Below are 111,683 nucleotides of genomic sequence, written 5' to 3' on the forward strand. Positions count from 1 at the left end.
CAAGTACTACCTACGGGAAGGGCTGCTGCCGGCCGGGGAGTTGACGAGCCCCAACCAGGCCTCGTACGACGAGACGCACGAGCGGCGCCTTCGCCTGATCCGAGCGCTTCTGGATGTCGGCGGACTGTCGATCGCCGGGATCCGTGAGGTGCTCGCGGCGATCGAGGACCGGGAACGGCCCGTGCACAAGATGCTGGGCGCGGCGGCCGACCGTGTCGTGCCGCGCTACACGGAGGAGCCGGGCGAAGGCGTCGTCCTGGCCCGGAAGGCCGTCGCCGACCTGATCGGCCGGCGCGGCTGGAGCACGTCCCCGGAGAGCCCGGCGGCGGAGGCGCTCGCCGTCGCCCTCGCTGCGCTGACGGAGGTCGGCCACGGAGGCTTCGCCCAGGTGCTCGACGCGTACGCGGAGGCGGCGGAGCAGGTGGCCCGCGCGGACCTCGAGTACGTCGCGGGCAACGTGGAGCGGGAGGAGCTCGTGGAGAGCGTCGTGGTGGGGACGGTGCTGGGGGACGCGATGTTCGCGGCGCTGCGGAGGCTGGCGCACGTGGACGTGTCGGGAAAGGTCTTCGGCACGGGTGGGTGACCGCGCACCGTGAAGGTGCCGGGCGCTTCGGCGCCTGGCACCTCGCCCCGACGTGCCGGGCGCTTCGGCGCCTGGCACCTCGCCCCGACGGCGCCGGCGAGGCGGCCGTCCGCCCGGCCGCCTCGCGGTCAGTTCTCCTGCTCGCGTTCCACCTGGTCGTTCCATTCGCGCTTGATCGCGCGCCAGGCCTCGTCCGTCTTGCCCAGGCGCCAGTATCCCGAGATGGACAGGCGCTCACGCGCGACCTGGCGGTCCAGGCGCAGATGGCGGCGGAGCTCCTTCACGAAGCCCGCCTCGCCGTGGACGAAGGCATGGACGTCGCCCGGCGGGAACTCCAGCGCACGGACCGCCTCCAGCAGGGCCTCGCCCGCCGGGCGGTCATCCCGGTGCAGCCAGGTCACCTCGACGCCGTCCGCCGTGGCGAACTTCTGCTCCTCCGACGCGTCCGCGACCTCGAGGAACGCGCGGACCGTAGAGCCCTCGGGCAGCCGCTCCAGAGCCACCGCGATCGCCGGCAGCGCACTCTCGTCGCCAACCAGAAGATGCCAGTCCGCCTCGGTGTCCGGCGCGTAGCCGCCGCCCGGGCCCAGGAAGCGGATCGTCTCGCCCGCGACGGCCCGCGCGGCCCACGGTCCGGCCAGGCCCTCGTCGCCGTGGACCACGAAGTCGACGGTCAGCTCCCGGTGGACGGGGTCCCAGCTCCGTACCGTGTACGTCCGGGTGGTGGGCCACTGCTCCCGCGGGAACTCCGCGCGGATCCGCTCCATGTCGAACGGCTCGGGGTAACTCACGCCCTCCGCCGGGAAGAGCAGCTTCACGTAGTGGTCGGTGTACTCGCCCACGGAGAAGGCCTCCAGGCCCTCTCCGCCCAGTACGACCCGCACCATGTGCGGAGTGATCCGCTCCGTGCGCACCACCCGCGCCTCGTGGGCCTGCGGTGCCTTGCGCGCGGGCTGCTCTGCCACGACGGTCTCCCTGACTCGGCGAACTTAGGTATACCTAAGCTAGCATCCCGGGTCGTCGTCGGCCCACCGCGGCTAGCGCGCCAGTACGGGAAGCAGCCGCGAGACCGCCCCGCCGAGGCCCCACCGCGTCACCAGCTCCGCCACCGCCTCGGGGTCGCGCGGCGACGGCGGGAGGACCGGGTCGAACTCCGGCAGCGGAACGTCCCCGGCCACCCGGACCACCGTCGGGGCCACGTCCAGATAGGCCGCCGCCTCCACGATCCCGCGCCGCTTGGCCGGGGTCAGCTTCGACGTACGGTCCAGGGCCGCCGTGCGCACGCCCGCCAGATCGCCGTACTCCGTGATCAGCTGTGCGGCCGTCTTCTCGCCGATGCCCTTCACCCCGGGCAGCCCGTCGCTCGCGTCGCCGCGCAGCGCCGCGAAGTCGGCGTACTGGTCCGCCCGCACGCCGTACTTCGTACGGATCATCTCGCCGTCGACCAGATCGCAGTCGCCGACGCCCTTGCGCGGGTACAGCACGCGCACGCCCCGCTCGTCGTCCACCAGCTGGAACAGGTCCCGGTCGCCCGTGACGATGTCCACCGGCCCCTTCGCCTGCCCGGCGAGCGTCCCGATGACGTCGTCCGCCTCGTACCCCGCGACCCCGACGCGGGCGATGCCGAGGGCGTCGAGGACGGCCTCGATCACCGGCACCTGCGGGGCCAGGGTGTCCGGGACCTCCTCCTCGTCCGGCCCGGTCTCCGTCACCACGGCGACCCGGTGCGCCTTGTACGAGGGGATCAGGTCCACCCGCCACTGCGGGCGCCAGTCGGCGTCCATGCAGGCGACCAGGTCGTCGGGGTGGTGGTCCTGGACGAGCCGCGTGATGAAGTCGAGGAGGCCGCGCACGGCGTTGACGGGCGTGCCGTCCGGAGCCCGGACCGAGTCCGGCACACCGAAGTACGCGCGGAAGTACAGAGAGGCGGTGTCGAGGAGCATCAGGCGTCGGGTCACACCCCGATCATGCCGCACCCCACCGACAGCCGTGCCGCACCTCTCCGACAGCCATGCCGCCACCCCGCCGACAGCGGCCCACGCTGCAAGCGGCCTCCCCAGGACCCGCCCCCAGTGACCCCCGTCACCTTTGCGTTTGCGGTGTGAGGCCCCGGGCAGGCGCGGGCCCGGAGCGGACCCGGTCCGGCGGTTCGCATGCGCATCGCCGGACGTCACGGGAGTCGCGGGCCGATACCGCCCCGCTCCACGGCCCGGCTGCGGGGGCAGTGGGTCCCCGAGGACGACGTCCGAGGGGACGGGCCGTTTTCGTTTCGATGCGTGAGGTGTATGTGTCCAGGCTCCAGGCCGATCACCTGTACAAGGTGTTCGGCAGACGACCCGACGAAGCCGTGAGGAAGCTCGCGAACGGCGCGGACCGCGACGAGCTCCGCGCCGACGGCACGACCGCGGCGGTGATCGACGCGTCCTTCACCGTCGACCCCGGTCAGATCTTCGTGGTGATGGGTCTGTCCGGATCCGGCAAGTCCACCCTCCTGCGCATGCTCAACGGCCTGCTGGAGCCCACCGCGGGCCGCGTGCTGTTCGACGGCAAGGACCTCACCGCGCTCAGCCCCCGCGATCTGCGCACCGTGCGGTCCACGAAGATCAGCATGGTCTTCCAGCACTTCGCCCTCTTCCCGCACCGCAGCGTCCTCGAGAACGCCGCCTACGGCCTGGAGGTCCAGGGCGTCCCGCGCGCCGAGCGCGAGACGCGGGCCGCCGAGGCCCTGGAGCTGTGCGGACTCGCCGGCTGGGAGAAGTCCTGGCCCGACGAGCTGTCCGGCGGCATGCAGCAGCGCGTGGGCCTCGCCCGCGCGCTCGCCACCGACGCCGACCTGCTCCTCATGGACGAGTCGTTCAGCGCCCTCGACCCGCTGATCCGCCGCGACATGCAGGACCAGCTCCTCGAACTGCAGAAGCGGCTGAAGAAGACCATCGTCTTCATCACCCACGACCTCAACGAGGCCATGCGCCTCGGCGACCGCATCGCGGTGATGCGCGACGGCCGGATCGTCCAGCTCGGCAGCGCCGAGGACATCCTGATCCGTCCCGCCAACGACTACGTCGCCTCCTTCATCCAGGACGTCGACCGCTCGCGTGTCCTCACGGCCGCCGCCGTGATGACCGAGCCCGAGCACCCGCGGCCCGACGGCTGCGACTGCGAGACCGTCGGCCCCGACACCCCCGTCGCCGAGCTGTGCGCCGTCAGCGCCCGCGTCCCGCACGCGGTGGCCGTCGAGGACGCCGACGGCACCGTCCTCGGTGTCGTACCGCAGTCCCGTCTGATCGGCTTCATCGGGGACGAGCAGCGCCCGCCCGTTGCCTGCACCACCGGCGAGAAGGAGGTGGCCACCCATGCCTAGGCTCCCTCTCGGCCAGTGGGTCGACAGCTCCGTCGACTGGCTCCAGGTCCAGCTCTCCTGGCTCTTCGACGCCATCACCACCGTCGTCACCGGTCTCTACGACGGAATCGACGCGGTCCTCTCCGCGCCCGAGCCCCTGCTCTTCGCCGGCATGCTCGCCGTCGTCGCCTGGTGGCTGCGCGGGCTCACCGCCGGTGCGCTCGCCTTCGCGGGCTTCGCGCTCGTCGACTCCGTCGAGCTGTGGGACGACGCCATGTCGACCCTCTCGCTGGTGCTCGTCGCCACCCTCGTGACCCTCGTGATCGCCGTACCGCTCGGCATCTGGGCGGCCCGCTCCAAGACCGTCAGCGCCGTCCTGCGCCCGGTCCTGGACTTCATGCAGACCATGCCCGCCATGGTCTACCTGATCCCCGGCATCATCTTCTTCGGCGTCGGCGTGGTCCCCGGCATCATCGCCACGATCGTCTTCGCCCTGCCGCCCGGCGTCCGGATGACCGAACTCGGCATCCGCCAGGTCGACGGCGAACTCGTCGAGGCGGCCGAGGCATTCGGCACGACCCCGCGCAACACGCTGCTGCGCGTGCAGCTGCCGCTCGCCCTGCCCACGATCATGGCCGGTATCAACCAGGTCATCATGCTCGGCCTGTCCATGGTCGTCATCGCCGGCATGGTCGGCGGCGGCGGGCTCGGCGGCGCGGTCTACCGCGCCATCGGCAACGTCGACATCGGCCTCGGCTTCGAGGCCGGCATCTCCATCGTCATCCTCGCCATGTATCTCGACCGGATGACCGGCGCGCTGGGCCGCCAGGTCTCGCCGCTCGGCCGCCGGGCGCTCGCCAAGGCGCGGGCCGTGAGCGCCGCGCGCGCCGGCGCGAAGCTCTGGGGCCACCGCCCGCAGCCCGTCACCGCGCTCGTGGGCGTGGTCGTCCTCGCGCTCGTCGCGGGCGGCATGGGCTTCCTCGGCGGCGGCACGGCGTCGACCACGGCCGGCGGCAAGGACATCGGCCACGGCAAGAAGATCACCATGGGCTACATCCCGTGGGACGAGGGCATCGCCTCCACCTTCCTCTGGAAGGAACTGCTCGAACGGCGCGGCTACGAGGTCGACGCCAAGCAGCTGGAGGCCGGCGCGCTGTACACCGGCATGGCGGGCGGTCAGATCGACTTCGAGACCGACTCCTGGCTCCCGGTCACGCACGCCCAGTACTGGGAGAAGTACCAGAACAAGCTGGAGGACCTCGGCTCCTGGTACGGCCCGACCTCGCTGGAGCTGTCCGTGCCGTCGTACATGAAGGGCATCGACTCGCTCGACGACCTCAAGGGCAAGAGCGGCCAGTTCAAGGGCCGGATCGTCGGCATCGAGCCGAGCGCCGGAATGATGGGCATCCTCAAGGACAAGGTCCTCGACGCCTACGGCCTCAAGGGCGAGTACAAGGTCGTCGACGGTTCCACGCCCGGCATGCTCGCCGAGCTGAAGCGCGCGTACGACAAGAAGGAACCGGTCGTCGTGACGCTCTGGTCGCCGCACTGGGCCTACTCGTCGTACGACCTGAAGAAGCTCAAGGACCCCCAGGGGACCTGGGGCAAGGGCGACGGCGTCCACACCCTCGCCCGTAAGGGTTTCACCGCCGACAACCCCGAGGTCGGTGCCTGGCTGAAGAACTTCAAGATGACCGAGAAGCAGCTCACGGATCTCGAAGCCGCCATCCAGGAGACCGGCAAGGGCAAGGAGCAGGAGGCCGTCCGCGGCTGGCTGGACAAGAACCCCGGCCTCGCCGAGAAGCTGGCTCCGCAGTAGGGCCGGAGGGGCCGTAGCGGGAATTCCGGCTCCCGAACGCACAGGGGTGGTCGCCGAACGTGTTCGGCGGCCACCCCTTTTCGCCACGACGCGAAACCCCGTGCCAAAGCTGCGTAAGGTTCAGTTAACCGACCAGTACGCGGCACCGAGGCACGGGAGGGAGCGGACGTGGACGAGAAGGACTCACCACGCGTGGGCGCGGCCGTCAAGAGGCGCCGCAGGGCCCTCCAGCTGACGCTGGCCGTCGTGGCCAAGCGCAGCGGACTGTCCGTGCCCTTCCTCAGCCAGATCGAGAACGAGCGGGCCCGCCCCAGCGACCGCTCCCTCTCCCTCGTCGCCGGCGCCCTGGAGACCACGGCCGCCGACCTCCTCGCCGCCGCCGAGGCGGCCCGCACCGTCGACGTCGTCCGGGCCGACGAGCACCCCCACGCCATGCCCTCCGGCGTACGGTCCCTGGTCCGCGGCCGGCACCAGCTGCACGCGCTGGAGTTCACCGGCGAGCGGGACGCGGGCCGTGAATTCCAGCACCGCAACGACGAGTTGCTGTTCGTCGCCGACGGCTCCGCCGAGGTCGAGGCCGAAGGCCGGGCGTACCGGCTCGAGCGCGGCGACACGCTCTACCTCTCCGGAGGCGTACGGCACCGCTGGCGCGCCACCGAGCCCGGCACCCGCCTCGTCGTCGTCGCCGTCGCCGAGCACATCGAGGCCGAGGACACATGAGCCCGGCGGCCCGTGTCGTCTCCCTCGTCCCCTCGCTGACCGAAGCCGTCGCCGTCACCGCGCCCGGCCTGCTCGTCGGCGCCACCGACTGGTGCAGCCACCCGCCCGACCTCGACGTCGTACGGATCGGTGGCACCAAGAACCCCGACGTCACGGCCGTCGCCGCACTCCGCCCCGACCTGGTCATCGCCAACGAGGAGGAGAACCGGGCCCCCGACCTGGCCGCGCTGCGCGGCGCCGGGATCGAGGTCCTGGTCACCGAGGTCCGCACGCTGGACCAGGCGTTCGCCGAGCTGGACCGCGTGCTGCGGGCCTGCGGCGTCCCCGGCCGGCCGCGCTGGCTGGACGAGGCGGAGGAGGCGTGGGCGGCCGTCGAGGTGTCCGGCCCGCCGCTGACAGCCGTCGTGCCGATCTGGCGCCGGCCCTGGATGGTCCTCGGCCGGGACACCTTCGCCGGCGACCTGCTCGCTCGTCTCGGCGTACGGCAGGTGTACGCGGCCCACCCCGAGCGCTACCCGCGCGTCCCGCTCGACGAGCTCCGGTCGGCGGGCGCCGAGCTGGTGGTCCTGCCGGACGAGCCGTACCGCTTCACGCGCGACGACGGCCCCGAGGCGTTCCCCGAGGCCGCCGCGGCACTCGTCAGCGGACGCCATCTCACCTGGTACGGGCCGTCACTGGCCGAGGCGCCCCGGGTCCTCGCCCGGGAGCTGCGAGCAGCGCACCGCTGAACAGCCCGCGCAGGGTGTGGAATCCGGCCACCAGCCAGGCCGCGACGAGGAAGACGTACAGCGCGATCGCGAGCCAGCCGTAGACGGCGAGGCCCGTGTGCCGGGCGAGCCCCTCCGCGCCCGTCACGCAGGTGCCGACCGGGAAGGTGAAGGCCCACCAGGTCATCGCGAACCCCATGCCCCGACGGCGGGCCCGCAGCACCAGCGCTCCGGCCAGCGCCAGCCACAGCAGGGCGAAGCCCATGACGGGGACGCCGTAGAGGACGGCGAAGGCGGCGAAGCCGTGCGCGTACGGAGCGGGCAGCACACCCGGCGCGACGTCGGCGAACTTGTTCGCGGCGGTGGTCGACTGGCCCAGCGGTCCGAGGACCAGGAAGAGCGTCGGGGTGAGTGCGAGCGGCAGAGGGCCGCCGGTCACCAGGCGGCCGAAGACCAGCGGCAGCATGACGAGCGTCGCGAGCAGGCTGATGCCGAACATGGCGTAGCAGGCGATCAGGAACGTCTGCTGGGGCTGCCCGGCGGGCAGGTGCGGCAGGAGCAGCGGGCCGACCGCCGCGGAGACCATGGGCGCGACGACGGGCAGCAGCCACACGGGGGAGGCGCCCTCGACCCTGTGATGCACCACCATCAGATACGGGATCGCCACGGCGGCGGCCAGGCCGACCGCCGTGCCGGCGGTGTACAGGAGCGTGTCGAGGGCGACGGCCGCGGGGAGGCCGATCCAGTCCCGGCCGACGATCGGCCCACCGGCGCCGACCGCGAGCAGCGCCATCGCCAGACAGCCGTAGAACGGGGCCACGGCCGGGTCCATCAGCTGCTCCCTGGCCCGGTCGCGGTGGTGGATCCAGTGCGCGGCACGGGCGGTGAGCAGGGTGAGGAGCATCGCGGCGGAGAGGACCCAGACGGCCGTGCAGGCGGTCCGCAGACCGGGGACGTGCACGGGAAGCGTCGCTCCCGCGTTGGCGACGATGGCGGTGCCCATCACCGAGGCGTACCAGTGGGGACCGAGGTGACGGACCGCGGCCGCCCGTACGCCGGGGGTGGTGGCGAGGGGGGCCGGAAGCGAAGGTGCGAGTGTTGCCATGGCCCCAGATTCGCGCGGCCGCGCGGGCCCGACCAGGGATCTTGGTGCTATGACGTCATAAGCTGCCTTTATGAGCAGTGAGACGAGCCGGCCCGCACCCCTGGCCCACCGGGTCCCCGACCTCGGTGCGCTCGAACTGCTCCTGGCCGTCGCCCGCCACGGCAGTCTGGGGCGGGCCGCCCGCGAGGTGGGCATCACCCAGCCCGCGGCGAGCAGCCGGATCCGTTCGATGGAACGGCAGCTCGGGGTCGCCCTGGTGGACCGTTCGCCGCGCGGCTCACGGCTGACGGACGCGGGGGCGCTGGTCACGGACTGGGCGCGGCGGATCGTCGAGGCGGCGGAGGCCTTCGACGCGGGGGCGCAGGCGCTTCGGGGGCGGCGGGACTCGCGGCTGCGGGTGGCCGCGTCGATGACGATCGCCGAGTACCTGCTGCCCGGCTGGCTGATCGCGCTGCGCGGGGACCGGCCGGACACGGCGGTGTCACTGATGGCGGGGAACTCGGCGGCGGTCGCGGAGCGGCTGCTCGCGGACGAGGCGGACCTGGGGTTCGTGGAGGGGCTCGCCGTGCCCGAGGGCCTGGACGGGGCGGTCGTCGCCCGCGACCGGCTCGTCGTGGTCGCCGCGCCGTCCCACGTGTGGGCCCGCCGCCGCAGGCCGCTCGACCCGGGGGAGCTGGCCGCGACCCCGCTGATCCTGCGCGAACGGGGGTCGGGGACCCGCCAGGTGCTCGACTCCGCGCTCTCCGCGCACGGCGGCCTCGCGCAGCCGCTGCTCGAACTCGCCTCCACCACGGCGGTGAAGGCGGCGGCGGTCAGTGGGGCCGGACCGGCGGTGCTGAGCGAACTCGCGATCGCGGAGGAGCTGGCTTCCCGCCGCCTGGTCGAGGTCCCGGTGGAGGGCGTCCTGCTCCGCCGCGACCTCCGCGCGGTCTGGCCCACGGGTCACCGCCCCACGGGCCCGGCCCGCGACCTCCTGTCCCTGACGAGGGCGACGCCGACGCCGACGGGGTGAGGGCGAGGGCCCGGGGGCCTCAGCCCGCCGCCGCGATCAGGCCCCGCATGACGCGGAGGTCGTCGCCCATCTCCGGGTGCCACTGGACGCCCAGGGCCCAGGTCGGGGCCGGGAGTTCGATCGCCTCGACCGTGCCGTCCTCCGCGTACGCCGAGGGGGAAAGGCCGTCGCCGAGGCGGTCCACCGCCTGGTGGTGGTAGGTCGGCACCGAGGTCGTCTCCGGGACCAGGGAGGCGTACCGCGTCAGCGGGACCGGCTTCACCGTGTGGCGGCCGATCACACCGACCCCCTCCGTATGGCCGTCCAGGTGCTGGACGAGCGTGCCGCCGAGCGCCACGTTCAGCAGCTGCATGCCCCGGCAGATGCCCAGCACCGGCGTGCCGGCGGCGAGCGCCGCCTCGATCAGGGCCAGCTCCCACGCGTCCCTGGCCCGGGCCGGAGGGCCGGTACGGGGGTCGGGCTCGGCCCCGTACCGTACCGGCTCGACATCCGCCCCGCCCGCGACCACCAGACCGTCGATCCGCGCCACCACCGACGCGGCGGCGGACGGGTCGTCCGGCGGGAGCATCGTCGCGAGGCCGCCGCTCGCCTGCACCAGACGCGGGTAGCGCGCCGGCAGCAGCGCCGCGGGCATCTCCCACACGCCCCAACGGGCCTGGTCCAGATAGGTCGTCACGCCGATGAGCGGCTTGGACACGGATTCTCCTCCTGAGGGAACGACGGTGGTCAGTCGCGTTCGAGCTCGGCCTCGGCCGCCGCGAGCGCCGCGAACTCCTCCTCCGGCGCCTTGGCCACCAGGTGCTTCCGACTGTAGAACGCGAAGTAGGCGAGGGCGATCGCGTACACCCCGAGCGCCATGAACGCGGCGTCCTTGTCGACGAGGAACGTCGCCACCAGCGCCGACAGGGCCAGGACGAACGCCACGGACGAGGTCACGACGCCGCCGGGGGTCCGGTACGGCCGCGGCAGATGCGGCTCGCGGCGCCGCAGCACGATGTGCGAGAGCGCCATCAGCGCGTACGAGATGGTCGCGCCGAACACCGCGATGTTCAGCATCCGCGCGCCGTTCCCCGTCCCCGCCGCCAGCGCGAAGCCGATGGCGCCGGGGATGAGCAGCCCCAGGTAGGGCGACTTGCGGCGGCTGGTCAGCGAGAGGAAACGCGGGAGGTAGCCCGCCCGGGAGAGTGCGAAGAGCTGGCGCGAGCCCGCGTAGATCAGCGAGAAGAACGAGGCGACGAGTCCGGCGAGGCCCGCGTAGTTCACGAACCGGCTGAGCGCCGTCGGGTCCCCGTCGCCCTGCAACGCCACGACCAGCGGGTTCCCCGCCTCCTGGATGGCGGCCGAGCCCCGCGCCCCGGTCGAGGCGACGAACGTCATCACGGCGAGCACCACCAGGATGCCCATCGAGATCGCCAGCGCCCTGGGCATGGAGCGGACCGGGTCCTTGGCCTCCTCGGCGGCGAGCGGCACGCCCTCGACGCCGAGGAAGAACCACATGCCGAAGGGGAACGCGGCCCAGATCCCGAGGAGGCCGTACGGCAGCCAGGAGCTGGAACCGAGGGCCCCGGTGTCGGCCGGGATGTCGTTCAGTCCGTCGACGTGGAAGTCGCTGAGCGCGCCCAGCGCGAAGACGACCAGGGCCGCGACGGCGATCGCCGTCACGATCAGGCTGAAGCGGAGCGCCTCGCCCACGCCCCAGAGGTGGATGCCGATGAAGATCACGAAGCAGGCGAGGTAGACCGGCCAGCCGGACTCCAGGCCGAAGAGGCCGAGCGATTCGACGTAGTCGCCGATGAAGATGGAGATCGCGGCGGGGGCGAGGATGTACTCGATGAGGATCGCGGTGCCGGTGAGGAAGCCGCCCCAGGTGCCGAGCGCCCGGCGCGCGAAGCCGTAACCGCCGCCCGCGGTGGGCAGGATGGCGGAGAGCTCGGCGAGCGCGAAGACGAGACAGGCGTACATCGCGCCCATCAGGACGGTCGCGATCGCCAGTCCGCCGAAGCCGCCCTTGGAGAGACCGATGTTCCAGCCGGAGAAGTCGCCGGAGACGACGTAGGCGACGCCGAGGCCCGTGAGCAGCAGCCAGCCGGCGCTGCCGCGGCGCAGCGCCCGGCGTTCGAGGTAGTCGTCCGGTGCTGTCTTGTTCCCGGTGGTGTCTTCGAGCGTCATGGCAGCGTCAGCTCCCGCGTCGGGCCCAATGGATTGGTGCCATACCTTTGCGCCGCCCCCGGCTGGAACGCAACCCCCGTGCGTTACTTTCGGGTTACGCGGGCTCCTCCTCTCCGGGCTCGGCTCGCCGGGCCGGCGTGCGTGCCCTCACGTCAGGAAGCCGCGCAGCAGCGCCGCAGTGCCCCCGCAGTGTTCGCGCATCACCTCGCGGGCCCCGTCCGCGTCGCCGTCCAGGACCGCCTCCACCAGGGCCGTGTGCTGGTGCTGGGAGTGCTCCAGGTTCCGTACGAGCAGCGGGATGCAGTCCAGGAGGTCGTTCACCGTCGCCCGCACGGCGGCGTACTGCGCCGTGAGCGTCGGGGAGCCGGAGAGCTCGGCCAGCGTGAGGTGGAGCAGCGTGTCCTGGCGCCGGTAGTCGTCCAGCGTGGCGTCGTGCGTGGCCGCGAGCGCCGCACGGAGCCGGTCCGCGCCCTCGTCGTCCAGGCCGTGCGCCGCGCACAGCCCCGCCGCGCCGACCTCCAGGACCTCCCGGAACCGCAGGGTGTCCTCCACGTCGACGGAGGCGATCCGGCGCCGCAGCTCGTCCTCGTCGGCCGTCTGCGGCCGGTGCAGCACGAACGTCCCGCCGTACCGCCCGCGCCGGCTCTCCACGAGCCCCTGCTCCTGGAGGACCTTCAGCACCTCGCGCAGGGTGACGCGGCTGATCCCCATGCGGTCGGCCAGCTCCCGCTCGGCGGGCAGCCGGCCGCCGCCGGGGACGAGGCCGAGCCGTACCACCTGGAGGATCTGCTCCAGCGCCTCCTCGAAGCCGTTGCCCGCCCGGACCGGCCGCAGCACGGGCGTGAGGCGGTCAACCTGCGGGGCGGGCGATTCACTCGTACTGGACACGTTCCCGTTTCCCCTTCCCAAGCAATGGTCTTCGGCAATACCTTATGGCTTCCGGCTGACCCAAGGAGGAGTACATCCCGTGGCAGACCGCAAAGCCCCGCTCTCCGTCGAGGAGCTGCGCTCCCTCGTCGCCAGCGGTGAGATCGACACGGTCGTCCTCGCCTTCCCCGACATGCAGGGACGGCTCCAGGGCAAGCGGTTCGCCGCACCGTTCTTCCTCGACGACGTCCTCGAACACGGCACCGAGGGCTGCAACTATCTTCTGGCCGTCGACGCCGACATGAACACGGTCGACGGTTACGCGATGTCCTCCTGGGACCGCGGCTACGGCGACTTCGCCATGCGCCCCGACCTCTCCACCCTGCGGCGCGTGCCGTGGAACGAGGGTACGGCCATGCTCGTCGCCGACCTCGCCTGGAACGACGGGTCGCCCGTCGTCGCCGCACCCCGCCAGATCCTCCGCCGCCAGCTGGAACGGCTCGCCGAACACGGCTACACCGCCCACGTCGGCACGGAGCTCGAGTTCATCGTCTTCAAGGACACCTACGAGCAGGCGTGGGACGCGAACTACCGCGGCCTGACCCCGGTCAACCAGTACAACGTCGACTACTCGGTGCTCGGCACCGGCCGTGTCGAGCCCCTCCTGCGGCGGATCCGCAACGAGATGGCCGGTGCGGGCCTGACCGTCGAGTCCGCCAAGGGCGAGTGCAACCCGGGCCAGCACGAGATCGCCTTCAAGTACGACGAGGCGCTCGTCACCTGCGACCAGCACGCCGTCTACAAGACGGGCGCCAAGGAGATCGCCGCCCAGGAGGGCGTCTCGCTCACCTTCATGGCGAAGTACAACGAGCGCGAGGGCAACTCCTGCCACATCCACCTCTCCCTCCAGGACGCCGACGGGCACAACGTCATGGCCGGCGACGGCCCTGCCGGCATGTCGGAGATCATGCGCCACTTCCTGGCCGGCCAGCTCGCCGCCCTGCGTGACTTCTCCCTTCTCTACGCCCCCAACATCAACTCCTACAAGCGCTTCCAGCCCGGCTCCTTCGCCCCCACCGCCGTCGCCTGGGGCGTCGACAACCGCACCTGTTCCCTGCGCGTCGTCGGCCACGGCCGCTCGATGCGCTTCGAGAACCGCCTCCCCGGCGGGGACGTCAACCCCCACCTCGCCGTCGCGGGCCTGGTCGCCGCCGGCCTCTACGGCATCGAGCAGGGGCTCGAACTGCCCGCAGCCTGCGACGGGAACGCGTACACCGCCGACCACGCCCACGTCCCCACCACCCTGCGCGAGGCCGCCGAGCTCTGGGAGACCAGCCCCATCGCCAAGGCCGCCTTCGGCGACGAGGTCGTCGCGCACTACCGCAACATGGCCCGCGTCGAACTGGACGCGTACGACGCCGCGGTGACCGACTGGGAGCTGCGCCGCTCCTTCGAACGCATGTGAGGAACGAGTTGCCGCACGAACTTTCAGTCCTGAACCCGGCGACCGAGGAGGTCGTCGCCACCGTCCCCGCCGCCACACCCGAGGACGTCGACGCCGCCGTCGTACGGGCGACGGCGGCTCAGCGCGGCTGGGCCGCCGCCGCCCCCGCCGACCGCGCCCGGCTGCTGCGCCGGTTCGCCGCCGTCGTCGACACCCACACCGAGGAACTGGCCCTCCTCGAAGTCCGTCAGGCCGGCCACACCCTCGGCAACGCCCGCTGGGAGGCGGGCAACGTCTGCGACCTGCTCGACTACGCGGCAGGCGGAGTGGAGCGGCTGAGCGGCCGGCAGATCCCCGTCGCCGGCGGACTCGACGTCACGATCCTCGAACCCCTCGGCGTCGTCGGCGTGATCGCGCCCTGGAACTTCCCCATGCCGATCGCCGCCTGGGCCACCGCCCCGGCCCTCGCCGCCGGCAACGCGGTGATCCTCAAGCCCGCCGAGACCACCCCGCTCACCGCGCTCCGGCTCGCCGAACTCGCCCTGGAGGCCGGGCTCCCCGAGGGCCTCTTCCAGGTCCTCCCCGGCGAGGGAGCCGTCGCCGGCAACGCGCTCGTCGAACACCCCGGCATCGCGAAGATCGTCTTCACCGGCTCGACACGGGTCGGCAGGAGCATCATGGCGAAGTGCGCCGACCAGGTGAAGCGGGTGACGCTCGAACTCGGCGGCAAGAGCCCCAACATCGTCTTCGCCGACGCGGACATCGAGGCCGCCGCCGCGGCCGCTCCCATGTCCTTCCTCGACAACAGCGGCCAGGACTGCTGCGCCCGTACCCGCATCCTCGTCCAGCGCGGCGTGTACGACCGCTTCCTGGAGCTCCTCACCCCCGCCGTCGAGGAGATCGTCGTCGGCGACCCGGCCGACGAGAGGACCCAGATGGGCCCGCTGATCTCCAGGGCCCAGCTGGAGCGCGTACGGGCGTACGTCCCCGACACCCTCCCCGGCATCCGCGGCAAGGCGCCCGAGGGCCCCGGCTTCTGGTTCCCGCCGACCGTCCTCACCGACGTCGCCGAGGACGCCCCCTGCGCCGTCGAGGAGGTCTTCGGACCGGTCGCCGTCGTCCTGCCCTTCGAGGACGAGGCGGACGCCGTACGGCTCGCCAACGCCACCGACTACGGCCTCTCCGGCTCGATCTGGACCCGTGACGTCGGCCGCGCCCTGCGCGTCTCGCGCGCCGTCCGGGCCGGCAACCTCTCCGTCAACTCCCACTCCAGCGTCCGCTACTGGACCCCCTTCGGCGGCTACGGGCAGTCCGGCCTCGGCCGGGAGCTCGGCCCCGACGCACTGACCGCCTTCACCGAAACCAAGAACGTCTTCATCAGCACGGAGGGCCCCGCACTGTGAGCAACGAGAGCAACGACATCATCTGCCGCCGCCTCGTCGGCCGCACCGCCGTCATCACCGGCGCAGGCAGCGGCATCGGCCTGGCCACCGCCCGCCGTCTCGCGTCCGAGGGCGCCGACGTCGTCTGCGGCGACATCGACGAGACCGCCGGAAAGGCCGCGGCGGAGGAGGTCGGCGGCATCTTCGTGCGGGTCGACGTCACCGACCCCGAGGAGGTCGAGGCGCTCTTCAGGACCGCGTTCGACACCTACGGCTCCGTCGACATCGCCTTCAACAACGCGGGTATCTCGCCCCCCGACGACGACTCCATCCTCACCACCGGTCTCGAAGCCTGGAAGCGCGTCCAGGACGTCAACCTCACCTCCGTGTACCTGTGCTGCAAGGCCGCCCTGCCCTACATGCAGCGACAGGGCCGCGGCTCCATCATCAACACCGCGTCGTTCGTCGCCGTCATGGGCGCGGCCACCAGCCAGATCTCGTACACCGCCTCCAAGGGCGGGGTGCTCGCCATGTCCCGCGAACTGGGCGTGCAGTTCGCCCGCGAGGGCATCCGGGTCAACGCGCTCTGCCCGGGACCGGTCAACACCCCTCTCCTGCAGGAGCTGTTCGCCAAGGACCCGGAGCGCGCAGCGCGCCGTCTGGTGCACATTCCCGTGGGCCGGTTCGCCGAGGCGGAGGAGATCGCCGCCGCCGTGGCCTTTCTCGCGAGCGACGACTCCTCCTTCATCAACGCCACCGACTTCCTCGTCGACGGGGGCATCTCGGGCGCGTACGTGACCCCGCTGTAGGGCCGGTCCAGCGGGCCCTAGGCTTGCGGGATGAGCATGACGACGCCTCCCGGCTGGTATCCGGACCCGGCCGTGCCCACCGTCGAACGATGGTGGGACGGCACCAACTGGACGGCACACACCCGGCAGGCCCCTGCCGTGTCCACGGTCGTCTCGCCGGCGCCGCCCGTGCACGGGGGCGGGCGGAGCCGGGCCGCCGTCCTCGGCGCGATCGCGGTGACCGTGGTCGCGGCCGTCGTCGCGGGCGTGGTCGTGTTCGGCGGCGACGACCCGGAGGACCCGCCCACGGCGGGCCCGACGGCGGCCACGAGCACGCCCACCGCGACGTCCTACTCCACCACCGGAGGCGAGCCCGCCGAGGAGGAGGACGAGAACCCCACCCAGGTCGTGGACCAGCTCAACGGCATCACGCTCCCGGTCCTCAAGGGCTGGGAGAAGCCGGAGTACCACTCCGGCCCGGCGCCGACGATCACGACCGTCGGCACCTACGCGTGCCACGGGGCCGGCACCAAGCAGTGCCGCCACGGCACCGTCTCCTCGCACACGGTCTCGGGCACCGACGCCTCGACCCCCGAGGCGATCGCCAAGGAGGACATCGAACTGGCGGCCGAGGAGACCTACGAGGAGGACGTCCTCGGCAGCCTGCCCTACGGGAGGATGGTGTCCCACAAGGTCGTCGCCGCCCGGCCCGCCGCCGTCGCCGGCCGCACGGGCTACCTGGTCCGCTGGCAGGTCACGACCGACAAGGGCCCCGGCGGCTACGTCCAGTCGCTCGCCTTCGCCTCCCCGGCGGGCAGCGAGTCCCCGGTCGTGGTGCGCTTCGTCTTCGACGCGGGCACGGACGGACCGTCGCTCGCCCTCATGGACGAGATCACGCGCGGCATCCGCCCCATCGGCAGCGACACCAACGGGGGAGTGGGCAGCTCGATCACCCCGGGGACGTGACCGGGGGCGGCCCCGATCTCCAGGAGGGGGCGCCGTGCGGCCGTACGGGACGGCACCGGGCGCCCGCTGTGGTACGGGACGTCGCCGGGCGCCCGCTGTCGTACGGGACGTCGCCGGGCGCCGTCCAGGCCTACAGGAACGTGCGGCCCTCGCCCCGGTACGTCGGTACCGTCGCCGTGATCCGGTCGCCCTCGATCAGCTGCAGGCTGTCGAACCGCTCGCACAGCTCCCCGGCCTTCGCGTGCCGGAACCACACCTTGTCCCCGACGAGGAGGTCGTCGGCCGCCGAACCGAGCAGCGGCGTCTGCACCTCGCCCGGGCCTTCCTGCGGGTCGTAGCGCAGCCCTTCCGGCAGGTACGGGACGGGCAGCCGGTCCACGCCCGCCGCGCCGGACGCGGGGTAGCCGCCGCCGAGCACGGTCACCACGCCGACGCCGGGGCGGCGCACGACGGGCTGGGCGAAGAGGGCGGCCGGACGGCCGGTGAAGGACGTGTAGTTGTCGAAGAGGCGCGGCACGTAGAGCCCGGAACCGGCGGCGATCTCGGTCACCGCCTCCTCGGCCGCCGTGTGCTGCACACTGCCCGTCCCGCCGCCGTTGACGAACTCCAGGTCCGGCGCCACCGCCCGGACCGCGCGCACCACGGCCGCGCGCCGGGACTCCAGCTCCCTGCGGGCGGCCGACTGCATCAGCCGGATCGCCCGGGACCGCAGCGGCCGTCCGGCGACCGCGTCCCCGACCCCGGCGACATGCCCTTCGTACGCCATGATCCCGACCAGCCGGAAACCGGGCCTGCGGGCGATCGAGCGGGCCAGCTCGGCGAGCTGCGCGGGCTCGCGCAGCGGCGAGCGGAGCGCTCCTATCCGCACCCGGCCGCCCAGCAGCCGGAGCGAGGTGTCCAGCTCCAGGCAGACCCTGATCTCCTCGCCGCCGCCCGCGCGTGCCGCGTCGATCAGGTCCAGCTGCGCCGTGTCGTCGACCATCACCGTCACGGCGCCGGCGAGCTTCGGATCGTTCGCCAGCTCGCCGAACGAGGTCCGGTCGGCGGACGGGTAGGCGAGCAGCACGTCCTCGAACCCGGCGCGCGCCAGCCACAGCGACTCGTCGAGCGTGAACGACATGATCCCCGCGAAGCCCGCGCGCGCCAGGACCCGCTCGAGCAGCGCCCGGCACCGAACGGACTTGCTCGCCACCCGGATCGGCTTGCCGCCGGCCCGGCGTACGAGATCGTCGGCGTTGGCGTCGAAGGCCTCCAGGTCGACGATGGCGACGGGCGCGTCGAGGTGGGCGGTGGCCCGGTCGTACCGGGCCCGGTCGGCGGCGCGGGGAGTCATGGCCCGAGCTTGCCAGACGGGTTTACGGGTGGGTAGCCCCTGAGTTCCCGCGCGGAGGGGAACAGCCCGTAGAGTGGCGGGCATTGCGAGGCAGGCACCACGACGGAACGACCAGGGGGCGGGGATGAGCACCGACGCGCACCGGCCCGCCGCCCGCATCGGCGAGGCCCTGTTCCCGCCCCCGAAGCCGGCGCCCGACACCGCGCCGCCGGGGGTCCCTGGCCCCGCCTCGCCGGACCGCGCCCCGGCGGCCGCCGCACCGGCCTCCACCACGGTCCCCGGCCCGCCCGCAGTCCCCCCGCGCCCGACGGAACCCCCTGCCACGAGGCCCCCCGCGCCGGAACCCCCCACGCGTCCCGAGGCCGGCGGAACCACCGGCTCCACCCGGCCCGTGCCGCCCGCGCGTCCTGCCTCCGCGCCCGTGCGCCCTGCGGCACCGTCAGCCCGCACCACTGCGGAAGTCCCCGCGCCGTCCGCAGCCGGTGGAACCACCGGCTCCACCCGGCCCGTGCCGTCCGCGCGTCCTGCCTCCGCGCCCGTGCGTCCCGCAGCACCGCCCGCGCGCCCCGCGCCGTCCGCGGCCGGTGGAACCACCGGCTCCGCCCGGCCCGTGCCGTCCGTGCGCCCCGCCTCCGCGCCCGTGCGTCCCGCAGCACCGCCCGCGCGCCCCGCGCCGTCCGCGGCCGGTGGAACCACCGGCTCCGCCCGCCGCGAGCCGCCCGCGGCCCCCGCGCCCGCGCGCCCCGCGACACCCGCCTCCGTTCCCGCCCGGCCCCCGGCCCCCGCCCGGCCCCCGGCCCCCGCTCGCTCTGCCGACGTACCCGCCGTCGAGACGACCGCGCGGCTGCGGCCGATCCGGGAGACGGGGAGCCGGTCGATACCGCCGCGCCCGGTGAGCCCGCCCCCCGCGCGGCCCGCCGCCGCGCCCGCAGCGCGGATGCCGGCGCAGACGTACGGAACGTACGGCGCCTACCGGCCCTACACCGCGCCGCCCGAGACCGTCGTCGAGACCACCACCCGCCTCCGGCCCGTCCGTGAGCGCCGCGTCGGCCGGGCCGTCGCGGCCGGGGCCTGCCTCGTCCTCGGGGTCGGCCTCGTCGGCGGCGCCGTCGCCGGAGCCGTCCTCGCCGCCACCGACGCCGGTGCCGCCGAGGAGCCCGAGGGTTACGCCGAGGCCAGGACCCTGTGGCACAGCGTCCCCGTCGACACGCTCTTCCCCCGCACCCTCTCGGGCCCCAAGGAGGGCCCCGGCGCCGCCGACCGCACCTGGACGCGGGTCGTCGTCGCGCCCGACGCCCCCTGCACCTCGGCCGCCCTGCCCAGGAGCGTGCTCACCACCCTGCAACCCGTCGGCTGCGAACGCGTCCTGCGCGCCACGTACACCGACGCCACCGCCTCCAGCGTCATCACCGTCGGTCTGGTCTTCACCCGGGCCGACCCCACCGCCACCCGCTCCCTCGCCACCGAGTCCGCCGCCCGCCTCGGCGCCGACGTGCCCCCGGCACTCTCCGCCCCCGGCACCGTGGCCGCACGCTTCGGCGCCCCGCAGCGCGCCGGCTGGTGGACCCGGGCGCTCACCGACCTCCCGGTCGTCGTCACCGCCGTCTCCGGCTTCGCCGACGGGCGTCCCGTCGCCTCCCCCCAGCCCGCCGACCGCGCCATGGCCGACGGACAGACCAGCCCCGTCGCCCAGTCCGGCCTCGGCCACGAGGCCAAGGGCGTCGCCGACCGGATCGAGAGCACCCTGCGCGCCACGCTCCCCACCGCGGCGAAGGACGACGACCGGTGACCCGACCCCGTGCCCTGGCGGCCCTGCTCGCGGCCGCCTTCGCGGTGCTCCCCGCCACCACCACCCCGGCGTACGCCGACACCATCCGCGCCCGCCAGTGGGGCCTCGAAGCCCTGCACACGAGCAAGGCCTGGCGCACCACCAAGGGGGAGGGCATCACCGTCGCCGTCCTCGACACCGGGGTCGACGCGGACCATCCCGACCTCGTCGGCTCCGTCCTCAAGGGCAAGGACCTCGTCGGCTTCGGCGCCGTGCGCGGCGACCGGGCGTGGGCCCGGCACGGCACCGCCATGGCCGGCATCATCGCCGGGCACGGCCACGGCCCGGGCCGTCAGGACGGCGTCCTCGGCATCGCACCGAAGGTCGAGATCCTGCCCGTCCGGGTCATCCTCGAAGGCACGGACAAGGCCCGCGACAAGGCCCGCAAGACCCGCGGCACCGCCCTCGCCGAAGGCATCCGCTGGGCCACCGACAACGGCGCCGACGTCATCAACCTCTCCCTCGGCGACGACTCCAAGTCCGCCCACCCCGACGCGGGGGAGGACGCCGCCGTCCAGTACGCCCTCGCCAAGGGCGTCTCCGTCGTCGCCTCGGCCGGCAACGGCGGCGAGAAGGGCGACCACATCTCGTACCCCGCGGCCTACCCCGGCGTCGTCGCCGTGGCCGCCGTCGACCGGTACGGCACGCACGCCTCGTTCTCCACCAGCCGCTGGTACTCCACCGTCAGCGCCCCCGGCGTCGACATCGTCATCGCCGACCCGGACCGCCGCTACTACGAGGGCTGGGGCACCAGCGCGGCCGCCGCGTTCGTCTCCGGCGCCGTCGCGCTCGTCCGGTCCGCACACCCCGACCTGACGCCCGCCCAGATCAAGCGGCTCCTCATCGACACCGCCCGCAACCGGCCCAAGGACGGCCGCAGCGACGACAAGGGGTACGGCACCGTCGACCCGGCCGCCGCCATCGAGGCCGGCGCCCGGCTCAAGGGCGCCGACCCCAAGAACGCCTCCGCCGGCTACCGCGGCCGCTACTTCGGCGCCGGACCGCAGGCCGCCCCCGACGAGGACAGGCCGGTCGGCCTGCTCGCCCCCGCCGCCGGCGGTGTCGGGGCGCTCCTGCTCGCCGCCGCGGTCGTCCTGTGGCGCGGCAGCCGCGCTACAGGACCGCGCCCACCGCGCTGACCGCGGCCCGCGCCGCCCTCTCCACGCACAGCACGCCCGCGTCCTTCGCGGCATGACCGTCGGAGACCACCGCCACGAGACAGACCCGTCCGCAGGCCGTCACCCGCCCCACGCTGTTGACGACCCAGAGGCCGGTGGCATCACGGGGGAGCCACCCGTTCTTCACCGCCCCGTCGGTGCCGGCCGCCGGGACACCCCAGGCCTGGTCGGCGGCCACGCTCTCCATCAGCGCGGTGATGTACGTACGGGAGTCCTCGGCCAGCGGCGAGTCCGTGCCGAACACCGCGCGGAGGAGCACCAACCGGTCCGCGGCCGTCGTCTGCGTCAGCCCCCACGCCCTCGCTCCGGTCGTCCGTGCCAGCCCGAACCGCGCGTTGGCGTCGTCCAGGCCCTCCGCGCCGCCGATCGCCCGCCACAGCGTGGTCGCCGACGCGTTGTCGCTCCGCCGGATCATCGCGGCGGCGGCCGTGCGCTCCGCCGAGGTCGGCTCCCGCCCCTCGTCCTGTGCGCGGAGCAGCAGGGCCGCGAGGATGTCGAGCTTGACGACACTCGCGGTGTCGTACGTCCGGCCCTCGCCGCCGTACGAGGCAGAGCGCCCGGTCTCCAGGTCGAGCACCGCGACCGAGAGGGACGCACCGCTCCCGGCGAGCACGGGAGCGACGGCCTCGGCGAGCGCGGTGTCGAGATCCGTTTCCACGGTCACGGCGGTCGTCTCCTCGTGGGTCGGTCGCGCGGCGGGACGGGGCAAGTCTGGGGCGCGGGACGGGCGCGGCGCCAGGTGCGGCGCCGGGAGCGGCCCCGGGGTGCGCCGGGCACCCGCGGGGAAAGCGGCCCGCCGAGGGCGGTTAGGCTCGGTGCGTGGCGCTCAAGAACATCCCTGACCCCGGTTTCTCCGACGACGACGGAACCGCCGATCCGCGGCTCACCGAGGCCCTCGCGGCCTGGGCGGCGGACAGAACCGCGCACGGGCCGGTCCTGGAGGCGCTGAAGGACGCGCGGCTGCTGGTTCCCGTGGTCGCCGTCCTCGGCGAGGTGGAGGAGGACCCGGAGACGGGCCTGCGCCGCGAGAAGACCAGCGACATGGCCGTGCCCACGCTCACCGCCGGCGACCGGCGGGCGCTGCCGGCCTTCACCTCGATCGCCTCGCTCGCGCTCTGGGACCCGGAGGCCCGGCCGGTGGCCGTCCCCCTGCACCAGGCACTCCAGGCCGCGGCGCACGAGAAGGCGGACACCGTCGTCCTCGACCTCGCGGGCCCGGTCCCGTACCAGCTGACCGGTCCGGCGCTGCTCGCCCTCGCCGAGGGCCGCACCAGTGCGGACCCGCTGGAGGACCCGGCGGTACGGGAGGCGGTACGGAACGCGGTCGCCGCCGAGCCCGCGGTCCTGCGCGCCCACCTCGGCCCCGGCAGCGCCGACGGCACCCTGGCCCTCGTGCTGTCCGAGGACGCGGCCCCCGCGGAGGCCGCCCAGCGCGTGGCCCGTGGCCTGGCCGCCGACGAAACACTGAGGGCCCGCCTGGTGCGCGGCCTCGACCTGGCACTCCTGCCGGCCTCGGCCACGCCCCCGGGCGAGCCCTTCTACGTACGGTCGTCCGGCGCGTCCTAGCCGTACACCGGCCCGGTGTACTTCTCGCCCGGGCCCTGGCCCGGCTCGTCCGGGATGACGGAGGCCTCGCGGAAGGCCAGCTGCAGGGACTTCAGGCCGTCCCGCAGCGGCGCCGCGTGGAAGGAGCTGATCTCCGTCGCACCGGCGTCGAGGAGGCCGGCCAGCGCGTGGACCAGCTTGCGCGCCTCGTCGAGGTCCTTGTGCTGCTCGCCGTCCTCGGTGAGCCCGAGCTTCACCGCGGCGGCGCTCATCAGGTTCACCGCGACGGTCACGATGACCTCGACGGCCGGGACCTCCGCGATGTCACGGGTCATGTCGTCGAAGTCGGGGGACTCGGTGTGGGGCGTCTCGCTCATGCCCACACGATATGCCGGGCGGGCCGTCCCTCCTTCCCGCGGTCCTCGGTTAGCGAACCGGGACGGTCGGTGCTAACCTTGTGTAACGACCGGCCGGACACCTATGTGCCCGGCCCACAAGTGGAGGCTCCGATCTCCCACCTGGCCGCCCTCGCGGGCGGCGGGTCACCGGTCAGGTGGCGCCCATCGTTCCGTACGGACGATGGAGCCGCCCGATGTGCGCCCCGCGGTTCACCGCGGCGGTGCTCCGGTATTTTCGTGGAGCCCCGCCTGTGTCCCGTCCGGGGCATTTTTCATATCCCGGCGCGGTTGGTCTCAACAGATATAGACATACGCGTCCGTCCGCCAGGCGGTCGCGTGGTGCTACCGAGGAGGATCCATCAGCGCCGAGCCCCGCATCAACGACCGGATTCGCGTTCCCGAGGTGCGACTTGTCGGTCCCAGCGGCGAGCAGGTCGGGATTGTTCCGCTTGCCAAGGCCCTGGAGCTCGCACAGGAGTACGACCTCGACCTGGTCGAGGTCGCGGCGAACGCCCGTCCGCCCGTGTGCAAGCTCATGGACTACGGGAAGTTCAAGTACGAGTCGGCCATGAAGGCCCGTGAGGCGCGCAAGAACCAGGCGCACACGGTCATCAAGGAGATGAAGCTCCGGCCGAAGATCGACCCGCACGACTACGACACCAAGAAGGGTCACGTCGTCCGGTTCCTCAAGCAGGGCGACAAGGTCAAGATCACGATCATGTTCCGTGGTCGTGAGCAGTCCCGCCCCGAGCTTGGTTTCCGGCTGCTGCAGCGGCTGGCGTCGGACGTCGAGGAGCTTGGCTTCATCGAGTCCAACCCGAAGCAGGACGGCCGGAACATGATCATGGTTCTCGGCCCGCACAAGAAGAAGACCGAGGCCATGGCCGAGGCGCGTGAGGCCCAGGCCGCGCGCAAGGCGGAGCGTCAGGGCGGTTCGTCCGACGAGACCGCCGAGGCTCCGGCCGCGGAGGCTTCGGCCGAGGCTCCCGCCGAGGCCGAGAACCCCGAGGCGTGACCCTGGGGGCTGCCACCCAGGCAGCCCCGGGCCTCGCCCGGAACCACCACACGAGAACTGACGCTCCTGGATGTCCGGTGCCCGCACCGGAGGAGCGCCACTGACGAGGAGATAACGGCGCGATGCCGAAGAACAAGACGCACTCCGGTGCCAAGAAGCGCTTCAAGATCACCGGCTCCGGCAAGGTGCTGCGCGAGCGCGCCGGCAAGCGCCACCTGCTCGAGCACAAGTCGTCCAAGCTGACGCGTCGCCTCACCGGCAACGCCGAGATGGCCCCGGGCGACGCGGCCAAGATCAAGAAGATGCTGGGCATCTGAGCTTGATCTCCCGCCCTCGGCGACGAGGGCATCCGGCCAAGACCGGGACCCATCCGTTTTCCGGGTCGTGTGAGTACCACCGCGACCCCGCTACAAGGAGTTAAGAAGTGGCACGCGTCAAGCGGGCAGTCAACGCCCACAAGAAGCGCCGGGCGATCCTCGAGCAGGCCAGCGGCTACCGCGGTCAGCGTTCGCGCCTGTACCGCAAGGCCAAGGAGCAGGTCACCCACTCCCTGGTCTACAACTACAACGACCGCAAGAAGCGCAAGGGCGACTTCCGTCAGCTGTGGATCCAGCGCATCAACGCCGCTGCCCGCCAGAACGGCATGACGTACAACCGCCTCATCCAGGGTCTGAAGGCCGCCAACATCGAGGTGGACCGCAAGATCCTCGCCGAGCTGGCCGTCAACGACATCAACGCGTTCGCCGCGCTGGTCGAGGTCGCGCAGAAGGCCCTCCCGGCCGACGTCAACGCGCCGAAGGCCGCTGCCTGATCCTCAGGTCGCCGATCTTCCGCACCGGACCCGCAGGCCTTCGGGCCTGCGGGTCCGGTCGTGTTCGGAGCACGCCAGGGGGTGTCCGCCGGACACTCCCAGCCCCCGTCACCCGCCCGGACCCCCGAAAAGAGCCACCGACCCCATGGGTACCCCCGAGCTGATCTCCCCGCGTTCGCCCCGTGTCGTCGCCGCGAGGCGGCTCGCCAAGCGCAACTTCCGGGGCAAGGACCGTCTCTTCATCGCCGAGGGCCCGCAGGCCGTCCGCGAGGCCGTCGAGCACCGCAGCGGCTCCGGCGAGCCCACCCTCGTCGAGCTCTTCACCACCGTCGAGGCCGCCGAGCGGTACGCCGGGATCGTCGAGGCCGCCCGCGCGGCCGGGGCCCGGGTCCACTTCGCCCCCGACACCGTCCTCGCCGAGGTCTCCCAGACCGTCACCCCGCAGGGCCTCGTCGGGGTCTGCCGCTTCCTCGACTCGCCGTTCGAGGAGGTCCTCGCGGCCAGGCCCAAGCTCGTCGCCGTCCTCGCCCACGTACGCGACCCCGGGAACGCCGGCACCGTGCTGCGCTGCGCCGACGCGGCGGGCGCCGACGCCGTCGTCCTCACCGACGCCTCCGTCGACCTGTACAACCCCAAGTCCGTGCGCGCCTCCGTCGGCTCCCTCTTCCACCTCCCGGTCGTCGTCGGCGTCCCGGTCGAGCAGGCGGTCGCCGGTCTGAAGAGCGCGGGCGTACGGATCCTCGCCGCCGACGGCGCCGGGAGGAACGACCTCGACGACGAACTGGACGCCGGCACCATGGGCGGGCCCACCGCCTGGGTCTTCGGCAACGAGGCCTGGGGGCTCCCCGAGGAGACCCGTGCCCTCGCCGACGCGGTCGTCCGCGTCCCGATCCACGGCAAGGCCGAGAGCCTCAACCTCGCGACGGCCGCCGCCGTGTGCCTCTACGCCTCGGCGCGGGCCCAGCGCCCCCGAACCTCCCGCTGAGGGGCTCCAAAGCGTCACCCGCACCTAGTAGGGTGGCCAACTCGGGGGCCCACTGCGCTACACGGAGGGGTGGGGAACGGGGATGACGGTCGGAACGGACAGTCCCGCACAGGCACGGAGCACCGCGCCCGATGCCCCGGAGGGCCCGGACGGGTCCTCCCGAACCGCGCCGGACGTCCCCGGCGTCGACCCCGACGAGCTGCCCGACGGCCTCGTCGTCGCCGACGCCACCGGACGCGTCGTCTGCTTCAACGCCGCCGCCGCCCGCATCACCTCCGTACCCCCGGAACAGGCCCTCGGCCTCCCGCTCGAACAGGCGCTGCCCCTGGAGGACCTCAAGGGGCGCCGCTGGTGGACCCTCACCGACCCGTACGGCGGGCTCGCCACCCGGCGCGGCCAGCCGGAGCGCAATCTGCTCCTGCCCGGGGGCCGCGAGGTCCTCGTCTCCGCGCGGTACGTCCGCGAGCACCCCACCGGGCCCGTCCGCCGCGTCGTCGTCTCGCTGCGCGGCACCGAGGCCCGGCGCCGTACCGAACGCAGCCACGCCGAGCTCATCGCCACCGTCGCCCACGAACTGCGCTCCCCGCTGACCTCCGTCAAGGGCTTCACGGCGACCCTCCTCGCCAAGTGGGAGCGGTTCACCGACGACCAGAAGCGGCTCATGCTGGAGACCGTCGACGCCGACGCCAACCGCATCACCCGGCTGATCGCCGAGCTCCTCGACATCTCCCGGATCGACTCCGGCCGCCTGGAGGTGCGCCGCCAGCCCGTCGACATCGCCGCCGCCGTCAACCGGCACATCCAGGCCCACACCACCGGCGGACAGTCCCCGGACCGCTTCTTCGTCCGCGTCCGGCCCCAGCTGCCCGATCTCTGGGCCGACCCCGACAAGGTCGACCAGGTCCTCGGCAACCTGCTGGAAAATGCGGTGCGCCACGGCGAGGGAACCGTCACCATCGAGGTGGCACCCACCTGCGACACCCCCGACGGAGAGAAGGGAACGGCGGTCACCGTGAGCGACGAAGGCCCCGGCATCCCCGAGGAGTCGATGGGACGTGTCTTCACCCGTTTCTGGCGGGGGAGCAAGCGCGGTGGCACCGGACTCGGGCTGTACATCGTCAAGGGCATCGTCGAGGCCCACGGCGGCACGATCACCGTCGGCCGCGGCCCCCGGGGCGGCGCCGAGTTCCGATTTATCCTGCCCGTCGGCGCCCCGGCCTATCTCGCCTGACGAGATCACGAGCCGCCCGGGCCGCCCACGGGCTCATTCGCGTCCCCGCGCCCCGTTAGACTCGACCTTTGGCACGTTTGCGCCCTTGACGTCGAGCGGGGCCGCGCCCAAGCCAGCCAAACGGAAGCACGGGAAGAGATGTCCGCACCCAATAAGTCGTACGACCCGGTTGAGGTCGAGGCCTTGAAACCGGAAGAGATCGAGCGCATGCGGGACGAGGCGCTCGCCGCCTTCGCCGCCGCGGGTGACCTCGACGCGCTCGCGCACGCGAAGGTCGCGCACACGGGTGGCACGTCGCCGCTCGCGCTGGCCAACCGCGAGATCGGCGCGCTGCCGCCGCAGGCCAAGGCCGCGGCCGGCAAGCTCGTGGGCCAGGCCCGCGGCGCGGTCTCCAAGGCCCTCGCCGCCCGCCAGACCGAGCTCGAGGCCGAGCGTGACGCCCGCGTCCTGGTCGAGGAGGCGGTGGACGTCACCCTGCCGTACGACCGGGTCCCGGCCGGCGCCCGCCACCCGCTGACCACGCTCATGGAGCGGGTCGCCGACGTCTTCGTGTCCATGGGGTACGAGGTCGCCGAGGGTCCCGAGGTCGAGGCGGAGTGGTTCAACTTCGACGCCCTCAACTTCGTGCCGGACCACCCGGCGCGCCAGATGCAGGACACCTTCTTCGTCCAGGGCCCGGAGGGGACGACCGGCGACGAGTCCGGTGTCGTGCTGCGGACGCACACCTCCCCGGTGCAGGCCCGCACGCTCATCGACCGGGAGCCCCCGGTCTACGTCGTCTGCCCCGGCCGCGTCTACCGCACCGACGAGCTCGACGCCACGCACACCCCGGTCTTCCACCAGATCGAGCTGCTCGCCGTCGACGAGGGCCTGACCATGGCGGACCTCAAGGGCACCCTGGACCACATGGTCCAGGCGCTCTTCGGGCCCGACATGAAGACCCGGCTCCGCCCGAACTTCTTCCCGTTCACGGAGCCGTCCGCCGAGATGGACATGCTCTGCTACGTCTGCCGCGGCGAGTCCGTCGGCAACCCGGACCGCCCCTGCCGCACCTGCGGCAGCGAGGGCTGGATCGAGCTGGGCGGCTGCGGCATGGTCAACCCCAAGGTGCTCGTCGCCTGCGGTGTCGACCCGGAGAAGTACAGCGGATTCGCCTTCGGGTTCGGCATCGAGCGGATGCTGATGTTCCGCCACAACGTCGAAGACATGCGAGACATGGTCGAGGGTGACGTCCGGTTCACCCGGCCGTTCGGGATGGAGATCTGATGCGGGTCCCGCTTTCTTGGCTGCGGGAGTACGTCGACCTGCCGGCGACGGAGACCGGACGTGACGTCCAGGCCAAGCTCATTCCGGCAGGACTCGAGGTCGAGACCGTCGAGCAGCTCGGCTCCGGCCTGACCGGTCCGCTGGTCGTCGGCAAGGTCCTCACCATCGAGGAGCTGACGGAGTTCAAGAAGCCCATCCGCTTCTGCACCGTCGACGTCGGCCAGGCCAACGGCACCGGCGAGCCCCAGGAGATCATCTGCGGCGCCCGGAACTTCGCCGAGGGCGACAAGGTCGTCGTGGCGCTGCCCGGCGCCGTGCTCCCCGGTGACTTCCGGATCGCCGAGCGCAAGACGTACGGCCGGGTCTCCCGCGGCATGATCTGCTCCGGCGACGAGCTGGGCATGGGCGACGACGGTTCGCACGGCATCATCGTGCTGCCGCCGGAGCTCGAGATCGGCATCGACGCGACCAAGCTCCTGGAGCTGTACGACGAGGTCCTCGACATCGCCGTCACGCCCGACCGCGGCTACTGCCTGTCGATGCGCGGCATCGCCCGTGAGACCGCCACCGCGTACGGCCTGCCGCTGCGCGACCCGGCGCTCCTCGACGTGCCCGCGCCGAACTCGTACGGCTACCCGATCCAGGTCGCCGACCCGGTCGGCTGCGACCGCTTCACCGCCCGTACGGTCGTCGGGGTCACCCCCGAGGCGCGTACCCCGATCTGGATGCAGCGCAGGCTCCAGAAGGCCGGCATGCGGACCGTCTCGCTCGCCGTCGACATCACCAACTACGTGATGCTGGAGCTCGGTCAGCCGCTGCACGCCTACGACCGCACCCGCCTCGACGGTCCCATCGGCGTCCGCCGTGCCGCCGCCGGAGAGACGATCACGACGCTCGACGGAGTGAAGCGGGTCCTCGACTCCGGGGACCTGCTGATCACCGACAACAGCGGCCCCATCGGCCTGGCCGGTGTGATGGGCGGAGCCCACACGGAGATCGCCGACCCGGTGACCGACCCCGAGACGGGCGTCGTCACGGGGACCACCGAGATCGTCATCGAGGCCGCGCACTTCGACGCGATCTCGATCGCCCGCACGGCCCGCCGTCACAAGCTGGCCTCCGAGGCGTCCAGGCGCTTCGAGCGCGGGGTCGACCCGCAGGCCGCGGCCGCCGCCGCGCAGCGCTGCGTCGATCTGCTCGTGCTGCTCGCGGGCGGCACGGCCGAGGCCGGCGTCACCGAGATCGTCGCCCCGTCCGCGCCCCGCACGGTCACCATGCCGGCGAACCACCCGGACAAGGTCGCGGGCGTCGACTACGGCCGCGAGACCGTCGTCCGCCGCCTCCAGGAGATCGGCTGCGACGTCTACGGCCAGGACGAGCTCGTCGTCACCGTCCCGTCGTGGCGCCCCGACCTCTACGTGCCGAACGACCTGGCCGAAGAGGTCATCCGCCTGGAGGGCTACGAGAACCTGCCCTCCACGCTGCCTAAGCCGCCCGCCGGGCGTGGCCTCACCGAGCGCCAGCGCACCCACCGCCGGGTCGGCCGCGCGCTGGCCGGCGCCGGGTACGTCGAGGCGCTGAACTACCCGTTCATCGGCGCTCAGGTCTTCGACCAGCTCGGCCTGGACGCCGACGACGCCCGCCGCCGGGTCGTCACGCTCGTCAACCCGCTCTCCGACGAGGAGCCCGCGCTCCGTACGACGCTGCTGCCGGGCCTGCTCGGCGCGCTGCGCCGCAACGACGGGCGAGGCAGCCACGACCTTGCGCTCTTCGAGACCGGTCTGGTCTTCCGGCCGGGTGAGCAGCCGGGCGTCGCCGTGCGGCTTCCCGTCGACCGCCGTCCCACCGACGAGGAGATCGCCACGGTCAACGCCGCGCTGCCCGCGCAGCCGCGCCGCGTCGCCGTCGTCCTCGCCGGCGCGCGCGAGCAGGCCGGCTGGTGGGGCAAGGGCCGTCCGGCCGACTGGGCCGACGCGATCCAGGCGGCGCGCACCGTGGCCGCCGAGGCCGGTGTCGAGCTGATCGTCAGCGCCGACCGGCACGCCCCGTGGCACCCCGGCCGCTGCGCCGCGTTCCACGTGGTGGTGGACGGCGAGAAGGTCCTCGTCGGCCACGGCGGCGAGCTGCACCCGCGCGTCGTGAAGGCGCTCGGCCTGCCTGACCGCACCTGCGCGATGGAGCTGGACCTGGACCTGGTGGAGAAGGCGAACGAGGGACCGCTGAAGGCCCCGAGCATCTCCTCCTTCCCGGTCGCCACGCAGGACGTCGCCCTGGTCGTCGACACGGCCGTCCCGACCGCCGCGGTCGAGGCCGCGCTGCGCGACGGCGCCGGCGAACTCCTGGAGGCCATCCGGCTGTTCGACGTGTACACGGGCGACCAGCTGGGCGAGGGCAAGAAGTCCCTGGCGTACGCGCTGAAGTTCCGCGCCACGGACCGCACCCTGACGGTCGACGAGGCCAGCGCCGCGCGTGACGCGGCCGTCGCCCTCGCGTCCGACCGCACGGGCGCCGTACTGCGCGGCGCCTGAGCACAGCTCCCCGGAGAGGGCCGGCCCGGTGACCACCGGACCGGCCCCCTCCGTCGTTTCCCGGTACCGCCCCTGGTGCCCTCCGCCGCATGCCCCGACGACGCTCGGCCTGACAGGCCCCGTGATCGCGAGGTGCAATGGGGGGAGGAGGCGCCATGGACGTCGCTGCGGAAGTCGAACGGGGACGCGAGGCCTTCGGTGGCCGGGCGTGGCGGGAGGCTTACACCCGGTTGTCGGATGCCGACCGGGAGGATCCGCTCGGGCCCGACGATCTCGTGCGGCTGGCCACCGCCGCCTTCCTGGTCGGACACGACGCCGAGAGCGGCGCGGCGACGGAGCGGGCGCATCACGCGTATCTGCGGCTGGGGCTGCCCGCGCGCGCGGTGCGGTGCGCCTTCTGGCTGGCGATCCCGCTCATCCTGAGGGGCGAGACGGCCCGCGGGGGCGGTTGGCTCGCCCGGGCGCAGCGACTGATCGACGACGGGCGGCTCGACTGTGTGGAGCAGGGGTACGTGCTGTTCCCCTCCGGGGTGCGGCTGGTCTACGAGGGTGATGTCGACGCCGCGTACGCCCTGTTCACCAGGGTCGTCGAGATCGGCGAGCGGTTCGCGGACCCGGAGCTGGTGGCCCTCGCGCGGCACGGGCAGGGCCGAGCGCTGATCGCCGGGGGAGAGACGGCCGCGGGTGCGACGCTGCTCGACGAGAGCATGGTCGCGGTCACGTCCGGCGAGCTGTCGCCGCTCGTGACCGGGCTCGTCTACTGCAGCGTCATCGAGGCCTGCCACGACATGTTCGACCTGCGTCGCGCGCAGGAGTGGACGGTGGCGCTGTCCGACTGGTGTGCCTCGCAGCCGGATCTCGTCCCGTACCGCGGCCAGTGCCTGGTCCACCGCTCCCAGGTGCTCCAGACCCGCGGCGCGTGGCCCGACGCGCTGGACGAGGCACGGCGCGCGTGCGAGCGGCTCGCGGAGCCGCCGGAACAGCCGGCGCTCGGCATGGCCCTGTACCAGCAGGCCGAACTGCACCGGGTGCGCGGTGCGTTCGCCGAGGCCGAGGAGGACTACGCGCGGGCCGCCCGGGTCGGACACCCACCCCAGCCGGGCCTCGCCCAGCTCTGGCTCGCCGAGGGCCGTACCGACGCCGCCGTCGCGGCGATCCGGGCCGCGGCGGACGAGACGCCGGACCCGCTCGGCCGGGCCAAGGTCCTGTCCGCCTTCGTGGAGATCATGCTGGCCGGCGACGAGGTGCCCCTGGCCAGGGGCGCGGTGGAAGAGCTGTCGCGGATCGCCGCCGACATCGGAGCGCCGCTGCTGTCCGCCGTCGCGGCCCATGCCCGCGGGGCCGTACTCCTGGCCGAGGACGACGCGCCCGCCGCGCTGGAGGCGCTGCTCGACGCGAGCCGGATCTGGGGCGAGCTCGACGCCCCGTTCGAGAGGGCCCGTTCCCGCGTCCTGGTCGGCCGGGCACGGCAGCGTACCGGCGACGTCGAAACGGCCCGGCTGGAGTTCGACGCGGCGCGTCAGGCGTTCCGGCGGCTCGGCGCGGCTCACGACCTGGCCCGCCTCGACGCGCTCACCCGCGACCGGCCCCACGGCGCCGCAGGGCTCAGCCCCCGCGAGGTCGAGGTCCTGCGCCTCGTCGCCACCGGCCGGACCAACCACGCGATCGCCGCCGAACTGGTCCTCAGCGAGAAGACGGTGGCCCGGCACCTGAGCAACATCTTCGGCAAGCTCGGGCTCTCCTCCCGCTCGGCGGCCACGGCGTACGCGTACGAGCACGACCTGGCCGGAGGGCCGGCGCAGTGGGCAGAATGACCCATCTCCCGCGGGCGGCACGGTTGGGGCGTTCTCCCGAAGCCGGCGCGCGAACCCGCTCCTAGTGTCGATCACAAGGAACGGACGAGGAGGCCCGCCATGAAGCTCACGGACAGCGCGGAACACATCGAGACGGTCGTCATCGGCGCCGGTCAGGCGGGCCTCGCGACCGGGTACCACCTCTCGCGGCGCGGCCTGCCGTTCGTCGTCCTGGACGGCAACGACCGGGTCGGCGACAACTGGCGGTGTCACTGGGACTCGCTCCGCCTCTTCAGCCCGGCCCGCGTCGCCTCCCTTCCCGGGATGCGCTTCCCCGCGCCGCCGATGTCGTTCCCCACCAAGGACGAGATGGCCGACTTCCTGGAGACGTACGCCGCGACCTTCGCGCTCCCCGTACGGGGTGGCCGGCGCGTACGGCGCCTGTCCCGCGAGGAGGGGAGGTACGTGGTGGCGACGGACACGTCGGCCTATGTGTGCGACAACGTCGTCGTCGCCTCCGGGACGTTCGGCCGGACCCCGTACGTCCCCGCCTTCGCCGACGCGCTCGACCCGCGCATCACGCAGCTGCACTCCAGCGCCTACAAGAACCCGGCGCAGCTGCGGCCCGGCGGGGTCCTGGTGGTCGGAGCCTCGCACTCCGGCGGGGACATCGCGCACGAGGTGGGGTCCGCGGGTCATCCCACCGTGCTGAGCGGCCCGATCCACGGTGAGATCCCGTTCGACATCGAGGGCAGGCCGGCACATGTCGTCTTCCCGGTCCTCTGGTTCCTGGCACAGCACCTGCTGACGCTCCGGACGCCGATCGGCCGCAGGATGCGTCCCGAGGTCCGGGCCCACGGCGGACCTCTGATCAGGGTCAAGCGCGCCGACCTCTCCCGCGCGGGCGTCGAGATGGTGCCGGAACGGACGACGGGCGTGCGGGACGGCCTTCCCGTCCTCGACGGGGGCCGTGTGCTCGACGTCGCCAACGTCGTCTGGTGCACGGGATTCCGGCAGGACTTCTCCTGGATCGACCTCCCCGTCACGGGCGAGGACGGCTGGCCGCTGGAGGAGCGCGGTGTGGTGCCCTCGTCGCCGGGTCTGTACTTCGTGGGGCTGTCGTTCCAGTACGCCTTCGCGTCGATGCTGGTCGGAGGCGCCGGCCGGGACGCCGAGCACGTCGTGCGGCACCTCGCGGGGGCCGGGCGGGTGGCCGGGCCGGCCAGGGCGAAGGCCCTCGCCTAGCACCGACGGACCGCAGGGGACACGTCGTGGACACGCGGACGTCCCGGACGCGGGTGCGCGAGCACCTGGCAAGGGCGCGCCGGCACCGGGCCGGCGGCCGCTACGCGGAGGCCGAGGGCGCGCTGCGCGAGGCCCTTCGGCTGGCGCGGCGCGCGTCCGGTCCCGCCTCGGCCGAGACGGCCGAGGCGGCGTCGGCCCTGGGCATCCTGCTCGAAGGGCTGGGCCGGCCCACCGAGGCGGAGCAGCCCCTGCGCCTGGCGGTCCGCCTCTACGAGCGCGCCTACGGCCCCGACGACATCCGTCTCGCTCCGCCGCTGAACGCCCTGGGGGCCGTCCTCCACCTGCACGGCGAGCTGACCGAGGCGGAGCGGCTCTCCCGCAGGGTGGTCGACATCCTGCTGTCCGCCGAGCCCCGACGCCTCCGAGGGAGGTGACCCCGCGGGGTGTGGCACGCGCATCAGTGCGGGGTTCCCGTGCCCGTGCGGGTGGCGCACGGGTGGCGCACCACGGCGCGCCGGGGGTTCTCACTCCTTCGGGTGAGATGTCCGGGCCGTGTTCCCCCAGGCCCGGTGCGGTCGGGAGAATCGACGCGGCCACAGGGGCGGGCCTGTGCGCCGCAGGGCCTTCGGGCGCGGCAGGGCCTCAGGAAGGGCCGTGCATGATCCGTACCAGGACGTTGCTCTCCTACGACTCCCGGCTGCGCCGGCTGGGACCACTCGCCCTTCCCACCCTCTGGGGTGCCGTGGCCGTGACGTGGAAACTCGGCTGTCCTCTGGCGCGACAGCCGGGTCTTCCCATGCGCATCGCCACCAGCGTGCTCTTCTTCACCGTCGGCACGGGCCTCGTCCTCGGCATCCGCCGCGGGCTCTCGCGCGAGCTGGAGCGGATGAGGGCCATCGCGGACGCCACCCAGCGCGTGCTGCTGCGCCCGCCCCCGCCCCGGCTCGACGGCCTCTCCGCCGCCGCCGGGCAGCTCTCCGCCTCCCGGGGCGCGTCCGTCGGCGGGGATCTGTACGAGGCGGTGGCCACGCCGTACGGCGTGCGGCTCGTCATCGGCGACGTCCGGGGGCACGGCCTCGCGGCCCTCGGTGCGGTGGTCGCCGTGCTCGGCAGCTTCCGCGAGGCCGCCCACGACGAGCCCGAACTCGGCGGTGTGCTGCGCCGGCTCGACCGTGCGCTCGCCCGCCATCTGCGGGAGCGCGCCAGAGACGAGCACCCGGCGGTCTGCGCCGGTCGGGAGCCCCAGCACCCCGCGGCCGAGGAGTTCGTCACCGTGCTGCTCCTGGAGATCCGCCCGGACGGGGAGGTGTACGCCCTCAACTGCGGGCACCCCGGCCCGTACCGGATCTCCCACCGGGTGGAGCCCGTCCTCGTCGGCGACCCGCTACCGCCGCTCGGTGCCTTCCCGCTGCCGGCCGACCTGACCGCGCACCCCTGCACCCGGCTCATGACGGGCGAGGCGCTGTTCCTGCACACCGACGGCGCGGAGGACGCCCGCGACCCGGCGGGGCGCTTCTTCGCTCTCGAACGGGCCCTGGCCGAGGCCGCCCGTGACGCGCCCGTCTCCCCGGCCGCGCTGGTCCACCGTGTGCACGGCGCCCTGTTGCGGCACACCCGCGGCCGGCTCGCCGACGACGTGGCCCTGCTGGTCGTCCGCAACGACCGGGTGCGGGTTCCGGCGCAGCCCGCCGAACCCGGGCTGCGCCGTACCCGACCTGCACCCTCCCCTCACTGTTGAGCGACGGGACATGAGGCCGGCGCCGCCCGTTCCGCCGCGGAGTGTCGGGCAGGTCGGCGGGCGGACGGCGCGGGGCGGGCCGCCGCACTGTACGAGGGGGGAGCCCGGCGGCCCGGGTCGCCTTGCGGCGAGGCGCCTAGTCAACCGGCAGCGGGGCGGTGGCGGCAGAGCGCTCGGAGCGGAAGAACGGGCACTTCATTCACACCCCGTGCGAAACCGCCCTCCACTACGGTGGTCGGGCGCGGACCGAGTCACATCGGAGGGGCCCATGATGCCCAACACCCTGCTCGACGCCCTGCTGGACGAGGCGGGGATCTCGCGGGCCGGCCTCGCCGCCCACGTGAACCGCGCCGGCCGCGGCCGGGGCCTCGCGCTGCGATACGAACACACCGCCGTGGCACGGTGGTTGAAGGGCCAGCGGCCGCGTGGCCAGGTGCCCGATCTGATCTGCGAGGTGCTCGGGGCGCGGCTGCGCCGGGCGGTCACCCTCGACGACATCGGGCTCGGCGTCGGCGGCGCCGACACCGCCTCGTCCGCCTCCCCGCTCTCCGGCTTCGTCGAGCGGGCCACCGCCCTGTGGCGCTCCGACGAGCAGCAGCGTCCGCACATACTCGGCGCGCAGGCCGTCACCGGCACGCCCGCCGTGATGCCGGTCTGGGAGTGGGAGAACCCGCCGGAGGACGCCGACGTCTCCCGCGACGGGCGGACCCGGGTCTCGATGGCCGACATCACCATGCTGGGTGCCGCGCGGGCGCACTACGAGCAGATGTACCGCAAGGCGGGCGGTGTGGCGACGCGGGTGCGGATCGTCGGCTTCCTCAACGCCGAGACCGCGCCGCTGCTGCGTGGCTCGTACAGCGACAGCCTCGGCCGGCAGCTGCACCGCGCCACGGGCGGTCTGGTGGCGGTGGCCGGCATCTGCGCGTACGACTCCGACGCGCTCGGTCTCGCGCAGCGCTACTTCCACCAGGCGCTGCGCCTTGCGAAGGCGAGCGGGGACCGTGGCCTGGGCGCCTATGTGGTCGCCCTCCTCGTCAACCAGTCGCTGTTCATGGGGGAGTACCGGCAGGGGGTGGCCTTCGCCGAGGCGGCGCTGCGGTCGGCCGGGCGGGAGATCACCCCGGCGCTCGCGGCCGATCTCTCCGCGATGCAGGCCAAGGCGTACGCCCACCTCGGCGACGGGTCCTCGGCGCTGGCCTGCATCCGGCGCGCGGAGGCCGAGGCGGAGCGGATCCGGCCGGGCCACGAGCCGGCCGAGACCGGTTACGTCCAGCCGGGGCTGGTCAACGTGCAGGTCGCCGAGGCGCTGCTCAGTCTGGGTGACCTCCCCGCGGCCAGGGAGCACGCGCGGGAGGCCGTGGCGACTCCGGCGCACGACCGGGGCCGGGTGCACCGGCTCGCCATGCTCTGCCAGATCGAGCTGCGGCAGGGCGAGGCCGACGCGGCGGCGCGGACGGCGGTGGAGATGACCGAGCGGGCGCGCGGGATGGAGTCGCGGCGGCTGCGCGACCGGCTGAGGCTGGTGCGGGAGTACCTGCTGGCGACCGACTGTGCGGACGCGAGGCAGGCGGCCGAACTCATCGACGGGGCGCTACGCGTTCCCCTGTGAGCCCCGGACTGCTGCCATATTGCCACCGAACAATCGGAAGGTGGCAGAAACGTGCAGTGGACGAAACTGAGCGAACAACCTGTCTATGAGAACCGCTGGTTCCGGGTGAACCTCGCGGACGTCGAACTCCCGGACGGCCGTCACCTCGACCACTATCTGATCCGGCTCCGCCCGGTCGCCGTCGCGACCGCCGTCAACGAGGCCAACGAGGTCCTCATGCTCTGGCGGCACCGCTTCATCACCGACAGCTGGGGCTGGGAGCTGGCCGCCGGCGTCGTCGAGGACGGCGAGGACCTCGCGGCCGCCGCCGCCCGCGAGATGGAGGAGGAGACGGGGTGGCGCCCCGGACCCCTGCGCCATCTCCTCACCGTCGAGCCCTCCAACGGCCTCACCGACGCCAGGCACCACCTCTACTGGACCGAGGAAGCCACGTACACCGGCCCGCCCGAGGACGACTTCGAGTCCTCACGGCGTGAGTGGATACCGCTCAAGCTGATCCCGGACATGATCGCCCGGGGTGAGATCCCGGCCGCCAACATGGCCGCCGGGCTGCTCCTGCTCCACCATCTGCGACTCGGCTGACCGGCCGGCGCGCACCCACGGGGCGGGGAACGCCGAACGGCCCGTACCTGTGCGGGTGTACGGGCCGAACGGTGACGGTGGGGCTCAGGAGTACGGGTAGAAGCCCGACCCCGTCTTGCGGCCGAGCCGGCCCGCGTCCACCATCCGCTGGAGCAGCGGGGGAGCGGCGTACAGCGGCTCCTTGTACTCGGTGTACATGGAGTCGGCGATCGAGGCGATCGTGTCCAGGCCGATCAGGTCGGCGAGCTTCAGCGGGCCCATCGGGTGGGCGCAGCCGAACTCCATGCCGTTGTCGATGTCCTCGCGGCTCGCGATGCCCGACTCGAACATCCGGATCGCGGAGAGCAGGTACGGGACCAGCAGGGCGTTCACGACGAAGCCGGACCGGTCCTGCGCGCGGATCGCATGCTTGCCGAGGAACTTCTCGGCGAAGAGCTGGGCACGGCTGATGGTGCCCTCGGAGGTGGTGAGGGCCGGGATCAGCTCCACCAGCTTCTGCACCGGCGCCGGGTTGAAGAAGTGGATGCCGATGACCTGGTCCGGACGGGAGGTCGCCACGGCCAGCTTCACCAGCGGGATGGAGGAGGTGTTCGAGGCCAGGATGGCGTCGGGCCGGGTCACCACCTGGTCGAGCACCTGGAAGATCTCGGTCTTGATCTGCTCGTTCTCCACCACGGCCTCGATGACGAGGTCGCGGTCGGCGAACTCGCCCAGGTCGGTGGTGAAGCTGAGGCGCGCCAGCGTCGCGTCGCGCTCCTCCTCGCTGATCTTGCCGCGCTCGGCAGCCTTCGCGAGCGAGTTGTAGAGCCGCGTACGGCCGATCTCCAGCGCCTCGCCGGTGGTCTCGGCGACCTTCACCTCGAGACCGCTGCGGGCACACACCTCCGCGATGCCCGCGCCCATCTGGCCGCAGCCCACCACTCCGACGCGCTCAATGTCGGCCATGGAGTCCGTCACCTCGTGCCTTTCGCTCATCACTGGCAGCGGGCCCCGTGTGATTCCGGTGCGTCCGCCTCGACCCCACGACGTTACCGCTCATTAACCGATGATCGATCGCCCGGGTCGGGCATGCTCTGCCAGGGGGTGTGACGTATCCGACATGAGAGGACAGGCGGATGGGACGTATCGGGAGAAGAGGGTTCGTGGCGGGTGCGGCACTGGCGGTGCTCGGTGTGACCGGTTCCCACGGCGCGGAAGCGGACTCCGGCACCACCGGCGCGATCTCGGGTACCGCCGGAGCGGTACGGAAGAAGCGAAGGGCGGCGGGCGAGTTCCGGGGCATGTGGCTGGCGACGGTCTTCAACGTCGACTGGCCCTCCAGTCCGGGCCTCACGCCCGGGAGGCAGCGGGCCGAACTCCTCGCCCATCTGGACATGGCCGTCGAGCGCAGGCTGAACGCGGTGATCCTCCAGGTGCGGCCGAGCGCCGACGCCCTGTGGCCCTCGCCGCACGAGCCGTGGGCGGAGTGCCTCACCGGCGTGCAGGGCCGCGATCCCGGCTGGGACCCGCTGGGGACGGCCGTCGAGGAGGCCCACAGGCGGGGGCTCGAACTGCACGCCTGGTTCAACCCGTACCGTGTGGCGAACCACACGGATCCCACCCGCCTGACCTCCACCCACCCGGCCCGCCGCAACCCGGGGTGGACGGTCCCGTACGGCGGCAGGCTCTACTACAACCCCGGACTGCCCGAGGTCCGCCGCTTCGTCCAGGACGCGATGCTCGACGCCGTCCGGCGCTACGACATCGACGCGGTGCACTGGGACGACTACTTCTACCCGTACCCGGTCGAGGGCCAGGTGTTCGACGACGACGACGCGTACGCGCGGTACGGCGGGGACTTCCCGAACCGGGCGTCCTGGCGGCGGAACAACGTCGACCTGCTGGTCTCCGAGATGTCCGCCCGGATCAAGGAGGTCGGCGGAGCGCCGCCCTTCGGGATCAGCCCCTTCGGGATCTGGCGCAACAGCGCCACCGACCCCGAGGGCTCGGACACCCCTGACGGTCTGCAGGCCTACGACGATCTCTTCGCCGACACCAGGAAATGGATCAGGGAGGGCTGGATCGACTACGTGGTGCCGCAGCTCTACTGGCACATCGGCTTCGCCGAGGCGGACTACGCCACGCTCGTGCCGTGGTGGGAGGCGGCGGTACGGAACACCGGCGTCCGCCTGTACATCGGCGAGGCCCTCTTCAAGTGCGGCGACCCCGACCAGCCGGACGCCTGGCAGGACCCGGACGAACTGTCCCGGCATCTGACGCTGGCCGGCCGGTACCCGGGGGTGGCCGGGCACTGCTTCTTCTCGGCGACACAGGTGACGGCGGACCCGATCGGGGCGATGGCCGCCGTCGTCGCCGACCACTACCCGACCACGGCCCTCCCGGCTCGCTAGCCGGCCCGCGTCACATCTTCTCGTGGTGGCGGACGACGGTGTCGGGGCCCGGAGCCATCAGGGCCTCGTGGCCGTCGTCGTCGAACTTGACCCGGTACGGGGGGTTGCCGTTCTCGCCCAGTACCTGAAGAACCTCGGCCGTACGGTCGTGCTGACCGACGGTCCGGCCGTGCACCAGCAGTTTGTCGCCCACGCTCGCTTGCATCGGGGTGACCTCCTCGCGGCCGCGCTCGTCCTGCTTGGGAGCCTATGTCCGCCATTGTGACCCGCATCACCCCTGGGCGCGCGCCCAGTCCGGGACTTCGCCGCGCGCGCCCGGTCAGCTCTTCGCGCGCTGGGTCGCGGCGATGCAGACCAGGACCGCGACGGCCGCGAGCGGCGCGGCGAGGGGCAGCGACTCGCCGAGCAGCGAGACCGACCAGACCAGGGTGAGGAGCGGCTGGGCGAGCTGGAGCTGGCTCGCCTTGGGGATGCCGATCGCCGCCATGCCCCCGTACCAGACGTACATGCCGAAGAAGGTGGAGCCGGCCGCGACCCAGACCAGCCCGATGATGCCGTGAGCGCCCAGGTGGACGGGCTCCAGGGCGAGCGCGACGGCCGATCCGACGACCATCAGCGGCAGGCAGAGGATCAGCGCCCAGCCGATGACCTGCCAGCCCGGCATGAGCCGGGCCAGCCTGCCGCCCTCGGTGTAACCGGCGGCGCAGACCAGGAGCGCGCCGAAGAGGTACAGATCGCCCGTGGAGAGGGCGCCGCCGCTCTGCTGGACGGTGAAGGCGATGACGACCGCCGCACCGGTGAGCGCCGCGCACCAGAACGTACGGGACGGGCGCCGGCCGGTGCGGACCGCGGCGAAGGCCGCCGTGGTGAGCGGCAGCAGGCCCACGACCACGGCGGCGTGCGAGGTGGTGGAGGTCTGCAGGGCGAGGGTTGTCAGCAGCGGGAAGCCCACGACCACGCCGCCGGCGACGACGGCGAGCCCCGCCCAGTGGCTCCGCCCGGGAAGCGGGACCCTCATCGCGAGCAGGAAGGCGCCGGCGACGAGCGCGGCGAGCGTCGAGCGCAGGGCGACGAGCGACCACGGCCCGAAGCTCTCCAGGCCCCAGGCGGTGGAGGGGAACGTGAGCGAGAACGAAAGCACGCCGAGGCCGGCGAGGAGCGTGCCGCGGGCCCGTGGCGAGACTGTCCCGGTGCCGCCGACCGCTATCGTGGTGAGGGGAGTAGCGCTATCCTGTGCTGTCATGCACGAGCGTAGCAGTGTCGGTGAGCTGGCCAACTCCTTGAGAGCGGAACTGAACCGCTACTCCCCTGGAGGGAAGCTGCCGTCGAGCCGCGCCCTCGTCGAGCGGTACCGGGTCTCCCCGGTGACGGTGACCCGGGCGCTTGCCCAGCTCGCCGCCGAGGGACTCGTCGTCACCCGGCCGGGAGCCGGGGCGTACCGCGCCGAGCCGCGTGGCCGGACGCCCGTGGCGGGCGACACCTCCTGGCAGGAGGTCACGCTGAGCGCCGACACGGCGACCGAGCTGGTGCCGCGCAGCGTCGACGCCTCCGGCGTCCTGGTGACGCTCGCGGCGCCGCCGCCGGGCGTCGTCGAGTTCAACGGCGGCTATCTGCACCCCTCGCTCCAGCCCGAACGCGCCATGGCCGCCGCCCTGGCCCGCGCGGGGCGCCGCCCCGGCGCCTGGGGCAGGCCGCCCACCGACGGCCTCCCCGAACTGCGCGAGTGGTTCGCCCGTGAGATCGGCGGCACGGTCACCGCCGCCGACGTCCTCGTCACAGCCGGCGGGCAGCCCGCGATCACGACCGCCCTGCGGGCCCTCGCCCCGCCCGGCACCCCCGTCCTCGTCGAGTCGCCCACCTACCCGGGCATGCTCGCCGTCGCCCGCGCGGCCGGCCTGCGTCCCGTACCCGTGCCCGTCGACGCCGACGGGGTGCGTCCCGAACTGCTCGAAGCAGCCTTCCGGGCCACCGGCGCACGCGTCTTCGTCTGCCAGCCGCTCTTCCAGAACCCCACCGGCGCCGTGCTCGGCGCCGAACGGCGGCGCGAGGTGGTCCGGATCGCGCGGGCCGCCGGAGCCTTCGTCGTCGAGGACGACTTCGCCCGCCGCCTCGTCCACGAGGACGCCGGGCCGCTCCCCGCGCCGATGGCCGCCGACGACCCGGACGGCGTCGTCGTCCACGTCTGCTCCCTGACCAAGCCGACCTCGCCCAGCCTGCGCGTGGGTGCGCTGGCCGCCCGAGGTCCCGTACTGGAACGGCTGCGCGCCATCCACGTCGTCGACAGCTTCTTCGTCCCGCGCCCCCTGCAGGAGACCGCGCTGGAGCTCGTCGGCTCGCCCGCCTGGAGCCGTCATCTGCGCGCCGTGTCCCAGGAGCTGAAGAGCCGCCGTGACGCCATGACCGGTGCGCTCGCCGTCCACCTCCCCGAGCTGGCCCTGCCCCACATCCCGTCCGGCGGCTACCAGCTCTGGCTCCGGCTCCCCGACGGCCTTCCGGAGGCCGCGCTCCTCACGGGCGCCCTGCGGGCCGGCGTCGCCGTCGCCCCCGGCCGCCCCTACTTCAGCGCCGAACCGCCCGCCGGGCACATCCGCCTCAGCTTCGCCGGCGTGGCCGGCCCGACGGAGATCGCCGAGGGGGTGCGGCGGCTGCGGTCGGCCGTCGACGGCCTGACGGCCTGACCGGCGCCGGCGCCGAGGTCGCGCCCGTGCCGTCGGCGGGCCGCCGACGGCGCCCCGTGCCGCGCCCTTCCCGCCACCGAGGACGCGTGTGGTGTGTACGGGATCGTCGCATTCGCGCCCGTGAGGAACCCGGACAAGTAGGCGGCTCTCGGCCCGTACCGGCGCCCACGCCCCTCCACGACCTCGGCCGGAGCCGGTGCATATGCCCTCTTGACCTGCCAGGCATCCGGCCTCACGATCGCGCCCATGGGACTACGGGTGACGCTCGTCGCAGCGGCGCGCAGCTCCTCGCTGCTCGCCGAGCGCTTCGACGACGACCGGCCGCTCGACGAGGCCGGCTGGTACGAGGTGCAGCTCGCCGCGCACTCTCTGGTCCCGCTCGGCGCGGCCGAGCTGCGCTACTGCTCCCCGACGCCCCGCAGCCGGGCCACCGGCACCGCGCTCGGCTACGCGCCGCTCGCCCAGCCCGCCCTGCGCGACTGCGACATGGGCCGCTGGCGCGGACTGACCCTCGCCGAGGTCGCGGCCCTCGAACCCGCCGCCGTGGACGCCTGGCTCTCCGACCCGCGCATCGCCCCCCACGGCGGCGAGACGCTCCTGGCCTTCATCTCGCGCATAGGGGGCTGGCTCGACACCCGCCCCGCCGACGACGGCACCATCGTCGCGGTCGCCGAACCCGCCGTCGTCCGCGCCGCCCTGGTGTACGCGCTGAAGGCCCCGCCCTCCACGTTCTGGAACGTGGACGTCCGCCCGCTCTCCACCGTCACCCTCACGGGCCGCCCCGGCCTCTGGCACCTCCACCTCCAGGCGGCGGTCGGCTGAACCCGGGGCCGCCCAGGAGCGCTCCCGGCGCATGCCGGAGCCCTCCTCGCCCCTGCCGCCGGATCCGGGGGAGGGGCCGCGACCGGCTAGCCTGAGAGCACGATGAACCGTTTGACCACGTCATGGGGCGAGTTCCCGCTCACCCGATTCCCCGAGGACCCGCGCGACCCGCTCCGAGCCTGGGACGCGTCCGACGAGTACCTGCTGCGCCACCTCGCCGAGACGGACACCGACCTGTCCGGCACGGTCGCCGTCGTCGGCGACCGCTGGGGCGCCCTCGCGACGGCCCTGGCCGCCCGCCGCCCGGGCACGCTCGCGCAGATCTCCGACTCCTACCTCGGCCGCCGGGCGACCGTGGAGAACCTGGCCCGCTCCGGGGCCGCCCCGGACGCCGTGCGGCTCCTCACCACCCAGGACGCGCCGCCCGAGCGGATCGACGTGCTGCTCGTCCGCGTCCCCAAGAGCCTCGCGCTCCTGGAGGACCAGCTGCACCGGCTCGCGCCCGCCCTGCACGAGGGCACCGTGGTCGTCGGGACCGGCATGGTCAAGGAGATCCACACCTCCACGCTCCAGCTCTTCGAGACGATCCTCGGCCCCACCCGCACCTCGCTCGCGGCGAAGAAGGCCCGGCTGATCCTCTGCGCCCCGGACCCCGCGCGCGACCGGGCGGCCAACCCCTGGCCGTACCGGTACGAACTCCCCGCCGACGCCGGGATCGTCGCCGGGCGGACCGTGGTCAACCAGGCCGGGATCTTCTGCGCCGACCGCCTCGACATCGGCACCCGCTTCTTCCTGAAGCACCTGCCCACGGGCCTCGGCCGCGCCCGTGTGGTCGACCTGGGCTGCGGCAACGGCGTCGTCGGTCTCTCCGTCGCGCTCGCCGAGCCCGAGGCCGAACTGGTCTTCGCCGACGAGTCGTACCCGGCCGTCGCCTCCGCCGAGGAGAACTTCCGTCGCCACGCCGCCCCCGGCCGCACCGCCGAGTTCGTCGTCGGGGACGGGACGGCCGAGCTGGCGGCGGAGTCGGTGGACCTCGTCCTGAACAACCCGCCCTTCCACAGTCACCAGGCCACCACCGACCGCACCGCCCGCCGGATGTTCACCGACGCGCGGCGCGTCCTGCGGCCGGGCGGCGAACTGTGGGTCGTGGGCAACCGCCACCTCGGCTACCACGTGACGCTGCGCCGGATCTTCGGCTCCTGCGAACTGGTCGCGAGCGACCCGAAGTTCGTGGTCCTGAGGGCCGTCAGGCGGTCGGGCGGCGCGGCCCGGCGGCCCGCCCGGGCAGCGGCAGCCGGCGCACCGGCACCCGACGCATGACGCGCACGGGGTGACGCCGGGTGGGCGTCACCCCGCGCGGTGCGCGACCCCCGCGATCGCCGCGCGCTGCGGATCGAGATGGAAGACCCGGTTGACCGTCCCGGACCGCAGCGCGACATCCTGGCTGATGAGGACGAGTCCTCCCAGGTGCGCGGCCAGGAGGTCGCGCAGCCGGCCGACCGAGTCGGCGTCGAGGTGGTTCGTGGGCTCGTCGAGCAGCAGGGTGCCGGTGCCGCCGTGCCCGGCGAACAGGATCCTGGCGAGCTCCACCCGGCGCTTCTGGCCGCCGGAGAGCGTGCCGACGGCCCGCCCCATGACCTCGGTGGCCAGTCCGATCCCGGCGGCGACCCGGGCGGCCTCGGCCTCGGCGGCGTACCCGCCGCGGGCCTCGAACCCGGCCTCGGCACGGGCGTACGCGGCCATGCGCCGCTCGTCGGGCGTCTCGCCGAGCGCGAGGGAGGCCGCATGCAGTGCGCGCGCCGCCCGGTCGAGCCCTCGGGCGGAGAGGGTGCGGTCGATGACCGGCATTCCGGGATCGGCGGCGCGGGAGTCCTGGGCGAGATGCCCGACGCCGCCGGTACGGGTGACGGTCCCGGCGGCGGGCGGGCGCAGCCCGGCCAGGGTGTCGAGCAGGGTCGTCTTGCCGGCGCCGTTGCGGCCGACGAGGCCGATCCGGTCGCCGGGGGCGATGTGGAAGGAGAGGCCGGCCAGCAGAAGCCGGGCGCCGACGCGCACGTCGGCACCACGAACGGTGATCAGGAGGTAACGCTCCGAAGAAGCAGAAGGCCACACGGGTGGTGTGGAAGTGGGTCCTGAGCTAGGAGATTCGGGGCGTTGACATGGGGCCGAGGCTGACGCGGCCAGGTCCCGGACGCATCGGATCAACCGTCGGAGCGACCGTTGCCGCCCTCGGAACCCGCACCTCGCACACGCCGCCGGGCGACGCGGACGAGCCGTGCCGCCTCCGATGTCGTACGGCCCGTGAGGCGGGCGACGTCGGTCAGGGGCAGGGCGAACAGATCGTGCAGCACGAGGGCCAGGCGCTCGTCCGGGGCGAGGGACTCCAGGACCACGAACAACGCGAGCGCCACCCCGTCCGCGAACTCCACCCGCTCGTCCGCGTCCCGCCCGCCCGCGTCCCGCATGTCGGCGTCCCGCCCGTCCGCGTCCCGCCCCCGCGCGTCCCGCCCGCACCCGTCCAGCCGGCGACCGTCCCGCCCGCACCCCTCCCGCCGTGCCCGCAGCCGCTCCACGCACACCCGCGCGACGACCGTCGTCAGCCAGCCGTCGATCTCCCCGAGCCCGGCCGACCTGGCCCTGCCCAGGGCCTCCGCCGCCTCGCGCCGCGAGCCCAGCATTCGCAGGGCGACGCCCCGCAGCCGCTCCTCGTGGATGTCGAACCGCCGGGCCAGAAACGCGTGGCCGTCGTCCATGGGCGCATCACTCCTCCTCGTACGTGTACGAGGAGATGACGCGTCAGCCGCGGGCGTTGTGACCGGCCTGGAGCGGGCTGCGCGGGTGCGGAACGGCGGGGGCGGAGCGGGACGGCCGGCCGAGCCGTACGGGCACGCCGGGCGAGTACAGCACGCTGACCGGGGCCTCGCGGGGCGCCGGGAGGCCGGCCGAGGTGAGCAGGCTCTCGTCGCAGGCGAGCAGCTCCGCGCGGTACAGCGGCCAGCGCGGATGGTCGTTGGCCAGATACGCCGCCCCGCCGAAGAACGCGTTGTGCATGCCCCACCGGGCGGTGAGGAAGTGCTCCAGCTCGGTGGGCTCCTCGATCCGCTCGCCCCTGGCCACGGTGAGACGGCTGTGCGCCCCGCGCGGGCCGGGCCAGCGGCGGGAGCTGGCGTAGTCGACCGTGTCGCCGTCGGTGCGGACGCTCATCCGGGACCAGAGGTACGGCAGCCGGAAGCCGACCCGGCCCATCACGACGGGGATCAGCCGGGACGCGTCCATGGACCGGAACACGACACCGCGCCGCCCCTGGGCGTCGACCGAGTACAGGCGCACGTTGGTCTCGGGGAAGGAGCCGAGGTACGGCACTCCCGGCAGCCGGAGCCAGCCGACCCGGTGCATCCGGAAGGCGACGAGCCCGACGTAGGTGACGCCCTCGTGCGTGTCGGGCACGGTGCCGCTCGGCAGGAGCGGCGCCACCACCGCGGGGTCGACGGCCCAGTGCACGAAGGAGAGGTCGAGCCACTCCTGGGTGAGCAGCGGGGCGCGCACGGGGGCGGGGGTGTCGGGTGTGATGGTGTGGGGCGGGATGGAGGACGGCGGGCGCACCATGCAAGCATCGCAGACCAGCCGGATGTGTCGGGCCCGTCTGCCATGCTGGACGACGTGACGCTCGACGACCTGAAGCGCCTCCGCCGCGCCCGCGACACCATGGACCGTGACTACGCGCAGCCGCTGGACGTCCAGGCGCTGGCCGACGTCGCCCTGATGTCCGCCGGCCACTTCTCCCGCAGCTTCCGCGCGGCCTTCGGGGAGACGCCGTACAGCTACCTGATGACGCGCCGGGTCGAGCGGGCGAAGGCGCTGCTGCGGCGTGGGGACCTGAGCGTGACGGAGGTCTGCTTCGAGGTCGGCTGCACGTCCCTCGGCTCGTTCAGCTCACGCTTCACCGAACTGGTCGGGGAGAGCCCCAGCGCCTACCGCGCACGTTCCCACGAGGCCGCCGCCGCGGTCCCCGCCTGCGTGGCGAAGATCCACACGCGCCCGGTCAGGAACGGGCCCGCCGGGGCCATGGACGCCCGGTAGGCGCCACGGACGGCCGGTGGAGGCGCACGGCGGAAAAACGAAAGGCAAGGAGGTCTCGCACTCCTTGCCACTCTCAACATATAGCGCACAGGGGGCCTTGCGGCAAGGCCCCTGTCGTGGCGCAGAATGACCGGCCTGAGCCAGGGACCTGCGCAGATGAGGCGTTTGCGCGGACTCCGCGGGTGTGCGGAGCAGCGGCCGGCCAGAGACGTGAACGGGCGAGTGGGGCGGTTTTTCGAATGATGGACGTGATCATCGCCGGCGGTGGGCCGACGGGCTTGATGCTCGCCGCCGAGCTGCGGCTGCACGGGGTGCGGGTGGCCGTGCTGGAGAAGGAGACGGAGCCCACCGTGCAGTCCCGTGCACAGGGGCTGCACGTGCGCAGCATCGAGGTGATGGAGCAGCGCGGTCTGCTGGAGCGGTTCCTCCCGCTCGGCCAGCAGATCACGGCCGGGGGTTTCTTCGCCGGTCTCAGCGACAGCTGGCCGGAGCGGCTGGACACGGCGCACTCGTACGTCCTCGGCATCCCGCAGCAGATCACCGAGCGCCTGCTGGCCGAGCGCGCCACCGAACTCGGCGCCGAGATCCGGCGCGGCTGCGAACTGGTCGGGCTGAGCCAGGACGAGGACGGCGTGACCGTCGAACTGGCCGGCGGCGACCGGCTCCGCTCGCGCTACCTCGTGGGCTGTGACGGTGGCCGCAGCACGGTGCGCAAGCTGCTCGGCGTGGACTTCCCCGGCGAACCCTCGACGGTCGAGACGCTGCTGGGCGAGATGGAGCTGACCGCGTCGCCCGAGGAGCTGGCGGCCGTGATGGCCGAAGTCCGCAAGACCCACCTGAGGTTCGGCGCCATGCGACAGGCGGACGGGACGTACCGCGTCATCGTGCCCGCCGAGGGGGTGGCCGAGGACCGTACGACCGCGCCGACGCTGGAGGAGTTCAGGCAGCAGCTCCGGGCTTACGGCGGCACCGACTTCGGGGCGCACTCCCCGCGCTGGCTCTCCCGCTTCGGCAACGCCACCCGGCTCGCCGAGCGTTACCGGAGCGGCCGTGTGCTGCTGGCGGGCGACGCGGCCCACATCCACCCGCCCACGGGCGGCCAAGGGCTCAACCTCGGCATCCAGGACGCGTTCAACCTCGGCTGGAAGCTGGCCGCCGAGGTCGTCGGCTGGGCGCCGGAGGGTCTCCTCGACAGTTACCACACGGAGCGTCACCCGGTGGCCTCCGAGGTGCTGGACAACACGCGCGCGCAGATGGAGCTGATGTCCACCGAGCCGGGGGCCCAGGCGGTGCGCCGGCTGATGGCGGAGCTGACGCGCATCGACGAGGTGAACCGGTACCTGATCGAGAAGATCACCGGCATCGGGATCCGCTACGACTTCGGCGAGGGCCACGAACTGCTCGGCCGGCGGCTGCGGGACGTGCGGCTGAAGGGCGGCCGGCTCTACGAGCTGACGCGCGACGGCCGCGGCCTGCTCCTCGACCAGACCGGACGCCTCTCGGTGGACGGCTGGGCGGACCGGGTCGATCACGTCGTCGACGTCAGCGAGGAACTGGACGCTCCCGCGGTACTGCTGCGCCCGGACGGGCACGTGGCCTGGGTGGGCGAGGACCAGCAGGACCTCGTGCGCCACCTGCCCACGTGGTTCGGCGCCGCGGCCGGCTGACCCGGTCCACCGCTGCCCCGGTCCACGACGCGGTCCGGTCCAGGTCCGCAGGGGAGACCTACCCGTCGGAACCGGCGGCGTGGGGCTTGGGGCCGGGCTCGCGCAGGCGTACGGCGAGCGCGGCGATGTCGTCGTCGAGGCGTCCTCTGCTGTGCCGGAGGAGGTCGCGGTGGAGCGCCGTGAGCAGCTCGCCCGGCGGTGTCGGCGGCTGCCGGCGCATCCAGGCCGCCAGCGGGAAGAACTCCCCGTCGCGGGCACGGGTCTCGGCGACCCCGTCGGTGTAGAGGAGCAGCAGGTCGCCGGGGGTGAAGTCGAAGGTGTCGACGCTGTAGTGATCCCCGATCAGCTCGGCGAGACTGAGCAGGGGCGAGGGGGCGGCGGACTCGAGAGCGCGGAGTCGCGCGCGGTTCAGCAGCAGGGGCGGCGGGTGCCCGCAGTTGAGGATGTCGATACGGCTCCCCTCGTGCGGGACCTGCACGAGCAGGGCGGTGGCGAAGCGCTCCATCGACCCGTCGGGGGGAAAGGCGGCGTTGTAGCGGCTGCTGCTGGCGTCCAGCCTGCGCGCGATGTCGACCATGTCGGGTTCGCCGTACGCCGCCTCCCGGAAGGCGTTGACGATCGCCGCTGCCGCCCCGACGGCCGGCAGTCCCTTGCCCCGTACGTCGCCGATGAGCATCCTGACCCCGAACGGGGTGTCGACCACCTCGTAGAAGTCCCCGCCGATGCGGGCCTCCGCCGCCGCCGCCAGGTACAGCGACTCGATCTCGACGTTCGCGAAGCGCCGCGGCATGGGGCTCAGCACCACCTGCTGCGCCGCGTCGGCGACCAGCCGCACCTGGAAGAGGGTGCGCTCGCGCTGGAGCCGGACGTGGCTCCCGTACGCGGCGGCCACGGTGACCCCGACGATCCCGGCGCACGTCCACCACGTGCCGAGGTCGGGGAAGACGAGGCTGAGGCCGATCATCAGCAGGAGGCAGACCGTCCCGAGCAGCACGGTGGGGAGGACCGGCCACATGGACGCGGCGAGGGCCGGCGCCGCGGGCAGGAGGCGGCTGAAGGCCATCTCCGGCGGAGTGGCGTAGGCCAGGCTGGCGATCACCACGGTCAGAATGACCGGCGACAGCCGCACAAACCACCCCCGGCCGGAGCGCCGAGGGAGCCGCAGCCGTCCAGACTCGATCACGCTTCTCAGACTATCCGCGCAATGAGGGCGAAGCGCTCTGGCGGGACGGCGACCAGCTTTGCATAAAACTGCGGAGCTGCGTATAGTCATGCCATCGATGGAGGAGGTTCCGATGACGGTACGAGCAGCAGTGGCAGGCGCGAGCGGGTATGCGGGTGGTGAGCTTCTGCGTCTGCTCCTCGCCCACCCGCACGTCGAGATCGGGGCCCTGACGGGGCACTCCAACGCCGGTCAGCGGCTCGGCGCGCTCCAGCCGCATCTGGTGCCGCTCGCCGACCGGGTCCTCGCGCCGACCACCCCCGAGGCGCTCGCCGGACACGACGTCGTCTTCCTCGCGCTTCCGCACGGGCAGTCCGCCGCCGTCGCCGAGCAGCTCGGTCCGGACGTCCTCGTCGTCGACATGGGCGCCGACTTCCGGCTCGCGGACTCCGCCGACTGGGAGACCTTCTACGGCTCCCCGCACGCCGGCACCTGGCCCTACGGCCTCCCGGAACTGCCGGGTGCCCGCGCCGCCCTGGAGGGGTCCAAGCGCATCGCGGTTCCCGGCTGCTACCCCACCGCCGTCTCGCTCGCGCTCCTCCCCGCGTACGGGAGCGGCCTCGCCGAGCCCGAGGCGGTGATCGTCGCCGCCACCGGCACCTCCGGCGCGGGCAAGGCCCTCAAGCCGCACCTGCTCGGCAGCGAGGTCATGGGTTCGATGTCCCCGTACGGCGTCGGCGGCGGCCACCGGCACACCCCCGAGATGATCCAGAACCTCAGCGCCGTGGCCGGCGAACGGGTGGAGGTCTCCTTCACGCCGACCCTCGCCCCCATGTCCCGCGGCATCCTCGCCACCTGCTCCGCCAAGGCGAAGCCGGGCGTCACCGCCGAGACCGTGCGCGCCGCGTACGAGAAGGCCTACGCGGACGAGCCCTTCGTCCATCTGCTCCCCGAGGGGCAGTGGCCCGCCACGGCGTCCGTATACGGTTCCAACGCCGTTCAGGTCCAGGTCGCCCACGACCCGGCGACCCACCGGATCATCGCGATCAGCGCCATCGACAACCTGGCCAAGGGCACCGCGGGCGGCGCGGTGCAGAGCATGAACATCGCCCTCGGGCTCCCTGAGGACACCGGACTTTCCACGATTGGAGTCGCTCCATGAGCGTCACCGCAGCGAAGGGATTCACGGCAGCGGGCATCGCCGCCGGAATCAAGGAGAACGGCAACCCGGACCTGGCCCTCGTGGTCAACGACGGGCCCCGCCGCGCCGCCGCGGGCGTCTTCACCTCCAACCGCGTCAAGGCCGCGCCCGTCCTGTGGTCGCAGCAGGTCCTGACCGGCGGCGAGCTGGCGGCCGTCGTCCTCAACTCCGGTGGCGCCAACGCCTGTACGGGCCCCCAGGGCTTCCAGGACACCCACGCGACGGCCGAGAAGGTCGCCGAGGTCCTCGGCGCGCGGGGCCGGGAGATCGGCGCCGGCGAGGTCGCCGTCGCCTCGACCGGCCTCATCGGTCTGCTGCTCCCCATGGACAAGGTCCTGGCAGGCGTGGAGAAGGCCGCGGGTGAGCTCTCCGAGTACGGCGGCGAGAAGGCCGCCATCGCCATCAAGACCACCGACACCGTCCACAAGACCTCCGTCGTCACCAAGGACGGCTGGACGGTCGGCGGCATGGCCAAGGGCGCGGGCATGCTCGCTCCCGGCCTCGCCACCATGCTCGTCGTCCTCACGACCGACGCCGACGTCGAGAGCAAGGACCTCGACGCCGCGCTGCGCCGGTCCACCAAGGTCACCTTCGACCGGGTCGACTCCGACGGCTGCATGTCCACCAACGACACCGTCCTCCTGCTCGCCTCCGGCGCCTCGGGCGTCACGCCCGCCCAGGACGAGTTCGCCGAGGCCGTGACGGCCGTCTGCGACGACCTGGCCCGCCAGCTCATCGGCGACGCCGAGGGCGCGAGCAAGGACATCCGTATCGAGGTGGTCAACGCCGCGACCGAGGACGACGCCGTCGAGGTGGGCCGCTCCATCGCCCGCAACAACCTCCTCAAGTGCGCCATCCACGGCGAGGACCCCAACTGGGGCCGGGTGCTCTCCGCCATCGGCACGACCGCCGCCGCCTTCGACCCGGACCGGCTGAACGTCGCCATCAACGGCGTCTGGGTCTGCAGGAACGGCTCGGTGGGCGAGGACCGCGACCTCGTCGACATGCGCTTCCGGGAGGTCACCATCACCGCCGACCTCGCCGCCGGCTCCGAGACCGCCGTCATCTGGGCCAACGACCTCACCGCGGACTACGTCCACGAGAACAGCGCCTACTCGTCATGACCGGAACCCGTAAGCACACCGCGCTCCCCAAGGCCGAGATCCTCATCGAGGCCCTGCCCTGGCTGACCCGCCACCACGGCAAGACGGTCGTCATCAAGTTCGGCGGCAACGCCATGATCGACGACGAGCTCAAGGCGGCCTTCGCCCAGGACGTCGTCTTCCTGCGCCACGCCGGCCTCAAGCCGGTCGTCGTGCACGGCGGCGGCCCGCAGATCAGCGCCGCGCTCGACCGGCACGGCATCGTGAGCGAGTTCAAGGCCGGCCTGCGCGTCACCACCGAGGACGCCATGGACGTCGTACGGATGGTCCTGGCGGGCCAGGTCCAGCGCGAGCTCGTCGGGCTGCTCAACCAGCACGGACCCTTCGCCGTCGGCATGACCGGCGAGGACGCGCACACCATCAGCGCCACCCGGCACCAGCCGCTGATCGAGGGCGAGCAGATCGACATCGGCCGGGTCGGCGAGATCACCGCCATCGACACCGGCGCCATCGAGGCGCTCCTGGAGGACGGCCGCATCCCGGTCATCTCCTCCATCGCCCGCTCCGAGGACGACGGACATGTCTACAACGTCAATGCTGATACGGCGGCTGCGGCTCTCGCTGCGGCGCTGGGCGCCGAGACCCTGATGGTCCTGACCGACGTCGAGGGCCTCTACGAGGACTGGCCCCACAGCGACGAGGTCATCAGCCGGCTCACCGCGAGCCAGCTGGAGAAGCTGCTCCCCGAGCTGTCCAGCGGCATGGTCCCCAAGATGGAGGGCTGTCTGCACGCGGTACGGAACGGGGTCACCACGGCCCGGGTCATCGACGGGCGCGTCCAGCACTCGATCCTGCTGGAGATCTTCACCGACTCGGGCATCGGCACCATGGTCGTGCCCGACGAGCCGACGGGGGGCACGAAGTGAGCGACACGGAACCGGGCAACGCGGAACTGAGCCGGCGGTGGCAGGGCTCGCTCATGGACAACTACGGCACGCCGAAGCTGTCCCTGGTACGCGGCGAGGGGGTCAAGGTCTGGGACGCCGACGGAGCCGAGTACCTCGACCTCGTCGGCGGCATCGCCGTCAACGCGCTCGGCCACGCCCATCCGGCGATCGTCGAGGCGGTGTCGCGGCAGATCGCGACGCTCGGCCACGTCTCCAACCTCTTCGTCGCCGAACCGCCCGTCGCGCTCGCCGAGCGGCTGCTCCAGCTCTTCGGCCGGCCCGGCCGGGTCTTCTTCTGCAACTCCGGCGCCGAGGCCAACGAAGGCGCCTTCAAGATCGGCCGGCTGACCGGCCGCACGCACATGGTCGCCACCCAGGGCGGCTTCCACGGCCGGACCATGGGCTCGCTCGCCCTCACCGGGCAGCCCGGCAAGCAGACCCCGTTCCTGCCGCTCCCGGGCGACGTCAGCCACGTCCCGTACGGAGACGTCGAGGCCCTGCGCGCCGCGGTCACCGAGGAGACCGCGCTGGTGATCATCGAGCCCGTCCAGGGCGAGAACGGCGTCGTCGTGCCGCCCGTCGGCTATCTCCAGGCCGCTCGCGAGATCACCCGCGCCACCGGCACCCTGCTCGTCCTCGACGAGGTCCAGACGGGCATCGGGCGGACCGGCCACTGGTTCGAGCACCAGGGCCACGAGGGTGTCGACCCCGACATCGTGACCCTGGCCAAGGGCCTCGGCGGCGGTCTGCCGCTCGGTGCGACCGTCGCCTTCGGCGAGGCGGCCGAGCTCTTCAAGCCCGGCCACCACGGCACGACATTCGGCGGCAACCCGGTCGCCTGCGCCGCCGGACTCGCCGTGATCGACACCCTCGCGGCCCATGGAACGCTGGACGAGGTGAAGCGGCTCGGCGAGAAGCTGCGCAGCGGAATCGAGGGACTGGGCCACCCGCTGGTCTCCCACGTCCGTGGTGCGGGCCTCCTGCTGGGTATCGTGCTCACCGAGTCCCTCGCGCCCCAGGTGCAGCAGGCGGCTCAGGACGCCGGTCTCCTGGTGAACGCGCCCGCCCCCGATGTCGTTCGGCTCATGCCGGCGCTGATCATCGGAGACACTGAAGTGGACGCGTTCCTCGCGGCCCTCCCCGGGGTCCTCGACGGAGCGGTGAACGGGGAAGGACGAACCGGAGAATGAGACGACGATGACCGACGCGCAGGAAACCGAGCACTGGGCGTCCCCCCAGGCGGAGCCCGGGGGAGGACCGTCCGTTCCGCAGACCCGTACCGCCCGCCACCGCAGGATCGTCGACATCCTCAACCGGCAGCCGGTCCGCTCCCAGAGCCAGCTCGCCAAGCTCCTCGCGGACGACGGGCTGAGCGTCACCCAGGCGACGCTCTCCCGCGACCTCGACGAGCTCGGCGCGGTGAAGATCCGCAACACGGGCGGCGAGCTGATCTACGCGGTCCCCAGCGAGGGCGGCTTCCGCACCCCGCAGGCGCCGCTCGGCGAGTCCGCCAAGGAGGAGCGCATGCGGCGCCTCTCCGGCGAGCTGCTGATCTCCGCCGAGGCCTCCGCCAACCTGGTGGTCCTGAGGACCCCGCCGGGCGCGGCCCAGTTCCTCGCGTCGGCCATCGACCAGGCCGAACTCCACGCGATCCTCGGCACGATCGCGGGCGACGACACCCTGCTCCTGATCTCCCGCGACCCGCTGGGCGGCCAGGCGCTCGCCGACCACCTGCTGCGGCTGGCCCAGAACGACCGCTAGCGGTCCAGGGAAGCTCCGCTCGCCGCCGGCACGATCCTCGTGCCGGCGGCGACGTGCGTGCGGCCTCAGCGACCCGGCAGCGGCGGCAACGGGAGCGGCAGGCCCGGAAGCCCGTCCATGCTGGTCGCGATGTGCTCCTTCTTCCCGAAGTACGCGCTCAGCGAGGCGTCGTCCTCCCGCGCGAACCGCCTGGCGTGCAGGTCGCGGTCCTCGTCGTACGTCATGAAAGGCACCCCGTAGCCGCAGGAGTCCCTGATCGTCTCCGCCGTGACGACGACGATCGCGCGCAGGCCGTGCTGCGTGACGTCGACGCCGGGGAAGTGCGCCATGAGCCCCTCCCACCGGCGGTCGTCGCGGAACACCGGCTCGCCCCGTCCATGCACCCGGACGATGTTCGGGGGCCCTTGGAAGGCGCACCACATGAGGGTGATCCGGCCGTTCTCCCGCAGATGGGCGACGGTCTCGGCGGTGGATCCGGCGAAGTCGAGGTAGGCGACGGTCTGTTCGTCGACGACGGCGAAAGAGCCGGTGACGCCCTTGGGGGAGAGGTTGACCGTGCCGTCGGCGTCGAGCGGAGCGGTGGCGGTGAAGAAGACCGGCTGCGCCTCGATGAAGGCGCGGAGTCGTCCGTCGATGCGTTCGTACGTCTTTCCCATGCCCTCATTCTGCTCCCGGGAGTTCAGTGCCTTCGCGGCCCCTCCTGGGCAGGCGCGAGTGGTTGCCCGATCATGCGGCGGGCCCGTGCGCCGATCTCCGGATCCGGGTCGTCGGTGAGCGCGCGCGCCGCTTCCAGGCAGTCGGGCCCGCCCTGAGCCTGCAGGAGCCGCAGGGCGGCCTTCCGCTCGTGTGACGGCCTGCCGGCCGAGGTGCGGTGCCTCAACTCTGCGGCGGGCAGCCGGTCCACGTGCGGCAGCAGTGCCGTCGACGTCGCCCGTACGACGCGGGGGGACGGGTCGTCGAGGAGGGGAAGGAGCCGCACGGCGTCGACCGCGTCCACGACGCACAGCCCCGCGACGGCGGAGGCGCGGACGCCGGGCGCGGGGTGCCGCGTCAGCTCCCACAGCAGCGGTACGGCGGCCTGCCGCGCCTCGCACTCGGCGAGGCCGAGCGGCGCGTGGTCGGGAACGCTGTCGCCGGCGCAGCGGGCGCGGTACACCGCCCGGGGATCCGTACCGGCCTGGCGCAGGACCCAGCGGGCGCACGCCCGCACGAGGCCGGACCGGTCGAAGAGGAACCGTTCGGCCTCTCCGTTCCGACCGGAACGGTGCAGAGCCGTGACGCCGGCGGACCGTACGCGGCCCTGACGGGATCCGAGCAGGGCGAGCAGGACGGCATCGGTAGTGCGGGGGCCGGTGGTGGCCAGGGCGGCCTCGGAGCAGATGTCCTGGATGACGACGTCGCCGTCCGTCGCCGCGATCGCGGCCAGACGTTCCCCGGGGAAGTGACCGCGTGCGACGGCCACCCGATGGGCGAGCCGCCGCGTCGCCCGGTCCTCACTTGTGAGCATGGCCTCGAGCACGGCGGTGCCGCCCCCGAGCAGCGCCCTCTCCAGCGCGGCCCGCGCCGCGTCGCCGCGTGACCGACCGGAGATCCGCAGGATCACCGCCGCGAGAACGGTCATTGCCGAAGGGCCCACACCGGGCAGCGCGGCTCGCAGCACGTCCCGCGCCCGCTCCCGTACCGGTCCGACCCAGTCCGCGCAGCGGATCGCGACCAGGGGCAACAGGGGAGCGGTGTCCCAGGCCCGGTCGAGGGCCGCCTCGCGGACCCGGCCGTCGGGGTCGCAGAGCGCCAGGGCGAGTGCGGAGGTACTGGGCGGAGTACGAGACGGGTTCCACGTAGGAAGGGGGCTGTTCCAGTCCCAGTGCAGACGGCGCCCGGTCAGCCAGGCGTGGCTGGGAGCCTTGATCCGGCCCCAGCGGATCTCCTCCCGCACGCCCTGGTCCAGCGAGATCCATGCCGTCGCGGACCGCACGTCCAGTGCGTCGGCGAGTGCCGCTCCGGCGGCCAGTCGTGCGGCTGCTTCTTCTTCCCAGTCCCTCACGGGCGGAGCCTAGGGAAGTCGTCACGTCTCCGGCCAGCGGTTTTCCGGCTGCATTGACGAAACATACGGAGTTATGCATACTCATGCATATCAGCGCTTGCAAGGTAAGGAGAAGCCCGTGACCGAGCGTGTCGTACTCGCCTACTCCGGCGGCCTGGACACCTCCGTCGCCATCGGCTGGATCGCCGAGGAGACCGGTGCCGAGGTCATCGCCGTCGCCGTCGACGTCGGCCAGGGCGGCGAGGACCTGGACGTCATCCGCAAGCGCGCCCTCGACTGCGGCGCCGTCGAGGCCGAGGTCGCCGACGCCAAGGACGAGTTCGCCGACGAGTACTGCCTCCCGGCGATCAAGGCCAACGCCCTGTACATGGACCGGTACCCGCTGGTCTCCGCCCTCTCCCGCCCCGCCATCGTCAAGCACCTCGTGGCCGCCGCCAGGAAGCACGGCGCCGGCATCGTCGCCCACGGCTGCACCGGCAAGGGCAACGACCAGGTCCGCTTCGAGGCCGGCATCCAGGCCCTCGGCCCCGACCTGACGTGCATCGCCCCGGTCCGCGACTACGCCATGACCCGCGACAAGGCCATCGCCTTCGCGGAGAAGGCACGGCTCCCCATCGCGACTTCCAAGAAGTCCCCGTACTCCATCGACCAGAACGTCTTCGGGCGCGCCGTCGAGACCGGGTTCCTGGAGGACATCTGGAACGCGCCGATCGAGGACATCTACGAGTACACCGCGAACCCGGCCACCCCGCGCGAGGCCGACGAGGTCGTCATCTCCTTCAAGGAGGGCGTCCCGGTCGCGCTCGACGGCACGCCCGTCACCGTCATCCAGGCGATCCAGCAGCTCAACGAGCGCGCCGGAGCCCAGGGCGTCGGCCGGATCGACATCGTCGAGGACCGGCTCGTCGGCATCAAGTCCCGTGAGGTCTACGAGGCTCCCGGCGCGATCGCCCTGATCACCGCCCATCAGGAGCTCGAGAACGTCACCGTCGAGCGCGAGCTGGCCCGCTACAAGCGGCAGGTCGAGCAGCGCTGGGGCGAGCTGGTCTACGACGGCCTCTGGTTCTCCCCGCTCAAGCGCGCCCTGGACGGCTTCATCCACGAGGCGAACCAGCACGTCACCGGAGACATCCGGATGACCCTGCACGGCGGGCGCGCCGTCGTCACCGGCCGGAGGTCCGAGGAGTCGCTGTACGACTTCAACCTCGCGACCTACGACTCGGGCGACACGTTCGACCAGTCCAAGGCGCAGGGCTTCATCGACATCTTCGCGCTCTCCGCGAAGATCGCCGCACGGCGTGACCTCGCCTGACCACGATTCGTTCCACAGCCGCCTCCCCACCGCAGGGACCGGGGAGGCGGCCTGTTATCCACCTCCTGAGGAGCAGTAGCTGTGAGCAGCAACAACGGTGACGTCCGGCTCTGGGGCGGCCGTTTCGCCGACGGGCCGGCCGAGGCCCTCGCGAAGCTGTCCGCGTCGGTCCACTTCGACTGGCGGCTGGCCCCCTACGACATCGCCGGTTCCCGCGCCCACGCGCGCGTGCTCCACAAGGCGGGGCTGCTCACCGAGGACGAGCTGACGCGCATGCTCGAAGGCCTCGACCGGCTGGAGGCCGACGTCGCCGACGGCTCCTTCGTCGGCACCATCGCCGACGAGGACGTCCACACCGCCCTGGAGCGGGGACTCCTGGAGCGCCTCGGCCCCGACCTCGGCGGCAAGCTGCGCGCCGGCCGGTCCCGCAACGACCAGGTCGCCACCCTCTTCCGGATGTACCTGCGCGACCACGCCCGGATCATCGGCGGGCTCGTCGCCGACCTCCAGGACGCCCTCGTCGGCCTCGCCGAGGCGCACCCGGACGTCGCGATGCCGGGCCGCACGCACCTCCAGCACGCCCAGCCGGTGCTCTTCGCCCACCATGTCCTCGCCCACGTCCAGGCCCTCTCCCGGGACGCCGAGCGGCTGCGGCAGTGGGACACCCGTACGGCGGTCTCTCCGTACGGCTCCGGCGCCCTGGCCGGCTCCTCCCTCGGGCTCGACCCGGAGGCGGTCGCCAAGGACCTCGGCTTCGAGCGGGGCTCGTCGGGCAACTCCATCGACGGCACGGCCTCGCGCGACTTCGTCGCCGAGTTCGCCTTCATCACCGCGATGATCGGGGTCAACCTCTCCCGTATCGCGGAGGAGATCATCATCTGGAACACGAAGGAGTTCTCCTTCGTGACCCTCCACGACGCCTTCTCCACCGGCTCGTCAATCATGCCGCAGAAGAAGAACCCGGACATCGCCGAGCTGGCCCGGGGCAAGTCCGGCCGCCTCATCGGCAACCTCAGCGGACTGATGGCCACGCTCAAGGCCCTGCCGCTCGCCTACAACCGCGACCTCCAGGAGGACAAGGAGCCGGTCTTCGACTCCTGCGACCAGCTGGAGGTCCTGCTCCCCGCCTTCACCGGCATGATGGCCACGCTCACCGTCAACCGGGAGCGCATGGAGGAGCTGGCCCCGGCGGGCTTCTCGCTCGCGACCGACATCGCCGAGTGGCTGGTCAAGCAGGGTGTGCCGTTCCGGGTGGCGCACGAGGTGGCCGGCGAGTGCGTGAAGGTCGCCGAGGCGGAGGGCAAGGAGCTGGACGAGCTCACGGACGACCAGTTCGTGAAGATCTCCGAGCACCTGACCCCCGAGGTCCGCACGGTCCTCAACGTGCCGGGTGCGCTGGCCTCCCGTGACGGCCGGGGCGGTACGGCCCCGTCGGCGGTCGCCGCGCAGCTGATCGAGGTCAAGGCCGATCTGGTGATCCAGCACGCCTGGGCCACCGCCAAGAAGTAGCCCCCAGAAGCATCACAGCGCCGCCGCCCACTCCGCGAGCGCGTCGAAGTCCGGCCGGGTCAGCCCGATCCGCTCGTCGACGCGCAGCAACAGGGCGGCGGCGAGGTGGTTCCGCTCCACGTACGCGCGGTCGTACGACGTGATGTCGTCGTCGATCCAGGCGAACGGCCGCCCCGCCGCGTACTCCAGGATGTACTGCGTCTTCCAGAAGGTCCCGCGAGGGGCCTTTCCGTGCATCTGGGGCCAGTCGACGAAGGGCAGCTCCGGCAGCCCGATCCGCGGCCCGATCCAGTCGTTCGCCTCACCCTTCCAGGTCGTCGCCCAGACCAGCTCGTACGCCTGCGCGAGCGCGAGCAGCTCGACCCCGTGCGCCGGGTTCAGCCATACCCGCAGCGGCTTCGGCTCGGTCCAGGCGCTCGGACGCATCCGGTGCGTGGCGTAGCCCTGCGGACGACGCTCCCGCTGTGCCGCATAGGGGTTCAGCGGGCCGTCCACATCGATCAGCAGCAGGGGCTTCGTCATGTCCACAGCATTCCTTCTCGCCTCCGTGTGAGGCGTTGATTTATCGAATGAGACATCCATGTCTCATTCGGTGTATGTTCGTCTCATGTCAGTCGACCGCACCCAGGTGCTCCGCTCCGCTGCCGCCCTGCTCTCCCGGAAGTCGACCGCCACCATGGACGAGGTCGCCCGGGCCGCGGGGATCGGCCGCGCCACCCTGCACCGGCACTTCGCCGGGCGGGACGCGCTGGTCAGGGCGCTGGAGGCGATGGGCCTCGTGGAGTTCGAGGCCGCGTGCGACGCCGCACGGCTCGACGAGGGCCCGGCAGACGAGGCGCTGCGGCGGCTCGTCGCGGAAACCGAGCCCAACGCCCCGCTGCTGGCCTTCCTCGTCACCGAGAACCAGCTCTTCGAGGGCGACGACGTCGACGAGGGCTGGGCCCGGCTCGACGCCAGGGTCAGCGCGCTCTTCAGACGCGGCCAGGAGGAAGGCACCTTCCGGATCGACCTGAGCCCCGCGTGGCTCACCGAGGCCCTCTACGGCCTCGTCTCGGCCTGCGCCTGGTCCGTGATGGACGGGCGGGTCGCCGGCAACGACTTTCAGTACATGATCACCGAGCTGCTGCTCGGCGGCGCACGACGGAGCGTGGAGAAATGAGCAGGACCCTGCAGACGAGCCCGACGGCGGAGACGGAGGTGAAGAGCCCCGGCCGCTGGCTCGCGCTCTCGGTACTCGTCCTGGCCGTCCTGCTGGTCGCGGTGGACGCCACCGTACTCGGTCTCGCGACGCCCTCCCTCAGCGAGGACCTCAAGCCCTCCGGTACGCAGCTGCTGTGGATCGGCGACATCTACTCGTTCGTGATCGCCGGCCTGCTGGTCTCCATGGGCTCCCTCGGCGACCGGATCGGCCGCAAGAAGCTGCTCCTGATCGGTGCGACCGCCTTCGGTGCCGTCTCGGTGCTCAACGCGTACGCCACCAGTCCCGAGATGATGATCGTGGCCCGCGCGCTCCTCGGTGTCGCCGGCGCGACCCTGATGCCGTCGACCCTGGCGCTGATCCGGAACATCTTCCACGACCCCAAGGAGCGCAGCCTCGCCATCGGCATCTGGGGCGCCACCGCCTCGGCCGGCGCGGCCGTCGGTCCGGTCGTCGGCGGAGCGCTGCTCCAGCACTTCTACTGGGGCTCGGTCTTCCTCATCAACCTGCCCGTGATGGCCGTTCTGGTCCTCGTCGGCATCAAGCTGCTGCCCGAGTCCAAGAACCCGGTCGCCGGCCCCTGGGACCTCGTCAGCGTCGGGCTCTCGCTCGTCGGTGTCATCGGCGTCGTGTACGCCGTCAAGGAGGTCGCCTCGCACGGCCTGACATGGGAGGTCGGCGCGGCCGCCGTCGTCGGCGCCGCGGCCCTGTACGCCTTCGTGCGTCGGCAGCACACACTGACCGCGCCCCTGCTCGACATGCGGCTCTTCAAGCACCGCGGCTTCTCGGGCGCGGTCCTCGCGGACCTCCTCACCGTCTTCGGACTCTCCGGACTGGTCTTCTTCCTCTCCCAGTTCCTGCAGCTCGTCCAGGGGCGTGACCCGCTGGAGGCCGGCCTGGCCGAACTGCCCGCCGCCATCGGCGCGGTGGTCACGGGTCTGATCGCCGGCCGGTACGCCCGGCGGTTCTCCGTACGAGCCGTCGTGACCGGCGGTCTCGGCGCGATCGGACTCGCGCTCGCGGCCATCACCCTGGTCCACAAGGAGACCGGCTATCCGCTGCTCGGCGCGGCCCTGCTCGTCGTCGGCCTCGGCGCCGGGTTCTCGTTCACCGTCACCGCCGACGTGATCCTCTCCAGCGTGCCCAAGGAGCAGGCGGGTTCGGCCTCCGCCGTCTCCGAGACGGCGTACGAACTGGGCGCGGCGCTGGGCATCGCGCTCCTCGGCTCGATCGTCACCGGCGTCTACCAGGGCTTCACGGCCCCGGCGGGTGTGCCCGCGGACGCCGCGGCCGCTGCCCACGACTCGCTCGGCGGCGCCTTCGAGGCCTCCGCGGGCCTCGACCCCGCCACGGCCGGCGGCCTGGTCTCCACCGCCCAGGACGCCTTCGTCGACGGCCTGAACATCGCGGCGGGCGTCGGCGCGGCGGTCCTCCTCGGGACGGCGGCCGCGGCCTGGTTCCTCCTGAAGGGCCAGAGACTGGAGGACGGCATCGAGCACTGACGCGCATCCGTGGGCGTCGGTCACGAAGAGGGGCCCCGCCCGGCGATTCGCCGGGCGGGGCCCCTCCTTCACGTCGTGACGGTTACGCGGCCTTCGCCTTCGTGGCGTACATGTCCACGTACTCCTGGCCAGACAGCCGCATGACCTCGGACATCACCGAGTCCGTCACGGCCCGCAGCACATAGCGGTCCCGGTCCATCCCCTCGTACCGCGAGAACTCCATCGGCTCGCCGAAGCGGACCGTGACCCGGCCCGGCCGGGGCAGCCCCGCCCCGCCCGGCTGGATCTTGTCGGTGCCGATCATCGCGAACGGCACCACCGGCGCGCCGGTCATCAGCGTCAGCCGCGCGATGCCGGTACGGCCCCGGTAGAGCCTGCCGTCGGGGGAGCGGGTGCCCTCCGGGTAGATGGAGAAGATCTTGCCCTCCTCCAGGACGCGGCGGCCGGTCATCAGGGCCGCGACACCGCCCCGGCCGCCGTCGCGGTCCACCGGGATCATGCCGACGCTGGTGAAGAACCAGGCCATCAGGCGGCCCTTGAAGCCCTTGCCCGTGACGTACTCGTCCTTGCCGATGAAGAAGACCGGGCGGTCCGTACAGATCGGCATGATCATCGAGTCGATGAAGGTGAGGTGGTTGCCCGCCAGGATCACCGGCCCCGTCCCGGGGATGTTCTCGACGCCTTCCACACGTGGGCGGAACATCAGACGCAGGATCGGTCCGAGCACTGCCTTGATGAGTGCGAGACGGGACAACGGTTCCTCCGGTGTCGGGAACGGGCGGCGCGTACGGGGGCCGTGCAGGTGAGGACGATACTCGCGGGTCACGGTCGTGCGCACATCGGGTTCATCGAGTGGATACACAGTGTTGACGTGTGTTTCCGCCATGTTCTACCAGCGTCTGCCGCATGGAGGGTGCGACTGCCTACGGTCGGAGCGTCGTTTGACAGGTGCGGGACATCACATCGAAGGAGCCTTCATGACACAGGGTGAGCTTGGCAGCCCGGCTCGGCGGACCGTCCTCGGCGCGGCCGGCGCGGCGGTCACGGGTGTGGCGGGAGCAGCCGTCCTCGGCGCCTCCTCGGTCCTCGCCGCCGGCACCGCCCAGGCCGCCGAGGCGAGCGGTGCCGGCCGCGGGCACGGCCACCGCTCCCTCCCCGTCCCCACCGTCATCGCCCACCGCGGCGCGAGCGGATACCGCCCGGAGCACACCCTCGGCTCCTACCAGCTCGCCCTGGACCTCGGCGCGCACGTGATCGAGCAGGACCTCGTCCCCACCAAGGACGGCCACCTGGTCTGCCGCCACGAGAACGACATCACCGGTACGACCGATGTCGCCGACCACCCCGAGTTCGCCTCCCGCAGGACCACCAAGTCCGTCGACGGAGTGTCGTACACCGGCTGGTTCACCGAGGACTTCACGCTCGCCGAGCTCAAGACCCTCCGCGCCAAGGAGCGCATCCCGGGCACCCGCCAGCGGAACACGCTGTACGACGGCCGCTGGCAGGTCCCGACGTTCGAGGAGGTGCTGCGCTGGGCCGACCGCGAGGGCCGCCGCCGTGGCCGCGACGTCTGGCTGCACGTCGAGACCAAGCACCCCACCTACTTCCGCTCCCTCGGCCTCGGCCTGGAGGACCGCCTCGCCACGCTGCTGCGCCGGTACGGCCGCCACCGCGCCGACTCCCCGGTCTTCCTGCAGTCCTTCGAGCCCAGCAGCATCCAGCGGCTCGCGAAGCTGGTGAACTCCCCGCGCGTCGTGCTCCTCTCGGCCGCGGGCAGCCGCCCCTGGGACTTCGTCCAGGCGGGCGACCCGCGCACCGTCTCCGACCTGGTCACGCCCGCCGGCCTGCGCTGGATCGCCTCGTACGCGCAGGGCATCGGACCCACCCTCGACCTGGTCATCCCGCGGGACGCGAGCGGACGCCTCGGCACCCCGACCACCCTGGTGCGCGACGCCCACGCGCAGGGCCTGATCCTCCACCCGTACACCCAGCGCAACGAGAACAGCTTCCTGCCGGCCGAGTTCCGCCGCGGCACCGACCCGAACACCTACGGAGACGTCTTCGGCGCGCTGAAGACCTATCTGGCGACGGGCATCGACGGCATCTTCTCCGACAACCCGGACACGGCGTTGCTGGCGGTGTCGGACCTGTAGGGCCTGCGCCTGCTGCGCCCACCCGTCCCGCAGGGCGGAACGGGTGGGCGCAACGCATGGGGAACGGCACCCACGCGAGTGGTTTACGTGCCGTCCGGCAACCACCCGCGACGGCGGGCCGTCGTGCGGGACATGACCCACCCCCACCTTCTCCGCACGCTCGCCCCCCTCCTCGCGGCCGAGTCGAACGCCGAGGCGTCCGCCGCCGGTGTCGAGGCGAGCGACCTCGAACAGGCCGTCTGGCTCAGGCTGCTCGAACGGCTGAGGGACGACGCCGCGCCCACCCGCCCCGCCGACTGGCTCCGCCGGGCCGTCCGCGCCGAGGCCCGCCGCGCCCGCCGCGCCGCCCTGCGGGAACGCCCCTACCGCGGCGAGGAGGCCGGCGAGCCGCACGACTCGCCCGAGAGCACCGCCCTGACGACCGAACGCCGCCGCGCCGTACGCGCCGCCGTACGCCGGACCCCCGGCCACTGCCCCCGTCTGCTCACCGCGATGCTCGATCCGGCCGACCCCACCTACCGGGAAATCGCAGGGGAGTTGGGTATCTCACAGGGCAGTCTGGGGCCGATGCGTTCCCGGTGCCTGGGATGCCTGCGCAGAATGCTGGCCTCAGAGGTTCCCGCGACGACCCCGAGGGGAAGGGTGCGGGAGACCGACCGATGGACCAGGTGAGCGGGAGGCATGCACACATGGGCATGAGCGTGACCATCTCAGCCGCGGACGCGCAGGACGCGGAGCACATACTCAAGCTGCAGTACCTCTGCTACCAGAGCGAGGCGGAGCTCTACGGCGACTACTCGATCGAGCCCCTCACCCAGACCCTGGACGCCCTCCGGGCCGAACTGGCCCAGGGGCCCGCGCTCGTGGCACGCCTCGGCGACGAGATCGTCGCCTCCGTACGCGCCCGGGCCGACGAGGCGGGCACCGTACGGATCGCCAAGCTCATCGTCCACCCGCGCATGCAGCGCCACGGTCTCGGCGGCCGGCTGCTTGACGCCATCGAGAGCCGGTTCGCAGGCGATCCCGCCCCCGCCGCCAAGCGCTACCAGCTCTTCACCGGCCACCGCAGCGAGGGCAACCTGCGGCTCTACCGCAGCAAGGGGTACGAACAGGTCGCGGCGCGCGAGATCGGCCCCCGGCTCACGCTCGTCACCCTGGAGAAGGCCGCCTAGCAAGGGGGCCGGTACCCGGTCCCGGGCCGATGCCTAGGCGCTCGCCCGCGAGCGCCGCAGCCACCAGATCCCGGTCAGCGGCAGGAGCACCGGGATGAAGATGTAGCCGTAGCCGTACTCCGACCAGACCGTGGCGTCGGGGAACGCTGACGGGTCGACGAGCGTCCAGGTCCCCACGGTCAGCACGCCCACCAGCTCGGCGGCGCAGCACACCAGCGCCGCCCTGCGGGCCGTCTCCCCGCCCCTGACCAGGGTGTACGTGATGAAGGCGTACACCACGGCCGCCACCGCCGACAGTGCGTACGCGAGCGGCGCCCGGTCGAACTCGGTCGCGATCTGGTAGATCGAGCGCGAGACCGCGCCGACCGACATCACGCCGTACAGCCACACCAGCAGCATGCCGGGGCCCGTGACCAGACGGCCCGCTCCCTCGGTCGCGCTCATCAGCCCACCGTCCAGATGTCGAAGAGACGTACCTCGAGAACCGCGAGGACGACACCGCTCGCCGCCACCGTCGCCGAGCCCCACCGGCTCCGCTCGCTGAGCGACATGAACGCGGCCGCGGGCACCGCGCACAGCGAGCCCAGGAGATAGGCGACGAAGATCGTCGCGCCCTCCTCGGCCTTCTCGCCCCGCGACAGCTGCACGATGCCGACGACCAGCTGCACGAGTGCGAGGAGCGTCACCACGGCCATGCCGATGAAGTGCCAGTCCTTGGTCGGCTGGTCGCGGGTGAAGGCGAAGCCGCACCAGGCGGCGAGGGCGAGCGCGGCCACCGAGACCGCGACCGTCAGGGCGTCAAGCATGGGCCCGAGGGTATTACGGGCCAAAAGGCCCGATGCGCTCGCCCCCCACCCCGCCCGTAGGGTCGAGACCCGGCCCGGGCCTCTCCTGCGCGCGGCGGCCCGGCGCGGCGTCGACCCGGCCGCCTGCGCGGTCTTCGAGGACGCCCCTGCGGGTCGCGCCGCCGGTCGCGCCGCGGGCACGCGGACCGTGGCCTTGACCACAACCCACCACCGGTCGGCGCTCGACGCCGACATCGCGGTGACCGACCCGTCGGAGGTATCCGCGCAGGCCACGGACGGCGGAGAGGAGATCACCGCCGGAGCGTGACGGCCGGACGAGGTGTCCGCATGATGTCTCAACGACGTCCGCTATTCGGACACCCCCGATTCGGCGGAACAGGTGCGTGCTTTACTTGCAGACATGACCACGACGAGCAGCCGCACCCTTGCGACCGAGGCGATCACGACGCCCGGTGCTCGTTGTATGTGTCGAATGTGCGCCTTCTGAGGGCCCCCGCCGAGCCTCGCGCCCCGAAGCGAGACCCCGACGGCCGAGCCGATCCGCCCGCCGAAACCGGCGCCGGACCGTGCCCGCCCCCGCGCACGCGCCGCCTTCCGGCCGACCCGCCGAAGCCGGCCCCCTGCGCCTGACTGTCCGAACGACGAATGCCCCGTGCCCGGCGGACCCCGCGCCGCGCACTCGACAGTGACGGAAACCCCTGTGATCACCACTACGGGCCTGACCAAGGTCTACGAGTCGCGAGGCCGCCAGGTCACCGCTCTGGACGGCGTCGACCTCCACGTCCGCGAGGGCGAGGTGTACGGCGTGATCGGCCAGAGCGGCGCTGGCAAGTCCTCGCTCATCCGCTGCGTCAACCTCCTGGAGCGCCCCACCTCCGGCACCGTCACCGTGGACGGCGTCGACCTCACCGCGCTCGCCGCCACGGGCCGCCGCGCCGGCAAGGACCTGCGCCGGGCCCGCAGCAGCATCGGCATGGTCTTCCAGCACTTCAACCTGCTGTCCTCCCGCACGGTGAAGGACAACATCGAACTCCCCCTGGAGATCCTCGGCGTCTCCGGCGCCGAGCGCTCCCGCCGCGCGCTGGAACTCCTCGACCTCGTCGGCCTCGCCGACAAGGCGAAGGCCTACCCCGGCCAGCTCTCCGGCGGCCAGAAGCAGCGCGTCGGCATAGCCCGCGCCCTGGCCGGCAACCCCAAGGTCCTGCTCTCCGACGAGGCCACCAGCGCCCTCGACCCGGAGACCACCCGCTCCATCCTCCAGCTGCTGCGCGACCTCAACCGCCAGCTCGGCCTGACCGTCCTGCTCATCACGCACGAGATGGACGTCGTCAAGACGATCTGCGACTCGGCCGCGCTGATGCAGAAGGGCCGGATCGTCGAGTCCGGCACCGTGAGCGAACTGCTCGCCACCCCCGGCTCCGAGCTCGCCGCCGAACTCTTCCCGGTCAGCGGCGCCGCCACCGGACCCGACCGCACCGTCGTCGACGTGACCTTCCACGGCGAGGCGGCCACCCAGCCGGTGATCTCCCAGCTCTCCCGTACGTACAACATCGACATCTCGATCCTCGGCGCCGCCATGGACACCGTGGGCGGCAACCAGATCGGCCGGATGCGGATCGAACTGCCGGGTCGTTACGAGGAGAACGTCGTACCCGTCGGCTTCCTGCGCGAGCAGGGCCTCCAGGTCGACGTCGTCGAAGAGGAGAACGCGCCCGGGAGCGCGCCCCAGGCGGCGCCCCTGCTCGTCAAGGAAGGTGCCAAGTGACCTGGTCGGAGATGCAGCCCCTCCTGGAGCAGGGCACGGTCGACACCCTCTACATGGTCCTGTGGGCCACGCTCGTGACGATCGCCGGCGGACTGCCGCTCGGCATCCTCCTCGTCCTCACCGACAAGGGCGGCCTGCTGCAGAACACGGTCGTCAACAAGGTCGTCGGCGTGATCGTGAACATCGGCCGCTCGCTGCCGTTCATCATCCTGCTGATCGCCCTGATCCCCTTCACGACCTTCGTGGTCGGCACCTTCATCGGCCCCACCGCGATGATCGTGCCGCTCGCCATCGGCGCCATCCCGTTCTTCGCGCGCCTCGTCGAGACCGCGATCCGCGAGGTCGACCACGGCCTGGTCGAGGCCGTCCAGTCCATGGGCGGCTCCGTGACGACGATCATCCGCAAGGTGCTCCTGCCCCAGGCCCTGCCCTCGCTTGTCTCCGCCGTCACCACCACCGTCATCGTGCTCATCGGCTACTCCGCGATGGCCGGCGCGGTCGGCGGCGAAGGCCTCGGCTCCAAGGCCATCACCTACGGATACCAGCGCTTCGACACCCAGTTCATGCTGGTCACCGTCGTCGTCCTGATCGCGATCGTCACCGTGGTCCAGCTCATCGGCGACCTCGCCGTGCGTCTCCTCGCCCGCCGAGGACGCACCGCCTGACCCAGGCGCCACCCCAGACTTCGTCCATCGGAGAAGAGCCCGGACTTGTTGTCCAGGCGTCCACCAGCACCACCGGAAAGAGGCACTCTTCGTGCGTAAGAACATCAAGCTCACCGCCGGTATCGCCGCCACCACCGCGCTCGCCCTCGGCCTCACCGCCTGCGGCACCGCGTCGGACCCGTCCTCCGCCAAGGACGCGGCCGGCTCCGCCGACAAGCCGCTCGTCGTCGCCGCGTCCCCGACGCCGCACGCCGACATCCTGAACTACGTCAAGGACAACCTCGCCGCGAAGGAGGGCCTGAAGCTGGAGGTGAAGGAGTTCACGGACTACGTCCTGCCGAACACCGCCACCGAGTCCGGCCAGGTCGACGCCAACTTCTTCCAGCACAAGCCGTACCTCGACGACTTCAACAAGAAGAACAACACCCACATCGTCCCGGTGTTCAACGTCCACCTGGAGCCCCTCGGCCTCTACTCCAAGAAGGTCAAGGCCCTCTCCGACATCAAGGCCGGCCAGACCATCGCCGTCCCCAACGACACCACCAACGGCGGCCGCGCGCTCCAGCTGCTCGCCGAGAACGGGCTCATCACCCTCAAGGACGGCGTCGGCACCAACGCCAAGCTCTCCGACATCACGGACAAGAAGGGCCTGGAGTTCAAGGAGCTGGAGGCCGCCACCGTGCCCCGCGCCCTGAACGACGTGGACGCCGCGGTCATCAACGGCAACTACGCCCTCGAGGCCAAGCTCTCGCCCGCCAAGGACGCCATCGCCGTGGAGAAGGCGGAGGGCAACCCCTACGCCAACTTCCTCGCCGTCAAGGAGGGCAACGAGAAGGACGCGCGCGTGCAGAAGCTCGTCAAGCTCCTCAACTCGCCCGAGGTGAAGAAGTACATCGAGGACACGTACAACGGCTCGGTCATCCCGGCCTTCGGAGCCGTCGCCAAGTAGGGCTCGCAGTACAGTTCTTGTGACGAAGGCCCCCGCACCCCGTCCGGTGCGCGGGGCCTTCGCCGTACCCCGCCCGTATCTGACGCCACATCGGACCCGGCGATGCGCACCGACGACTGCATGCTGCATGCTGTGCGTTCACGGTCGATTCGGACGGTCCACGGCATGGAGCTGCGCATGACTACCACCTTTCCGGACATCTCCATCAACACGGACCGGTTGGTGCTGCGCGCGCTCGAAGAGGCGGACGCGCCCGCCCTCGCCGAGATGATGAACGACGAGATGGTCGCGGCCTGGACGGCCGTCCCCCAGCCCTTCACCGAGGACGCCGCGCTCCGCTGGATCACCGAGTACGCCCCCGCCGAGCGCGAGGCCGGCCGGGGCCTCGACCTCGCCGTCACCGAGTTCCTCACCCAGCGCCTCGTCGGCATCGTCCAGCTGGGCAAGACCAACTGGCACGTCAGGTCCACGGAGATGTCGTACATCGTCGCGCCCTGGGCCCGCGGCGAGGGATACGCCTCCGAAGCCGCCCTCGCCACCTCCCAGTGGCTCTTCGGCGACCAGGGGATCGAACGCATCGAGCTGCGCACCGCGGCCGACAACACCGCCTCCCAGCAGGTCGCCCAGAAGATCGGATGCATCAGCGAAGGCGTCCTGCGCGGCGCCTGCATAGCCCGCACCCGCACCGAGGACGGCACCTGGGCCGACCTCCGCACGGACTTCATCGTCTGGGGACTGCTCCCCGAGGACCTGGAAGGCGTCGCCGACCAGATGGCGGAGGCCGGCTACTCCTCCTTCACCGACTGGAGCTGAGCCCGCAACCGAAGCCGGGTACCCTCGACACGCCCCCGACCTGCGACGAGACCTCAGGAGACAGACGACGATGGCCGACCGGGTCACGGTGATCGGCTGGGACGGCTCGCCCCTCACCGAAGCGGCCCGGTCCGCGCTCTCCGCCGCCACGCTCGTGGCAGGCGCCGCGCACCACCTCGCCCTGCCGGAGGTCCCGCGAGGAGCCGAGAGGATCCGCCTCGGCAGCGTCGACCTCGCCGCCCGCCGCATCGCCCTCCACCGCGGCACCGCCGTCGTCCTCGCCGACGGCGACCCCGGCTTCTTCGGCGTCGTCCGCACCCTGCGCGCCCCTGAGCACGGCCTGGAGGTCGAGGTCGTCCCCGCCGTCTCCTCGGTGGCCGCCGCCTTCGCCCGCGCCGGCATGCCCTGGGACGACGCCCGGATCGTCGTCGCCCACCAGCGCACCCTGCGCCGCGCCGTCAACGTCTGCCGCGCCCACCCCAAGGTCGCCGTCCTCACCTCGCCCGGTGCCGGACCCGCCGAACTCGCCCTCCTTCTCGACGGTGTCCACCGCACCTTCGTCATCTGCGAGGAGCTCGGGACGGACCGCGAGCAGGTCACTGTCCTGACCTCCGACAAGGCCGCCGACCACGCCTGGCGCGACCCCAACGTCGTCATCGTCATCGGCGGCACGGCCGGCGCCCCGCCCGGAGGCTGGCTGATGGGCCAGGAGACCCCTGCCGTACGCGGCTGGGCCCTGCCCCCGGACGACCCCGCCGCCGCCCGTCGCAGCGGCGAGGACCCCACCCTGCGCGCCGCCCAGCTCGCCCGCCTCGGCCCCCGCGTCGGCGACCTCGTCTGGGACATCGGCTGCGGCGGCGGCGCGCTCGCCGTGGAGGCCGCCCGCTTCGGCGCCGCGGTCATCGCCGTGGACGCCGACCCGGACGCCTGCGCCCGCACCGAGGCCGCCGCCCGCCGCCACGGCGTCCAGCTCCAGGCCGTACGAGGCCGTGCCCCGCACGTCCTGGAGCGCCTCCCCGAACCCGACGTCGTACGGATCGGGGGCGGTGGCGTACCCGTCGTCACCGCCTGCACCGACCGCAGGCCCGAGCGGATCGTCGCCCACGCCTCCACCCGCGACGAGGCCGAGGCCATCGGCGCCGCGCTCACCGAGGGCGGCTACACCCTCGAGTGCGCCCTGCTCCAGAGCGTCGACCTCGACCCCGGCGACTGGTCGGAACGCGACCGCTCCGTCGTCTTCCTGCTCTCCGGGCGCAGGTCGGCCCCGCTCTAGGGCGTGTTGCGAAAATCCCGTCCGGCCAGGGGCGTCCGGCACGCCCTGGTCCCGCTGGAGCGAGGCCACCCGTGATCGAGCCGCCCCGCCCGGCCAGGTAGGCTGGCCGATCGTCGTACCGCACCCGGACCGTCGGCCTTTTGTTCGTCGATGTCCGGACGTAGTGGCCGCTTCCGGCCGCTGATGTGGTACGGAGCAACCGGGGGACGCGCGACGTGGCGCAGTCCACAGCAAACCGTGCCGGATCCGCCTGTCATGACGGCCGTTGGCCGCGACAATGCTGGGGTGTCCGCGCGTCATTCGTGCCGCACGGCGCGCACGCTCGTTCTTGTTGACGGGCGAAGGTCTGAAGGAGCACAACCGATGGGCGAGGGGTACGCATGACGGACACCGGCCAGGTCCCGGGCGAGGGGCTGCCGGAGAACGCAGGCATGGTCGAGCAGCCGGGCATCCCCGCTCCGGGCGCGTACACCTTCCTGGACCCCTCCGAGAGCGCAGCCGACGACGACGATCTGCTCCTGATGCCGGGTGCGCAGGGCGCGTGGAGCGAGCACCAGCCCGGCTCCGTGCCCGCACCGCCCGTCGCCGTTCCCGCCCAGGTGACCGCGCAGGGCATGATGCCCGGCCAGCTGCCGCCGCTCGGCGACCCGCTGACCGACCCGCTGGCCGGACCGATCGCCGACGCCCTGGCCGCTCAGACCCCGATGGCCGCCGCGGCCCCTCAGGCCGCCCCCGCCGCCCCGGTCGCGCACGAGGTCGTCTCCACCCCCGCGCACGGTGTCCCGACGGCCCCGGAGGCCGCCCACGGCATGCCGATGGCGGCCGAGAACGTCCACCACGGCGTCTCCACCCCCGCGCACGGCGTTCCCGTCGCGCCCCAGGAGCCGTACGGCGCCGAGGTCGTGACCGACCACGGCTACGAGCCCGGGATCCTCGACACCGGCGCCCACGAGGCCGCGGGCCGCGACTCGGGGTCGGTGGACCTCAGCGGCGTCCGCGTGCCGCCGACGACCTCCGCCCCGACCCCGCCGCCCGCCCGCCGTCCCCTGCACCTGGGTCCGCCCGTGCCGGAGAACAACGGGGGAGTCGTACGGTCCCTCGCCGACCGCGGTCCCGCCTCCGCCGTTCCGGCGCCCGCGCCCATGGCCGCGCCGGTCCCGGTCCCCGTCGCCGCGACGGCGCCCACCCCCGTCCCCAGCCGGGTCGCGGGTCCGCCGACCACCGGCCCCGAGTACCTCGACATCCCCCAGGAGCAGCCGGCCGCCCCGGTCGCCGCGCAGCTCGGCGAGACGCCGCCGCAGGGCGCCGTTCCGTGGGACTCGCAGCCGCAGATGCCCGTGCAGCAGCCGATGCCCGCAGAAACGGTCGGTCAGTTCGTCCAGGTCGAGGGCACGGTTCCGACCACCCCGCACCTGGCGCCGACGCATGCCGCCGAGCAGACGGTGGCCGAGGCCCCCGTGGCCGAGGAGCCCGTCGCAGAGGAGCCCGTCGCCGAGGCTCCGGCCGTGGCGGAGGAGCCCCTCGTGGCGGAGGAGCCCGTCGTGGCCGAGGCGGCTCCCGTCGCCGAGGCGCCCGCGGAGGAGGCCGTGCCGGTCGAGGCGCCCGTGGAGGAGGCCCCCGTGGTCGTCCCCGCGCCGCGCGACGGCGGCCCGGCCGCCGCCCTTTCCGTACCGCAGGCCGAGGAAGCCGCCGTCGAGGCGCTTGAGGAGCCCGAGGCCGCCGAGGTCGCCGCCGAGCCCGTGGCGGACGAGCCGGTCGTGGAACAGCCGGTCGTGGAACAGCAGGTCGCCGAGGAGCTCACCGCAGCGGAACCGGTCGTCGAGCAGGCGGAGTCGGCCGACTCGGCCGAACCGATCGAGAACGCCGAGCCGGTCGAGGAGCCCCCGGCGCAGGCGCCGTCCGAAGAGGCGGTCGCGGTCGCCGAGGAGCCGGTGGTCCAGGAGCCCGCCGCCCCGGAGGACGCGGTCGAGCAGCAGCACACGGACGTGGCCCTCGCCGACCGGGCGCCCGCCGCCGCGGCGGACGAAGAGGCCGAGACCGACGCGGTCGAGACCGACGCGGCCGAGACCGAGGCGGCCGAGATCGACGCGGCGGACATCGAGACGGTGGATGCCGAGACGGCGGACGCCGAGACGGCGGACGTCGAGCAGCCCGCCGGCGCACCGGCGCCCGGATACGCCGACGCCGAGCGCGAGGCCGTGCTCCGCGTCATGCGCGAGCGCCGCGACATCCGCAACGGCTTCCGCTCCGACCCGATCCCGCACGAGGTGCTGCTGCGCGTCCTGGAGGCCGCCCACACGGCCCCCAGCGTCGGCCACTCCCAGCCCTGGGACTTCGTGGTCATCCGCTCCGCCGAGACCCGCCGGAGCATGCACGAGCTCGCCCAGCGCCAGCGCGAGGCCTACGCCAGGTCGCTGCCGAAGGCCCGGGCGAAGCAGTTCAAGGAACTGAAGATCGAGGCCATCCTCGACACCCCGGTCAACATCGTGGTGACCGCCGATCCCACACGGGGCGGCCGGCACACCCTCGGCCGCTACACCCAGCCGCAGATGGCGCCGTACTCCTCCGCGCTCGCCGTCGAGAACCTCTGGCTCGCCGCCCGCGCGGAGGGCCTCGGCGTCGGCTGGGTCAGCTTCTTCGACGAGCGCGAGATGGTGCGGTCCCTCGGCCTGCCCGAGCACCTCGAAGTGGTCGCGTACCTGTGCGTCGGCTACGTCGACGAGTTCCCCGAGGAGCCCGAGCTGATGCAGGCGGGCTGGTCCAAGCGCCGCCCGCTCTCCTGGGTCGTCCACGAGGAGACGTACGGCCGCAGGGCACTGCCCGGCGAGGAGCCGCACGACCTGCTCCAGGAGACCGTCGCCAACATCCGCCCGCTGGACGCCAAGGCGCTCGGCGAGGCGTGGGAGCGGCAGAAGCGCATGACGAAGCCCGCCGGGGCGCTCGGCATGCTGGAGATCATCGCCGCGCAGCTCTCCGGGCTCTCCCGGATGTGCCCGCCGCCGGTCCCGGAGCCCGCAGCCGTCGCGATCTTCGCCGGCGACCACGGCGTGCACGCCCAGGGCGTCACCGCCTGGCCCCAGGAGGTGACCGGCCAGATGGTCGCGAACTTCCTCGGCGGGGGAGCGGTCTGCAACGCCTTCGCCAACCAGGTGGGCGCCGAGGTCTGTGTGATCGACGTGGGTGTCGCCTCCGACCTGCCGGCCACGCCCGGCCTGCTGCCGCGCAAGGTCCGCGCCGGCACGGGTGACTTCACGACCGGTCCCGCGATGACCCGCGAGGAGGTGCTCGGTGCGATCGAGGTGGGCATCGAGACCGCCCGTGATCTCGTGGCGGCGGGCAACAAGGCCCTGCTGACCGGCGAGATGGGCATCGCCAACACCACCGCGTCCGCGGCGCTGATCTCCGTGTACACGGGGGTCGACCCGGTCGAGGTCACCGGTCGCGGCACCGGCATCAACGACGAGATGCACGCCCGCAAGGTCGACGTGGTGCGACGCGCCCTCGACCTCCACAAGCCGGACCCGGCGGACCCGATCGGTGTCCTCTCGGCGGTCGGCGGCCTGGAGCACGCGGCGCTCGTCGGCCTGATCCTGGGCGCGGCCTCGCTGCGTACGCCCGTCGTCCTGGACGGCGTCTCGACGGGCGCGGCGGCGCTCGTGGCCCGGGCGATCGCGCCCGAGTCCCTGGCTGCCTGCATCGCGGGCCACCGCAGCGCGGAGCCGGGCCACGTGGCGGCCCTCAACAAGCTGGGCCTGCGCCCGCTGGTCGACCTCGACCTCCGCCTCGGCGAGGGCACCGGGGCCCTGCTCGCCCTCCCGATCGTCCAGAGCGCGGCCCGCGCGATGCACGAGGTGGCGACGTTCGACTCCGCGGGCGTGACGGAGAAGTAGCCACCCCGTCGTGACCGCCGTGCCCACCCGTCCCGCGCCGCGGAACGGGTGGGCACATCACCACGGCCCGGTGCGAGTCCCTCCCGGGCTCCACGGGCAGGGACATCCGTCACAGGCCGCCCGTCCCCGGTGACCGATATCGTGGGCACCGATCACGCACCGCGTCCCACCAGCCGCTTCACCGCCGCAGCGGCCCCGTACCCCGCCTCTCCGAGGAGCCGCACACCCATGGCCGACCCCGTCGAGACCGCCGCGTACCCCGCCTACCCCGTCGGCCTCCGCCTCTCCGGCAGGCGGGTCGTCGTCCTCGGCGGCGGCCAGGTCGCCCAGCGCCGGCTCCCCGCCCTCGTCGCGGCCGGCGCCGACGTCACGCTGATCTCCCCGTCCGCGACCCCGTCCGTCGAGGTGATGGCCGAGACCGGCGAGATCACCTGGGTCCGGCGCCGGTACGAGGACGGGGACATGGCCGACGCCTGGTACGCCCTCGTGGCCACCAGCGACCCCGTCGCCAACGCCGCCGCCTCCGACGAGGCCGAGCGGACCAAGACCTGGTGCGTGCGGTCCGACGACGCCGACGCGGCCACGGCCTGGACCCCGGCCACCGGCCGCAGCGAGGGCGTGACCGTGGCCGTGCTCACCGGCCACGACCCCCGCCGCTCCGCCGCCGTGCGGGACGCCATCGTCGAGGGCCTGCGGGACGGTTCCCTCGCGGCCCCGCAGCACCGTTCCCGTACCCCCTTCGTGGCGCTCGTGGGCGGCGGCCCCGGCGACCCCGACCTGATCACGGTCCGCGGCCGCCGGCTGCTCGCCGAGGCCGACGTGGTCATCGCCGACCGCCTCGGCCCCCGTGACCTGCTCGACGAGCTGCCCCCGCACGTCGAGGTGATCGACGCGGCGAAGATCCCGTACGGCCGGTTCATGGCGCAGGAGGCCATCAACAACGCGCTCGTCGAGCACGCCAAGGCCGGGAAGTCGGTGGTGCGGCTCAAGGGCGGCGACCCGTTCGTCTTCGGCCGCGGCATGGAGGAGGCCCAGGCGCTGGCGGCGGAGGGCATCCCCTGCACCGTCGTCCCCGGCATCTCCAGCTCGATCTCCGTTCCCGGCGCGGCCGGCATCCCGGTCACGCACCGCGGCGTGGCCCACGAGTTCACCGTCGTCAGCGGCCACGTGGCGCCCGACGACCCGCGCTCCCTGGTCGACTGGGCCTCGCTCGCCAAGCTCACCGGCACGCTGGTGATCCTGATGGGCGTCGACAAGATCGGGAAGATCGCCGAGGCGCTCGTCGCCCACGGCAAGTCCCCTCAGACGCCGCTCGCCCTCGTCCAGGAGGGCACGACGGCCGCCCAGCGCCGCGTGGACGCGACGCTCGCCACGGTCGCGGAGACGGTGCGGACCCAGGAGGTCCGCCCGCCGGCCGTCATCGTCATCGGCGACGTGGTCACGGAGAGCCCCGACAAGCTCGTGAAGTGACCCGTGGCCGGGGGTGATCGAACCCCTCGTCGCACACATTGGCACCGCATCCCGGACAAGGCAGTATCACCTCGTGGCCGAACTCATCACGATCGACGATCCCGACGACCCGCGCCTGCGCGACTACACCGGCCTGACCGACGTGGAGCTGCGCCGCAGGCGCGAGCCCGCCGAGGGGCTGTTCATCGCCGAGGGCGAGAAGGTCATCCGCCGGGCCCGGCAGGCCGGGTACGAGATGCGGTCGATGCTGCTCTCCGCCAAGTGGGTCGACGCCATGCGGGACGTCATCGACGAGGTCCCCGCGCCCGTGTACGCGGTGCAGCCGGAGCTCGCCGAGCGCGTCACCGGCTACCACGTGCACCGCGGGGCCCTCGCCTCCATGCAGCGCAAGCCGCTGCCGAGCGCCGAGGACCTGCTCCGTACGACCCGCCGGGTAGCCGTCATGGAGTCGGTCAACGACCACACCAACATCGGCGCCATCTTCCGCAGCGCGGCCGCCCTCGGCATGGACGCCGTGCTGCTGTCGCCGGACTGCGCGGACCCGCTGTACCGCCGCTCCGTGAAGGTCTCCATGGGCGCGGTCTTCTCCGTCCCGTACGCGAGGCTGGACACCTGGCCGCGCGGCCTGGAGGCGGTACGGGAGGCGGGCTTCAAGCTGCTCGCCCTCACCCCGGACGAGAAGGCCTCCCCGATCGACGTGGCGGCCCCGCACAGGCTCGAACGGGCGGCGCTGATGCTCGGCGCCGAGGGCGACGGCCTCTCCACGCAGGCGCTGCGCGCGGCGGACGAATGGGTGCGCATCCCGATGGCGCACGGCGTGGACTCGCTGAACGTGGGCGCGGCGGCGGCCGTGGCCTTCTACGCGGTGGCGAGCGGCCGCCCGCAGGACTGACCGCCGGCCACGCCCTAGCCCTGGAGCGCCTGCGCGGCGGCGATCCCCAGGGCGACGACCAGCGTCACCACGACGAACACGAAGAGCCGCTGCCTCAGCAGTCGCGGATTGGCCGGACGGCGGCCCGTCGACGTCGTGCGCGCGCCACCGGGGCGGGACGGCGCGGGACGCCCGTTCGGACGGGACTGCGAGGCGCGCGCGGAACCGCCGCCCGTCCGGGGCGCGGACGGCCGTGCGGCGGGCCCGCCCTGGCCCCGACCCTGCGTCGTGCGCTCGGTGTACCGCTCCGTCGGACGGCTGCCGGTCGACTGCTCCGTACGCTCCCGCTGCACCGGCGGACGGCCCGCGGGCAGACCCTGCGCCTCGCGGGCGGCGATCTCCTTGAGCCGCATGGAGAGCTGGAGCGTGCTGGGCCGGTCCTCGGGGTCCTTGGCCAGACACGCCCGCACGAGCGGGGCCAGCGCGTCCGGTACGCCGCCGAGCTGCGGCTCCTCGTGGACCACCCGGTAGAGCATGACCTCCGAACTGCCATGGCCGAACGGAGAGTCCGCCATCGCCGCGTACGCCAGGGTGGCGCCGAGCGAGAAGACGTCCGTGGCCGGGGTGACGGCCGCGCCTCGCACCTGCTCCGGCGCGAGGAAGCCGGGGGAGCCGACCGCCGTGCCCACGTGGGTGAGGGTGCTGGCGCCGGTGGCCCAGGCGATGCCGAAGTCGATGATCCGGGGGCCCTTGGGCGACAGCAGGATGTTCGACGGCTTGAGGTCCCGGTGGACGACCCCGGCCTCGTGCACGGCGACCAGGCCCTCCGAGAGCGCCGCCCCGATCGCGGCCACGTCGGCGGCCCGCAGCGGCCCCTCCTCGGCGACCCGGTCGTGCAGCGACGGGCCGGGCACGTACTGGGTGGCGAACCACGGACGGTCGGCCTCCAGGTCGGCGGCGACCAGCCGGGCCGTGCAGCCGCCCCGGATCCGGCGCGCCGCGGAGACCTCGCGCGCGAAGCGCGAACGGAACTCCTGGTCCTCGGCGAGATCGGGCCGGATCACCTTCAGCGCCACCCGCTGCCCCCGCCGGTCGGACCCCAGGTACACGACCCCCATCCCGCCGGCCCCGAGCCGGCGGTGGAGCCGGAACGACCCGACGATCCGCGGATCCTCGCGCCGGAGCCGCATCATCGCCATGTCCGTCCCCTCGTCCGTTCGACGTGGCACAGCTTACGTATTGACGACCCGGTGTGCTCATAGGCCGCGCCCTCGCGCGCGGATCGATTGTCAGTGCTGGGGAGGACACTTGAGGGGTGGTCAGAAGGACGGCTCCGAGGCCCGTCCGAACCACGGGATTCTCCAACATCCAATCGCAGAAGGGGGATTCGGACGATGAAGGGTGATCGTGTGGAGATAGTCGTGGACGCGGGGGACACGACACGGACGTACGAAGTGGTGGCATCCCGGGCAGGTCGGAGGGTGGAGACGGCCGTACGGCGGGGGGTCGTGGAAGTGAGCGAAGTCACGCGCACCGGGGTGGTCGTCCGGACGGCCCGGTTCATGGCGAGCCGGGTCCTCGCACTGGTCGAGCAGCCGGTCCCTCTCAGGGAAGACCCTCAGTCCTAGCCCGGCCCCTCCACCCAGGGGAGTACGCCGAACGTGGCTCGTCATCCTCCGGGAGGCCCGGAGATCGGTACGCGGGCATGACGTCCGCGCGGAGTCCGATCCCTAGTGTTGAAGTCAAGCGGCGGGTGCAGCACTCGTCCCCCGAGGTCAACACCCGCCGCTGCCAGACACGACAGGAGAGGACCCATGGCGTATTCGGCACCGCGGATCAGCACCCGACCTTCGGCCCGCCGTCACCCCCTGGTGGCGACCGCCATGGTCCTCCCTCTCGCGACCCTGCTGGTCGTCGCCTTCGGCGGCTGGGACGCAGTGGTCACTCAAGCGTCGTCCGTGGGCGTGATGCTGGGGCGCTGAGCGGCGCCCCGGACCCGGGAGAGCGGCCCGGGTCGGGGACATCCGGCCAACAACCCCGTGGGGACGGGGGTGCGGCGGACGGCAGCGTGTGGCCGGTCAGCTGGGGAGCTGGCCGGCCCTCGCGCTTTCCCGGGGTGCCGGCCGAGGCACCCGAGCCTGCCCGGACACGGCGGTGGCGCGTACGCTCCCCGCGTGGAGCAGGCCGAACTCGAACGACTGGGCGCCCTCGCGCGCGACGCCGCGCACCGGGCCGACGGGTCCTGCCCGTGCGCCCCGCAGACGCGTACCGTCCTCGCCGACCGGGACGACGGCACCGTCGTCCGCCACGGAGGGGTCGTCGTGAAGGCCCACGCCCCCGGCACCGACCCCGGGGAGCACGCGGCCCGGATCGCCGTCGCCGCTCTCGACGCCCTGGACGGCATCCTGCTCCCGCCCCATGCCCACCCTGCCCCGCACGTCGCCGGCCGGCCGATCACCGCCTGGCCCTACGGCGTCCCGGTCGACCCCGAAGCCCCCGACGCGGCGCCCTGGGAGGACGCCGCCCGGCTCCTCGCCCGGCTGCACCGCACCCCGCCGCCTCCCGGCCTCCCGGCCATGCGGGCCCCAGCCAAGGCCGCGCTCGCGGTCGAGCGGATGCGCAGGGCCGACGGCGCGCCCCGCACCGCCGTCGAGGCCGTCCTGAGTGCCTGGCGCACCCTCCCCGGGAGGACGACGGCCGGCCGCCTCCTCTGCCACGGTGACTTCCACCTCGGCCAGCTCGTGCGCGACCCTCGTACCCCCGGCCGCCCCTGGGTCCTCATCGACGTCGACGACCTCGGCCTCGGCGACCCCGCCTGGGACCTGGCCCGCCCCGCGGCCTGGTTCGCCGCCGGCCTCCTGCCCCCCGACGTCTGGTCCCGCTTCCTCGACGCGTACGTGCGGGCCGGGGGCCCCGCCGTCGCCGGCCACGACCCCTGGGACCAACTCGACGTCCCCGCCCGCGCCCTGACCGTCCAGACGGCGGCGCTCGCCCTTGCCAAGTCCACCGCCGAGCGCCGGCCCCTCGATGAGGTGGAGGGCGTGATGATCGACACGTGTGCCCGAATCGGCTCACTCCGAACCGAGTTGGCCCGGCCTGCGTCCCCCTAAGCTGAAAGCACCATTCGAACGGCAGGGAGTTGAGCCGACCATGCAGTGTCCCAAGTGCCACGCAGCGATGCACACGTACAACCGCAACGGCGTCCAGATCGAGCAGTGCAGCGGATGCCGGGGGATATTCCTGGACTACGGCGAGCTGGAGGCCCTGACCCGGCTCGAGTCCCAGTGGGTGCAGCAGGCTCCGCCCGCGCCCGCCCCGCCGGCCTACCCGGCGCACGGTGCCCCCGCGGCCCCCGCGTGGGGAGCCCCGCACCACGGCGGCCACCACGGCGGTCACCACCACCAGCGTGGCTTCGGCCGGATGCTCTTCTCCTCCTGAGCCACGGTGGACACGACGGAGCCCCCGGTCGCGAGAGGCGACCGGGGGCTCCGTCGTATGGTGCGCGATACTGGGATTGAACCAGTGACCTCTTCCGTGTCAGGGAAGCGCTCTCCCGCTGAGCTAATCGCGCGGGACGGTCCCAAACCATACAGGACCAGGGGTTTGCTGCGTGCGCGATACTGGGATTGAACCAGTGACCTCTTCCGTGTCAGGGAAGCGCTCTCCCGCTGAGCTAATCGCGCGGGACGGTCCATGCGGACCGGATCTTCGGTTGTTCTGCGTGCGCGATACTGGGATTGAACCAGTGACCTCTTCCGTGTCAGGGAAGCGCTCTCCCGCTGAGCTAATCGCGCTTGGAGGTGGAGACGGGATTTGAACCCGTGTAGACGGCTTTGCAGGCCGTTGCCTCGCCTCTCGGCCACTCCACCAGGAGTGAATACAGGGGTTCGGGAAGATCCCCCACATCGAGCGGACGACGAGATTCGAACTCGCGACCCTCACCTTGGCAAGGTGATGCTCTACCAACTGAGCCACGTCCGCTTGTCGTTTCCGTTCCGCTTGCGCGTCCCGGCGACGTGTTGAACTCTAGCGGATTCCTGGGCCAGCACAAAAACGCGTTTCCGCAGCGTGCTGAGCTGCGCACGGAGCCGGGTGACCGGGACCGTTCGCGCGACGTTCACTCCCCGTGTCCCCGAGGTCGTTCACTCCCCGTGTCCCCGAGGTCGTTCACTCCCCGTGTCCCCGAGGTGGCGCGCAGCCGCCTCGCGTGGCCGCTCGGGGGTGCCCGCCACCCGCGTTGTCGTCGGTCGCCGACGCTCCGCGTCGGCTCCCTCCTCCGCCTGGCGATCGCACGCACCAGCCCCCGCTCCCTGATCCGGCCTGATCCGAAGGACACGCCCTAGACTCGATTCGTGCACGACCTTGCTCCCCTGGCCCGCTTCGGCGGCCTCGTCGCGACCGATCTGCGGGACGTCACCAGCGACCCCGCGGCCCTGGACTCCGCCGGCTTCTGGGCCGTATCCGCGGACTTCGAGGGCCGTCTGACCTGCGCCCGCTTCGGCGACGTACGGGTCGACCCGGTCCCCGCCCCCACTCCGGGCGCCTGGCGCGGCCCCGCCGCCGACGACTGGACGTCGTCCCTCGACCACGCCGCGTACACCGCGGGCGTCCGCCGTGTCCGTGAGCACATCGCGCGCGGCGAGGTCTACCAGGCGAACCTCTGCCGCGTGATGACCGCGCCGCTGCCCGACCCCGACGCGGCCGACGTCGACGCCCTCACCGCGCTCCTCGCGCGCGGCAACCCCGCGCCGTACGCCGGAACGATTCGGCTGCCCGCCCACGGGGTGGAGATCGCCACGGCTTCCCCCGAGCTCTATCTGCGCCGCACGGGTACCACGGTCGAGTCCGGCCCCATCAAGGGCACCGGTCGCACCGCCGAGGACCTGCTGGAGAAGGACCACGCCGAGAACGTGATGATCGTGGACCTCGTACGGAACGACCTGGGCCGGGTCTGCGCCACCGGCTCGGTCACCGTTCCCGAGCTCTGCGCCGTCGAACCGCACCCGGGCCTGGTCCACCTCGTCTCCACCGTCCGCGGCGAACTCGACGCGAAGGCGGGCTGGCCGGAGCTGCTCGCCGCCACGTTCCCGCCCGGCTCGGTCACCGGAGCGCCCAAGTCGAGCGCCCTGCGGATCATCGAGGCCCTGGAGACCGCGCCCCGCGGTCCGTACTGCGGAGGCATCGGCTGGGTCGACGCCGACCGCCGCACCGCCGAGCTCGCGGTCGGCATACGGACCTTCTGGATCGACCGCCCCGAGGGCGTGCTCCGATTCGGCACCGGCGCCGGCATCACCTGGGGGTCGGACCCCGAGCGCGAGTGGGCGGAGACCGAGTTGAAGGCGTCCCGGCTGCTGGCGGTAGCGTCGGGCGCGTACGAGGCGAGCGGAAAGGCCATTTCTCGATGAAAATCTGGGTCAACGGAGGACTGCGCGACGCCGAGGAAGCCCGGGTGTCCGTCCTGGACCACGGGCTGACGGTCGGCGACGGCGTCTTCGAAACGGTCAAGGCCGTCCGCGGCGAGACCTTCGCCCTCACCCTCCACCTGGAGCGCCTCACCCGCTCGGCGCGCGGCCTCGGCCTGCCCGATCCCGACCTCGACGAGGTCCGCCGCGCCTGCTCCGCGGTCCTGGAGGCCAACCCGATGGAGCTCGGCCGGCTCCGCATCACGTACACCGGCGGTCTCTCCCCGCTCGGCTCCGAGCGGGGAGACGAGGGTGCCAGCCTCGTCGTGGGCCTCGGCGAGTCGGGCCGCCGCCCCGACTCCACCGCCGTCGTCACCGTCCCCTGGACCCGCAACGAGCGAGGCGCGCTGACCGGCCTGAAGACCACCTCGTACGCCGAGAACGTCGTCGCCCTCGCCAGGGCGCGCGAACAGGGTGCCTCAGAGGCGTTGTTCGCCAACACGGTCGGGCAGCTCTGCGAGGGAACCGGGTCCAACGTGTTCGTCGTGATCGACGGCCGCATCCACACCCCGCCCGTCTCCTCCGGCTGCCTCGCCGGCATCACCCGCGCCCTCACGGTCGAGTGGACCGGCGCGGTGGAGGCCGACCTGCCGCTGGACGTCCTGGAGAGCGCGCAGGAGATCTTCCTGACCTCGACCCTCCGCGACGTCCAGGCCGTGCACCGGGTCGACGACCGTGAACTGTCCCCGGGGCCGGTCACGGCGAAGGCGATGAGGATCTTCGGCGAGCACGCGGCGGCGAACACGGACCCGCACGCGCGATAAGGGGATGACGGACGGGCGCCCGGGTGGGTAGAACACCGGTGATGACCACCACCCTGCGGCCGGCCGAGCCGCTTCAGCAGACCCCCGACGGCGGGCGCGCACGCGCGTACGACGTCTGTGTGAACAGCCGCCGTGTCGGCTCCGTGCGCCTCACCACCGCACCCGGCTTCGGAGCCGGTGCCGGAGTGATCGAGGACCTCGGGATCGACGAGAAGGACCGTCGTCGCGGCCGGGGCACGGTCGCCGCGCTCGCCGCCGAGGAGGTGCTGCGCGGCTGGGGCTGCCGCGAGGTCCAGATCTCCGTACCGGCGCGGACCGAGGCGGCGCTGCGGATGGCGGTGGCCCTCGGCTACACCGAGCGCAGCCGGAACATGGTCAAGGACCTCCCGGCGGAGCCTCCGGCGCTGCCGGGAGGTCTCGAGGTCCGCCCGATGACGGAGGCGGAGTTCGGGCCGTGGAAGGCGGAGGCCCAGGAGGGCTTCGCACAGAGCTGGATGGAGCGGGGCGTTCCCGAGGAGCAGGCCCGGGCCAAGGCCGACGCCAGCCACCGCGAGCTGCTGCCGCAGGGTCTGCGCTCACCCGGGGCGGCGATCAGCGTGGCGGTGCGGGACGGGGAGACCGTCGGCCACGTATGGACGGGCGCCCGCGAGCTGGAGCCGGGTGTCCAGGGCAGGTACGTCTACGACATCGAGGTCGCCGAGAGCCACCGGGGCCACGGCTACGGCCGCGCCCTGATGCTGCTCGCCGAGCGGGACACGCTCGGGGCCGGGGGCGACCGGCTCGGACTCCACGTCTTCACGGGCAACACCCCGGCGATCCGGCTCTACGAGTCGCTCGGCTACCGGACGACGCACGTCAACAGCTTCAAGCCGCTGCTCTAGGGGTCCTCCGCCGGGCACCCCCCGGCCGTCCCGGCGCGGTCAGTCAGCCGGCGAGCAGGCGGTCGGTGATCTCCTCGATGCGCGCGCGCAGACCGTCCTGGCTCTGGCCGTCGTCCAGGCGCTCGCCGCCGACGACATAGGTCGGAGTGCCGGTGACCTTGATCGCCTTGCCCTCCGCCTGATCGGCGTCGACGGTCAGCAGATGCCGTCCGTCGATCAGGGCGGTGTCGAACTCCTCGGCGTCCAGGCCCAGTTCGCGCGCCACGTCCAGGAGGACCGGCTCGCCGCGCTCGCCCAGCTCCGCGGTCCTGGCCAGCAGCGCCTCCGCGTACGGCCAGCCCTTGCCCTGCTCGGCGGCCTCCTCCGCCGCCTGTGCGGCGGCATAGGCGTGCTTGTGCTTCTCCAGCGGGAAGTGCCGCAGCTGGACGTCGATCCGGTCGCCGTACTTCTCGCGCAGCGCGCGCACGTCGTCGAGCGCGCGGAAGCAGTCGGGGCACTGGAGGTCGAACCAGGCCTCCACGGTGACGGGGGAGGCGGACGGGGTGGTGGAGTCGCTCATGGGGGCAGTCTTCCAGCCCCGGCCGGCCCGGCCCAACCGGGACCTGGGGAGGAGATCCGGCCGGGGCGACCCGGAGATCTCCCTGAGGTCCGCCCGGAGACATGGCCGTGGGCCGCTCCGGCGGTGCAGGATGGAAGGGACGTATCGCACCAGGCGCTGGAGGATCGCATGCTCGCCGAGACCATCTTTTCCGCGGTGTCCGTGGCGGGCCTGGGCATCGCCGCGATCACGGCGTACCGCAAGCGCTTCCTCGCCGCGGCACGGATCGCCGCCTACTCCCTGGTGCCCATCGGCCTGGTGATGACCGGGGCGGTGGAGTGGGCCTTCGACACGGCCTTCAGCCCGACCGCCTGGGCCGGTTTCGGCGTGCTCGGCGCGGCCTGGCTGCTCTTCGTCTCCACACGCGCCGTCGAGCGGCGCAGGGCGGGGCGCCAGGAGGTCGAGAAGGGCGGGAAGGCCGAGCCCGGTGTCGTCGCCCCGGCCGCCTCGGCGCCCACGCTGGGCCGTGGGCAGCGCGGCGCGACCCCGAAGCCGCAGAGCGCCGCGGCGGCGGACGACTTCAGCGACATCGAGGCGATTCTGAAGAAGCACGGCATCTGAGAGGGCGCCCCATCCACGGGATGTGATGAACTCCCCCTTACGAGGGGCGTGTTGCGGGCCGTCCCGCGGGGTGCTGCGCCATGATCGCCCCCGAGATGCTCGATACCTCGCGGGATCACGCCCCCGCCCCCACCGAAGAGCCGCGCGGTTGCCTGTTCGCGCTCTCCCAGCCACCGCTGATGATCTTCCTCGCGGTGATCGGCTTTCTGCTCCTGACGGCCGCCGTGCACGACCTGTTCCTGCTGTGATGCGGCACGCGGCCGCTCAGCCGGCCGCTTCCTTGCGGCGCGCCCGGTACGCGGCGACGTGCAGTCGGTTACCGCAGGTCCGGCTGTCGCAGTAACGGCGCGAACGGTTGCGGGAGAGGTCGACGAAGGCCCGGCCGCAGTCGGGTGCCTCGCAGCGCCGCAGCCGTTCCTGCTCGCCCGCCACGATGATGAACGCCAGGGCCATGCCGCAGTCGGCACCGAGGTGGTCGGCCACCGAGGCGCCGGGTGCGAAGTAGTGCACGTGCCAGTCGTAGCCGTCGTGGTTGGTGAGCTGCGGCGTCGTGCCGGCGGCGGCGACGAGCTGGTTGATCAGCGTCGTCGCGATCCGGGCGTCCGGCGCGGCGAAGATCGCCGCGAACCTGGCCCGTACGCCCTGGACTGCCTTCAGGTCGTCCTCGTCGAGCTCGCGCACGTCGCTGATGTCGTGGGCCCGCACGAAGGTGCGCAGCGCCGGGACGTCCACGAGTTCGTCCTCGCGGTCGCCCTGGGGCGCGGTGTTCATCAGATCGACGACGGTGTCGAGGGCGATCCGGGTGTCGTGGGGAATCAGCACGATTCGCTCCCTGGCCTGCTGCGGGCGGGTGCCCGCAGATGTGCGCTGACTCTAGCGGCTTCGCCGCGCGGGGCCGGGAGAGGTCCGAAAGCGGGCCGGCGCGGCTTCGCCGCGCGGGCCCGGGAGAGGTCCGAAAGCGGGCCGGTACGGGGCCGAAACCCCGCTCCGGGCGCGTGCCCGCGATCGTGGCCCGCGGTCGGTGGCCCCGAAACGGGCGTCGGCGCCCTCCTCCGCGCCGGCTGCGCGGTGAGGACGCCGATGTCTGCCGTATGCGATTGTCCGCGCGGCGCCGTCGCCCCGAGTCGGACGGCGCCGTGCGGCTCTCGGCCTGGCTCAGCTGTCGGCCAGGATGTGCGAGAGCTCCGTGTCGAGATCGAAGTGGCGGTGCTCGGTGCCGGGCGGAACCGCGGCGTCGGTCCGCTTCAGGAACGACTCCAGGGCCCTCGCCGGGGCCTCGAGCAGGGCTTCGCCCTCGGGGGAACTCAGCGCGATGCAGACGACGCCCTGACCGTGACTGCGGGACGGCCAGACTCTGACGTCGCCGGTGCCGGTGGGCCGGTGCAGCCCTTCGGCGAGAAGGTCGCGGGCGAAGACCCACTCGACCGTCTCCTCGGCTCCGGTGTGGAAGGTGGCGTGCACGGCATACGGATCGGCCGTGTCATACCGCAGGCCCGCGGGTACAGGCAGTGAGGACTCGCTCGACACAACGAGGCGCAGGTGCAGCTCGCAGCTGACCGTGGTGTTCATAAGCGCCAGGGCCTTTCGCTCAGTGTGCGCTCGGGGATTCGCACGTCGGCGAAATCGACATGCCACCTACGGTGCCGTTGTAAACCCCTCTGTCTGTTTTGTGATCGTTCAGGTAGCTCGTATGGGCGCGTGTAACTTTCGGTAATACCGCCATATGAGTGAGGTCGCTGGGTCCGGTAAATTGGGACCATGAATGCGGAGAGTGACGAGCGCACCGGGGAGTCCGCGGCCGACGGGGAATCCGAGCTGGGATCCAGGGCCCCCGAGTTCATCAAGGCCCGGCGGACCCTGCACATGAGTTGGCAGGTCGGCGTCTTCATCGTCGGACTGGCGGTGGTCGGCGCGGGTGTGGTCATGCTGCCCCTGCCGGGCCCCGGCTGGCTGGTGATCTTCGGCGGCATGGCGATCTGGGCCACCGAGTTCGTCTGGGCGCAGCTCGTGCTCCGCTGGACGAAACGGAAGGTCACCGAGGCGGCACAGCGCGCGCTCGACCCGAAGGTCCGGCGGCGCAACATCATCCTGACGACGATCGGTCTGGTCATCGTCGGAGCGCTGCTCGGTTTCTACCTCTGGAAGTACGGCTTCGTCATGCCGTGGAAGATCGACGACTGACCCGGGGGACGGTCGGGGCACCGCCTGACATGCGGTAATGTTTGCGGTGCGCCCGGGCGATTAGCTCAGTGGGAGAGCGCTTCGTTCACACCGAAGAGGTCACTGGTTCGAACCCAGTATCGCCCACCACCCGGACCGAAGGCCCGGAGACTGGATCCAGTCTCCGGGCCTTCGGCGTTGCCCGGCACGGCGGCCGCCGGTCACCGCATGCGGCCGAGCCGCTCCCGGAGCCGACGGGCGTCCCGCAGCCGCTGCTCGTACGTCGCCCCGACGGCCAGGAGCAGCAGACCGGCGAGCGCGGGCGGCAGCCAGCGGGGGAGCGCGCCGACGGCCTGGACGACGTACGGGGCCAGCTCATGCAGCCCGTCGAGGGCGAGGACCGTACCGCCGAGCACCAGCAGGGCCTGGAGCCGGAACCGTGCGCCCAGCAGGGTCACCACGAGCGCGGCGACGCCTAGCAGTAGCGGGCGCGGCCAGTCCGGGTCGGCCCAGGCGGCGAAGAGACCGGGTACCAGCGTGGCGGCGAGACCGGGGCCGTACGCCACCCAGGACGAGGCCTGCGGGTCGCGGCGCCGCCTGAGCACGCCGACCACGAGGGCGGGCGCGGTGACGGGCAGCGTGTACGCCTCCGGTGTCGTCACCTCCCAGGCGGCCAGTCGCACCCAGGTCGCCAGGAGGAACAGCGCCCCCGCGGTCCACGAGGCGAGCGGACGGCGCTCGGGCCTGACGGCCGTGGCGGCGGCGATCACGCCGGCAAGCGCGAGGGTGAGCGCCAGGACGGCCGGCCGGGAGGTGGCCGCCGTCGTGACCGCGAACAGGGCCACGGCGGCGCCGGTGACCTCCACCGGCAGGGCGACGGGATGGCGCCGGAGACGTGCGCCGAGCAGGGCGGTGGCGGTGGGGACCAGGAGCAGGGCCAGGGCGGTGCCTGGAGCCTGGAAGCCCGCCGTGGCCGCCCCGGCGGAGACCAGGCCCGTCGCCACGACGACCGCCGCACAGGCGGCGACGGCTCGCCGGGCGCCGTCGGAGAGCAACGCTCCCGCCACGAAGAGTCCGAGGAGGACTCCGAGCGCCCCGAAGGTCGCTCCCCGCGTGTCCAGGGCCACGGCGACCGTGCTCAGGGCGGAGACGAGCCCGCACCCGAACGCACTCCACCCGAACACCTCACGAGGCGGCACGGTGGTGGTCACGGCCGCCGGACGCACCGGCCCCCACCCGTGCCACGAGCCCTCAGGGCCGGCTGCGTCCGGGCGCTCGGCTGCCGTCTCGGCGTCGTCGGACGTCCGGGTGGCGGCCCCGGAGACCTCGTCGGGCGGTCGCGCGGCGCTCTCGGCCGGTGACGGCAGGCCGCGCGTCAGGAGCGTCGGGCGGCACGCCAGGGCGAGGGCTGCCGTGGTCGTCACCAGCTGGAGGGCCAGAGTGGCCCCGTAGGAGAGTTCCAGGGAGAGCGGGAGTGCCGTCAGGGCCGCCCAGGCCAGGAAGAGAGCCGTGCAACGGGACCAGAGGCGCGGCAGGGCGGCGAAAGCCGTGGCGGCGACGATCAGGACCACCGGCGCGGTCGACGGGTACCAGGCCAGAACGCGGTCCGCGTGGATGCCCGACCAGACCGGGGCCGTCCGCGCCACGGGGCCGAGCAGCGCCGCCCCGACCGGCGGGAGGGACCAGAGCACGCCCAGGGCCAGCACCCCGGCGCCCGCCGCGGCCAGTCCCGTCCGTACCCCGCGCGGGGCCGCCGACCGCAGTGCGCACGCCGGCGCCACCGCACACAGCACGTACCCCGGGACCTCCCAGTCTCCCGGCAGGACCAGGCGCAGGACCCCGCCCGCCGCCGCGACCACCGCGAGCCCCGCCACCACCGACGCGGCCACCGCCGCACGGGGGGCCCTCCACGCCACGACCAGGGCCACCGCCGAACCGGCGACCAGCAGCGCGCCCGCCGGCACCGGCGAGGAGAGCGACAGCCCGCCGCCCGCGAGCAGTGCCCAGCCGCCCAGGACGCCCGCCCCCACGCCCGCCGTCACCCGTACCGGCGCCGGCTTCGCCCGGAGCACCACGGCCAGATCCAGGGCCGCCGTCGCCAGCGCCGCCCAGCCCAGCGCGAGCGGACCGCCGTCCGCGGCCAGGACGGCCAGGGGCAGGGGGAGTTGGGCCGCGATGACAGCGGCCGGCAGCGGAAGCCGCAGTCGCCCGAGGACCGTTCCGTACGCCGTCCACGCGCCCGCGAGCACGGCCGACGCCACGGCCGCGAAGGCCGGACCGTCGGTGTCCGGCAGCGCCACCCGGTGCAGCGCGTACGCGTCCAGGACCATGAGCACCAGACCCAGGGCCGCGACCGCCTCGGCCGTGGAGCCGAGCCCCCGGCGCAGCAGCACCACCGGCACCACCAGTGCCGCGGACGTCACCGCGGCGAGCACCGCCGCACGGCCGCCGATCCCCATCGAACCCCAGCTGACCAGGGTGAAGGCCAGTGCCGCGATCGTCAGCAGCACCCCGCCCAGGGTGAGCAGCACGTTCTGCGCGCTGCGCGGCGTCGAGTCCCCGACCGGCCCGGCCACGGCCCGCGGAGGCGCCGGGAACGCCGCCGGAGCGCGCAGCACGTGCAACAGCCAGGCCCGGCGGGCCAGCAACTGGGACCGGCGGGCGTCGAGTCGGGCCAGCTCGCGGTCGACGAGCACCAGCTCGTCGGCGGGCGGGAGTGCGTTGTCCATGCCCGGAGTGTGCTCCGGACCACAGTCCGGAACCATGCGCGCGGGTACTCATCTCCGGGCCTGAGTACGTACACACTGGGGTCATGGACTGGTGTCGTTACCACTTCCGCAGCGTCTGGCAGCTCGCCGCCCCGCCCGACGCCGTCTACGCCGTGCTCGAACGCGCCGAGGAGTATCCGAGCTGGTGGCCCCAGGTCCGTGAGGTCGTGCCCGTCGACGACGTGACCGGCACGGCCCGGTTCCGTTCCCTCCTCCCGTACGACCTCGTCGTCACCGCCGAGGCCAGGCGCCGTGACCCCGTCGCCCACGTCCTGGAGATCGCGCTCCACGGCGACCTGGAAGGCTGGGCGCGCTGGACCCTCGCCCCGGTCGCGGGCTCCCGCACCCGCGCGGTCTACGACCAGGAGGTCGAGGTGACCAGCCCCCTGATGCGCCGGCTCGCCATCCCCGGGCGGCCCGTCTTCCGCGCCAACCACGCCCTGATGATGCGCGCGGGGCGTCGAGGACTCAGGGCCCACCTGCGCGCGGTTTGAAGGAAGCCCGCGGAAACCTGTATGGTTCAACCCGTTCCCGGGCGATTAGCTCAGCGGGAGAGCACTTCGTTCACACCGAAGGGGTCACTGGTTCGATCCCAGTATCGCCCACCGGGAGAGGCCGGTCCGTCGAAAGACGGACCGGCCTTCCGCATTCCCGGCCCGTGCCCCGGCCTTGGGCCCGGCCTCAGGCGGCGGTCCGCAGCTCCGGGCGGAGCGGCCATGCCGGATCCACCGTCTCCGGCGTCCCGTTGCGCGTGAACCACGCCTGCAGCCCGCGCGCCTGCGCCGCGTGCCAGACCGCCTGCAGGGTGTGCAGCTCGGCGGGCGACAGCCGTTCGAGCCGTGCCGCGAATCGCCGTGCCACCGCCCGTACGACATCCAGGGCCGCCGTCGCGTCCGCCGCCGCGTCGTGCGCGCCGTCCAGCTCCACGCCGTACTGAGCGCAGAGGTCCGTGAGCGTCCGGCGGCCCTTGCGGTAGCGGTCCAGGTGCTTGTCGAGCACCCGCGGATCCAGCACGCACAGCGGCGTGTTCTCCAGATAGCGGCCCAGCGAGGAGGCGCGGTGGCGGCGCAGCTCGCGGTCCAGGATCGTCAGATCGAAGGGCGCGTTCATCACCACCAGCGGCCGGCCGGCGGCACACTGCTCGGCCAGCGCCCGCCCCAGCTCCTCCATGACGGGTGCGGGCCAGCGCCCGTTCCGCTGCAGATGATCGTCCGTCAGACCATGGACCTCCGTGGCCGCAGAGGGCACCGGAATCCCGGGGTTGACCAGCCAGCGCGTGACCCGCGGACGCCCGCCGGCCGTGTCCTGGACGACGAGCGCGGCCGAGACGATCCGGTCCTGCTCGACGTCAACTCCCGTGGTTTCCGTGTCGAATGCGGCCAGGGGTCCTTCATACCAGTGCGTCATCCCCGAACTCCTCGCACATATGCGGCAGATGGCGATCCCTCTGCCCGAATCGGTGATACCCGGGCTGTTTGCCCCGTACGCGGACCGGTGACAACACAGATGACGGGGAAGGGAATTGACATGGCGCTCGCCCAGCCCGAATCGGGAGGGCTGCCGCCTCAGCGGGCAGCACCGTTGCGCGGCTCACTCGCCACCACCGCCTGCATGGAGACGCTCCAGGTGGGATATCTCCACGCGGTCGCGGCGGCGGCGGGCTGCTCGCTGTCGCAGCCGTTTCCGGACAACGGCATCGACTGGCACGTGAGCCACAGCGCTCCCGGCCACACCGTCGACGACGAGGTGACCATCAAGGTGCAGCTGAAGTGCACCTACCAGCTGCCGCCGAGGCCGCCCGGTCCCGCGTTCTCCTTCACCCTGGACAACGACCATCTGGTGAAGCTGGCGCGGACCCCGGTCTCGGTGCACAAGATCCTGGTCGTGATGATCGTGCCGCGCGACCAGGAGGACTGGCTGCGGGCCGGGCACGACCGACTGGACCTGCGGCACTGCTGTTACTGGATCAACCTGGCCGGCCACCCGGTGACGGGGCGGCGGCGGACGACCGTGCGCATACCGACGGCGCGGATCTTCGACGACCGGGCTCTGTGCGAGATCATGACCCGGGTCGGCGTGGGAGGGAGACCTTGATGCACCGGCCGATCGGCGAACAGGGGGACGGGGCCGGCTACGGCCCCGTTCTGCCACCGTTCCGCCCCCATCCCCCGCCCGGCGACCTCCCCGGCGGCCCCTGGGCCGACGCCGCGGGCTCGCCCGACCCCGGGCGCGTCGACCCGCTGGTCCTCGGCGCGCTGCTCGCCCGCCACGGCTGGCGACGGCGCGGCGGGGCCGCGGGCCGCTACAGCCGCTGGACCCCGCCGGGGTCCGGCACCGTCTCGGGTACGAGCCTGCTCGTACCCGAGAGCCGGGCCTTCCCCGACTGCGAGGACCTGCTCGGGGAGGCGCTCGCCGCTCTCCAGCACAGCGCGGCGCCGTCCGCCCGGGAGGTCCTGGTCGGGCTGACCGTGCCCAGCGACGAGATCCGCTGGTGGCGCGACGTGCCGCCCGGCCCCGCGGGCACGGTTCCCTGGACCGTCCAGGAGCAGCTGAGGTCGGCCGCGCGTCAGCTGCTGCTCGCCGGGGCGCTGGCCGTCCGAGGGCGCGCGGGGTACTACGGCGCCCGGCACCGGCGGCAGGCCCAGGCGTCCCTGGAGGCGGTGGTCGTCGGCGCGGCGCCGGGCGGCCGGGGCCTGACCGCGTTCGTCCCCGTCGACTCGGGCCGGGCCATCGCCGTACGGCTGTACCACGCGCTGTACGCGGCGCGTGAGGCCACCGACTACCAGCGCGCCACGGGCGGGATGGAGGCCTTCGACGCGGCGGTCGAGGCGGGGGTGAGCCGTGAGCTGACCGAGGCGCTCGTCGCGCTGGTGCGGGGCACGGAGGGAGCCAGGATCGCGCTGGAGTGGGCCCCCGCCGCCGGAACGCCCACCGGGTGCGCGGCCCGGCCCGAGCCCGTCGAGTTCTCGGCGGGCGACCTGCCGGCCCTGCGCGAGGCGAGTGCGCGCTACATGACGGACGAGCCGTCCGTACCGGTACGGATCACGGGCGCCGTCGTCCGTATGCGCCGCTCCGGTCCGCGCGGCGAGGGAACCGTACGGCTTCGGGTCCTCGGCGGCGCCGAGGTGCCGCACGTGCGGGTGACCCTGGACGAGGAGTCGTACCGCACGGCCGGCCACGCGCATCTGGTCGGGCTGCCGATCCGGGTGGTGGGCCGGCTGGAGAGCCGAGGAGGCTTCCGCCGCCTGACGGACGCCTCGGGCGTCGTTCCGGTCCAGGTGGACGAGGCGGAGCGGGACCGCCTGATGAAGTCGCTCCATGAGAACCTCGACTTCTTCGAGGAGGCCTGCGGCCCGGGGGAGTGAGCGAGGGGCGGAGACCGGTACCTCGTCCCCTGGGCCGGCGGAACCGGTTCCCGGTGCGCCAGTGCGCCGAAAGGACGCGGCCGGGCCGCCTGGGCCGGCGCAGCACCGGCTGCCCCGTGAGCCCGGCACCAGCGTCCCGGAGGCGAACCGAGCCCTTAGAATTTACAGCGCGCGGCACCTCGTCTCTGTCGCGCGCCGTCGACGCCGGCACATCGTGTCTGCCTGCGCCCTTATGGAAAGAGCATCCGTGTCTGATGTCCGTGTGACCGTCCAGTCCGCCTCAGGAGCCGAGGATCGGGCGGTGAGCGCGGGCACGACCGCCGGCGCGCTGTTCGCCGACGACCGGTCCGTGATCGCCGCCCGCGTCGGCGGTGAGCTGAAGGACCTCACCTACCTCGTCGCCGAGGGCGATGTCGTCGAGCCCGTCGAGATCTCCTCCCCGGACGGTCTCGACATCCTGCGGCACTCCACCGCGCACGTCATGGCCCAGGCCGTGCAGGAGCTCTTCCCCGAGGCCAAGCTCGGCATCGGCCCGCCGGTCCGGGACGGCTTCTACTACGACTTCGACGTCGAGAAGCCGTTCACGCCCGAGGATCTCAAGGCCATCGAGAAGAAGATGCAGGAGATCCAGAAGCGCGGGCAGCGCTTCTCCCGTCGCGTCGTGACCGACGAGGCCGCCCGCGAGGAGCTCGCGGACGAGCCGTACAAGCTGGAGCTCATCGGCATCAAGGGCTCCGCGTCGACCGACGACGGCGCGAGCGTCGAGGTCGGCGGCGGCGAGCTGACGATCTACGACAATCTGGACGCCAAGACCGGCGACCTGTGCTGGAAGGACCTCTGCCGAGGCCCGCACCTGCCCACCACCCGGAACATCCCCGCGTTCAAGCTCATGCGGAACGCCGCCGCGTACTGGCGCGGCAGCGAGAAGAACCCGATGCTCCAGCGCATCTACGGCACCGCCTGGCCGTCGAAGGACGAGCTGAAGGCCCACCTCGACTTCCTCGCCGAGGCCGAGAAGCGCGACCACCGCAAGCTCGGCAACGAGCTCGACCTCTTCTCCGTCCCGGACGAGATCGGTTCCGGTCTCGCCGTCTTCCACCCCAAGGGCGGCATCATCCGCCGGGTCATGGAGGACTACTCGCGCAAGCGCCACGAGGAGGAGGGCTACGAGTTCGTCTACTCGCCGCACGCCACCAAGGGCAAGCTGTTCGAGAAGTCGGGCCACCTCGACTGGTACGCCGAGGGCATGTACCCCCCCATGCAGCTCGACGAGGGCGTGGACTACTACCTCAAGCCCATGAACTGCCCGATGCACAACCTGATCTTCGACGCGCGCGGACGTTCCTACCGTGAACTGCCGCTCCGCCTGTTCGAGTTCGGCACCGTGTACCGGTACGAGAAGTCGGGCGTCGTGCACGGCCTGACCCGCGCCCGGGGCTTCACCCAGGACGACGCGCACATCTACTGCACCCGCGAGCAGATGGCGGAGGAGCTCGACAAGACGCTCACCTTCGTCCTCAACCTGCTGCGCGACTACGGTCTGACCGACTTCTACCTGGAGCTGTCCACCAAGGACCCGGAGAAGTTCGTCGGCTCGGACGAGGCGTGGGAAGAGGCCACCGCGGTCCTCCAGCAGGTGGCCGAGAAGCAGGGCCTCCCGCTCACCCCCGACCCGGGCGGCGCCGCGTTCTACGGCCCGAAGATCTCCGTGCAGGCGCGTGACGCCATCGGCCGTACCTGGCAGATGTCGACCGTGCAGCTGGACTTCAACCTGCCGGAGCGCTTCGACCTGGAGTACACCGGTCCCGACGGCACCAAGCAGCGTCCGGTCATGATCCACCGCGCGCTGTTCGGCTCGATCGAGCGCTTCTTCGCGGTGCTCCTGGAGCACTACGCGGGCGCCATGCCGCCGTGGCTGGCCCCCGTCCAGGCGACCGGCATCCCGATCGGCGACGCACACATCCCGTACCTCCAGGAGTTCGCCGCCAAGGCGAAGAGGCAGGGGCTGCGGGTCGAGGTCGACGCCTCCTCGGACCGGATGCAGAAGAAGATCCGCAACGCGCAGAAGCAGAAGGTACCGTTCATGATCATCGCGGGCGACGAGGACATGGCCAACGGCGCCGTCTCCTTCCGTTACCGCGACGGCTCGCAGGAGAACGGCATCCCCGTCGACGAGGCCATCGCCAAGATCGCCAAGGTCGTCGAGGAGCGCGTCCAGGTCTGACCCGTTGCCGCGCGGACGGCTAAGGGGCCCCCGGGAAGTTCCCCGGGGGCCCCTTCTCGTCCTCCCGCATGAACGTCTGGATCAGCCAGGACGAGAACGAACCGGTGACGGCCCCCAGCAGGGCGACTCCGCACGCCATCATGCCCACGGCGATGATCCTCCCGGTCGTGGTCACCGGTGTCACGTCCCCGTACCCGACCGTCGTCAGGGTCTCCGCCGCCCACCAGAGCGAGTCGCCGAAGGTACGGATCGTCGCGCCCGGCGCCCCTCGCTCATGCTGGAAGACGGCGAGCGCGCCGGCGAAGCCCAGCAGGGCGACGGTGAGACTGGAGTACGCCATGACCCGCGCGTAGAGGGTCAGCCGCGGCTGCTCCCGGCGACGCTGGATCTTTTCGTAGATCTTCACCATCTGCAGCGGTCGCAGCAGTGGCAGGATCAGCACCACCGTGCCCAGCAGGTGCCTGCGGACGAAGCGCAGCAACCCGAGACCGCTGAGACGGACCCGCACCACGTAGTCGACGATGAAGACGGACCAGGCCGCGAGCGTGATCGCCAGACAGACGTCGAGCCAGAACTGGTCCATGCCGTGGGCCAGCACCCGGACCGTGTACCCGGCGAGATAGAGCAGGGACGCCACGGCGAGCGGGGTCTCCATGCGGCGGTCCCAGCGTTGTTGGTTCTCCGGCCTCTCGTCCATCGGATCAGCATCTCCGGGAGTCGGGGACGAGCGCCCCGGCGACACGTTCCGAACGGGCGAAGCAATATGCTGCACAGCATGACGATTGAGCCGGAGCAGCAGATCGGAGTCGGGACGCAGGACGCGTTCCAGCGCCTGTGGACGCCTCACCGGATGGCGTACATCCAGGGCGAGAACAAGCCGACCGGGCCGGGGGCCGAGGACGGCTGTCCGTTCTGCGTGATCCCGTCGAAGTCGGACGAGGACGGCCTTGTGATAGCACGGGGCGAGAACGTCTACGCCGTGCTCAATCTCTACCCGTACAACGGCGGACACCTGATGGTGGTCCCGTACCGTCACGTCGCCGACTACACGGATCTGGACGCGCCGGAGACCGCCGAACTCGGCGAGTTCACCAAGCGGGCCATGATCGCCCTGCGGACCGCGTCCGGAGCGCACGGCTTCAACATCGGCATGAACCAGGGCGCGGTCGCGGGCGCCGGCATCGCCGCCCACCTGCACCAGCACATCGTGCCCCGCTGGGGCGGCGACACCAACTTCATGCCGGTCGTCGGTCACACGAAGGTGCTGCCGCAGCTCCTCGCCGACACCCGCGCGATGCTCGCCGCCGCCTGGCCGGCCACGTCGGAACTCGCCTGACCGCTACGCGTCGTACGCGTCCGCCTTCTTCGGCCCCGGGTCCTGGACGGCGCCGCTCAGGATGAGCGAGCGGTTGGTGAAGCGCTCCGTGTCCACGCCGTGATCGTCGAGCACCTCGATGGTCGCCGCGTGGACCGCGCGCATCACCGGTGTCGCGGCGCGGATCGCGTCGTCGGCCATGAAGCGGTGCCGCCACGGCTGGGCGGCCCACGCGTGGCGCAGTCCGAAGGGCTCCGGCAGGACGAGCTTGCCGCCGAGGAAGTCCAGGATCGCCGGGAACCAGGTCAGCGGGGCGCGGACCGCCTTGCGGACGATCTCGTCCGTCGCCAGGAGCGGCAGCTGGACCTCCCTGGTCTCCCAGAAGCGGACCGTCTTGGAGACCTCCTTCGTCTTCGCCTTGGGCTTGGTGGTGAAGAGCGAGTGGACCGGGCCGAGCGCGTGTCCCGTGACCTCCACGCGCAGGGTGCGGTGGAGCGAGGTCACCGTGATCATCATCGTCAGGACGAGCTGGCCGTCCCAGAGCGTGAACTGCACACCGAGGTAGTGCCGGTTGCCGGCGCCGAACTGCTGGTCGTTGCAGATGCGCTGTATCTCGTGCGGCTTGACCTGGAAGTGGACGATGTTGTCGCCGTCGGGCCTGGCGACCTCGTCGGCCCCCTCGCCCACCGGCGAGACGATCCAGTGCTTGACGGTCGGCTTGGGGAAGCCGGTCTTCAGGGAGCCCCGCTCCAGCATCGTGAGCTGGTCGTGGATCTTCCGTACGACGTCCCAGGCGCGGAAGTCGTGGATCTCGCGTCCGTCCTTGGGGATCAGCTCCTCGGCGAGCGTCCAGCTGCCCCAGCGCGTGCCCATGCCCAGTATTCCCTTGGGGCCCGCGTAGAAGACGATGTTGGACTGCTGCTCGGCGGAGAGCTTCTCCAGGTTCTGGCGGAGCTCCTCGGCGGACTTCTCGGCGGGGTCTCCGGGGACCGCCTCGGGGATCTTGGCGCCGATGCCGCCGCCGCTCAGCAGCGCGGTCCAGCGTTCGCGCAGGTCCCTGGCCGTGGACTCGCAGATCCGCTTGGCGAGGAACCAGCCGAGGACCGGGGCGACGATCATCGCCCGGAGATAGATCCCCAGGAAGCCGCCGAACGGCAGCTTGATCATGAATCCCACCGCGATCAGGGCGGCCACCAGCAGGATCGCGGTGCCCACTGCGCTGGTGCGCCTGTTCTCCGAGCCGGCGACCATGCGGCGCAGCTGGATCACGCCGAGCCAGAGCAGCAGTCCGGGCAGGAACAGGACGCCGAAGACGAAGGTGACCAGGGTCAGCCTGACGTCACGCTGCTTGCGGATGCCGGTGGCGGCCAGACAGTGCTCCACCACGGGCTGCGGGTCGGTGCCGAAGGACTGGATGAGCGCCTTGCGGGCACCACCGAGCATCCGCACCTGGACCGCGCGCGAGAAGGCCTCACCGAGGTCGGGGCGGAAGAGCCGGGCCCATCTGCCGTCGGTGACCTTGGACTGGTGCCAGTCGTTGTTGGCGTCCAGGATCGCTTCCACCGGGCTGTCGCGGTACGCGGCGGAGGCCAGGGCATGCGTCGCCGCCGTCTGTCCGTCCGAGCCCTGCAGAGGAACCTGCGCCCCGGGTCCGAAACTGCCGATCGTCACTGATGCCCCCATCGCCGCGCGCCCGCGTGGTTCACCGCGTGTCCCACTGCGGCCTGTTCCCGACTGCCGCGCCCCGCACACCTGCTGAGCTGGGCACCACAGCGTAACCGGGTACCGGTGGATGCGTCACGGGTCGGCCGGATGCCCTACGCCGGAGGGGAGTTGGACGGACGGCATCCGGCCGTGTGCGGGTGGCTAGGAACCCTTCCCCGCCTGCTCGCGGAGCTTCTCGGCGAGTTGATGGGGCATCGGTTCGTGACGGGCGTACGAACGGTCGAAGCGGCCGGTGCCGTGCGAGATGGAGCGGAGGTCGACCGCGTACCGTCCGATCTCGATCTCGGGGACCTCGGCGCGCACCAACGTCCGCCCGGTACCGGCCTGTTCGGTGCCGACGACCCGGCCGCGGCGCCCGGAGAGGTCGCTCATCACCGGCCCCACGTACTCGTCGGGGACGAGGACCTGCACCTCGGCGACCGGCTCCAGGAGCCGGATGCTCGCCTCGGCCGCCGCCTCGCGCAGGGCCAGGGCGCCCGCGGTCTGGAAGGCGGCGTCGGAGGAGTCGACCGAATGGGCCTTGCCGTCGCGCAGGGTGATCCGCACGTCGACCAGCGGATGCCCGGCGGCCACCCCGCGCGCGGCCTGGGCGCGTACGCCCTTCTCGACGGAGGGGATGAACTGGCGCGGAACCGCCCCGCCCACCACCTTGTCGACGAACTCGATCCCGCTCCCGGGCGGCAGCGGCTCGACGTCGATCTCGCAGATCGCGTACTGCCCGTGGCCGCCGGACTGTTTGACGTGCCGGCCCCGCCCGGCCGACGGCCCGCCGAAGGTCTCGCGGAGCGCCACCTTGTGCGGGACCGCGTCGACCTGCACCCCGTACCGGCTGCGCAGCCGCTCGAGGGCCACGTCCATGTGCGCCTCGCCCAGGCACCACAGGACGACCTGGTGGGTGTCCTGGTTCTGCTCCAGACGCATGGTCGGGTCCTCGGCGACCAGCCGCGCCAGACCCTGCGAGAGCTTGTCCTCGTCGGCCTTGCTGTGGGCCTCGATCGCCAGGGGGAGCAGCGGGTCGGGCATCGTCCACGGCTCCATCAGGAGCGGATCGTCCTTGCTGGAGAGGGTGTCGCCGGTCTCCGCCCGGGAGAGCTTGGCCACGCACGCCAGGTCGCCCGCCACGCACTGGCTCAGCTGGCGCTGCTGCTTGCCGAAGGGGGAGGTCAGCGCGCCGACCCGCTCGTCGACGTCGTGGTCCTCGTGGCCGCGGTCGGTCAGCCCGTGTCCGGAGACGTGGACCGTCACGTCGGGACGCAGGGTGCCGGAGAAGACCCGGACGAGAGAGATCCGGCCGACATAGGGGTCGGAGGCGGTCTTGACGACCTCGGCGACGAGCGGCCCCTCGGGATCACAGGTGACCGGGGGCCGCGGGACGCCGTCGGGCGTGGTCACCGCGGGCGCCTCGCGCTCCAGCGGGGTCGGGAAGCCGCGGGTGATCAGTTCGAGCAGCTCGACGGTGCCGAGCCCCTGCTTGCCGCCGGTGGAGGCGGGAGCGGCGGCCAGCACCGGATGGAAGGTGCCCCGGGCGACGGCCTTCTCCAGATCGTCGATCAGCGACTTGATGTCGATCGCCTCACCGCCGAGGTAGCGGTCCATGAGGGTCTCGTCCTCGCTCTCGGCGATGATCCCCTCGATCAGCCTGTTGCGGGCCTCCGCCAGCAGCGGCCGCTGGCTCTCGTCCGGCGGGTTCTCCTGCCGGGCGCCCGTGGAGTAGTCGAAGATCCGCTCCGAGAGGAGCCCCACCAGACCCGTCGTAGGCGCGTGTCCGTCCGGTGCCTCCGGGCCGGACAGCGGCAGGTACAGGGGGAGCACGGCATCGGGGTCGTCGCCGCCGAAGATGGCGGAGCAGACCGAGGTCAGCTCGTCGAAGCCGGTGCGGGCGGTGTCGAGATGGGTGACCACGATGGCGCGGGGCATCCCGACGGCCGCGCACTCCTCCCACACCATGCGGGTCGACCCGGCGATCGCGTCGGCCTCCTGGGCGGCCGAGACGACGAAGAGGGCCGCGTCCGCCGCGCGCAGACCGGCCCTCAGCTCCCCGACGAAGTCGGCGTACCCGGGGGTGTCGAGGAGATTGATCTTGACCCCGTCCCATTCGAGGGGGACGAGGGAGAGCTGTACGGAACGTTGCTGGCGGTGCTCGATCTCGTCGTGGTCGGAGAGCGTTCCGCCGTCCTCGACGCGCCCCGCCCGGTTGACCGCCCCCGCCGTCAGCGCGAGCGCCTCGACGAGTGTCGTCTTACCCGATCCGCTGTGGCCGACCAGCACCACGTTCCGTACGGCCGAGGGCCGGTCGGCCGTTGGGGCCCTGCCGGCGGCTCCGGAGTGTGCGTTCGCCTTGTCGCCCATGATGGGGTCCTCCCGATCGCTTGCACCGCTCGCTCGCGCGGTGAGGCGGGACGCGGGCGCAGGGGGAGGCACTGGGCAGCTCCGGCGGTGCCCGCGGTTGTCCTTCGAGCTTTGCACCGACGTCATGGTGCGTCCATACGTCGTACGCGACGCGGCGGGCGGGTGCCCGTCGGTTCGGCGGCAGCGTCGCTGGCTACGATGGGCGGGCCGGTGGTCGTAGGGGCCGCGCGGCCCACCGAACCTCGGGAAGGCCATGCTGAACAAGTACGCGCGTGCATTCTTCACGCGTGTCCTCACACCGTTCGCCGCGTTTCTGCTCCGTCGGGGCGTCAGCCCCGACGCGGTCACGCTCATCGGCACGGCCGGAGTGATGGCGGGAGCCCTGGTCTTCTTCCCCCGGGGAGAGTTCTTCTGGGGCACGATCGTCATCACTCTCTTCGTCTTCTCCGACCTCGTCGACGGGAACATGGCCCGGCAGGCGGGGATCTCCAGCCGCTGGGGCGCGTTCCTCGACTCGACCCTCGACCGGGTCGCCGACGGCGCCATCTTCGGTGGCTTCGCGCTCTGGTACGCGGGCAGCGGCGACGACAACGTGATGTGCGCCGTATCGATCTTCTGCCTGGCCAGCGGTCAGGTCGTCTCGTACACCAAGGCGCGAGGCGAATCGATTGGCCTGCCGGTCGCGGTCAACGGCCTGGTCGAGAGGGCCGAGCGGCTCGTGATCTCGCTGGTCGCCGCGGGCCTCGCCGGACTGCACGCCTTCGGTGTGCCGGGCGTCGACGTCCTGCTGCCGATCGCGCTCTGGATCGTGGCGGTGGGCAGCGCGGTGACCCTCGGCCAGCGGGTGGTCACGGTACGACGGGAATCGGCGGAGGCCGACGCGGCCGCGGACGCGTCCGGTGCGCGGGGGAACGAGGCGACGTCATGAGCGGGCTGCAGGACCGGCTGACCGACACCCTGTACGGGCTCGGCTGGGCGACGGTGAAGAAGCTGCCGGAGCCGGTGGCGGCGGGGCTCGGACGGCGGATCGCCGACACCGCCTGGAAGCGCCGCGGAAAGAGCGTGCTGCGGCTGGAGTCCAACCTCGCGCGTGTGGTGCCCGAGGCGGGCCCCGAGCGGCTCCGCGAGCTCTCGCAGGCCGGCATGCGCTCGTACATGCGGTACTGGATGGAGTCCTTCCGGCTGCCGACCTGGAGCAAGGAGCGGGTCGACCGCGGCTTCGACATCAAGGACGTCCACTACCTGAAGGACGGTCTCGCCTCCGGCCGCGGAGTGGTACTCGCCCTGCCGCACCTGGCCAACTGGGACCTCGCGGGGGTGTGGGTGACCCGCTCCCTCGGCGTGCCGTTCACCACGGTCGCCGAGCGGCTCAAGCCCGAGACGCTGTACGACCGGTTCGTCGCCTACCGCGAGTCGCTGGGCATGGAGGTCCTCCCGCACTCCGGCGGCTCGGCCTTCGGGACCCTCGCGCGACGGCTGCGCGACGGCGGTCTGATCTGCCTGGTCGCCGACCGCGACCTGTCCGCCTCCGGCACCGAGGTCACCTTCTTCGGGGAGACGGCCCGGATGCCGGCCGGGCCCGCGCTGCTCGCCCAGCAGACGGGCGCGCTGCTGCTGCCGGTGACCCTCTGGTACGACGAGACCCCGGTCATGAAGGGGCGCATCCACCCGCCCGTCGACGTACCCGAGTCAGGTACCCGGGCCGAGAAGACGTCCGTGATGACACAGGCGCTGGCCGATGCCTTCGCCGGCGGAATCGCGGACCACCCGGAGGACTGGCACATGCTGCAGCGACTGTGGCTGAAGGACCTGGAGGAGCGCCCGCCGCTCGGCGAGGAGCGCCAGCCGTGAAGATCGGCATCGTCTGCCCCTACTCGTGGGACGTGCCCGGCGGCGTCCAGTTCCACATCCGTGACCTCGCCGAGCACCTCATCAGGCTCGGGCACGAGGTCTCGGTGCTCGCCCCCGCCGACGACGAGACGCCGCTGCCGCCGTACGTCGTCTCGGCGGGCCGCGCCGTGCCCGTCCCGTACAACGGCTCGGTGGCCCGGCTGAACTTCGGCTTCCTGTCGGCGGCCCGGGTCCGGCGCTGGCTGCACGACGGCACCTTCGACGTCATCCACATCCACGAGCCGGCCTCACCCTCGCTCGGTCTGCTGAGCTGCTGGGCCGCGCAGGGGCCGATCGTCGCCACCTTCCACACGTCCAACCCGCGCTCGCGGGCGATGATCGCCGCCTACCCGATCCTGCAACCCGCGCTGGAGAAGATCAGCGCGCGGATCGCGGTGAGCGAGTACGCCCGGCGCACGCTGGTCGAGCACCTCGGCGGGGACGCCGTCGTCATCCCCAACGGGGTCGACGTCGACTTCTTCGCGCGGGCCGAGCCCAGGACGGAGTGGCAGGGGCAGACCCTCGGCTTCATCGGGCGCATCGACGAGCCGCGCAAGGGCCTGCCGGTCCTGATGAAGGCGCTGCCGAAGATCCTCGCGGAGCGGCCCGACACGCGGCTCCTCGTCGCCGGGCGCGGTGACGAGGAGGAGGCGGTCGCCTCGCTGCCGCGCGAGATGCGGGAGCGCGTGGAGTTCCTCGGCATGGTCAGCGACGAGGACAAGGCGCGCCTGCTGCGCAGTGTCGACGTCTACGTCGCGCCGAACACGGGCGGCGAGAGCTTCGGCATCATCCTCGTCGAGGCGCTGTCGGCGGGCGCGCCGGTCCTCGCCTCCGACCTGGACGCCTTCGCACAGGTCCTCGACCAGGGCGCGGCGGGCGAGCTCTTCGCCAACGAGGACGCGGACGCGCTGGCGGACACGGCGATCCGGCTCCTCGGGGACGAGGTGCGGCGCAAGGAGCTGAGCAGGCGCGGCAGCGCGCACGTACGGCGCTTCGACTGGTCGACGGTGGGCGCGGACATCCTCGCGGTCTACGAGACGGTGACGGACGGCGCGGCCTCGGTCGCCACGGACGAACGCGTGGGCCTGCGGGCGCGGTTCGGCCTGGCGTCGCGGGACTGAGCGGGCCCGACGGCGGTCCATCGCGGTCACGCGCGCTCGGCCGACCGACCCGGGGACGGGCGGACGGCGAAGGTCCGCTTCGCGCACGACCGTGACCTGTGGGAAGGGCTGCTGCCACCGCGACGGTAGCCTGTGCGCCCGTGACCGAAACCCTGATCTGGACCGTCGTCGCGCTGATCGCGATCGGCCTGTACCTCAGCTGGACCGCCGGCCGGCTCGACCGGCTGCACTCGCGGATCGACGCGGCCCGCGCCGCGCTCGACGCCCAGCTGCTGCGCCGCGCCTCGGTCGCCCAGGAGCTGGCCACCTCCGGAGTGCTCGACCCGGCCGCCTCGATCGTGCTCTACGAGGCCGCGCACGCGGCCCGGCAGGCCGAGGAGGACCACCGCGAGGTCGCCGAGAGCGAACTGAGCCAGGCGCTGCGGGCGGTGTTCGGCGAGCCCGAGCAGGTCGAGGCCGTACGGGAGGCCCCCGGCGGCGAGGAGGCCGCGGGCGAACTCGCCGCGGCCGTCCGTCGCGTACCGATGGCCCGCCGGTTCCACAACGACGCCGTCCGCGCCGCACGGGCGCTGCGCCGCCACCGCACCGTGCGCTGGTTCCGGCTCGCAGGCCACGCACCGTTCCCACTGGCCTTCGAAATGGACGACGAACCGCCCGTGGCCCTTGCTGATCGTCCGTCCTGACCGTTCCGGCCTGCGAAATCAACCAAAACGATCCACCGGCTGAACATTGGCCCTTGATGTGGACTGCTGGTGGACTGTTACCTCATTCTTGTCTCAACACCGCTTTCACGAGTGAGGTCCCCGTGTCCACCACGCTTCCCAACAGCACCCAGTCTCCCGAGACCGGCACCGCGCGCGTCAAGCGCGGCATGGCCGAGCAGCTCAAGGGCGGCGTGATCATGGACGTGGTCAACGCCGAGCAGGCGAAGATCGCCGAGGACGCGGGCGCCGTGGCCGTCATGGCCCTGGAGCGGGTCCCCGCCGACATCCGCAAGGACGGCGGCGTCGCCCGGATGTCCGACCCGAACATGATCGAGGAGATCATCGGCGCGGTCTCCATCCCGGTCATGGCCAAGTCCCGCATCGGCCACTTCGTCGAGGCCCAGGTCCTGCAGTCCCTCGGTGTCGACTACATCGACGAGTCCGAGGTCCTCACCCCGGCCGACGAGATCAACCACTCCGACAAGTGGGCGTTCACCACCCCCTTCGTCTGTGGCGCCACCAACCTGGGCGAGGCCCTCCGCCGCATCGCCGAGGGCGCGGCCATGATCCGCTCCAAGGGCGAGGCCGGCACCGGCAACGTCGTCGAGGCCGTCCGCCACCTGCGCCAGATCAAGAACGAGATCGCCAAGCTGCGCGGCTTCGACAACAACGAGCTGTTCGCCGCCGCCAAGGACCTGCGCGCCCCGTACGAGCTGGTCAAGGAGGTCGCCGAGCTCGGCAAGCTGCCGGTCGTGCTGTTCTCCGCCGGTGGTGTCGCCACCCCCGCCGACGCCGCGCTGATGCGCCAGCTCGGTGCCGAGGGCGTCTTCGTCGGCTCCGGCATCTTCAAGTCGGGCGACCCGGCCAAGCGCGCCGCCGCCATCGTGAAGGCCACCACCTTCTACGACGACCCGAAGATCATCGCGGACGCCTCCCGCAACCTGGGCGAGGCCATGGTCGGCATCAACTGCGACACCCTCCCCGAGTCCGAGCGCTACGCCAACCGCGGCTGGTAAGCACCCATGAGCACACCCGTGATCGGTGTCCTGGCACTCCAGGGCGACGTACGGGAGCACCTGATCGCCCTGGCCGCGGCTGACGCCGTGGCCAGGCCGGTCCGGCGCCCCGAGGAGCTCGCCGAGGTCGACGGCCTCGTCATACCGGGCGGCGAGTCCACCACCATCTCCAAGCTGGCCGTGCTCTTCGGCCTGATGGAGCCGCTGCGCGAGCGCATCGCCGCCGGCCTGCCCGTCTACGGCACCTGCGCCGGTCTGATCATGCTCGCCGACAAGATCCTCGACCCGCGCTCGGGCCAGGAGACCTTCGGCGGCATCGACATGATCGTCCGCCGCAACGCCTTCGGCCGTCAGAACGAGTCCTTCGAGGCCGGCGTCACCGTCACCGGCATCGAGGACGCCCCCGTCGAGGGCGTCTTCATCCGCGCCCCCTGGGTCGAGTCGGTCGGTGCGGAGGTCGAGGTCCTCGCCGAGCACGAGGGCCACATCGTGGCCGTACGCCAGGGGCAGGTCCTGGCGACCTCGTTCCACCCCGAGCTCACCGGCGATCACCGCATTCACGCCCTGTTCGTCGACATGGTGCGCTCCGCGCGGTGACGAGGTCCCGGTAAGATCTCTGGGGTTCGTGCAGAAATGGGTTACGCGAAGGAGACAGGCAGATGTCCGGCCACTCTAAATGGGCTACGACGAAGCACAAGAAGGCCGTGATCGACGCCAAGCGCGGCAAGCTCTTCGCGAAGCTGATCAAGAACATCGAGGTCGCGGCCCGGACCGGCGGCGCCGACCTGGACGGAAACCCGACGCTGTTCGACGCCGTGCAGAAGGCGAAGAAGAGCTCGGTCCCGAACAAGAACATCGACTCGGCGATCAAGCGCGGCGGCGGCCTCGAGGCCGGCGGCGTCGACTACGAGACGATCATGTACGAGGGCTACGGTCCGAACGGTGTCGCGGTGCTCATCGAGTGCCTCACCGACAACCGCAACCGTGCCGCCTCCGACGTCCGCGTCGCCATGACCCGCAACGGCGGCTCGATGGCCGACCCGGGCTCGGTCTCGTACCTGTTCAACCGCAAGGGCGTCATCGTGCTGCCCAAGGGCGAGCTGACCGAGGACGACGTCCTCGGCGCCGTCCTCGACGCGGGCGCCGAGGAGGTCAACGACCTCGGTGAGAGCTTCGAGGTCATCAGCGAGGCCACCGACATGGTCGCCGTCCGTACCGCCCTCCAGGAGGCCGGTATCGACTACGACTCCGCCGACTCCAACTTCGTCCCGACCATGCAGGTCGAGCTGGACGAGGAGGGCGCGCGCAAGATCTTCAAGCTGATCGACGCGCTGGAGGACAGCGACGACGTGCAGAACGTCTTCGCCAACTTCGACGTCAGCGACGAGGTCATGGAGAAGGTCGACGCCTGACGGGGCATCGTCCGCGCACACGAGGAGCGGCCCGCCGGAGAACCGGCGGGCCGCTCTTTCGTCATCCCCGGCCGCGTGGGTGTCAGGAATCAGCCGGGTACGGGATCACCTTCAGTCGATCCGCTTGAAGTCGCCCGAGTTCTTGACGCTCCCCGAGGCGCCGCCCGCGGCGGTGACCTTCTTCATCCGGCTGGTCCGGCCGTCCTGCCACCAGACGTTCATCGACGCCTCGTAGGTGCAGGTGTTCCGGTAGTACACCGTGGTGGTGGTCCAGCCCTCGGCCCAGGACCAGCTGAAGCAGCCGGTCTTGCCGCGGTGGATCTCCGAGGACGCCGCCTGGGCGGGCGAGCTGAGACCGACCGTGGCGAGCGCGATCGCGGCGCCCGTGACGCCGATCTTGGACATGCGACGCATGTTTCCCCCTGTTTTGTTGGGTTGTGTGGCCGAGAACCGATGGCCACTCGAACGTTCACACGTCGGTCAAACGTGCGAATGTCAGTGATCATAATGAGGAACGATCATGACGGCAAGGTGAATTCGCGCCGCTCGGGCGCCCCTCCCGGCAGGTCATCGGCCCGTCGGACCCCCGTGGTCGGCCGCGGTGTCAGAGGCAGCCGGTAGCCTTCAGGCGGTTGCCGAGGGATGGAGGAGCAGTGCGTGTCTTGGGTGTCGACCCCGGGCTGACGCGGTGTGGCGTGGGAGTCGTCGACGGCGTGGCCGGGCGGCCTCTGACCATGCTCGGCGTCGGCGTCGTGCGCACCCCCGCGGACGATCAGATCGGCGCGCGTCTCGTCCTCATCGAACAGGGCATCGAGGCCTGGATCGAGGAGTACCAGCCCGAAATGGTCGCCGTGGAGCGGGTCTTCAGCCAGCACAACGTGCGCACGGTGATGGGCACCGCCCAGGCCAGTGCCGTCGCCATGCTCTGCGCGTCCCGGCGCGGCATCCCCGTCGCACTGCACACCCCCAGCGAGGTCAAGGCAGCCGTCACCGGCAGCGGCCGCGCCGACAAGGCCCAGGTCGGAGCGATGGTGACCCGGCTGCTACGGCTCTCCGCCCCGCCCAAGCCGGCCGACGCGGCGGACGCCCTCGCCCTGGCCATCTGTCACATCTGGCGCGCCCCGGCCCAGAACCGTCTCCAGCAGGCCGTCGCCGCCCATCACGCAACCCACGCCTCGAAAGGCCGACCCGCATGATCGCCTTCGTCAGCGGCCCGGTCGCCGCGCTCGCCCCCACCACCGCGGTCGTCGAGGTCGGCGGCATCGGCATGGCCGTCCAGTGCACGCCGAACACCATCGCCGGCCTGAGGATCGGTCAGGTGGCCCGGCTCGCCACGTCGCTGGTGGTCCGTGAGGACTCCCTGACGCTCTACGGCTTCGCCGACGACGACGAGCGCCAGGTCTTCGAACTGCTCCAGACCGCCAGCGGCGTCGGACCCCGCCTCGCCCAGGCCATGCTCGGCGTGCACAGCCCCGACGCGCTCCGCCTCGCCGTCTCCACCGGAGACGAGAAGACCCTGACCGCCGTCCCCGGCATCGGCAAGAAGGGGGCGCAGAAACTCCTCCTCGAACTGAAGGACAAGCTGGGGCAGCCACTCGGCACCGGCGGCCTCGTCGGCGCCCAGCGCGCGGCGGCCGGTCCCGCGCCCTGGACGGAGCAGCTCTCCGCCGCCCTCGTCGGCCTCGGCTACGCGTCCCGGGAGGCGGAGGAGGCGGTCGCGGCGGTGACCCCGCAGGCCGAAGCCGCGCTCGCCGCGGGCGAGGCGGCCCCGGTCCCGCAGCTTCTCCGCGCGGCCCTCCAAACCCTGAACCGCGCCAGATAGCCCTGCGGGGCGCCTTCCCCACCCCCGCCCTCCGGGCGGGACATTCAGCCTCGCCGGCGTGTGAGGCGCGGGGTCCGGGACGTAGCCCCGGTACGGGAAGGAGCGGGGCGGGGACAGAGCCCGCCCCAGGCGCCCCGCTCGCCGCACACACCACCGCACCGACACCACCCACGAAGGCAGAGACCGTGAACTGGGACGACGACACCGCACCCGCAGCCGAGGACCGCCTCGTCGGCGCCTCGGCCGACGGCGACGACCAGGCCGTCGAGGCCGCGCTGCGTCCCAAGGACCTGGCCGAGTTCGTCGGTCAGGAGAAGGTCCGGCAGCAGCTCGACCTGGTCCTCAAGGCCGCCCGC

108 protein-coding genes, 7 tRNA genes and 1 pseudogene (2 of these 116 cut by a window edge) are annotated in these 111,683 nt (G+C 72.5%); 79 read left to right on the forward strand and 37 right to left on the reverse strand.

Annotation, left to right across the window (positions count from 1 at the left end; genetic code table 11):
- On the forward strand, positions 1–583 hold the 3' portion of the coding sequence (locus ACF1G2_RS20510) for a MerR family transcriptional regulator (RefSeq protein WP_391799637.1). It extends 50 nt beyond the left edge of the window; the window shows 583 of its 633 coding nt (coding positions 51–633); the start codon falls outside the window, past its left edge; its stop codon occupies positions 581–583.
- A gap of 128 nt (positions 584–711) precedes the next feature.
- Here ACF1G2_RS20510 and ACF1G2_RS20515 read toward each other — a convergent pair whose 3' ends face one another.
- Entirely contained in the window at positions 712–1,548 is an 837-nt protein-coding gene (locus tag ACF1G2_RS20515) for a siderophore-interacting protein (protein WP_391799638.1), read from the reverse strand.
- A 72-nt stretch (positions 1,549–1,620) separates the two neighbouring features.
- On the reverse strand, positions 1,621–2,526 hold the full coding sequence (locus tag ACF1G2_RS20520; RefSeq protein WP_391799847.1) for a 5'-3' exonuclease H3TH domain-containing protein: 906 nt from the start codon (positions 2,524–2,526) through the stop codon (positions 1,621–1,623).
- 329 nt (positions 2,527–2,855) lie between these two features.
- Here ACF1G2_RS20520 and ACF1G2_RS20525 point away from each other — a divergent pair, with 329 nt between their 5' ends.
- The 4 genes from ACF1G2_RS20525 (at position 2,856) to ACF1G2_RS20540 (ending at position 7,190) form a co-directional block, all read left to right on the forward strand.
- The gene (locus ACF1G2_RS20525) at positions 2,856–3,944 is read left to right on the forward strand and encodes a glycine betaine/L-proline ABC transporter ATP-binding protein (RefSeq protein WP_391799639.1); all 1,089 of its coding nucleotides are present in this window, start codon (positions 2,856–2,858) and stop codon (positions 3,942–3,944) included.
- The gene (locus ACF1G2_RS20530) at positions 3,937–5,742 is read left to right on the forward strand and encodes an ABC transporter permease/substrate binding protein (protein ID WP_391799640.1); all 1,806 of its coding nucleotides are present in this window, start codon (positions 3,937–3,939) and stop codon (positions 5,740–5,742) included. Before ACF1G2_RS20525 ends, ACF1G2_RS20530 begins: the two co-directional genes overlap by 8 nt.
- A gap of 168 nt (positions 5,743–5,910) precedes the next feature.
- Positions 5,911–6,462, forward strand: coding sequence for a helix-turn-helix domain-containing protein (locus tag ACF1G2_RS20535; RefSeq protein WP_391799641.1), 552 nt, complete (start codon positions 5,911–5,913; stop codon positions 6,460–6,462).
- Positions 6,459–7,190, forward strand: a complete 732-nt coding sequence (locus ACF1G2_RS20540) for a helical backbone metal receptor (RefSeq protein ID WP_391799642.1) — start codon at positions 6,459–6,461, stop codon at positions 7,188–7,190. Before ACF1G2_RS20535 ends, ACF1G2_RS20540 begins: the two co-directional genes overlap by 4 nt.
- Here the strand turns inward: ACF1G2_RS20540 and ACF1G2_RS20545 are convergent.
- Entirely contained in the window at positions 7,117–8,274 is a 1,158-nt protein-coding gene (locus tag ACF1G2_RS20545) for a TDT family transporter (protein WP_391799643.1), read from the reverse strand. The genes ACF1G2_RS20540 and ACF1G2_RS20545 overlap by 74 nt on opposite strands.
- A gap of 70 nt (positions 8,275–8,344) precedes the next feature.
- Here ACF1G2_RS20545 and ACF1G2_RS20550 point away from each other — a divergent pair, with 70 nt between their 5' ends.
- Positions 8,345–9,286, forward strand: coding sequence for a LysR family transcriptional regulator (locus ACF1G2_RS20550; protein ID WP_391799644.1), 942 nt, complete (start codon positions 8,345–8,347; stop codon positions 9,284–9,286).
- 19 nt (positions 9,287–9,305) lie between these two features.
- Here ACF1G2_RS20550 and ACF1G2_RS20555 read toward each other — a convergent pair whose 3' ends face one another.
- The 3 genes from ACF1G2_RS20555 to ACF1G2_RS20565 all read right to left on the reverse strand — a co-directional run bounded on the left by ACF1G2_RS20555 (position 9,306) and on the right by ACF1G2_RS20565 (position 12,343).
- Positions 9,306–9,983, reverse strand: coding sequence for a gamma-glutamyl-gamma-aminobutyrate hydrolase family protein (locus ACF1G2_RS20555; RefSeq protein ID WP_391799645.1), 678 nt, complete (start codon positions 9,981–9,983; stop codon positions 9,306–9,308).
- Positions 9,984–10,012: 29 nt separating this feature from the next.
- Complete coding sequence (gene eat, locus ACF1G2_RS20560) at positions 10,013–11,455, reverse strand: ethanolamine permease (protein WP_391799646.1); 1,443 nt, start codon at positions 11,453–11,455, stop codon at positions 10,013–10,015.
- A gap of 147 nt (positions 11,456–11,602) precedes the next feature.
- Positions 11,603–12,343, reverse strand: a complete 741-nt coding sequence (locus ACF1G2_RS20565) for a FadR/GntR family transcriptional regulator (RefSeq protein ID WP_391799647.1) — start codon at positions 12,341–12,343, stop codon at positions 11,603–11,605.
- 79 nt (positions 12,344–12,422) lie between these two features.
- Here ACF1G2_RS20565 and ACF1G2_RS20570 point away from each other — a divergent pair, with 79 nt between their 5' ends.
- The 4 genes from ACF1G2_RS20570 to ACF1G2_RS20585 are packed head-to-tail and all read left to right on the forward strand — an operon-like array spanning position 12,423 to position 16,902.
- Positions 12,423–13,787 carry a glutamine synthetase family protein gene (locus ACF1G2_RS20570; RefSeq protein ID WP_391799648.1) on the forward strand — a complete coding sequence of 455 codons (1,365 nt, stop codon included), beginning with the start codon at positions 12,423–12,425 and terminating at the stop codon, positions 13,785–13,787.
- Positions 13,754–15,169 (forward strand): aldehyde dehydrogenase family protein, encoded by a 1,416-nt coding sequence (locus ACF1G2_RS20575; protein WP_391799848.1) that lies wholly within the window; start codon positions 13,754–13,756, stop codon positions 15,167–15,169. Before ACF1G2_RS20570 ends, ACF1G2_RS20575 begins: the two co-directional genes overlap by 34 nt.
- Positions 15,166–15,957 (forward strand): 3-oxoacyl-ACP reductase, encoded by a 792-nt coding sequence (locus ACF1G2_RS20580; RefSeq protein WP_391799649.1) that lies wholly within the window; start codon positions 15,166–15,168, stop codon positions 15,955–15,957. Before ACF1G2_RS20575 ends, ACF1G2_RS20580 begins: the two co-directional genes overlap by 4 nt.
- A gap of 30 nt (positions 15,958–15,987) precedes the next feature.
- Positions 15,988–16,902, forward strand: coding sequence for a DUF2510 domain-containing protein (locus tag ACF1G2_RS20585; protein WP_391799650.1), 915 nt, complete (start codon positions 15,988–15,990; stop codon positions 16,900–16,902).
- A gap of 130 nt (positions 16,903–17,032) precedes the next feature.
- Here the strand turns inward: ACF1G2_RS20585 and ACF1G2_RS20590 are convergent, their stop codons facing one another.
- Entirely contained in the window at positions 17,033–18,235 is a 1,203-nt protein-coding gene (locus ACF1G2_RS20590; protein ID WP_391799651.1) for an amino acid deaminase/aldolase, read from the reverse strand.
- Between the two features lie 892 nt (positions 18,236–19,127).
- Here ACF1G2_RS20590 and ACF1G2_RS20595 point away from each other — a divergent pair.
- Entirely contained in the window at positions 19,128–20,024 is an 897-nt protein-coding gene (locus ACF1G2_RS20595; protein ID WP_391799652.1) for a hypothetical protein, read from the forward strand.
- Positions 20,021–21,202, forward strand: a complete 1,182-nt coding sequence (mycP, locus tag ACF1G2_RS20600; protein WP_391799653.1) for a type VII secretion-associated serine protease mycosin — start codon at positions 20,021–20,023, stop codon at positions 21,200–21,202. Before ACF1G2_RS20595 ends, mycP begins: the two co-directional genes overlap by 4 nt.
- On the opposite strand, the gene ACF1G2_RS20605 is transcribed toward mycP, so the two are convergent.
- Positions 21,177–21,905: a serine hydrolase gene (locus ACF1G2_RS20605; RefSeq protein ID WP_391799654.1), complete on the reverse strand. Its 729-nt coding sequence runs from the start codon at positions 21,903–21,905 to the stop codon at positions 21,177–21,179. The genes mycP and ACF1G2_RS20605 overlap by 26 nt on opposite strands.
- A gap of 155 nt (positions 21,906–22,060) precedes the next feature.
- Between ACF1G2_RS20605 and ACF1G2_RS20610 the strand changes: the two genes are divergently transcribed.
- Positions 22,061–22,807 carry an SseB family protein gene (locus ACF1G2_RS20610; RefSeq protein ID WP_391799655.1) on the forward strand — a complete coding sequence of 249 codons (747 nt, stop codon included), beginning with the start codon at positions 22,061–22,063 and terminating at the stop codon, positions 22,805–22,807.
- Here ACF1G2_RS20610 and ACF1G2_RS20615 read toward each other — a convergent pair.
- Positions 22,804–23,163 carry a DUF1844 domain-containing protein gene (locus ACF1G2_RS20615; protein WP_352186456.1) on the reverse strand — a complete coding sequence of 120 codons (360 nt, stop codon included), beginning with the start codon at positions 23,161–23,163 and terminating at the stop codon, positions 22,804–22,806. The two genes, ACF1G2_RS20610 and ACF1G2_RS20615, sit on opposite strands and share 4 nt — an antisense overlap.
- Before the next feature lie 379 nt (positions 23,164–23,542).
- Between ACF1G2_RS20615 and infC the strand changes: the two genes are divergently transcribed.
- From infC to ACF1G2_RS20680, 13 genes are all read left to right on the forward strand, one after another.
- Positions 23,543–24,199 (forward strand): translation initiation factor IF-3, encoded by a 657-nt coding sequence (gene infC / locus ACF1G2_RS20620; RefSeq protein ID WP_352186621.1) that lies wholly within the window; start codon positions 23,543–23,545, stop codon positions 24,197–24,199.
- A 122-nt stretch (positions 24,200–24,321) separates the two neighbouring features.
- Positions 24,322–24,516: a 50S ribosomal protein L35 gene (gene rpmI / locus ACF1G2_RS20625; RefSeq protein ID WP_019884943.1), complete on the forward strand. Its 195-nt coding sequence runs from the start codon at positions 24,322–24,324 to the stop codon at positions 24,514–24,516.
- A 107-nt stretch (positions 24,517–24,623) separates the two neighbouring features.
- Positions 24,624–25,010, forward strand: a complete 387-nt coding sequence (gene rplT, locus ACF1G2_RS20630) for a 50S ribosomal protein L20 (protein WP_030493496.1) — start codon at positions 24,624–24,626, stop codon at positions 25,008–25,010.
- Between the two features lie 145 nt (positions 25,011–25,155).
- Complete coding sequence (locus ACF1G2_RS20635) at positions 25,156–25,995, forward strand: TrmH family RNA methyltransferase (protein ID WP_391799656.1); 840 nt, start codon at positions 25,156–25,158, stop codon at positions 25,993–25,995.
- 82 nt (positions 25,996–26,077) lie between these two features.
- On the forward strand, positions 26,078–27,226 hold the full coding sequence (locus ACF1G2_RS20640; protein ID WP_391799657.1) for an ATP-binding protein: 1,149 nt from the start codon (positions 26,078–26,080) through the stop codon (positions 27,224–27,226).
- A gap of 138 nt (positions 27,227–27,364) precedes the next feature.
- Positions 27,365–28,492 carry a phenylalanine--tRNA ligase subunit alpha gene (pheS, locus tag ACF1G2_RS20645; protein WP_137990416.1) on the forward strand — a complete coding sequence of 376 codons (1,128 nt, stop codon included), beginning with the start codon at positions 27,365–27,367 and terminating at the stop codon, positions 28,490–28,492.
- Positions 28,492–31,020 (forward strand): phenylalanine--tRNA ligase subunit beta, encoded by a 2,529-nt coding sequence (pheT, locus tag ACF1G2_RS20650; RefSeq protein WP_391799658.1) that lies wholly within the window; start codon positions 28,492–28,494, stop codon positions 31,018–31,020. Before pheS ends, pheT begins: the two co-directional genes overlap by 1 nt.
- Before the next feature lie 155 nt (positions 31,021–31,175).
- Positions 31,176–32,834: a LuxR C-terminal-related transcriptional regulator gene (locus ACF1G2_RS20655; RefSeq protein WP_391799659.1), complete on the forward strand. Its 1,659-nt coding sequence runs from the start codon at positions 31,176–31,178 to the stop codon at positions 32,832–32,834.
- Between the two features lie 99 nt (positions 32,835–32,933).
- Positions 32,934–34,058, forward strand: coding sequence for a flavin-containing monooxygenase (locus tag ACF1G2_RS20660; RefSeq protein WP_391799660.1), 1,125 nt, complete (start codon positions 32,934–32,936; stop codon positions 34,056–34,058).
- Between the two features lie 26 nt (positions 34,059–34,084).
- Entirely contained in the window at positions 34,085–34,492 is a 408-nt protein-coding gene (locus tag ACF1G2_RS20665; RefSeq protein WP_391799661.1) for a tetratricopeptide repeat protein, read from the forward strand.
- A 224-nt stretch (positions 34,493–34,716) separates the two neighbouring features.
- On the forward strand, positions 34,717–35,796 hold the full coding sequence (locus ACF1G2_RS20670) for a PP2C family protein-serine/threonine phosphatase (RefSeq protein ID WP_391799662.1): 1,080 nt from the start codon (positions 34,717–34,719) through the stop codon (positions 35,794–35,796).
- A gap of 268 nt (positions 35,797–36,064) precedes the next feature.
- Positions 36,065–37,405, forward strand: coding sequence for a transcriptional regulator (locus tag ACF1G2_RS20675; protein WP_391799663.1), 1,341 nt, complete (start codon positions 36,065–36,067; stop codon positions 37,403–37,405).
- 51 nt (positions 37,406–37,456) lie between these two features.
- Positions 37,457–37,987: an NUDIX domain-containing protein gene (locus ACF1G2_RS20680; RefSeq protein WP_391799664.1), complete on the forward strand. Its 531-nt coding sequence runs from the start codon at positions 37,457–37,459 to the stop codon at positions 37,985–37,987.
- Positions 37,988–38,071: 84 nt separating this feature from the next.
- Here the strand turns inward: ACF1G2_RS20680 and ACF1G2_RS20685 are convergent, their stop codons facing one another.
- Positions 38,072–38,932, reverse strand: coding sequence for a 3-hydroxybutyryl-CoA dehydrogenase (locus tag ACF1G2_RS20685; protein WP_391799665.1), 861 nt, complete (start codon positions 38,930–38,932; stop codon positions 38,072–38,074).
- Positions 38,933–39,102: 170 nt separating this feature from the next.
- On the opposite strand from ACF1G2_RS20685, the gene ACF1G2_RS20690 reads away from it, so the two are divergent.
- Positions 39,103–40,377: a glycoside hydrolase family 10 protein gene (locus ACF1G2_RS20690; RefSeq protein WP_391799666.1), complete on the forward strand. Its 1,275-nt coding sequence runs from the start codon at positions 39,103–39,105 to the stop codon at positions 40,375–40,377.
- Positions 40,378–40,387: 10 nt separating this feature from the next.
- Here the strand turns inward: ACF1G2_RS20690 and ACF1G2_RS20695 are convergent, their stop codons facing one another.
- On the reverse strand, positions 40,388–40,582 hold the full coding sequence (locus tag ACF1G2_RS20695; RefSeq protein WP_352186468.1) for a DUF1918 domain-containing protein: 195 nt from the start codon (positions 40,580–40,582) through the stop codon (positions 40,388–40,390).
- Positions 40,583–40,696: 114 nt separating this feature from the next.
- Complete coding sequence (locus tag ACF1G2_RS20700) at positions 40,697–41,620, reverse strand: DMT family transporter (RefSeq protein WP_391799667.1); 924 nt, start codon at positions 41,618–41,620, stop codon at positions 40,697–40,699.
- On the opposite strand from ACF1G2_RS20700, the gene ACF1G2_RS20705 reads away from it, so the two are divergent.
- The 3 genes from ACF1G2_RS20705 to ACF1G2_RS20715 all read left to right on the forward strand — a co-directional run bounded on the left by ACF1G2_RS20705 (position 41,619) and on the right by ACF1G2_RS20715 (position 45,197).
- On the forward strand, positions 41,619–43,055 hold the full coding sequence (locus ACF1G2_RS20705) for a PLP-dependent aminotransferase family protein (RefSeq protein ID WP_391799668.1): 1,437 nt from the start codon (positions 41,619–41,621) through the stop codon (positions 43,053–43,055). The two genes, ACF1G2_RS20700 and ACF1G2_RS20705, sit on opposite strands and share 2 nt — an antisense overlap.
- Before the next feature lie 246 nt (positions 43,056–43,301).
- The gene (locus ACF1G2_RS20710) at positions 43,302–43,877 is read left to right on the forward strand and encodes a histidine phosphatase family protein (RefSeq protein WP_391799669.1); all 576 of its coding nucleotides are present in this window, start codon (positions 43,302–43,304) and stop codon (positions 43,875–43,877) included.
- A 102-nt stretch (positions 43,878–43,979) separates the two neighbouring features.
- Positions 43,980–45,197 carry a methyltransferase gene (locus tag ACF1G2_RS20715; RefSeq protein ID WP_391799670.1) on the forward strand — a complete coding sequence of 406 codons (1,218 nt, stop codon included), beginning with the start codon at positions 43,980–43,982 and terminating at the stop codon, positions 45,195–45,197.
- Positions 45,198–45,251: 54 nt separating this feature from the next.
- On the opposite strand, the pseudogene ACF1G2_RS20720 reads toward ACF1G2_RS20715, so the two are convergent.
- The 3 genes and pseudogenes from ACF1G2_RS20720 to ACF1G2_RS20730 all read right to left on the reverse strand — a co-directional run.
- Positions 45,252–45,956 (reverse strand): annotated as a pseudogene (locus ACF1G2_RS20720) (ATP-binding cassette domain-containing protein); the annotation flags it as partial.
- A 122-nt stretch (positions 45,957–46,078) separates the two neighbouring features.
- Entirely contained in the window at positions 46,079–46,630 is a 552-nt protein-coding gene (locus ACF1G2_RS20725) for a hypothetical protein (protein ID WP_391799671.1), read from the reverse strand.
- A 43-nt stretch (positions 46,631–46,673) separates the two neighbouring features.
- Positions 46,674–47,483 (reverse strand): YqjF family protein, encoded by an 810-nt coding sequence (locus tag ACF1G2_RS20730; protein WP_391799672.1) that lies wholly within the window; start codon positions 47,481–47,483, stop codon positions 46,674–46,676.
- Positions 47,484–47,537: 54 nt separating this feature from the next.
- Between ACF1G2_RS20730 and ACF1G2_RS20735 the strand changes: the two genes are divergently transcribed.
- Positions 47,538–47,957 carry a helix-turn-helix domain-containing protein gene (locus ACF1G2_RS20735; protein ID WP_391799673.1) on the forward strand — a complete coding sequence of 140 codons (420 nt, stop codon included), beginning with the start codon at positions 47,538–47,540 and terminating at the stop codon, positions 47,955–47,957.
- 239 nt (positions 47,958–48,196) lie between these two features.
- Positions 48,197–49,624, forward strand: coding sequence for a rifampin monooxygenase (gene rox / locus ACF1G2_RS20740; protein WP_391799674.1), 1,428 nt, complete (start codon positions 48,197–48,199; stop codon positions 49,622–49,624).
- Between the two features lie 58 nt (positions 49,625–49,682).
- On the opposite strand, the gene ACF1G2_RS20745 is transcribed toward rox, so the two are convergent.
- Positions 49,683–50,807 (reverse strand): PP2C family protein-serine/threonine phosphatase, encoded by a 1,125-nt coding sequence (locus tag ACF1G2_RS20745; RefSeq protein WP_391799675.1) that lies wholly within the window; start codon positions 50,805–50,807, stop codon positions 49,683–49,685.
- Positions 50,808–50,919: 112 nt separating this feature from the next.
- Here ACF1G2_RS20745 and argC point away from each other — a divergent pair, with 112 nt between their 5' ends.
- From argC to ACF1G2_RS20770, 5 genes are read left to right on the forward strand one after another with little or no spacing between them, the layout of a single operon-like run.
- Positions 50,920–51,948 (forward strand): N-acetyl-gamma-glutamyl-phosphate reductase, encoded by a 1,029-nt coding sequence (argC, locus tag ACF1G2_RS20750; protein WP_391799676.1) that lies wholly within the window; start codon positions 50,920–50,922, stop codon positions 51,946–51,948.
- On the forward strand, positions 51,945–53,111 hold the full coding sequence (gene argJ / locus ACF1G2_RS20755; RefSeq protein ID WP_391799677.1) for a bifunctional glutamate N-acetyltransferase/amino-acid acetyltransferase ArgJ: 1,167 nt from the start codon (positions 51,945–51,947) through the stop codon (positions 53,109–53,111). Before argC ends, argJ begins: the two co-directional genes overlap by 4 nt.
- Positions 53,108–54,016 carry an acetylglutamate kinase gene (argB, locus tag ACF1G2_RS20760; RefSeq protein ID WP_391799678.1) on the forward strand — a complete coding sequence of 303 codons (909 nt, stop codon included), beginning with the start codon at positions 53,108–53,110 and terminating at the stop codon, positions 54,014–54,016. Before argJ ends, argB begins: the two co-directional genes overlap by 4 nt.
- Positions 54,013–55,227 carry an acetylornithine transaminase gene (locus ACF1G2_RS20765; RefSeq protein WP_391799679.1) on the forward strand — a complete coding sequence of 405 codons (1,215 nt, stop codon included), beginning with the start codon at positions 54,013–54,015 and terminating at the stop codon, positions 55,225–55,227. The genes argB and ACF1G2_RS20765 overlap by 4 nt, the downstream gene beginning before the upstream one ends.
- Before the next feature lie 7 nt (positions 55,228–55,234).
- Complete coding sequence (locus tag ACF1G2_RS20770; protein WP_391799680.1) at positions 55,235–55,798, forward strand: arginine repressor; 564 nt, start codon at positions 55,235–55,237, stop codon at positions 55,796–55,798.
- A 65-nt stretch (positions 55,799–55,863) separates the two neighbouring features.
- On the opposite strand, the gene ACF1G2_RS20775 is transcribed toward ACF1G2_RS20770, so the two are convergent.
- Positions 55,864–56,454, reverse strand: coding sequence for a pyridoxamine 5'-phosphate oxidase family protein (locus tag ACF1G2_RS20775; protein ID WP_391799681.1), 591 nt, complete (start codon positions 56,452–56,454; stop codon positions 55,864–55,866).
- A gap of 23 nt (positions 56,455–56,477) precedes the next feature.
- On the reverse strand, positions 56,478–57,842 hold the full coding sequence (locus ACF1G2_RS20780; protein WP_391799682.1) for a hypothetical protein: 1,365 nt from the start codon (positions 57,840–57,842) through the stop codon (positions 56,478–56,480).
- A gap of 118 nt (positions 57,843–57,960) precedes the next feature.
- On the opposite strand from ACF1G2_RS20780, the gene ACF1G2_RS20785 reads away from it, so the two are divergent.
- Entirely contained in the window at positions 57,961–59,154 is a 1,194-nt protein-coding gene (locus tag ACF1G2_RS20785; RefSeq protein WP_391799683.1) for an argininosuccinate synthase, read from the forward strand.
- 81 nt (positions 59,155–59,235) lie between these two features.
- Positions 59,236–60,663: an argininosuccinate lyase gene (gene argH / locus ACF1G2_RS20790; protein ID WP_391799684.1), complete on the forward strand. Its 1,428-nt coding sequence runs from the start codon at positions 59,236–59,238 to the stop codon at positions 60,661–60,663.
- A 12-nt stretch (positions 60,664–60,675) separates the two neighbouring features.
- Here argH and ACF1G2_RS20795 read toward each other — a convergent pair whose 3' ends face one another.
- Positions 60,676–61,185, reverse strand: a complete 510-nt coding sequence (locus ACF1G2_RS20795) for an HAD domain-containing protein (protein WP_391799685.1) — start codon at positions 61,183–61,185, stop codon at positions 60,676–60,678.
- Positions 61,186–61,270: 85 nt separating this feature from the next.
- Here ACF1G2_RS20795 and ACF1G2_RS20800 point away from each other — a divergent pair, with 85 nt between their 5' ends.
- Complete coding sequence (locus tag ACF1G2_RS20800; RefSeq protein ID WP_391799686.1) at positions 61,271–61,822, forward strand: TetR/AcrR family transcriptional regulator; 552 nt, start codon at positions 61,271–61,273, stop codon at positions 61,820–61,822.
- Entirely contained in the window at positions 61,819–63,363 is a 1,545-nt protein-coding gene (locus tag ACF1G2_RS20805) for an MFS transporter (RefSeq protein ID WP_391799687.1), read from the forward strand. Before ACF1G2_RS20800 ends, ACF1G2_RS20805 begins: the two co-directional genes overlap by 4 nt.
- A gap of 82 nt (positions 63,364–63,445) precedes the next feature.
- Here ACF1G2_RS20805 and ACF1G2_RS20810 read toward each other — a convergent pair whose 3' ends face one another.
- On the reverse strand, positions 63,446–64,117 hold the full coding sequence (locus ACF1G2_RS20810; protein WP_352186489.1) for a lysophospholipid acyltransferase family protein: 672 nt from the start codon (positions 64,115–64,117) through the stop codon (positions 63,446–63,448).
- 223 nt (positions 64,118–64,340) lie between these two features.
- On the opposite strand from ACF1G2_RS20810, the gene ACF1G2_RS20815 reads away from it, so the two are divergent.
- From ACF1G2_RS20815 to ACF1G2_RS20825, 3 genes are all read left to right on the forward strand, one after another.
- Positions 64,341–65,516: a glycerophosphodiester phosphodiesterase gene (locus tag ACF1G2_RS20815; RefSeq protein WP_391799688.1), complete on the forward strand. Its 1,176-nt coding sequence runs from the start codon at positions 64,341–64,343 to the stop codon at positions 65,514–65,516.
- A 132-nt stretch (positions 65,517–65,648) separates the two neighbouring features.
- Positions 65,649–66,188: a sigma-70 family RNA polymerase sigma factor gene (locus tag ACF1G2_RS20820; RefSeq protein ID WP_391799689.1), complete on the forward strand. Its 540-nt coding sequence runs from the start codon at positions 65,649–65,651 to the stop codon at positions 66,186–66,188.
- Positions 66,189–66,205: 17 nt separating this feature from the next.
- A complete protein-coding gene (locus ACF1G2_RS20825) occupies positions 66,206–66,688 on the forward strand; it encodes a GNAT family N-acetyltransferase (protein WP_391799690.1) in 483 nt (160 codons plus the stop codon).
- 33 nt (positions 66,689–66,721) lie between these two features.
- Here ACF1G2_RS20825 and ACF1G2_RS20830 read toward each other — a convergent pair whose 3' ends face one another.
- On the reverse strand, positions 66,722–67,132 hold the full coding sequence (locus tag ACF1G2_RS20830) for a hypothetical protein (protein WP_391799691.1): 411 nt from the start codon (positions 67,130–67,132) through the stop codon (positions 66,722–66,724).
- On the reverse strand, positions 67,132–67,494 hold the full coding sequence (locus ACF1G2_RS20835) for a hypothetical protein (RefSeq protein ID WP_391799692.1): 363 nt from the start codon (positions 67,492–67,494) through the stop codon (positions 67,132–67,134). Before ACF1G2_RS20835 ends, ACF1G2_RS20830 begins: the two co-directional genes overlap by 1 nt.
- A gap of 700 nt (positions 67,495–68,194) precedes the next feature.
- Here ACF1G2_RS20835 and ACF1G2_RS20840 point away from each other — a divergent pair.
- From ACF1G2_RS20840 to ACF1G2_RS20875, 8 genes are all read left to right on the forward strand, one after another.
- Positions 68,195–69,259, forward strand: a complete 1,065-nt coding sequence (locus ACF1G2_RS20840) for a methionine ABC transporter ATP-binding protein (RefSeq protein ID WP_391799693.1) — start codon at positions 68,195–68,197, stop codon at positions 69,257–69,259.
- Positions 69,256–69,924: a methionine ABC transporter permease gene (locus tag ACF1G2_RS20845; protein ID WP_391799694.1), complete on the forward strand. Its 669-nt coding sequence runs from the start codon at positions 69,256–69,258 to the stop codon at positions 69,922–69,924. The genes ACF1G2_RS20840 and ACF1G2_RS20845 overlap by 4 nt, the downstream gene beginning before the upstream one ends.
- 91 nt (positions 69,925–70,015) lie before the next feature.
- The gene (locus ACF1G2_RS20850) at positions 70,016–70,873 is read left to right on the forward strand and encodes a MetQ/NlpA family ABC transporter substrate-binding protein (RefSeq protein ID WP_391799695.1); all 858 of its coding nucleotides are present in this window, start codon (positions 70,016–70,018) and stop codon (positions 70,871–70,873) included.
- Between the two features lie 177 nt (positions 70,874–71,050).
- Complete coding sequence (locus ACF1G2_RS20855; protein WP_391799696.1) at positions 71,051–71,686, forward strand: GNAT family N-acetyltransferase; 636 nt, start codon at positions 71,051–71,053, stop codon at positions 71,684–71,686.
- 70 nt (positions 71,687–71,756) lie between these two features.
- Positions 71,757–72,959 carry a precorrin-6y C5,15-methyltransferase (decarboxylating) subunit CbiE gene (cbiE, locus tag ACF1G2_RS20860; RefSeq protein ID WP_391799697.1) on the forward strand — a complete coding sequence of 401 codons (1,203 nt, stop codon included), beginning with the start codon at positions 71,757–71,759 and terminating at the stop codon, positions 72,957–72,959.
- 380 nt (positions 72,960–73,339) lie between these two features.
- Positions 73,340–76,849, forward strand: coding sequence for a nicotinate-nucleotide--dimethylbenzimidazole phosphoribosyltransferase (gene cobT, locus ACF1G2_RS20865; RefSeq protein ID WP_391799698.1), 3,510 nt, complete (start codon positions 73,340–73,342; stop codon positions 76,847–76,849).
- Between the two features lie 228 nt (positions 76,850–77,077).
- The gene (gene cobA / locus ACF1G2_RS20870; protein WP_391799699.1) at positions 77,078–78,319 is read left to right on the forward strand and encodes a uroporphyrinogen-III C-methyltransferase; all 1,242 of its coding nucleotides are present in this window, start codon (positions 77,078–77,080) and stop codon (positions 78,317–78,319) included.
- Positions 78,320–78,392: 73 nt separating this feature from the next.
- Entirely contained in the window at positions 78,393–79,211 is an 819-nt protein-coding gene (locus ACF1G2_RS20875; RefSeq protein ID WP_391799700.1) for a TrmH family RNA methyltransferase, read from the forward strand.
- Between the two features lie 14 nt (positions 79,212–79,225).
- On the opposite strand, the gene ACF1G2_RS20880 is transcribed toward ACF1G2_RS20875, so the two are convergent.
- Positions 79,226–80,389: a serine/threonine-protein kinase gene (locus ACF1G2_RS20880; RefSeq protein WP_391799701.1), complete on the reverse strand. Its 1,164-nt coding sequence runs from the start codon at positions 80,387–80,389 to the stop codon at positions 79,226–79,228.
- Positions 80,390–80,584: 195 nt separating this feature from the next.
- Here ACF1G2_RS20880 and ACF1G2_RS20885 point away from each other — a divergent pair, with 195 nt between their 5' ends.
- The 4 genes from ACF1G2_RS20885 to ACF1G2_RS20900 all read left to right on the forward strand — a co-directional run bounded on the left by ACF1G2_RS20885 (position 80,585) and on the right by ACF1G2_RS20900 (position 82,628).
- A complete protein-coding gene (locus ACF1G2_RS20885) occupies positions 80,585–80,818 on the forward strand; it encodes a hypothetical protein (RefSeq protein ID WP_137990476.1) in 234 nt (77 codons plus the stop codon).
- A gap of 186 nt (positions 80,819–81,004) precedes the next feature.
- Positions 81,005–81,172 carry a hypothetical protein gene (locus ACF1G2_RS20890; protein WP_352186502.1) on the forward strand — a complete coding sequence of 56 codons (168 nt, stop codon included), beginning with the start codon at positions 81,005–81,007 and terminating at the stop codon, positions 81,170–81,172.
- 192 nt (positions 81,173–81,364) lie between these two features.
- Positions 81,365–82,300, forward strand: coding sequence for a phosphotransferase family protein (locus ACF1G2_RS20895; protein WP_391799702.1), 936 nt, complete (start codon positions 81,365–81,367; stop codon positions 82,298–82,300).
- 40 nt (positions 82,301–82,340) lie between these two features.
- The gene (locus ACF1G2_RS20900) at positions 82,341–82,628 is read left to right on the forward strand and encodes a zf-TFIIB domain-containing protein (protein ID WP_361438827.1); all 288 of its coding nucleotides are present in this window, start codon (positions 82,341–82,343) and stop codon (positions 82,626–82,628) included.
- Between the two features lie 58 nt (positions 82,629–82,686).
- Here the strand turns inward: ACF1G2_RS20900 and ACF1G2_RS20905 are convergent.
- The 5 genes from ACF1G2_RS20905 to ACF1G2_RS20925 form a co-directional block, all read right to left on the reverse strand.
- Positions 82,687–82,761: transfer RNA gene (locus tag ACF1G2_RS20905), tRNA-Val, on the reverse strand.
- Between the two features lie 40 nt (positions 82,762–82,801).
- Positions 82,802–82,873 (reverse strand) — tRNA-Val (locus tag ACF1G2_RS20910).
- A 39-nt stretch (positions 82,874–82,912) separates the two neighbouring features.
- A tRNA-Val gene (locus ACF1G2_RS20915) sits at positions 82,913–82,984 on the reverse strand.
- A gap of 1 nt (position 82,985) precedes the next feature.
- Positions 82,986–83,059: transfer RNA gene (locus tag ACF1G2_RS20920), tRNA-Cys, on the reverse strand.
- A gap of 39 nt (positions 83,060–83,098) precedes the next feature.
- Positions 83,099–83,171: transfer RNA gene (locus tag ACF1G2_RS20925), tRNA-Gly, on the reverse strand.
- A 371-nt stretch (positions 83,172–83,542) separates the two neighbouring features.
- On the opposite strand from ACF1G2_RS20925, the gene ACF1G2_RS20930 reads away from it, so the two are divergent.
- Genes ACF1G2_RS20930 through ACF1G2_RS20940 form a run of 3 tightly spaced genes read left to right on the forward strand, consistent with a single transcriptional unit; the run spans position 83,543 to position 86,297 of the window.
- Positions 83,543–84,595, forward strand: coding sequence for a chorismate-binding protein (locus ACF1G2_RS20930; protein ID WP_391799703.1), 1,053 nt, complete (start codon positions 83,543–83,545; stop codon positions 84,593–84,595).
- Entirely contained in the window at positions 84,592–85,416 is an 825-nt protein-coding gene (locus ACF1G2_RS20935; RefSeq protein ID WP_391799704.1) for an aminotransferase class IV, read from the forward strand. Before ACF1G2_RS20930 ends, ACF1G2_RS20935 begins: the two co-directional genes overlap by 4 nt.
- 41 nt (positions 85,417–85,457) lie before the next feature.
- Positions 85,458–86,297, forward strand: a complete 840-nt coding sequence (locus tag ACF1G2_RS20940; RefSeq protein ID WP_391799705.1) for a GNAT family N-acetyltransferase — start codon at positions 85,458–85,460, stop codon at positions 86,295–86,297.
- Between the two features lie 43 nt (positions 86,298–86,340).
- On the opposite strand, the gene ACF1G2_RS20945 is transcribed toward ACF1G2_RS20940, so the two are convergent.
- On the reverse strand, positions 86,341–86,856 hold the full coding sequence (locus ACF1G2_RS20945) for a DsbA family protein (RefSeq protein ID WP_391799706.1): 516 nt from the start codon (positions 86,854–86,856) through the stop codon (positions 86,341–86,343).
- A gap of 168 nt (positions 86,857–87,024) precedes the next feature.
- Between ACF1G2_RS20945 and ACF1G2_RS20950 the strand changes: the two genes are divergently transcribed.
- Positions 87,025–87,456 (forward strand): hypothetical protein, encoded by a 432-nt coding sequence (locus ACF1G2_RS20950; RefSeq protein WP_391799707.1) that lies wholly within the window; start codon positions 87,025–87,027, stop codon positions 87,454–87,456.
- An 80-nt stretch (positions 87,457–87,536) separates the two neighbouring features.
- Positions 87,537–87,704: a hypothetical protein gene (locus ACF1G2_RS20955; protein WP_352186628.1), complete on the forward strand. Its 168-nt coding sequence runs from the start codon at positions 87,537–87,539 to the stop codon at positions 87,702–87,704.
- 16 nt (positions 87,705–87,720) lie between these two features.
- On the opposite strand, the gene ACF1G2_RS20960 is transcribed toward ACF1G2_RS20955, so the two are convergent.
- The gene (locus tag ACF1G2_RS20960; RefSeq protein ID WP_391799708.1) at positions 87,721–88,278 is read right to left on the reverse strand and encodes a CGNR zinc finger domain-containing protein; all 558 of its coding nucleotides are present in this window, start codon (positions 88,276–88,278) and stop codon (positions 87,721–87,723) included.
- A gap of 333 nt (positions 88,279–88,611) precedes the next feature.
- Complete coding sequence (locus ACF1G2_RS20965; protein ID WP_015032345.1) at positions 88,612–89,025, reverse strand: SsgA family sporulation/cell division regulator; 414 nt, start codon at positions 89,023–89,025, stop codon at positions 88,612–88,614.
- 189 nt (positions 89,026–89,214) lie between these two features.
- On the opposite strand from ACF1G2_RS20965, the gene ACF1G2_RS20970 reads away from it, so the two are divergent.
- A complete protein-coding gene (locus ACF1G2_RS20970) occupies positions 89,215–89,637 on the forward strand; it encodes a TIGR02611 family protein (RefSeq protein ID WP_391799709.1) in 423 nt (140 codons plus the stop codon).
- Positions 89,638–89,691: 54 nt separating this feature from the next.
- Positions 89,692–89,766, forward strand: a tRNA-Val gene (locus tag ACF1G2_RS20975).
- 71 nt (positions 89,767–89,837) lie between these two features.
- On the opposite strand, the gene ACF1G2_RS20980 is transcribed toward ACF1G2_RS20975, so the two are convergent.
- A complete protein-coding gene (locus ACF1G2_RS20980) occupies positions 89,838–92,345 on the reverse strand; it encodes an SCO7613 C-terminal domain-containing membrane protein (protein ID WP_391799710.1) in 2,508 nt (835 codons plus the stop codon).
- An 83-nt stretch (positions 92,346–92,428) separates the two neighbouring features.
- On the opposite strand from ACF1G2_RS20980, the gene ACF1G2_RS20985 reads away from it, so the two are divergent.
- Together ACF1G2_RS20985 and ACF1G2_RS20990 are read left to right on the forward strand one after the other, a co-directional pair.
- Positions 92,429–92,878: an SRPBCC family protein gene (locus tag ACF1G2_RS20985; protein ID WP_391799711.1), complete on the forward strand. Its 450-nt coding sequence runs from the start codon at positions 92,429–92,431 to the stop codon at positions 92,876–92,878.
- Positions 92,879–92,917: 39 nt separating this feature from the next.
- Positions 92,918–92,989: transfer RNA gene (locus ACF1G2_RS20990), tRNA-Val, on the forward strand.
- Between the two features lie 76 nt (positions 92,990–93,065).
- Here ACF1G2_RS20990 and ACF1G2_RS20995 read toward each other — a convergent pair.
- The gene (locus ACF1G2_RS20995; RefSeq protein WP_391799712.1) at positions 93,066–93,791 is read right to left on the reverse strand and encodes a 3'-5' exonuclease; all 726 of its coding nucleotides are present in this window, start codon (positions 93,789–93,791) and stop codon (positions 93,066–93,068) included.
- 120 nt (positions 93,792–93,911) lie between these two features.
- On the opposite strand from ACF1G2_RS20995, the gene ACF1G2_RS21000 reads away from it, so the two are divergent.
- The 3 genes from ACF1G2_RS21000 to thrS all read left to right on the forward strand — a co-directional run bounded on the left by ACF1G2_RS21000 (position 93,912) and on the right by thrS (position 97,973).
- Positions 93,912–94,478 carry a DUF4365 domain-containing protein gene (locus tag ACF1G2_RS21000; RefSeq protein WP_352186515.1) on the forward strand — a complete coding sequence of 189 codons (567 nt, stop codon included), beginning with the start codon at positions 93,912–93,914 and terminating at the stop codon, positions 94,476–94,478.
- Positions 94,478–95,749: a hypothetical protein gene (locus tag ACF1G2_RS21005; protein ID WP_391799713.1), complete on the forward strand. Its 1,272-nt coding sequence runs from the start codon at positions 94,478–94,480 to the stop codon at positions 95,747–95,749. Before ACF1G2_RS21000 ends, ACF1G2_RS21005 begins: the two co-directional genes overlap by 1 nt.
- A gap of 247 nt (positions 95,750–95,996) precedes the next feature.
- A complete protein-coding gene (gene thrS / locus ACF1G2_RS21010; protein WP_391799714.1) occupies positions 95,997–97,973 on the forward strand; it encodes a threonine--tRNA ligase in 1,977 nt (658 codons plus the stop codon).
- A gap of 19 nt (positions 97,974–97,992) precedes the next feature.
- Here the strand turns inward: thrS and ACF1G2_RS21015 are convergent, their stop codons facing one another.
- Positions 97,993–98,670, reverse strand: a complete 678-nt coding sequence (locus ACF1G2_RS21015) for a potassium channel family protein (RefSeq protein WP_391799715.1) — start codon at positions 98,668–98,670, stop codon at positions 97,993–97,995.
- Between the two features lie 66 nt (positions 98,671–98,736).
- Here ACF1G2_RS21015 and ACF1G2_RS21020 point away from each other — a divergent pair, with 66 nt between their 5' ends.
- On the forward strand, positions 98,737–99,309 hold the full coding sequence (locus ACF1G2_RS21020; protein ID WP_352186519.1) for an HIT domain-containing protein: 573 nt from the start codon (positions 98,737–98,739) through the stop codon (positions 99,307–99,309).
- Positions 99,310–99,312: 3 nt separating this feature from the next.
- Here the strand turns inward: ACF1G2_RS21020 and ACF1G2_RS21025 are convergent, their stop codons facing one another.
- On the reverse strand, positions 99,313–100,971 hold the full coding sequence (locus ACF1G2_RS21025; protein ID WP_391799716.1) for a hypothetical protein: 1,659 nt from the start codon (positions 100,969–100,971) through the stop codon (positions 99,313–99,315).
- Between the two features lie 183 nt (positions 100,972–101,154).
- Positions 101,155–103,362, reverse strand: coding sequence for an elongation factor G-like protein EF-G2 (locus ACF1G2_RS21030; RefSeq protein WP_391799717.1), 2,208 nt, complete (start codon positions 103,360–103,362; stop codon positions 101,155–101,157).
- Positions 103,363–103,615: 253 nt separating this feature from the next.
- On the opposite strand from ACF1G2_RS21030, the gene pgsA reads away from it, so the two are divergent.
- The 7 genes from pgsA to ACF1G2_RS21065 all read left to right on the forward strand — a co-directional run bounded on the left by pgsA (position 103,616) and on the right by ACF1G2_RS21065 (position 109,505).
- Positions 103,616–104,290: a phosphatidylinositol phosphate synthase gene (gene pgsA, locus ACF1G2_RS21035; RefSeq protein WP_391799718.1), complete on the forward strand. Its 675-nt coding sequence runs from the start codon at positions 103,616–103,618 to the stop codon at positions 104,288–104,290.
- A complete protein-coding gene (locus ACF1G2_RS21040; protein ID WP_391799719.1) occupies positions 104,287–105,213 on the forward strand; it encodes a phosphatidylinositol mannoside acyltransferase in 927 nt (308 codons plus the stop codon). The genes pgsA and ACF1G2_RS21040 overlap by 4 nt, the downstream gene beginning before the upstream one ends.
- Entirely contained in the window at positions 105,210–106,373 is a 1,164-nt protein-coding gene (locus ACF1G2_RS21045; protein WP_391799720.1) for a glycosyltransferase family 4 protein, read from the forward strand. The genes ACF1G2_RS21040 and ACF1G2_RS21045 overlap by 4 nt, the downstream gene beginning before the upstream one ends.
- Positions 106,374–106,513: 140 nt before the next feature.
- Positions 106,514–107,056, forward strand: a complete 543-nt coding sequence (locus ACF1G2_RS21050; protein WP_391799721.1) for a hypothetical protein — start codon at positions 106,514–106,516, stop codon at positions 107,054–107,056.
- Between the two features lie 188 nt (positions 107,057–107,244).
- Positions 107,245–108,093, forward strand: a complete 849-nt coding sequence (pdxS, locus tag ACF1G2_RS21055; protein WP_391799849.1) for a pyridoxal 5'-phosphate synthase lyase subunit PdxS — start codon at positions 107,245–107,247, stop codon at positions 108,091–108,093.
- Between the two features lie 6 nt (positions 108,094–108,099).
- Complete coding sequence (gene pdxT / locus ACF1G2_RS21060) at positions 108,100–108,690, forward strand: pyridoxal 5'-phosphate synthase glutaminase subunit PdxT (RefSeq protein ID WP_391799722.1); 591 nt, start codon at positions 108,100–108,102, stop codon at positions 108,688–108,690.
- A 62-nt stretch (positions 108,691–108,752) separates the two neighbouring features.
- Complete coding sequence (locus ACF1G2_RS21065; protein WP_158985482.1) at positions 108,753–109,505, forward strand: YebC/PmpR family DNA-binding transcriptional regulator; 753 nt, start codon at positions 108,753–108,755, stop codon at positions 109,503–109,505.
- Positions 109,506–109,616: 111 nt separating this feature from the next.
- Here the strand turns inward: ACF1G2_RS21065 and ACF1G2_RS21070 are convergent, their stop codons facing one another.
- Entirely contained in the window at positions 109,617–109,910 is a 294-nt protein-coding gene (locus tag ACF1G2_RS21070; protein ID WP_352186529.1) for a hypothetical protein, read from the reverse strand.
- A gap of 248 nt (positions 109,911–110,158) precedes the next feature.
- On the opposite strand from ACF1G2_RS21070, the gene ruvC reads away from it, so the two are divergent.
- From ruvC to ruvB, 3 genes are all read left to right on the forward strand, one after another.
- Positions 110,159–110,701, forward strand: a complete 543-nt coding sequence (gene ruvC, locus ACF1G2_RS21075; RefSeq protein ID WP_391799723.1) for a crossover junction endodeoxyribonuclease RuvC — start codon at positions 110,159–110,161, stop codon at positions 110,699–110,701.
- On the forward strand, positions 110,698–111,327 hold the full coding sequence (gene ruvA, locus ACF1G2_RS21080) for a Holliday junction branch migration protein RuvA (RefSeq protein ID WP_391799724.1): 630 nt from the start codon (positions 110,698–110,700) through the stop codon (positions 111,325–111,327). Before ruvC ends, ruvA begins: the two co-directional genes overlap by 4 nt.
- Before the next feature lie 185 nt (positions 111,328–111,512).
- Positions 111,513–111,683, forward strand: the start of a protein-coding gene (gene ruvB / locus ACF1G2_RS21085; RefSeq protein WP_391799725.1) for a Holliday junction branch migration DNA helicase RuvB. It continues 909 nt past the right edge of the window; only the first 171 of its 1,080 coding nucleotides appear in the window; the start codon lies at positions 111,513–111,515; the stop codon falls past the right edge of the window.

This window comes from Streptomyces sp. NPDC013457, assembly GCF_043089925.1.
In the GTDB taxonomy this organism is placed as follows: domain Bacteria; phylum Actinomycetota; class Actinomycetes; order Streptomycetales; family Streptomycetaceae; genus Streptomyces.

Coding starts and splice junctions, on each gene's coding strand:
- ACF1G2_RS20520 (WP_391799847.1), bottom strand. CDS start 2,526: ATGCTCCTCGACACCGCCTCTCTGTACTTCCGCGCGTACTTCGGTGTG.
- ACF1G2_RS20525 (WP_391799639.1), top strand. CDS start 2,856: ATGCGTGAGGTGTATGTGTCCAGGCTCCAGGCCGATCACCTGTACAAG.
- ACF1G2_RS20530 (WP_391799640.1), top strand. CDS start 3,937: ATGCCTAGGCTCCCTCTCGGCCAGTGGGTCGACAGCTCCGTCGACTGG.
- ACF1G2_RS20540 (WP_391799642.1), top strand. CDS start 6,459: ATGAGCCCGGCGGCCCGTGTCGTCTCCCTCGTCCCCTCGCTGACCGAA.
- ACF1G2_RS20545 (WP_391799643.1), bottom strand. CDS start 8,274: ATGGCAACACTCGCACCTTCGCTTCCGGCCCCCCTCGCCACCACCCCC.
- ACF1G2_RS20550 (WP_391799644.1), top strand. CDS start 8,345: ATGAGCAGTGAGACGAGCCGGCCCGCACCCCTGGCCCACCGGGTCCCC.
- eat (WP_391799646.1), bottom strand. CDS start 11,455: ATGACGCTCGAAGACACCACCGGGAACAAGACAGCACCGGACGACTAC.
- ACF1G2_RS20585 (WP_391799650.1), top strand. CDS start 15,988: ATGAGCATGACGACGCCTCCCGGCTGGTATCCGGACCCGGCCGTGCCC.
- ACF1G2_RS20590 (WP_391799651.1), bottom strand. CDS start 18,235: ATGACTCCCCGCGCCGCCGACCGGGCCCGGTACGACCGGGCCACCGCC.
- ACF1G2_RS20615 (WP_352186456.1), bottom strand. CDS start 23,163: ATGAGCGAGACGCCCCACACCGAGTCCCCCGACTTCGACGACATGACC.
- rpmI (WP_019884943.1), top strand. CDS start 24,322: ATGCCGAAGAACAAGACGCACTCCGGTGCCAAGAAGCGCTTCAAGATC.
- ACF1G2_RS20635 (WP_391799656.1), top strand. CDS start 25,156: ATGGGTACCCCCGAGCTGATCTCCCCGCGTTCGCCCCGTGTCGTCGCC.
- ACF1G2_RS20640 (WP_391799657.1), top strand. CDS start 26,078: ATGACGGTCGGAACGGACAGTCCCGCACAGGCACGGAGCACCGCGCCC.
- pheS (WP_137990416.1), top strand. CDS start 27,365: ATGTCCGCACCCAATAAGTCGTACGACCCGGTTGAGGTCGAGGCCTTG.
- pheT (WP_391799658.1), top strand. CDS start 28,492: ATGCGGGTCCCGCTTTCTTGGCTGCGGGAGTACGTCGACCTGCCGGCG.
- ACF1G2_RS20655 (WP_391799659.1), top strand. CDS start 31,176: ATGGACGTCGCTGCGGAAGTCGAACGGGGACGCGAGGCCTTCGGTGGC.
- ACF1G2_RS20660 (WP_391799660.1), top strand. CDS start 32,934: ATGAAGCTCACGGACAGCGCGGAACACATCGAGACGGTCGTCATCGGC.
- ACF1G2_RS20670 (WP_391799662.1), top strand. CDS start 34,717: ATGATCCGTACCAGGACGTTGCTCTCCTACGACTCCCGGCTGCGCCGG.
- ACF1G2_RS20675 (WP_391799663.1), top strand. CDS start 36,065: ATGATGCCCAACACCCTGCTCGACGCCCTGCTGGACGAGGCGGGGATC.
- ACF1G2_RS20685 (WP_391799665.1), bottom strand. CDS start 38,932: ATGGCCGACATTGAGCGCGTCGGAGTGGTGGGCTGCGGCCAGATGGGC.
- ACF1G2_RS20690 (WP_391799666.1), top strand. CDS start 39,103: ATGGGACGTATCGGGAGAAGAGGGTTCGTGGCGGGTGCGGCACTGGCG.
- ACF1G2_RS20695 (WP_352186468.1), bottom strand. CDS start 40,582: ATGCAAGCGAGCGTGGGCGACAAACTGCTGGTGCACGGCCGGACCGTC.
- ACF1G2_RS20705 (WP_391799668.1), top strand. CDS start 41,619: ATGCACGAGCGTAGCAGTGTCGGTGAGCTGGCCAACTCCTTGAGAGCG.
- ACF1G2_RS20700 (WP_391799667.1), bottom strand. CDS start 41,620: ATGACAGCACAGGATAGCGCTACTCCCCTCACCACGATAGCGGTCGGC.
- ACF1G2_RS20710 (WP_391799669.1), top strand. CDS start 43,302: ATGGGACTACGGGTGACGCTCGTCGCAGCGGCGCGCAGCTCCTCGCTG.
- ACF1G2_RS20715 (WP_391799670.1), top strand. CDS start 43,980: ATGAACCGTTTGACCACGTCATGGGGCGAGTTCCCGCTCACCCGATTC.
- ACF1G2_RS20725 (WP_391799671.1), bottom strand. CDS start 46,630: ATGGACGACGGCCACGCGTTTCTGGCCCGGCGGTTCGACATCCACGAG.
- ACF1G2_RS20730 (WP_391799672.1), bottom strand. CDS start 47,483: ATGGTGCGCCCGCCGTCCTCCATCCCGCCCCACACCATCACACCCGAC.
- rox (WP_391799674.1), top strand. CDS start 48,197: ATGATGGACGTGATCATCGCCGGCGGTGGGCCGACGGGCTTGATGCTC.
- argC (WP_391799676.1), top strand. CDS start 50,920: ATGACGGTACGAGCAGCAGTGGCAGGCGCGAGCGGGTATGCGGGTGGT.
- argJ (WP_391799677.1), top strand. CDS start 51,945: ATGAGCGTCACCGCAGCGAAGGGATTCACGGCAGCGGGCATCGCCGCC.
- argB (WP_391799678.1), top strand. CDS start 53,108: ATGACCGGAACCCGTAAGCACACCGCGCTCCCCAAGGCCGAGATCCTC.
- ACF1G2_RS20770 (WP_391799680.1), top strand. CDS start 55,235: ATGACCGACGCGCAGGAAACCGAGCACTGGGCGTCCCCCCAGGCGGAG.
- ACF1G2_RS20775 (WP_391799681.1), bottom strand. CDS start 56,454: ATGGGAAAGACGTACGAACGCATCGACGGACGACTCCGCGCCTTCATC.
- ACF1G2_RS20795 (WP_391799685.1), bottom strand. CDS start 61,185: ATGACGAAGCCCCTGCTGCTGATCGATGTGGACGGCCCGCTGAACCCC.
- ACF1G2_RS20800 (WP_391799686.1), top strand. CDS start 61,271: ATGTCAGTCGACCGCACCCAGGTGCTCCGCTCCGCTGCCGCCCTGCTC.
- ACF1G2_RS20805 (WP_391799687.1), top strand. CDS start 61,819: ATGAGCAGGACCCTGCAGACGAGCCCGACGGCGGAGACGGAGGTGAAG.
- ACF1G2_RS20815 (WP_391799688.1), top strand. CDS start 64,341: ATGACACAGGGTGAGCTTGGCAGCCCGGCTCGGCGGACCGTCCTCGGC.
- ACF1G2_RS20820 (WP_391799689.1), top strand. CDS start 65,649: ATGACCCACCCCCACCTTCTCCGCACGCTCGCCCCCCTCCTCGCGGCC.
- ACF1G2_RS20825 (WP_391799690.1), top strand. CDS start 66,206: ATGGGCATGAGCGTGACCATCTCAGCCGCGGACGCGCAGGACGCGGAG.
- ACF1G2_RS20830 (WP_391799691.1), bottom strand. CDS start 67,132: ATGAGCGCGACCGAGGGAGCGGGCCGTCTGGTCACGGGCCCCGGCATG.
- ACF1G2_RS20835 (WP_391799692.1), bottom strand. CDS start 67,494: ATGCTTGACGCCCTGACGGTCGCGGTCTCGGTGGCCGCGCTCGCCCTC.
- ACF1G2_RS20855 (WP_391799696.1), top strand. CDS start 71,051: ATGACTACCACCTTTCCGGACATCTCCATCAACACGGACCGGTTGGTG.
- cbiE (WP_391799697.1), top strand. CDS start 71,757: ATGGCCGACCGGGTCACGGTGATCGGCTGGGACGGCTCGCCCCTCACC.
- cobT (WP_391799698.1), top strand. CDS start 73,340: ATGACGGACACCGGCCAGGTCCCGGGCGAGGGGCTGCCGGAGAACGCA.
- cobA (WP_391799699.1), top strand. CDS start 77,078: ATGGCCGACCCCGTCGAGACCGCCGCGTACCCCGCCTACCCCGTCGGC.
- ACF1G2_RS20880 (WP_391799701.1), bottom strand. CDS start 80,389: ATGGCGATGATGCGGCTCCGGCGCGAGGATCCGCGGATCGTCGGGTCG.
- ACF1G2_RS20885 (WP_137990476.1), top strand. CDS start 80,585: ATGAAGGGTGATCGTGTGGAGATAGTCGTGGACGCGGGGGACACGACA.
- ACF1G2_RS20890 (WP_352186502.1), top strand. CDS start 81,005: ATGGCGTATTCGGCACCGCGGATCAGCACCCGACCTTCGGCCCGCCGT.
- ACF1G2_RS20900 (WP_361438827.1), top strand. CDS start 82,341: ATGCAGTGTCCCAAGTGCCACGCAGCGATGCACACGTACAACCGCAAC.
- ACF1G2_RS20935 (WP_391799704.1), top strand. CDS start 84,592: ATGAAAATCTGGGTCAACGGAGGACTGCGCGACGCCGAGGAAGCCCGG.
- ACF1G2_RS20940 (WP_391799705.1), top strand. CDS start 85,458: ATGACCACCACCCTGCGGCCGGCCGAGCCGCTTCAGCAGACCCCCGAC.
- ACF1G2_RS20945 (WP_391799706.1), bottom strand. CDS start 86,856: ATGAGCGACTCCACCACCCCGTCCGCCTCCCCCGTCACCGTGGAGGCC.
- ACF1G2_RS20950 (WP_391799707.1), top strand. CDS start 87,025: ATGCTCGCCGAGACCATCTTTTCCGCGGTGTCCGTGGCGGGCCTGGGC.
- ACF1G2_RS20955 (WP_352186628.1), top strand. CDS start 87,537: ATGATCGCCCCCGAGATGCTCGATACCTCGCGGGATCACGCCCCCGCC.
- ACF1G2_RS20965 (WP_015032345.1), bottom strand. CDS start 89,025: ATGAACACCACGGTCAGCTGCGAGCTGCACCTGCGCCTCGTTGTGTCG.
- ACF1G2_RS20970 (WP_391799709.1), top strand. CDS start 89,215: ATGAATGCGGAGAGTGACGAGCGCACCGGGGAGTCCGCGGCCGACGGG.
- ACF1G2_RS20980 (WP_391799710.1), bottom strand. CDS start 92,345: ATGGACAACGCACTCCCGCCCGCCGACGAGCTGGTGCTCGTCGACCGC.
- ACF1G2_RS20985 (WP_391799711.1), top strand. CDS start 92,429: ATGGACTGGTGTCGTTACCACTTCCGCAGCGTCTGGCAGCTCGCCGCC.
- ACF1G2_RS20995 (WP_391799712.1), bottom strand. CDS start 93,791: ATGACGCACTGGTATGAAGGACCCCTGGCCGCATTCGACACGGAAACC.
- ACF1G2_RS21000 (WP_352186515.1), top strand. CDS start 93,912: ATGGCGCTCGCCCAGCCCGAATCGGGAGGGCTGCCGCCTCAGCGGGCA.
- ACF1G2_RS21005 (WP_391799713.1), top strand. CDS start 94,478: ATGCACCGGCCGATCGGCGAACAGGGGGACGGGGCCGGCTACGGCCCC.
- ACF1G2_RS21015 (WP_391799715.1), bottom strand. CDS start 98,670: ATGGACGAGAGGCCGGAGAACCAACAACGCTGGGACCGCCGCATGGAG.
- ACF1G2_RS21020 (WP_352186519.1), top strand. CDS start 98,737: ATGCTGCACAGCATGACGATTGAGCCGGAGCAGCAGATCGGAGTCGGG.
- ACF1G2_RS21025 (WP_391799716.1), bottom strand. CDS start 100,971: ATGGGGGCATCAGTGACGATCGGCAGTTTCGGACCCGGGGCGCAGGTT.
- ACF1G2_RS21030 (WP_391799717.1), bottom strand. CDS start 103,362: ATGGGCGACAAGGCGAACGCACACTCCGGAGCCGCCGGCAGGGCCCCA.
- pgsA (WP_391799718.1), top strand. CDS start 103,616: ATGCTGAACAAGTACGCGCGTGCATTCTTCACGCGTGTCCTCACACCG.
- ACF1G2_RS21040 (WP_391799719.1), top strand. CDS start 104,287: ATGAGCGGGCTGCAGGACCGGCTGACCGACACCCTGTACGGGCTCGGC.
- pdxS (WP_391799849.1), top strand. CDS start 107,245: ATGGCCGAGCAGCTCAAGGGCGGCGTGATCATGGACGTGGTCAACGCC.
- pdxT (WP_391799722.1), top strand. CDS start 108,100: ATGAGCACACCCGTGATCGGTGTCCTGGCACTCCAGGGCGACGTACGG.
- ACF1G2_RS21065 (WP_158985482.1), top strand. CDS start 108,753: ATGTCCGGCCACTCTAAATGGGCTACGACGAAGCACAAGAAGGCCGTG.
- ACF1G2_RS21070 (WP_352186529.1), bottom strand. CDS start 109,910: ATGTCCAAGATCGGCGTCACGGGCGCCGCGATCGCGCTCGCCACGGTC.
- ruvA (WP_391799724.1), top strand. CDS start 110,698: ATGATCGCCTTCGTCAGCGGCCCGGTCGCCGCGCTCGCCCCCACCACC.